At 69.9% G+C, this 98,051-nt stretch carries 78 protein-coding genes, 1 tRNA gene and 1 riboswitch (1 of these 80 cut by a window edge); of the genes, 53 read left to right on the top strand and 26 right to left on the bottom strand.

Annotation, left to right across the window (positions count from 1 at the left end; translation table 11 throughout):
* Nucleotides 1-207: 207 nt before the first annotated feature.
* Nucleotides 208-687, top strand: a complete 480-nt coding sequence (locus KOL93_RS15230) for a YbaK/EbsC family protein (RefSeq protein ID WP_221586244.1) — start codon at nt 208-210, stop codon at nt 685-687.
* Between the two features lie 83 nt (nt 688-770).
* On the opposite strand, the gene KOL93_RS15225 is transcribed toward KOL93_RS15230, so the two are convergent.
* Entirely contained in the window at nt 771-1,928 is a 1,158-nt protein-coding gene (locus KOL93_RS15225) for an acyl-CoA dehydrogenase family protein (RefSeq protein WP_221586243.1), read from the bottom strand.
* Nucleotides 1,929-2,282: 354 nt separating this feature from the next.
* Between KOL93_RS15225 and nrdH the strand changes: the two genes are divergently transcribed.
* Genes nrdH through nrdF form a run of 4 tightly spaced genes read left to right on the top strand, consistent with a single transcriptional unit; the run spans nt 2,283 to nt 6,183 of the window.
* Nucleotides 2,283-2,516, top strand: coding sequence for a glutaredoxin-like protein NrdH (gene nrdH / locus KOL93_RS15220; protein WP_221586242.1), 234 nt, complete (start codon nt 2,283-2,285; stop codon nt 2,514-2,516).
* Between the two features lie 33 nt (nt 2,517-2,549).
* Nucleotides 2,550-3,032 carry a class Ib ribonucleoside-diphosphate reductase assembly flavoprotein NrdI gene (gene nrdI, locus KOL93_RS15215; RefSeq protein ID WP_221586241.1) on the top strand — a complete coding sequence of 161 codons (483 nt, stop codon included), beginning with the start codon at nt 2,550-2,552 and terminating at the stop codon, nt 3,030-3,032.
* On the top strand, nt 3,014-5,176 hold the full coding sequence (gene nrdE / locus KOL93_RS15210; protein ID WP_221586240.1) for a class 1b ribonucleoside-diphosphate reductase subunit alpha: 2,163 nt from the start codon (nt 3,014-3,016) through the stop codon (nt 5,174-5,176). The genes nrdI and nrdE overlap by 19 nt, the downstream gene beginning before the upstream one ends.
* Nucleotides 5,177-5,208: 32 nt before the next feature.
* Nucleotides 5,209-6,183, top strand: coding sequence for a class 1b ribonucleoside-diphosphate reductase subunit beta (gene nrdF / locus KOL93_RS15205; protein WP_221586239.1), 975 nt, complete (start codon nt 5,209-5,211; stop codon nt 6,181-6,183).
* A gap of 63 nt (nt 6,184-6,246) precedes the next feature.
* Here nrdF and KOL93_RS15200 read toward each other — a convergent pair whose 3' ends face one another.
* Entirely contained in the window at nt 6,247-6,900 is a 654-nt protein-coding gene (locus KOL93_RS15200) for a YigZ family protein (protein WP_221586238.1), read from the bottom strand.
* A gap of 360 nt (nt 6,901-7,260) precedes the next feature.
* On the opposite strand from KOL93_RS15200, the gene KOL93_RS15195 reads away from it, so the two are divergent.
* Nucleotides 7,261-9,768, top strand: coding sequence for a DEAD/DEAH box helicase (locus KOL93_RS15195; protein WP_221586237.1), 2,508 nt, complete (start codon nt 7,261-7,263; stop codon nt 9,766-9,768).
* A gap of 69 nt (nt 9,769-9,837) precedes the next feature.
* On the opposite strand, the gene KOL93_RS15190 is transcribed toward KOL93_RS15195, so the two are convergent.
* Entirely contained in the window at nt 9,838-11,379 is a 1,542-nt protein-coding gene (locus KOL93_RS15190; protein WP_260406615.1) for a MinD/ParA family ATP-binding protein, read from the bottom strand.
* A gap of 244 nt (nt 11,380-11,623) precedes the next feature.
* On the opposite strand from KOL93_RS15190, the gene KOL93_RS15185 reads away from it, so the two are divergent.
* From KOL93_RS15185 to KOL93_RS16405, 4 genes are all read left to right on the top strand, one after another.
* The gene (locus KOL93_RS15185; RefSeq protein ID WP_374107123.1) at nt 11,624-13,078 is read left to right on the top strand and encodes a glyceraldehyde-3-phosphate dehydrogenase; all 1,455 of its coding nucleotides are present in this window, start codon (nt 11,624-11,626) and stop codon (nt 13,076-13,078) included.
* Nucleotides 13,079-13,164: 86 nt separating this feature from the next.
* Entirely contained in the window at nt 13,165-13,728 is a 564-nt protein-coding gene (locus KOL93_RS15180; protein WP_221586235.1) for an asparagine synthase, read from the top strand.
* Between the two features lie 108 nt (nt 13,729-13,836).
* Nucleotides 13,837-13,912 (top strand) — tRNA-Arg (locus KOL93_RS15175).
* A 115-nt stretch (nt 13,913-14,027) separates the two neighbouring features.
* A complete protein-coding gene (locus tag KOL93_RS16405; protein WP_221586234.1) occupies nt 14,028-14,921 on the top strand; it encodes a helix-turn-helix domain-containing protein in 894 nt (297 codons plus the stop codon).
* Here KOL93_RS16405 and KOL93_RS15165 read toward each other — a convergent pair.
* On the bottom strand, nt 14,843-16,060 hold the full coding sequence (locus KOL93_RS15165) for an MFS transporter (RefSeq protein WP_221586233.1): 1,218 nt from the start codon (nt 16,058-16,060) through the stop codon (nt 14,843-14,845). The genes KOL93_RS16405 and KOL93_RS15165 overlap by 79 nt on opposite strands.
* A 136-nt stretch (nt 16,061-16,196) precedes the next feature.
* On the opposite strand from KOL93_RS15165, the gene KOL93_RS15160 reads away from it, so the two are divergent.
* Nucleotides 16,197-18,866, top strand: a complete 2,670-nt coding sequence (locus tag KOL93_RS15160) for a phosphoenolpyruvate carboxylase (RefSeq protein WP_221586232.1) — start codon at nt 16,197-16,199, stop codon at nt 18,864-18,866.
* 18 nt (nt 18,867-18,884) lie between these two features.
* Here the strand turns inward: KOL93_RS15160 and KOL93_RS15155 are convergent, their stop codons facing one another.
* The gene (locus KOL93_RS15155; RefSeq protein ID WP_221586231.1) at nt 18,885-19,316 is read right to left on the bottom strand and encodes a MarR family winged helix-turn-helix transcriptional regulator; all 432 of its coding nucleotides are present in this window, start codon (nt 19,314-19,316) and stop codon (nt 18,885-18,887) included.
* Between the two features lie 301 nt (nt 19,317-19,617).
* On the opposite strand from KOL93_RS15155, the gene KOL93_RS15150 reads away from it, so the two are divergent.
* The 8 genes from KOL93_RS15150 to KOL93_RS15115 all read left to right on the top strand — a co-directional run bounded on the left by KOL93_RS15150 (nt 19,618) and on the right by KOL93_RS15115 (nt 34,268).
* Complete coding sequence (locus tag KOL93_RS15150; protein ID WP_221586230.1) at nt 19,618-26,565, top strand: DUF7507 domain-containing protein; 6,948 nt, start codon at nt 19,618-19,620, stop codon at nt 26,563-26,565.
* 103 nt (nt 26,566-26,668) lie between these two features.
* Nucleotides 26,669-26,778: riboswitch (TPP riboswitch) on the top strand.
* A complete protein-coding gene (gene thiC, locus KOL93_RS15145; RefSeq protein WP_260406614.1) occupies nt 26,777-28,507 on the top strand; it encodes a phosphomethylpyrimidine synthase ThiC in 1,731 nt (576 codons plus the stop codon). It overlaps the preceding riboswitch by 2 nt.
* On the top strand, nt 28,494-29,654 hold the full coding sequence (locus KOL93_RS15140) for an FAD-dependent oxidoreductase (protein ID WP_221586229.1): 1,161 nt from the start codon (nt 28,494-28,496) through the stop codon (nt 29,652-29,654). The genes thiC and KOL93_RS15140 overlap by 14 nt, the downstream gene beginning before the upstream one ends.
* Entirely contained in the window at nt 29,651-29,890 is a 240-nt protein-coding gene (gene thiS / locus KOL93_RS15135; protein WP_221586228.1) for a sulfur carrier protein ThiS, read from the top strand. Before KOL93_RS15140 ends, thiS begins: the two co-directional genes overlap by 4 nt.
* Before the next feature lies 1 nt (nt 29,891).
* A complete protein-coding gene (locus KOL93_RS15130) occupies nt 29,892-30,689 on the top strand; it encodes a thiazole synthase (protein ID WP_221586227.1) in 798 nt (265 codons plus the stop codon).
* Nucleotides 30,686-31,786, top strand: a complete 1,101-nt coding sequence (locus tag KOL93_RS15125) for a ThiF family adenylyltransferase (protein WP_221586226.1) — start codon at nt 30,686-30,688, stop codon at nt 31,784-31,786. Before KOL93_RS15130 ends, KOL93_RS15125 begins: the two co-directional genes overlap by 4 nt.
* Before the next feature lie 210 nt (nt 31,787-31,996).
* Nucleotides 31,997-33,358, top strand: coding sequence for an inorganic phosphate transporter (locus KOL93_RS15120; RefSeq protein ID WP_221586271.1), 1,362 nt, complete (start codon nt 31,997-31,999; stop codon nt 33,356-33,358).
* A gap of 70 nt (nt 33,359-33,428) precedes the next feature.
* Nucleotides 33,429-34,268: an aldo/keto reductase gene (locus tag KOL93_RS15115; protein WP_221586225.1), complete on the top strand. Its 840-nt coding sequence runs from the start codon at nt 33,429-33,431 to the stop codon at nt 34,266-34,268.
* Here KOL93_RS15115 and KOL93_RS15110 read toward each other — a convergent pair.
* The 4 genes from KOL93_RS15110 to KOL93_RS15095 are packed head-to-tail and all read right to left on the bottom strand — an operon-like array spanning nt 34,249 to nt 36,768.
* Nucleotides 34,249-34,923: an LPXTG cell wall anchor domain-containing protein gene (locus KOL93_RS15110; protein ID WP_221586224.1), complete on the bottom strand. Its 675-nt coding sequence runs from the start codon at nt 34,921-34,923 to the stop codon at nt 34,249-34,251. The two genes, KOL93_RS15115 and KOL93_RS15110, sit on opposite strands and share 20 nt — an antisense overlap.
* Nucleotides 34,923-35,471: a signal peptidase I gene (locus KOL93_RS15105; RefSeq protein ID WP_221586223.1), complete on the bottom strand. Its 549-nt coding sequence runs from the start codon at nt 35,469-35,471 to the stop codon at nt 34,923-34,925. Before KOL93_RS15105 ends, KOL93_RS15110 begins: the two co-directional genes overlap by 1 nt.
* 17 nt (nt 35,472-35,488) lie before the next feature.
* A complete protein-coding gene (locus KOL93_RS15100) occupies nt 35,489-36,157 on the bottom strand; it encodes a SipW-dependent-type signal peptide-containing protein (protein ID WP_221586222.1) in 669 nt (222 codons plus the stop codon).
* Nucleotides 36,157-36,768, bottom strand: a complete 612-nt coding sequence (locus tag KOL93_RS15095) for a SipW-dependent-type signal peptide-containing protein (protein WP_221586221.1) — start codon at nt 36,766-36,768, stop codon at nt 36,157-36,159. The genes KOL93_RS15100 and KOL93_RS15095 overlap by 1 nt, the downstream gene beginning before the upstream one ends.
* 190 nt (nt 36,769-36,958) lie before the next feature.
* Between KOL93_RS15095 and KOL93_RS15090 the strand changes: the two genes are divergently transcribed.
* The 3 genes from KOL93_RS15090 (at nt 36,959) to KOL93_RS15080 (ending at nt 39,679) form a co-directional block, all read left to right on the top strand.
* A complete protein-coding gene (locus KOL93_RS15090) occupies nt 36,959-37,648 on the top strand; it encodes a response regulator transcription factor (RefSeq protein WP_221586220.1) in 690 nt (229 codons plus the stop codon).
* Nucleotides 37,645-38,859, top strand: coding sequence for a sensor histidine kinase (locus KOL93_RS15085; RefSeq protein ID WP_221586219.1), 1,215 nt, complete (start codon nt 37,645-37,647; stop codon nt 38,857-38,859). Before KOL93_RS15090 ends, KOL93_RS15085 begins: the two co-directional genes overlap by 4 nt.
* 61 nt (nt 38,860-38,920) lie before the next feature.
* Nucleotides 38,921-39,679: a lytic transglycosylase domain-containing protein gene (locus KOL93_RS15080; RefSeq protein ID WP_308291656.1), complete on the top strand. Its 759-nt coding sequence runs from the start codon at nt 38,921-38,923 to the stop codon at nt 39,677-39,679.
* Between the two features lie 21 nt (nt 39,680-39,700).
* Here the strand turns inward: KOL93_RS15080 and KOL93_RS15075 are convergent, their stop codons facing one another.
* Nucleotides 39,701-40,717, bottom strand: coding sequence for a LacI family DNA-binding transcriptional regulator (locus KOL93_RS15075; RefSeq protein WP_221586218.1), 1,017 nt, complete (start codon nt 40,715-40,717; stop codon nt 39,701-39,703).
* Between the two features lie 130 nt (nt 40,718-40,847).
* Between KOL93_RS15075 and KOL93_RS15070 the strand changes: the two genes are divergently transcribed.
* From KOL93_RS15070 to KOL93_RS15055, 4 genes are read left to right on the top strand one after another with little or no spacing between them, the layout of a single operon-like run.
* The gene (locus KOL93_RS15070) at nt 40,848-42,089 is read left to right on the top strand and encodes an ABC transporter substrate-binding protein (protein WP_221586217.1); all 1,242 of its coding nucleotides are present in this window, start codon (nt 40,848-40,850) and stop codon (nt 42,087-42,089) included.
* Nucleotides 42,090-42,144: 55 nt separating this feature from the next.
* Nucleotides 42,145-43,089, top strand: a complete 945-nt coding sequence (locus KOL93_RS15065) for a carbohydrate ABC transporter permease (protein ID WP_221586216.1) — start codon at nt 42,145-42,147, stop codon at nt 43,087-43,089.
* On the top strand, nt 43,086-43,910 hold the full coding sequence (locus tag KOL93_RS15060; protein ID WP_221586215.1) for a carbohydrate ABC transporter permease: 825 nt from the start codon (nt 43,086-43,088) through the stop codon (nt 43,908-43,910). The genes KOL93_RS15065 and KOL93_RS15060 overlap by 4 nt, the downstream gene beginning before the upstream one ends.
* Nucleotides 43,910-45,469, top strand: coding sequence for an alpha-N-arabinofuranosidase (locus KOL93_RS15055; RefSeq protein ID WP_221586214.1), 1,560 nt, complete (start codon nt 43,910-43,912; stop codon nt 45,467-45,469). The genes KOL93_RS15060 and KOL93_RS15055 overlap by 1 nt, the downstream gene beginning before the upstream one ends.
* 53 nt (nt 45,470-45,522) lie before the next feature.
* Here the strand turns inward: KOL93_RS15055 and KOL93_RS15050 are convergent, their stop codons facing one another.
* From KOL93_RS15050 to KOL93_RS15040, 3 genes are all read right to left on the bottom strand, one after another.
* Complete coding sequence (locus KOL93_RS15050; protein ID WP_221586213.1) at nt 45,523-46,563, bottom strand: NAD(P)-dependent alcohol dehydrogenase; 1,041 nt, start codon at nt 46,561-46,563, stop codon at nt 45,523-45,525.
* Between the two features lie 118 nt (nt 46,564-46,681).
* A complete protein-coding gene (locus tag KOL93_RS15045) occupies nt 46,682-47,449 on the bottom strand; it encodes a metal-dependent hydrolase (protein ID WP_221586212.1) in 768 nt (255 codons plus the stop codon).
* Between the two features lie 103 nt (nt 47,450-47,552).
* The gene (locus tag KOL93_RS15040; RefSeq protein ID WP_221586211.1) at nt 47,553-48,245 is read right to left on the bottom strand and encodes an NRDE family protein; all 693 of its coding nucleotides are present in this window, start codon (nt 48,243-48,245) and stop codon (nt 47,553-47,555) included.
* A gap of 130 nt (nt 48,246-48,375) precedes the next feature.
* Here KOL93_RS15040 and coaBC point away from each other — a divergent pair, with 130 nt between their 5' ends.
* Both coaBC and KOL93_RS15030 read left to right on the top strand, forming a co-directional pair.
* A complete protein-coding gene (gene coaBC / locus KOL93_RS15035) occupies nt 48,376-49,587 on the top strand; it encodes a bifunctional phosphopantothenoylcysteine decarboxylase/phosphopantothenate--cysteine ligase CoaBC (protein ID WP_221586210.1) in 1,212 nt (403 codons plus the stop codon).
* A 33-nt stretch (nt 49,588-49,620) separates the two neighbouring features.
* Nucleotides 49,621-50,166 carry a hypothetical protein gene (locus KOL93_RS15030; protein WP_221586209.1) on the top strand — a complete coding sequence of 182 codons (546 nt, stop codon included), beginning with the start codon at nt 49,621-49,623 and terminating at the stop codon, nt 50,164-50,166.
* Nucleotides 50,167-50,243: 77 nt separating this feature from the next.
* On the opposite strand, the gene KOL93_RS15025 is transcribed toward KOL93_RS15030, so the two are convergent.
* The 3 genes from KOL93_RS15025 to KOL93_RS15015 all read right to left on the bottom strand — a co-directional run bounded on the left by KOL93_RS15025 (nt 50,244) and on the right by KOL93_RS15015 (nt 54,012).
* Nucleotides 50,244-51,428, bottom strand: a complete 1,185-nt coding sequence (locus KOL93_RS15025) for an ROK family transcriptional regulator (protein ID WP_221586208.1) — start codon at nt 51,426-51,428, stop codon at nt 50,244-50,246.
* A 104-nt stretch (nt 51,429-51,532) separates the two neighbouring features.
* Entirely contained in the window at nt 51,533-52,540 is a 1,008-nt protein-coding gene (locus tag KOL93_RS15020) for an ABC transporter permease (RefSeq protein ID WP_221586207.1), read from the bottom strand.
* The gene (locus KOL93_RS15015) at nt 52,537-54,012 is read right to left on the bottom strand and encodes a sugar ABC transporter ATP-binding protein (protein WP_221586269.1); all 1,476 of its coding nucleotides are present in this window, start codon (nt 54,010-54,012) and stop codon (nt 52,537-52,539) included. Before KOL93_RS15015 ends, KOL93_RS15020 begins: the two co-directional genes overlap by 4 nt.
* A gap of 299 nt (nt 54,013-54,311) precedes the next feature.
* Between KOL93_RS15015 and KOL93_RS15010 the strand changes: the two genes are divergently transcribed.
* From KOL93_RS15010 to KOL93_RS14980, 7 genes are all read left to right on the top strand, one after another.
* Nucleotides 54,312-55,370 (top strand): substrate-binding domain-containing protein, encoded by a 1,059-nt coding sequence (locus KOL93_RS15010; protein WP_221586206.1) that lies wholly within the window; start codon nt 54,312-54,314, stop codon nt 55,368-55,370.
* A gap of 61 nt (nt 55,371-55,431) precedes the next feature.
* Nucleotides 55,432-56,595: a Gfo/Idh/MocA family protein gene (locus KOL93_RS15005; RefSeq protein WP_221586205.1), complete on the top strand. Its 1,164-nt coding sequence runs from the start codon at nt 55,432-55,434 to the stop codon at nt 56,593-56,595.
* Nucleotides 56,596-56,618: 23 nt separating this feature from the next.
* Nucleotides 56,619-57,620, top strand: a complete 1,002-nt coding sequence (locus KOL93_RS15000) for a sugar phosphate isomerase/epimerase family protein (RefSeq protein ID WP_221586204.1) — start codon at nt 56,619-56,621, stop codon at nt 57,618-57,620.
* Between the two features lie 163 nt (nt 57,621-57,783).
* Entirely contained in the window at nt 57,784-58,806 is a 1,023-nt protein-coding gene (locus KOL93_RS14995; RefSeq protein ID WP_221586203.1) for a siderophore ABC transporter substrate-binding protein, read from the top strand.
* Between the two features lie 22 nt (nt 58,807-58,828).
* Complete coding sequence (locus KOL93_RS14990; protein WP_260406613.1) at nt 58,829-59,848, top strand: ABC transporter permease; 1,020 nt, start codon at nt 58,829-58,831, stop codon at nt 59,846-59,848.
* Entirely contained in the window at nt 59,838-60,914 is a 1,077-nt protein-coding gene (locus tag KOL93_RS14985) for an iron chelate uptake ABC transporter family permease subunit (RefSeq protein WP_221586202.1), read from the top strand. The genes KOL93_RS14990 and KOL93_RS14985 overlap by 11 nt, the downstream gene beginning before the upstream one ends.
* A gap of 108 nt (nt 60,915-61,022) precedes the next feature.
* The gene (locus tag KOL93_RS14980) at nt 61,023-61,781 is read left to right on the top strand and encodes an iron ABC transporter ATP-binding protein (RefSeq protein WP_221586201.1); all 759 of its coding nucleotides are present in this window, start codon (nt 61,023-61,025) and stop codon (nt 61,779-61,781) included.
* A gap of 62 nt (nt 61,782-61,843) precedes the next feature.
* Here the strand turns inward: KOL93_RS14980 and KOL93_RS14975 are convergent, their stop codons facing one another.
* The 4 genes from KOL93_RS14975 to KOL93_RS14960 all read right to left on the bottom strand — a co-directional run bounded on the left by KOL93_RS14975 (nt 61,844) and on the right by KOL93_RS14960 (nt 65,247).
* Nucleotides 61,844-62,713, bottom strand: a complete 870-nt coding sequence (locus tag KOL93_RS14975; protein ID WP_260406612.1) for an aggregation-promoting factor C-terminal-like domain-containing protein — start codon at nt 62,711-62,713, stop codon at nt 61,844-61,846.
* Nucleotides 62,714-63,051: 338 nt separating this feature from the next.
* Nucleotides 63,052-63,252, bottom strand: a complete 201-nt coding sequence (locus KOL93_RS14970) for a hypothetical protein (RefSeq protein WP_221586200.1) — start codon at nt 63,250-63,252, stop codon at nt 63,052-63,054.
* A 98-nt stretch (nt 63,253-63,350) separates the two neighbouring features.
* Nucleotides 63,351-64,289, bottom strand: coding sequence for a DNA-3-methyladenine glycosylase family protein (locus tag KOL93_RS14965; RefSeq protein ID WP_221586199.1), 939 nt, complete (start codon nt 64,287-64,289; stop codon nt 63,351-63,353).
* Nucleotides 64,290-64,479: 190 nt separating this feature from the next.
* Nucleotides 64,480-65,247, bottom strand: coding sequence for a winged helix-turn-helix domain-containing protein (locus KOL93_RS14960; RefSeq protein WP_221586198.1), 768 nt, complete (start codon nt 65,245-65,247; stop codon nt 64,480-64,482).
* Between the two features lie 501 nt (nt 65,248-65,748).
* On the opposite strand from KOL93_RS14960, the gene KOL93_RS14955 reads away from it, so the two are divergent.
* From KOL93_RS14955 to KOL93_RS14905, 11 genes are all read left to right on the top strand, one after another.
* Nucleotides 65,749-69,078: a family 43 glycosylhydrolase gene (locus KOL93_RS14955; protein WP_221586197.1), complete on the top strand. Its 3,330-nt coding sequence runs from the start codon at nt 65,749-65,751 to the stop codon at nt 69,076-69,078.
* A 101-nt stretch (nt 69,079-69,179) separates the two neighbouring features.
* Nucleotides 69,180-70,199 carry a LacI family DNA-binding transcriptional regulator gene (locus KOL93_RS14950; protein ID WP_221586196.1) on the top strand — a complete coding sequence of 340 codons (1,020 nt, stop codon included), beginning with the start codon at nt 69,180-69,182 and terminating at the stop codon, nt 70,197-70,199.
* A complete protein-coding gene (locus KOL93_RS14945) occupies nt 70,196-71,722 on the top strand; it encodes a sugar ABC transporter ATP-binding protein (RefSeq protein WP_221586195.1) in 1,527 nt (508 codons plus the stop codon). The genes KOL93_RS14950 and KOL93_RS14945 overlap by 4 nt, the downstream gene beginning before the upstream one ends.
* A 138-nt stretch (nt 71,723-71,860) precedes the next feature.
* A complete protein-coding gene (locus KOL93_RS14940; protein WP_221586194.1) occupies nt 71,861-72,856 on the top strand; it encodes an ABC transporter substrate-binding protein in 996 nt (331 codons plus the stop codon).
* An 82-nt stretch (nt 72,857-72,938) separates the two neighbouring features.
* On the top strand, nt 72,939-74,474 hold the full coding sequence (locus KOL93_RS14935; protein ID WP_221586193.1) for a sugar ABC transporter ATP-binding protein: 1,536 nt from the start codon (nt 72,939-72,941) through the stop codon (nt 74,472-74,474).
* Entirely contained in the window at nt 74,471-75,538 is a 1,068-nt protein-coding gene (locus KOL93_RS14930; RefSeq protein WP_221586192.1) for an ABC transporter permease, read from the top strand. The genes KOL93_RS14935 and KOL93_RS14930 overlap by 4 nt, the downstream gene beginning before the upstream one ends.
* Nucleotides 75,535-76,593 carry an ABC transporter permease gene (locus KOL93_RS14925; protein WP_260406611.1) on the top strand — a complete coding sequence of 353 codons (1,059 nt, stop codon included), beginning with the start codon at nt 75,535-75,537 and terminating at the stop codon, nt 76,591-76,593. The genes KOL93_RS14930 and KOL93_RS14925 overlap by 4 nt, the downstream gene beginning before the upstream one ends.
* An 86-nt stretch (nt 76,594-76,679) precedes the next feature.
* On the top strand, nt 76,680-78,926 hold the full coding sequence (locus tag KOL93_RS14920) for an immunoglobulin-like domain-containing protein (RefSeq protein ID WP_221586191.1): 2,247 nt from the start codon (nt 76,680-76,682) through the stop codon (nt 78,924-78,926).
* Nucleotides 78,927-78,961: 35 nt separating this feature from the next.
* Nucleotides 78,962-80,467 carry a glycoside hydrolase family 43 protein gene (locus KOL93_RS14915; protein ID WP_221586190.1) on the top strand — a complete coding sequence of 502 codons (1,506 nt, stop codon included), beginning with the start codon at nt 78,962-78,964 and terminating at the stop codon, nt 80,465-80,467.
* A 74-nt stretch (nt 80,468-80,541) separates the two neighbouring features.
* Nucleotides 80,542-80,835: a GNAT family N-acetyltransferase gene (locus KOL93_RS14910; RefSeq protein WP_221586189.1), complete on the top strand. Its 294-nt coding sequence runs from the start codon at nt 80,542-80,544 to the stop codon at nt 80,833-80,835.
* A gap of 135 nt (nt 80,836-80,970) precedes the next feature.
* Entirely contained in the window at nt 80,971-81,678 is a 708-nt protein-coding gene (locus KOL93_RS14905; RefSeq protein ID WP_221586188.1) for an alpha/beta fold hydrolase, read from the top strand.
* 7 nt (nt 81,679-81,685) lie between these two features.
* On the opposite strand, the gene KOL93_RS14900 is transcribed toward KOL93_RS14905, so the two are convergent.
* Nucleotides 81,686-82,474, bottom strand: coding sequence for an SseB family protein (locus tag KOL93_RS14900; protein WP_221586187.1), 789 nt, complete (start codon nt 82,472-82,474; stop codon nt 81,686-81,688).
* A 78-nt stretch (nt 82,475-82,552) separates the two neighbouring features.
* Here KOL93_RS14900 and KOL93_RS14895 point away from each other — a divergent pair, with 78 nt between their 5' ends.
* Nucleotides 82,553-82,858 (top strand): hypothetical protein, encoded by a 306-nt coding sequence (locus KOL93_RS14895; RefSeq protein WP_221586186.1) that lies wholly within the window; start codon nt 82,553-82,555, stop codon nt 82,856-82,858.
* On the opposite strand, the gene KOL93_RS14890 is transcribed toward KOL93_RS14895, so the two are convergent.
* Nucleotides 82,800-83,681 carry a macrolide 2'-phosphotransferase gene (locus KOL93_RS14890; protein WP_308291655.1) on the bottom strand — a complete coding sequence of 294 codons (882 nt, stop codon included), beginning with the start codon at nt 83,679-83,681 and terminating at the stop codon, nt 82,800-82,802. The two genes, KOL93_RS14895 and KOL93_RS14890, sit on opposite strands and share 59 nt — an antisense overlap.
* Before the next feature lie 214 nt (nt 83,682-83,895).
* Here KOL93_RS14890 and KOL93_RS14885 point away from each other — a divergent pair, with 214 nt between their 5' ends.
* The 4 genes from KOL93_RS14885 to KOL93_RS14870 all read left to right on the top strand — a co-directional run bounded on the left by KOL93_RS14885 (nt 83,896) and on the right by KOL93_RS14870 (nt 89,096).
* Nucleotides 83,896-85,062: an exonuclease SbcCD subunit D gene (locus KOL93_RS14885; protein ID WP_221586185.1), complete on the top strand. Its 1,167-nt coding sequence runs from the start codon at nt 83,896-83,898 to the stop codon at nt 85,060-85,062.
* On the top strand, nt 85,059-88,217 hold the full coding sequence (locus KOL93_RS14880) for an AAA family ATPase (protein WP_221586184.1): 3,159 nt from the start codon (nt 85,059-85,061) through the stop codon (nt 88,215-88,217). Before KOL93_RS14885 ends, KOL93_RS14880 begins: the two co-directional genes overlap by 4 nt.
* Before the next feature lie 20 nt (nt 88,218-88,237).
* Nucleotides 88,238-88,417, top strand: a complete 180-nt coding sequence (locus tag KOL93_RS14875; protein ID WP_221586183.1) for a hypothetical protein — start codon at nt 88,238-88,240, stop codon at nt 88,415-88,417.
* Nucleotides 88,418-88,487: 70 nt separating this feature from the next.
* On the top strand, nt 88,488-89,096 hold the full coding sequence (locus KOL93_RS14870; protein WP_221586182.1) for a tRNA-specific adenosine deaminase: 609 nt from the start codon (nt 88,488-88,490) through the stop codon (nt 89,094-89,096).
* A 19-nt stretch (nt 89,097-89,115) separates the two neighbouring features.
* On the opposite strand, the gene KOL93_RS14865 is transcribed toward KOL93_RS14870, so the two are convergent.
* Both KOL93_RS14865 and KOL93_RS14860 read right to left on the bottom strand, forming a co-directional pair.
* A complete protein-coding gene (locus KOL93_RS14865; protein ID WP_221586181.1) occupies nt 89,116-89,778 on the bottom strand; it encodes a response regulator transcription factor in 663 nt (220 codons plus the stop codon).
* A 3-nt stretch (nt 89,779-89,781) separates the two neighbouring features.
* Nucleotides 89,782-91,440, bottom strand: a complete 1,659-nt coding sequence (locus KOL93_RS14860; RefSeq protein WP_221586180.1) for a sensor histidine kinase — start codon at nt 91,438-91,440, stop codon at nt 89,782-89,784.
* A gap of 138 nt (nt 91,441-91,578) precedes the next feature.
* Between KOL93_RS14860 and KOL93_RS14855 the strand changes: the two genes are divergently transcribed.
* Nucleotides 91,579-92,013 carry a hypothetical protein gene (locus KOL93_RS14855; RefSeq protein WP_221586274.1) on the top strand — a complete coding sequence of 145 codons (435 nt, stop codon included), beginning with the start codon at nt 91,579-91,581 and terminating at the stop codon, nt 92,011-92,013.
* A gap of 83 nt (nt 92,014-92,096) precedes the next feature.
* Here KOL93_RS14855 and KOL93_RS14850 read toward each other — a convergent pair whose 3' ends face one another.
* Nucleotides 92,097-94,154 carry an NAD(+) synthase gene (locus KOL93_RS14850; protein WP_221586179.1) on the bottom strand — a complete coding sequence of 686 codons (2,058 nt, stop codon included), beginning with the start codon at nt 94,152-94,154 and terminating at the stop codon, nt 92,097-92,099.
* A gap of 76 nt (nt 94,155-94,230) precedes the next feature.
* Here KOL93_RS14850 and KOL93_RS14845 point away from each other — a divergent pair, with 76 nt between their 5' ends.
* Entirely contained in the window at nt 94,231-97,767 is a 3,537-nt protein-coding gene (locus tag KOL93_RS14845) for a TM0106 family RecB-like putative nuclease (protein WP_221586178.1), read from the top strand.
* A gap of 22 nt (nt 97,768-97,789) precedes the next feature.
* Here the strand turns inward: KOL93_RS14845 and KOL93_RS14840 are convergent, their stop codons facing one another.
* Nucleotides 97,790-98,051, bottom strand: the 3' portion of a protein-coding gene (locus KOL93_RS14840) for a universal stress protein (RefSeq protein ID WP_221586177.1). The gene runs 668 nt beyond the window's last position; the window shows 262 of its 930 coding nt (coding positions 669-930); its start codon lies beyond the right edge, outside the window; it ends in the stop codon at nt 97,790-97,792.

Genomic DNA, 98,051 nt, shown 5'->3' with positions numbered 1-98,051 from the left:
CCGATGGTACTGCACCGGGGACGGTGTGGGAGAGTAGGTCACTGCCGGACTTCACTTAGAGATGAAAGGGTCACCCAGTGTGGGGTGGCCCTTTCGTCGTTTACGGACCCGACTTATGCTCGGGAGAAGAGGGCCATCCGTTCGCGGATGGCCCTTTTTCGTGCCTGCAGGATTCGCGGGCACTGCTCCGCCGATAGTGTCGACGGCATGAGTGCGAACCTGACCGACCGCAATCTGATCGTCTCCGAGCGTCTGCGTGCGGCGGGGATCCCCGGGGAGATCGTCGTGCTGCCGGAGTCGGCGTCGACGGCGCAGCAGGCGGCAGATGCGCTCGGCGTCGAGGTGGGCGCGATCGCGAACAGCCTCGTGTTCCTGTGCGATGGGGATCCGCTTCTCGTGATGACGAGCGGCGCGCACCGGGTCGATACTGCGGCGCTTGCGGAGCGTCTCGGCGCGGGGATGATCGGGCGCGCGAAGCCGGATCAGGTGCGCGGAGCAACAGGACAGGTGATCGGGGGAGTGTCGCCGACGGGGCATCCGCATCCTCTGCGCACGATCGTGGACGTCGATCTCGCTCGCTATCCGCAGATCTGGGCGGCCGGCGGCACGGCCCATACAGTGTTCCCGCTGACGTACGACGAGCTCGTGGCGCTCACCTCGGGCGAGGAGCACCCCGTGACCGGCTGAGGAGCGGTGGCACCCGCCGACTCCGCGCTGGCGCGCAGAGACGCCGTGCGCCACCGCTCCTCAGCCGGAGCGCGGCATATGCGTCAGAGGGAGTCGAGCCAGCTGGATGCGGCCGTCTGCCGGGCGGAGTCGGGCGACGACGGGTGGAAGACACCCGCGCGCACATCGCGCGTGAGGCGCGCGAGCTCGTGGCCGGCACGATAGCTCTGCCCGCCGGCGGCGATCGCGGCGGCATCGACGATGTGCTGCGCCGACGTGACCGCTCGGTGCTTCATGCCGGACAGCAGTGCGAACCATCGCGCGCCATGATCGGCACGCTCGTCGACATCCCGAGTGAGGGCCGCGAGCTGCAGCGTCAGAGAGTCGTAGGAGATGACCATATCGCCGATCCGCGCGCGAACGAGCGGGTCGTCGCTGCGCGGGGCGCCCGACTTCTTCGACGTGCGACGAGCGACAGCACCGGAGGCGATCTCGAGGGCGCGTTGTGAGATTCCGGTGTAGACGGATGCGACGAGGATCTCGAAGGCCGTGAAGATCGCGACCTGGAGCGGATCGGGCGGTCCGCCGAGGGGTACGCGGCGCACGACCCGTTCCACGGGCGCCACGGCCCCGTGGAGCTCCGTCGTGCGGCTCTGCGTCCCGCGCATGCCCAGGGTGTCCCAGTCGTCGTGCGTGACGACCGCGGGAACGCGTTCCATGAAGGCGAAGACGAGTGTCGGGCGGTCGGGATCCGTCGTGTCGAGTCCGTGCAGTCCCAGGGACGTCCAGACCGGAGCCAGCGACGTGAAGATCTTGGTCCCCGTGAACGAGACGCCGCCGTCATCGGTGGGGCGCGCGTCGGTGTCGCTTCCGAACAGCACCAGATCATTGCCCGGTTCGCTGATCCCGAAGGCGTAGACCTCGCCGGCGGCGGCGCCGTGCTGGAGGAAGGCGAAGGCGTCGTCGCCTCTGTCGCGCAGGATCTTGGCGACGGCGGTCCAGACGAGGTGCATGTTGACGGCGAGCGCGGTGGCCGGCGCCGCCGCCGCGAGCCGCTGCTGCAGGCACGCGGCCTCGGCGAGGGAGAGTCCTGCGCCGCCGCGGTCTGCGGGCACCAGCATCCGCAGATAGCCCGCCTCCGCGAGCTCCGCGAGGTCCTGGGTGGGGAACACGTTCTCGCGATCGACGTCGGCGGCGCGGTCGCGGATCCTCTCGAGCATTTCGTCAGGGAGGTGATCTGCGGGGTCGAACACACGGTCCATGCGACCAGCCTAGGCCGCTCCGCGGCGACCGGCTCGACACGCCGAAGCGTCGCGGATCAGACGATCCTCAGGGCTTCGTTTGTCAGGGGTCCCTCGTAGCCTCGAGGGTGTGGATAACTCTTCGTCGGCATCGTGCGATCCGCGATTTCTCGCCGATCCCGCGGCAGGTTTCGCGGCGACGCGGGTGTGGAGGAATCGGTGCATAAGGGTGTGGACGAGCGGTGGAAAGCGGTGGAGAATGACAGGGATGTAACTACTAGCCCTAGTGGTGCCCCCGAGGGGAGACACCTATATGTAGTATTGAGGTCCCGGCGGCACACCGTCGGAGACGACACTGGTCCTGGAGGGGAATTCATGGCGATCACCGTCTACAGCAAGCCGTCGTGCGTGCAGTGCAACGCGACGTACCGCGCGCTCGACGCCAAGGGCATCGAGTACCAGGTCACCGACGTCTCGGAAGACGCCGCGGCCCTCGAGCAGGTCAAGTCGCTCGGCTACATGCAGGCCCCGGTCGTCGTCGCCGACGAGGACCACTGGTCGGGCTTCCGTCCCGACAAGATCGACGAGCTGGCCGCCCGCCTGGTCTGATCCGCCGCCGACGCGGCAAGAGAGGAAGTGCTCATGACCGCGACAGCGAGCATCTCTCTGGCCTCGCACGGCGGCGCCGACCAGTCGGCGTCGTCGCGTGAGGCGCGGGCAGCTCTTCCGCTGCTGGTCTTCTTCTCGAGCGTGTCCGAGAACACCGCGCGCTTCATCGAGAAGCTCGGGCTCCGGTCCGAGCGCATCCCGCTGCATCGCCACGACGCACCTCTCGAGGTGCAGGAGCCCTTCGTGCTCGTCGTGCCGACGTACGGCGGTGGAAACGGCGAGGGAGCGGTACCCAAGCAGGTCATCCGGTTCCTCAACGACGAACGGAACCGTCGGTGGATCCGTGGGGTCATCTCCACGGGGAACACCAACTTCGGCGAGGCCTACTGCATCGCCGGCGACATCATCAGCCGCAAGTGTCGGGTGCCGCACTTGGACAGGGTCGAACTCTTCGGCACACCCGACGACGTGGTTCGCGTCAGCGATGGATTGGAAAAATGGTGGAAGCAGCAGTGACCGCGCAGCAGCTCGATTTCAAGCACAACCCCGCGTACGAGGGTCTCGACTATCACTCGCTCAACGCGATGCTGAACCTGTACGACACGGACGGGAACATCCAGTTCGAGGCGGACAAGCGCGCGGCGCGGGAGTACTTCCTGCAGCACGTCAACCAGAACACCGTGTTCTTCCACTCGCTGCGCGAGCGCCTCGACTATCTCGTCGAGAAGGAGTACTACGAGGGCGCCGTCATCGAGGCGTACGACTTCTCCTTCGTCGAAAAGCTGAACGACTTCGCGTACGCCAAGAAGTTCCGCTTCGAGACCTTCCTCGGCGCGTTCAAGTACTACACGAGCTACACGCTCAAGACGTTCGACGGCAAGCGCTACCTCGAGCGCTTCGAGGACCGCGTCGTCATGACGGCCCTCGCGCTCGCCGACGGCGACGAAGACCTCGCGTGGAAGCTCGTCGACGAGATCCTCTCCGGCCGCTTCCAGCCGGCGACGCCCACGTTCCTCAACGCCGGCAAGGCGCAGCGCGGCGAGCTCGTCAGCTGTTTCCTCCTGCGCATCGAGGACAACATGGAGTCGATCGCGCGCGGCATCAACTCCGCCCTCCAGCTGTCGAAGCGCGGCGGCGGCGTCGCGCTCCTGCTGTCGAACGTCCGCGAGGCCGGTGCGCCGATCAAGCAGATCGAGAACCAGTCCAGCGGCATCCTGCCCGTCATGAAGCTGCTGGAAGACTCGTTCAGCTACGCGAACCAGCTCGGTGCGCGTCAGGGCGCGGGCGCGGTGTACCTCAACGCGCATCACCCCGACATCATGCGCTTCCTCGATACGAAGCGCGAGAACGCCGACGAGAAGATCCGCATCAAGACGCTCTCGCTCGGGGTCGTCGTGCCGGACATCACGTTCGAGCTCGCGAAGAACGACGAGGACATGTACCTGTTCTCGCCGTACGACGTCGAGCGCGTCTACGGCGTTCCCTTCGGCGACATCTCCGTGACCGAGAAGTACCGCGAGATGGTCGACGACCCGCGCATCAAGAAGACGAAGATCAACGCGCGTCAGTTCTTCCAGACGATCGCCGAGATCCAGTTCGAGTCGGGCTACCCGTACGTCATGTTCGAGGACACGGTGAACCGGGCCAACCCGATCGCCGGTCGCATCAACATGTCGAACCTCTGCAGCGAGATCCTGCAGGTGAACACCCCGACCACGCTCAACACCGACCTGTCGTACGACCAGATCGGCAAGGACATCAGCTGCAACCTCGGTTCGCTGAACATCGCCCTCGCGATGGACTCGCCCGACTTCGGTCGCACGGTCGAGACCTCGATCCGCGCCCTCACCGCCGTGAGCGACCAGAGCCACATCGAGTCGGTCCGCTCGATCGAGGACGGCAACGACAAGTCGCACGCCATCGGCCTCGGCCAGATGAACCTGCACGGGTACCTGTCGCGCGAGCGCATCTACTACGGCTCGGAAGAGGGCATCGACTTCACGAACATCTACTTCTACACGGTGCTGTTCCACGCCCTGCGGGCGTCGAACAATATCTCGAAGGACCGTGGAGAGACGTTCGAGGGCTTCGAGAACTCGACGTACGCATCGGGCGAGTTCTTCGACAAGTACATCGAGCGCGAGTGGGCGCCCGAGACCGCCCGGGTCGCGGAGCTCTTCGAGAACCACCACATCCCGACGCAGGCCGACTGGGTCGAACTGAAGGAGTCCGTCCAGAAGCACGGCCTCTACAACCAGAACCTGCAGGCGGTCCCGCCGACGGGCTCGATCTCGTACATCAACAACTCGACGAGCTCGATCCACCCGATCGCGTCGAAGATCGAGATCCGCAAGGAAGGCAAGCTCGGCCGCGTCTACTACCCGGCGCCGTTCATGACGAACGACAACGTGGAGTACTACCAGGACGCGTACGAGATCGGCTACGAGAAGGTCATCGACACGTACGCCGCCGCCACGCAGCATGTCGACCAGGGGCTGTCGCTCACGCTGTTCTTCCCGGACACGGCGTCGACGCGAGACATCAACCGGGCCCAGATCTACGCATGGCGCAAGGGCATCAAGACGATCTACTACATCCGACTCCGCCAGATGGCCCTCGAGGGCACCGAGGTGGAGGGCTGCGTCAGCTGCACGCTGTGACGCGGACCCCGGACTTTCGAGAGAGAACATCGATGACTGAGAAGCTTCAGCTCCTGGACCACGTCCAGGCGATCAACTGGAATCGCATCCAGGACGACAAGGACGTCGAGGTGTGGAACCGCCTCACGACCAACTTCTGGCTGCCTGAGAAGGTGCCGCTGTCGAACGACATCCAGTCGTGGAACACCCTCACCGAAGACGAGCAGAAGCTCACGATGCGCGTGTTCACGGGCCTCACGCTGCTCGACACCGTGCAGGCGACCGTGGGCGCCGTGTCGCTGATCCCCGACGCGGTCACGCCGCACGAGGAGGCCGTCTACACGAACATCGCGTTCATGGAGTCGGTGCACGCGAAGAGCTACTCGTCGATCTTCTCGACGCTCAGCTCGACGCCCGAGATCGACGCGGCGTTCCGCTGGTCGATCGAGAACCCGAACCTTCAGAAGAAGGCTCAGATCGTCATGGAGTACTACCGTGGCGACGAGCCGCTCAAGCGCAAGGTCGCCTCGACCCTGCTCGAGAGCTTCCTCTTCTATTCCGGGTTCTACCTGCCCATGTACTGGTCGAGCCACGCCAAGCTCACCAATACGGCCGACCTGATCCGCCTCATCATCCGCGACGAGGCCGTGCACGGTTACTACATCGGCTACAAGTTCCAGAAGGCGCTCGAGAAGGTCGATCAGGCGAAGCGCGACGAGATCAAGGACTACACGTTCTCGCTGCTCTACGAGCTCTACGACAACGAGGTCCAGTACACGCAGGATCTCTACGACTCGGTGGGCCTCACGGAGGACGTCAAGAAGTTCCTCCACTACAACGCCAACAAGGCCCTCATGAACCTGGGCTACGAGGCGATGTTCCCGGCGAGCGTCACCGACGTGAACCCCGCGATCCTGTCTGCCCTCTCGCCGAACGCCGACGAGAACCACGACTTCTTCAGCGGCTCCGGATCCTCCTACGTGATCGGCAAGGCCGTCGCGACAGAGGACGACGACTGGGACTTCTAGACCTGGCGACGGCGAATGGGCGGGCCCCTCGGGGTCCGCCCATTCGCGTCCATCCGGGTGGTCTCAGCCACCCGCCGGAATGTCGACGACGCGTGTCGCGCCCGTGACGGGGGAGAGGGAGCCGGAGGACCAGGCGGCGATGTCGGCGTAGAGGCGGTCGATCTCGCCCTCGGGCACCCAGGCCTCGAGCGTCGCGGCCTGTCCGTAGACGACCTCGCCGAGCGTGGATCCGTGTGACGACGCCCAGTCGCGCAGCAGGTTGTCGACGCGACCGGCATCGGCGTGCGCGACGTCGACCGTGACGCGCGTCAGCGCGCGGCGACGCACGAGGCGCGCGCGGTCGAGCGTCTCGGACACCGCGGATCCGTAGGCGCGGACGAGCCCGCCGGCGCCGAGCTTCGTGCCGCCGAAGTACCGGGTCACGACCGCGACGAGGTCGGTCATGCCGCGGCGGCGCAGCACTTCGAGCATGGGCACGCCGGCTGTCCCGGATGGCTCGCCGTCGTCGGATGAGCGCGCCTGATCGCCGGTGGTGCCCGTGATCATCGCGACGCAGTTGTGTCCTGCGTCCCAGAACTCCTTGCGGACGGCCGCGATGAACGCGTCGGCCTCCTCCACGGAGGTCACCGGCTGCAGGTGGCAGATGAACCGCGAGCGCTTGATCTCGATCTCGTGATCGACCCGCTCGGCGATCGTCGTGGGGTACTCGGCGGGCATCTCCCGAGCGTACCCGCGGCAGGAGCACGGCGATCCGAGTGTCGCACCCAGAGCAGGCGGCTCCGACGGCGCGCGGCCCGCCGTCGGAGCCGCCCCGACACAACGCAGTCGAGCTGGCGCCTGTGGGGCCGGAACCCCCTCCTGGCGGGGATCCGTCTGCGGATCGACTGCATTGTGTTGGTGGCGACTCTGACGCGGATTCTGCCGTACTCCGCAGCGAGGCTCCGCGCCCGCCTCGACACAACGCAGTCGATCTGGTGCCCGCAGGCCCGGAAACCGTATTCTCGCGGGGGTCCCCCGACGATTCGACTGCGTTGTGTTGGGAGGGCGGTACAGGGCAATGAGGCAGACTCGAGGGTGATGCCCTCCCTTCTCGATTCCGCCCGCTCCGCGGGCGATGACGCCGACTCCCTCTACGACGCGTTCCTCGAGTGGACCCTCGAGAAGGGCATCGAGCTCTACCCCGCCCAGGACGAGGCGGTGATGGAGCTCGTCGAGGGGAACAACGTGATCCTCGCAACGCCGACGGGCACGGGGAAGTCGCTCGTCGCGATCGCGGCCCACGCCATCGCGATCGGCCGGGGCGGGCGCACCTATTACACGGCGCCGATCAAGGCCCTCGTGAGCGAGAAGTTCTTCGCCCTCGTCGAGACGTTCGGGGCAGAGAACGTCGGCATGGTGACGGGCGACTCGTCGGTCAACGCCGACGCTCCGATCGTCTGCTGCACGGCGGAGATCCTCGCCAACCTCGCACTCCGTGAAGGTTCGGACGCCGACGTCGATCAGGTCGTCATGGACGAGTTCCACTACTACGGCGACCGTCAGCGCGGGTGGGCCTGGCAGATCCCGCTCCTGCTGCTGCCGCGGGCGCAGTTCCTGCTGATGTCGGCGACCCTCGGCGACACGTCGCAGATCGAGAAGGATCTGACGCGCCGCACGGGTCGCGAGACGGCGCTCGTCGCGGGGGCCGAACGTCCTGTGCCGCTGCACTTCTCCTACGAGAAGCGCCCCGCGCACGACGTCGTCGAGCAGCTCCTCCAGGACGAGGAGGTGCCGGCCTACATCGTGCACTTCAGTCAGGCCGCGGCGATGGAGCGGGCGCAGGCGCTCGCGAGCATCCACGTCACGACGCGCACGCAGCGCGACGAGATCGCCGAGGCGCTGGGCGGCTTCCGGTTCACGACGAACTTCGGCAAGACGCTCTCGCGTCTCGTGCGCTCGGGGATCGGCGTGCACCACGCGGGCATGCTCCCGCGCTACCGCCGGCTCGTCGAGACCCTCGCGCAGCGCGGGCTGCTGCGCGTCATCTGCGGCACCGACACGCTCGGCGTGGGCATCAACGTCCCCATTCGCACGGTGCTCGTCACCGCGCTGTCGAAGTACGACGGACAGCGGATGCGTCGCCTCGGTGCGCGGGAGTTCCACCAGATCGCCGGGCGCGCGGGTCGCGCCGGATTCGACCCGTACGGCAACGTCGTCGTACTCGCCCCCGAGCACGAGATCGAGAACGAGCAGGCGCTGAAGAAGGCGGGCGACGACCCGAAGAAGCGCAAGAAGGTCCAGAAGAAGCAGGCGCCCAAGGGCTTCGTCAGCTGGAGCGAGCAGACCTTCGAGAAGATCGTCGAGGCGGAGCCCGAGGCTCTCTCTCCGCAGATGCAGATGACGTCGGCGATGCTCATCAACGTCATCGCGCGCGGCGGCGACGTCTTCGAGAACGTGCGCTCGCTCGTGTTCGACAACCATCAGCCGCCCCGCGAGCAGTACGCCCTCGCGCGCCGTGCGCTGGCGATCTTCCGCACGCTGCGCGACGCAGAGCTCGTCGAGGTGACCTCGAGCGGCGAGATCCGCCTCTACCTCGATCTCCAGCCCAACTTCGCCCTGAACCAGCCGCTGTCGCCGTTCGCGTTGGCGGCGCTCGAGCTGCTGGATCCGGATGAGGGCCCCGGAGCGGTGGGAACCGGGCACTACGCGCTCGACGTCGTCAGCATCGTCGAGTCGACCCTCGACGACCCGCGCGCGATCCTCAGCCAGCAGGAGTTCAAGGCCCGCGGTGAGGCCGTGGGAGCCATGAAGCGCGACGGGATCGAGTACGACGAGCGCATGGAGCTGCTCGAGGAGATCACGTACCCGAAGCCGCTCGGCGAGCTGTTGCAGCAGGCCTACGAGACGTTCGCGACGTCGCAGCCGTGGATCCGCGACTTCCAGCTCTCACCGAAGAGCATCGTGCGCGACATGTACGAGCGGGCGATGAGCTTCGCCGACTTCGTGCAGTGGTATCAGCTCGGACGGAGCGAGGGCCTGGTCCTGCGCTACCTCTCGGACGCGTACCGCACGATCCGCCAGACCGTGCCGCCCGAGGCGCAGACCGACGAGCTCGACGACATCGTCGAGTGGCTCGGCGAGATGGTCAGGCAGGTCGACTCGAGCCTCGTCGACGAGTGGGAGACGCTCATGGCGGGCCTCGACCAGCCGGCCGACAGCGGCCCCGTGCTGCCCCCGTCCCCGCCCTCCGTCGTGCAGAACCGCCGTGCATTCACGGTGCTCGTGCGCAACGCGATGTTCCGCCGCGTGCAGCTCGCCGCGCTCGAGCGCGACGACGAGCTCGAGGCGCTCGACCCCGACGCCGACTGGCCCGGCGCACTCGACCGGTACTTCGCCGCGCATGACGAGATGCTCACGGGATCCCCGGCGCGCTCGCCGCAGCTGTGCGCGATCGACGAGGCGGATCCGTCGGTGTGGCGCGTCGAGCAGACGATCGACGATCCCGCGGGCGACCACGACTGGCGGATCCGCGCCGACGTCGATCTCGAGGCGTCCGCGGAGGAGGGCGAGGCCATCGTCCGGGTGACCGAGGTCGTGCGCCTGTAGAGCGCTCTCCGTCAGACGTCTGGCGCATCCCCGCCCCGGAGGGGGGATGCGCCAGACGTCTGACGTCGGTCAGGGGCCGCTGACGAGACCCCGCGCGATCGCGGCGGTCGCGGCGAGCCAGGCGCGCTGCGTGGCGGGGCGCAGCGCGCTGTAGTGCAGGTGGCCGTCGATCATGGCGGGGTCGAACGGGACGTGGACGACGTCGCGCGTGAGCTGGCGGTAGCCGTCGACGACGCGCTTGACCTCGGCCATCGGCGCCTTCTGGTCGGCCTGGTTGACGACGGTGACGGCGTTGGCCGCGAGCTGCGCGGAGCGCTCGTCGCGTTCGGCGAGAGCGTCGAGGAGAAGCGCTCCCGCTTCGGCGTGCTCGTCACGCGTGGTGGTGGCGACCACGAGCTGGTCGGTGCGATCGATCATGCGTCGCCACAGCGGATCCGACTCGTCGTTGCCCGAGTCCATGACGATGAGGCGGTAGTAGCGGGCGGCGACGGCGTGGATGCGGTCGACGTCCTTCGCGCTGACGCGCTGCTCCTCGGCGAGCGCGATCGGCTGCGAACGGAGGACGTCGAAGCGGTCCTGCCGCTGGTGGTGCACGTACTGCGCGACGTCGGCTGCCTGCGCATCGTTCGACAGCAGGTGATCCGACTCCTCGAGCATGTCGTGCAGCGTCGCCTCGTGGGGGCCCTGCTCGGTGCGCCAGCCGAGCGTTCCGCGCGTCTGGTTGTTGTCCCACGCGAGGACTCCCGCGCCGCCGAAGCGAGCGAAGACGGCAGCCGTGAGGATCGTCGTCGGCGTCTTGCCGGATCCGCCCTTGCCGTTCACGACGGCAATCGTGCGCGGACCGGGCCAGTGCTCCGCGACGGCCATCTGGTCGGCGCGCTCGGCGCGCTCGTCGGCGCTCGGGGCCATGCGGAGGCCCATGCGGGTCATGGCACCGCGGAAGCCGCGTGTCGCGGGATCCTCTTCGCGCTCGTCCGCGCGCTCGCTCGTCAGGAACGTCTCGCGCTGGGCGCGGCGATTCGCGAAGTCGTCAGCCGACACCTGCTCGGTGGCGGCGGGCGCGGCGGACGGCTCGACGGGCTCCGCCGTCGTCGCATCAGCGGCGGAGGCGCCCGCGCCCGGCGAGGGGTCGATGACCGTCATCGGCTGCGTCGCGGCATGGCGCGTGTCGGGGCGGGTGAGGCGTGGAGCGTCGCCCGTGCTCGCGGCAGCAGGAGCGGGCGTCGAGGAGACGGGACTCGAGGAGACGGGGGACGATGCGGCGCGGGCGGAGGCGGCCGCGGGCGTCGGGTGCCGTGTCCCGTCGGGTGCGGCGTACTCCACGTTCTCGTCGCCGTCGACGAGGAGCGGCCACCGGCCATCGGGCTCGGTCACGATGACGCGCGTCGGAGCGCCGAGCTGGCGGGCGATCTCGGCGGTGAGCTTCACGATCTCGCGGCGGGCGTCCTCCGCGTGCGTCGTCGGGATCGTGCGCGGTGTCTCGTCGATGACGAGGACGACGGATCCGTCCGGATGAATCGTGGCGTGGAGCCCATCGTCGTTCGAGCTGTCGCGCATCGCGCCCCCTTCGGTGCCTGAAGCATCGTCGACGCCGTCCCGTGCGGTCGGCATCGTGACAACACTATCGATCGTCCGCCTGCGAGAGTGCCGCGGACGGGGCTTGCAGAATGCGTAAGAAGTCGGGTTCTTGCGGCGTGATCTCGCCGCAGGAATCGGATACCTCCGCGTAGGCTCGAAACGCCACAAGCCACGCGGGCCGTGCCGCGTCCGCCAGACAGAGGAGTCCAGCAGCGTGAGCCACCTCTACGAAGAGCGCCGAGTCGAATGGATCGCCCGAGAGGAGCTGGCCGAGCGGATGATCCCGCAGATCGGCCGTCTCTACCGCGAGTACGGCATCGTGCCGTCCATCCACGGGCGCCGCCTCGTCAACCTCGGACCGATCGAGATCCTCAAGGCTCACCGCTTCACCCGCAAGTTCGGCGATCAGGTGCTGCGCCCGGAGAAGACGATGGCCGTCCTGGAAGCGCTCGATGCGATCCAGCCGGGTCCGGCCTCGGTCGACGTCGCCCGCCTCGTGACGCGCTTCGACGACGCCGGCGGCTCGTATGACGAGGGCGACGAGCTGAAGGCGTTTCTGCGCGTCGAGCTCGCTGAGGTCCTGAACGGCGACGCGAGCGAGCCGACCGATGTCGTGCTGTACGGCTTCGGCCGCATCGGCCGCCTGATCGCTCGGATCCTCATCTCCCATCAGGGCAACGGCGACGGCCTGCGCCTGCGTGCGATCGTCGTGCGCAAGGGCGCCGAGGACGACCTCAAGAAGCGTGCGAGCCTGCTGCGTCGCGACTCCGTCCACGGCCCCTTCCAGGGCACGACCGAGGTCGACGAGGAGGCGGGCACGATTCTCGCGAACGGCACGCTCATCCAGGTGATCTACTCGGATGACCCGTCGGCGATCGACTACACGGCGTACGGCATCGATGACGCGGTGATCGTCGACAACACCGGCCGGTGGCGCGACGAGGAGGGGCTCGGCCAGCACCTCCGCGCTCAGGGGGCCAGCCGCGTCCTGCTGACGGCGCCCGGCAAAGGGTCCATGAAGAACATCGTCTTCGGCGTCAACGGCGACGACATCGCAGCCGACGACACCATGATCTCGGCCGCGTCGTGCACGACGAACGCGATCACGCCGGTTCTCGCGGCGATCGATGAGGCCTACGGCGTCGTTCGCGGGCACGTCGAGACGGTGCACTCGTTCACGAACGACCAGAACCTCATCGACAACTTCCACAAGGGCGAGCGCCGCGGACGCGCGGCGACGCTCAACATGGTCATCACGGAGACCGGCGCGGCCAAGGCCGTCGCGAAGGCGCTTCCGCAGCTCAAGGGCAAGCTGTCGGGCAGCGCGATCCGCGTCCCCACGCCGGACGTGTCGCTCGCGATCCTCAACCTGCAGCTCCGCACCGCGACGACACGGGACGAGATCAACGCGTTCCTGCGCCAGACGTCGATGACGTCGCCGCTGCGTCAGCAGATCGACTTCAGCGAGTCGCCCGATGCCGTCTCGACCGACTTCGTGGGCAGCAATCGCGCCGGCATCGTCGACGGCCTCGCGACCCAGGTCAACGGCGACGACAACGTCGTCCTGTACGTCTGGTACGACAACGAGTACGGATACTCGTGCCAGGTCGTGCGCGTGCTCGAGCGCATGGCCGGCGTGCACCCGACGATCCTCCCCGTGCGCGAGCCGGTGGCCGTCGACGCCGCGGTGGCGGAGGAGATCTCGGCCGAGGCGGAGGCCGCGCTGGCCTGAGCGCCGTGCGAATCCGCTGAGGGGCGGATGCTCCCGATGCACGTGCCGCCGCGCCGCTAGGCTGGGGAGGAGGTGCAGGAGGAGACATGAGGCGCAACGCCGAGGCGATCGAAGAGGGTGTGGCCATCGCCCTCGCCGCCGCGCGCCTGGAGGTCAAGAACCGGATCCTCGTCGAGACGATCGCCGACGGTGACGACTTCGCGCCCGAGGTGGTCGGGGGCGACGCGCGGGAGGCGCTGCTGCGCCTCGCCGCGGAGCAGGATGACGCGGCCGCGGCGATGAGCAAGCTGCGGCTGAAGGCCTGGGGGCGGCACAGCGATCCGCATGGCACTCACGACTATCGCGACCGTGATGTGCGCAACCTGCGCCGCCGCGCCAAGCAGTACTCCGGCGTCGCCAAGAAGCTGCGCGCGCTCGCCGAATCCGACGATGCTGTGCGCACGCTCGTCGAGGACGCCCGGGGCGCCGCGTGGCACGACGTCGAGGTCAACATCGCGTCGCGTCTGCGCATCGAGGCGATGCGCCCGGACGATGATCCTGACTACGACAAGATGCGCGAGGCGCGCATGCAGGCTCTTCGCATGGTCGACCTCCAGAGGCTCTCGAGCGACGTGAAGCGGCGGAAGAAGCACAGGCACGCGGCGGACTGACGCTGTCACCGGTCTCTCAGACACGCCCGAAGCTGTGCGGTTCCCGGACTGATTTCCGTTCTGCTGCGGCGTCGATGTAGGCTGTATGAGTTGCCACGGCAGCAGGATGCGCCCCTAGCTCAATGGATAGAGCATCTGACTACGGATCAGAAGGTTGGGGGTTCGAGTCCCTCGGGGCGCACCAATTCGTGAAAGACCCGGCTCGTGAGAGCCGGGTCTTTTGCTGTGTCCGGGCATCGTTCGCGAGTGTGTCACATCTCGGGAGGAATACGCTCCGGCCGCCTCGGGTTGTGGCACGCGTGGGGACCGCAGACACCGTCGAACCGCTCGAGCAGGCGCTCGCGGCCATGGAATGGCGCGTGCTGCGCGGACGGCGCATCGCGCTCGCGCCGGGCGAGGCGGTGCGGATGCGGGTCGGAGTCGCGACGCTCGGCTACGTCGTCTCGGGCGACCTGGTGGGCGTGGCGGGGGATCGATGCGTGGCGCTCCCGCGCGGCGGCGCCGTCGTCTCGATGGGACGCGTGCCGATCTCGCTGCGCGCAGCCTCCGGCGCCGAGGTGGTGGTCGCCGAGCTCGAGCCCGCGGATCCCCTCGCGACGAGTCTGCTGCCCGATGTGCTCACCGTCGCGGACTTCGCCGACGTCGAGCCGACGATCGCGCAGATCGCGAGCGACATCGGTCACCCCTCCTGCCGCGCCCCGCGCGCCGCCAACGGCACGATCTGCTCCCTCATGGCGACGACCGTCGTCCTCGCCGCCGTGCGCGCGTGGGCCGAGCGCGGCTGCGCGCCGGAGGGCTGGCCGATGCGCTCCGCGGATCCGTTCCTCTCCCGGGTGCTCGACGCGATCCACGCCGACCCCGGCCGGAGCTGGTCGGTCGGGGAGCTCGCGGCGATCGGCGCGATGTCGCGCACGGTGTTCGCGGAGCGCTTCCGCGGCGCCACCGGACAGACGCCGGCGGCGTACCTGAACACCCTGCGGATCGACCAGGCGAAGGAGCTGCTGGAGTCCGGACGGAGCGTCGCCGATACGGCGCGGTCGCTGGGCTACGGATCCGATGAGGGATTCAGCCGAGCCTTCCGACGTCGTACCGGCATCGCGCCGTCCGGCTGGCGTCACCGCCTCTCGGCGACGCGCCCCGCCGACACGAACAGCACCGCTCCGACGGCCGCGCACACCGTCGCGACCGCGTAGGTCTGCAGGATCCCCGCGGCGTCGACGAGGAGACCGCCGATTCCTGCGGCGAGCACGATCGCGAGCTGGAAGCCCACCACGACCAGGGCTCCTCCCGACTCGAGGCGGTCGGGGGCGAGCCGCGCGATCCACGTGTTGAGCACGATGAGCCAGCCGCCGAACGCCGTCCCCCACACGAGCACGGCGGCCCCGAACACCCAGGCGGATCCCGTTCCCAGAAGAGCGACCAGGATCGACACGGCGACGAGCAGCGGCACCGCCGCGCGCAGCACGCCGAGGTGCCGGTCGACGAGGGCGCCCGCGATGACGTTGCCCGCGAGCCCGCCGACGCCGAACAGGGCGAGGAGCGTCACGATCCCGGCCTCGTCGAGCGGCTGCGCGCCGAGCGTCACGCGGTCGAGGGCGAGTCGGATGTACGTGTAGGCCGTGACGTGACCGAACACGACGAGCACGTGACCCGCGAGCCCGAGGCTCAGGCCGGGGCGGCGGAGCGTGTCGAGGAGGGTGGTGAGCCGCGTCGCGGGCTCGGCAGGAACCGGGGGCAGCAGGCGCCACAGGCCGACCGCGATCGCCGCCGTCACGACGGCGGCCGCGACGAAGACCATGCGCCAGTCGGCGAAGCTCGACAGCAGGACGCCGATCGGCACGCCGGCGACGGTGGCGAGCGAGACGCCTGCCGTCGTGAACATGACGGCGCGGCCCAGGTGCTCGGGGCCGGCGACGCGCGACGAGACCGTCAGCGACATGGCCCAGAATCCGCTCAGCGCGATGCCGAGGAGGACGCGCGCGATGAGCACCAGCCACAGCTCGGGGGCGAACGCGACCGCGAGGTTCGATACCGCGGCTCCGGCGGCGAGCGTCGCCAGGAGCGCACGGCGGTCCATCCGCGGCACGACGAGGCCGACCGTCGGCGCGGCGATGAGGCCGACGAGCGCCGTCACGGTGACCGTCTGCCCCGCTTGGCCCGGGGTCACGCCGAGATCCGCGGCCATCTCGGTCAGCAGGCCGTTGGGAAGGAACTCCGCCGTGACGAGCGCGAAGCTCGTCAGCGTCATCATCACGAGCGCGGCGTAGCGCAGCCGTGGGGAGGGGGCGGCCGCCGAGGGGAGCGGCGTCGTATCGGTGTGTGCGCTGGTCATGGCTCTACGCTCGCGTGCCGGCGACATCGTCGCCCGACCGGGCGTCCGCCCGATCCGACCGATCGTCCGGGCGGCGGATCCGGCGGACGGTTACGGCCGATGTGGGTCCTCGCGCCCTGCCCGCTAACGTGAAAGCATGCCTACCCCCACTCCCACCGAGATACTCGACGTCGTCGGCCGTCTGGAAGCCGAGCAGGAGATCCCCGACGAGATGCGCGCCGATGTGCGCCTGCTCGGGCGTCTCCTTGGACACGTGCTGATCGAGAGCGGATCCGACGGGCTGTTCGAGGACGTCGAGCGCCTGCGCATCGCGACGATCGAGGCCTACACGGACCCCACCTCCGACGCGTTCGATCGTGCGACTGCGATCGTGCAGGAGCTCTCGCCGAGTCGCGCGGACGAGGTTGCGCGGGCGTTCACCGTGTACTTCCACCTCGTCAATCTGGCCGAGGAGCGCCAGCGCGTGCGCGTGCTGCGTCGACGCGACGGCGACGGGGGCCGCGACCCGCGCGGCACGATCCCCGACGCCTTCTCGGCGCTCGCCGCCGAGGTCGGCGAGGATGCGGCGCGCGAGCGGCTGGACGGGCTCTGCTTCCACCCCGTGTTCACCGCGCACCCGACCGAGGCGCGACGGCGCGCGATCTCGACGAGCATCCGCCGCCTGTCGACGCTCGTCGACGAGCTGTCGGCCGCGCCGCGGGGCGGATCCGCCGAGCAGCGCACGCGCCGCCACATGCTCGAGGAGATCGACACGCTGTGGCGCACCTCGCCGATCCGGCCCGAGAAGCCGTCTCCTCTCGACGAAGTGCGCACCGTGATGGCGGTGTTCGATGACACGCTGTTCACCGCCGTCCCCGAGGCGTATCGCCGTCTCGACGACGCCCTGCACGGCGACGAGGGCGGCTCGCGCGCCCCGGTCGTCACGCCGTTCGTCCGCGTCGGCAGCTGGGTCGGCGGTGACCGCGATGGCAACCCGTTCGTGACGGCGAAGGTCAGCAGGCAGGCCGCGGCGATTGCGAGCGAGCACGTCCTGATCGGCCTCGAGCGCGCGGCGCTTCGCGTCGGCCGGGGGCTCACGCTCGGCGCGTCGTCGACGCCGCCGAGCGCCGAGCTGACGGCCCTCTGGGAGCGGCTGCGCAGCGCGGATGAGGACGCGGCGGCTGACATCGCCAAGCGCTCGCCGAACGAGCCGCACCGGGCGGCCGTGCTGCTGCTGGCGCAGAAGCTCACGGCGACGCGCACGCGCAACGCCGACCTCGCCTACCGCGACCCGAAGGACCTCGTCGCCGATCTGCGCACCGTGCAGGCCTCGCTCGTCGCCGCCGGCGCCGTCCGCCAGGCCTACGGCGAGATCCAGGACCTCATCTGGCAGGTCGAGACCTTCGGGTTCCACCTCGCGGAGCTCGAGGTGCGTCAGCACTCGGCCGTGCACGCGAAGGTGCTTGCCGAGCTGGACGCGGGGGCCGAGCGCAGCGAGCTCGCCGAGGAGGTGCTCGAGGTCTTCCGCGCCATCTCATTCGTGCAGGATCGCTTCGGTCCGCGCGCCGCGGGTCGCTACATCGTGTCGTTCACGCAGTCCGCGCAGGATCTCGCGAACGTGCACCGACTCGCGCGCTACGCGGCCGGGGAGGCCGGCACGCCGCCGGTGCTCGATGTGATCCCGCTGTTCGAGACCTTCGACGACCTGCAGGCGGCGCCGGGGATCCTTGCGGAGATCGTCGACCACCCCGAGTTCGCGTCGCGCCTCGACGCCACGGGGCGCCGACTCGAGGTCATGCTCGGCTACTCGGATTCGTCGAAGGACGTCGGCCCGGTTGCGGCGACGCTCGCGCTGTACGAGGCGCAGGCGGCGATCGCCGAGTGGGCTCGCGCACAGGAGATCGAGCTCACGCTGTTCCACGGCCGAGGCGGCGCACTGGGACGCGGGGGTGGGCCGGCGAACAGCGCCATCCTCGCGCAGCCGCCGCACTCGGTCGATGGACGCTTCAAGCTCACCGAGCAGGGTGAGGTGATCTTCGCGCGCTACGGGGATCCCGACATCGCGATGCGTCACATCGACCAGGTCGCGGCCGCGATCCTCACGGCCTCCGCGCCCTCGAACGAAGACCGCAACCGCGGCGCGGCCGATCGCTTCTCCGACATCGCGCAGCAGATGGAGACGGCGTCGCGGGCGCGCTTCTTCGACCTCGTGAAGGCCGACGGATTCGCGCCGTGGTTCGCCACCGTGACCCCCATGGAGGAGGTGGGTCAGCTCGCTCTCGGCTCGCGGCCCGCCCGCCGCGGGCTGTCGGTGGAGTCCCTCGAGGATCTGCGTGCGATCCCGTGGGTGTTCGCCTGGACGCAGGCGCGCATCAACCTCGCAGGGTGGTTCGGGCTCGGCACGGCGCTCGACGCCGTGGGAGACGAGGCGCGGCTGCGCGAGGCCTACGACGCCTGGCCGCTGTTCCGCACGATGATCGACAACGTCGCGATGAGCCTCGCGAAGACCGACGACCGGATCGCGCGCGAGTACCTGGCGCTCGGCGATCGGGAAGACCTCGCGGCGCTCGTCCTTGACGAGATGGCGCTCACGCGCGACTGGGTCGTGCGGATCGTCGGCGGCGATGGGCTTCTCACCAACAAGCCCGTCCTGCAACGCGCGGTCAAGCTGCGCAGCCCCTACGTCGACGCACTGTCGCTGCTGCAGCTGCGCGCTCTGCGCAGCCTGCGGGATGCGCCGGAGGGCACGGAGGCGGATCCCGACGTGCGTCGGCTTCTCCTGCTCGCCGTCTCGGGTGTCGCGGCCGGCCTGCAGAACACCGGGTGACGGATCGCGGCGGGGGCGTCAGCCCTCGCCGCGGATCTTCCGCGTGAGCGTCGTGAGGGTCTTGAGCTCGTCGTTCGTGAGAACCGACATGCGGTCGGCGATGCGCTTGCCGTGCTGGACGGCGATCGAGCGGAAGGCGTGCACACCCTCCTCGGTCGCCGTGACGAGGGAACCCCGCCCGTCATCGGGATCCGGGGCCTTGGTCGCGAGGCCGCGGGCAACCATCTTGTCGACGAGGCGCGAGACGCTCGGCTGGCTGATGAGCATGTTCGCGGTGATGTCGCGGAGCCGGGCCGTGTGGTCGGGAGCGCGGGTGACGGTGAGCAGCACGTCGTACTCGCCCTGTTGAAGCGGGGAGTCGGCGAAGTCGCGCTTCACGTCTTCGAAGACCTCGTGCTGAGCGCGGAAGAGGCTCTCCCACGCATCCACGGCAAGACGGCGATCCGGCATGCATTCAAGTGTATGCGTCGGTCGGTCGGTGCGGTGGTGCAGAAGGGCCCGGCCGAAGAGTTCTCCGACCGGGCCCATGTCCCTTGCACCAAGAGTGTCCTGCAATCACATGCCGGTGACCGCCACAGCAAAACGATCACCGTGCTTCGCACTCTATAACGACGAGGTAACGGCGAACAAGGCGATGTCGTTATGTTTCCGTTATTCATGTGCGAGGCATAGGGATCCCTCAGGGTCGCGGCACTCCGCGGCCGATGTGCGACCACTGTCGTCGACGGCGCCGCGGCGATAGCATTCGGGCGTGTCCTCCCGAATGAAGAGCCTGATCACGGACGTGCGGAAGCGCGGATTCCGCATGGTTGCGATGGGCGCCTGCGCCCTCGTCGTGGCGGCGATGCTGGGCGTCGTCGCCGACGTCGCATTGCCCGAACCGGCTGCCGCAGTCCAGGATCCGACCACCTGCGGCGACGCGGCGGCGCTCGTCAATGGAGGATTCGAAGAGCCGAAGGTCTCGAACGGCCAGTACGGCCTGTTCGCAGAAGGAAATGTCCCGGGCTGGAGCACCACGGACAGTCGCAACCGAATCGAGATCTGGAGCGACGGCTTCAACGACATCCCTGCCGCGGAAGGCAGTCAGTTCGCGGAGCTGAACGCCTACAGCGCCGGCACGCTCTCTCAGGACGTCGCCACGACTCCGGGCCAGTCGCTTTCTTGGTCACTGGATCACCGGGGTCGCCGGGGCACCGACGTCATGAGGGTTCTGATCGGCCCCCCGGGTGACCTGGTTCAATCTGGCCCCGATATCAGCGACGGACAGGAATGGGGACAGCACTCCGGGGCGTACATCGTTCCCGAGGGTCAGACCACGACGCGGTTCGCCTTCCAAGCGGTCAGCTCGTCGGACGGCAACGTCGCCGTCGGCAACCTTCTCGACAACATCACGTTCGGGACGGGCCCCTGCGTCATCAGCGACAAGACCGTCGAGAACATCTCGCGCGGCGGCGCTGAGGCGCAGGTCGGCGACGTCCTGCGGTACACGGTCACCACGCGCAACGACGGCGGGAACTCGGCGCTCGAGATGGCATCGTCCGATGCGCTCGCGCCCGGCCTCGACTTCGTTCCCGGATCTCTGCGGATCGTGAATGGCGCCGGCGCCGGCGCGCTCACCGATGCCGCGGGAGACGACCGCGGTGAATACGTCGGTGCCGACCGCACGGTGCAGGTTCGTCTTGGCGAGGCGGCGACGGCATCCGCCGGCGGATCGATGCTGCCCGGCGCGACGACGACGTACCGCTTCGACGCGAAGGTGAACGTCGAGGCGGCCGGTGGGACGCTCGAGAACGAGGCGCAGGTCGGATTCCACGACCCCGTACTGGATCAGGACCGCGTCTCCACGACGCAGACGACCGAGACGCCGGTGGCACCTGCGGCCGATCTCGCGATCACGAAGACGCTTGACACCTCGCCGCTCGTCGCCGGCGAGCCCGTCTCCTACACGCTCACGGTCGCGAACAACGGTCCGCAGGCGGCCGAGGACTTCACCGTCTACGATCCGGTGCCCGCGGCGCTGAGTGATGTCCAGGCCGAGACGACGTCCGGCTCCTGCCTGGTGACGGGGAGTGTGAACTGCGTGGGCGGGCCGCTCGCGAACGGCGAGAGCGCGGAGATCACGATCACCGGTGTGCTGTCGCCCGACGTAGGTGCAGGATCCGCCCTCGTCAACACCGCACAGGTCGAATCCGCCACGACGGATCCGGACCAGACGAACAACACCTCCACTGCGTCGGATACCGTCACTGCCGTCGCCGAGGTCTCGATCGAGAAGACGTTCGCCCCCGACGTTCCGACGGCGGGCGACGAGGTCGTCTACACGATGGTCGCGACAAATGCCGGGCCGTCGGCCGCCGAAGACGTCGTGATCACGGACCCGCTGGATCCGGCGACGACGTTCGTGAGTGCTGAGACGGATGCCGGCTCCTGTGAGTTCGACGGGGCGGTCGTGTCCTGTGATGCCGGTTCGCTGGCGCCGGGGGCGTCCGTCGAGGTGACGGTGACGACGACGCTGGCTCCGGGGGTCGACGCGGCCGTGCAGAACACGGCGACTGTCACGACCTCAGCGTCCGATGGCGACGCGACGAACAATGCGAGCTCGACGAGCTTCGAGCCGACGATCGACGCCGATCTGGCCGTCACGAAGGAGGCGTCGGTCGAGACCGCGACCGCTGGCGAGACGTTCACCTACACCGTCGGGGTCGAGAACCTCGGCCCGTCCATCGCGCAGAACGCCGTGCTCACCGACACGGTCCCCGAGGGGCTGGTCGTGCAGAACGTCTCGCAGCCGACTGGTGCCATCTGCTCGTTCGATGCCGCGAGCGTGCGATGCGATTGGGCGGCGCTGCAGCCAGCAGAGGCGGCGACCGTGGACATCGACGTGCTCGTCCCCGCGGACGCGCCGGCTGGCTCACTGATCAACACCGCCTCGATCGCGGCGCCGTCCGATGACTCGGACACGACGAACAACTCGGCCTCCGCGACCGTCGTCGTCGAGCAGAGCGCGGACATCGGCGTCGTGAAGACCGCGACGCCGAACCCCGGCGTCCCGGGGACGGAGCAGTCCTTCACGATCACCGTGACCAACGACGGCCCGTCCACCGCGCGTGGCGTGACCGTCGCGGACGTCCTGCCGACCGAGCTCCAAGAACCGGTCGCTGACGATGCCTGCCAGGTCACGGGGCGAATCGGCACGTGCTCCCTCGGCGACCTCGCCCCGGGCGAATCGGCCGCCGTGACGGTGGCGGGCACGATCGCCGCCGACGCCACGGGCAGCCTCTCGAACACCGCGACCGCTACGTCCGGCACACCGGATCCCAACGGCGACAACTATGCGGACACCGTGGTCGTCCCCCTCGAACCGCAGGCCGACGTGTCGCTGACCAAGACGACGTCGACCCCCGATGTCGCGCTCGACGGCGAGGTGCAGTATCTCGTGACGGTGCGCAACGATGGCCCGTCGACGGCGACGGGAGTCGTCGTGGAGGACACCATCGAAGAGGGCATCGCGCTCACCGGCGCGGAGGCGTCGACCGGCACCTGGACGGGCGGCACCTGGAATGTGGGGGCGCTGCAGCCGGGAGAGGAGGCCGAGATCGCGATCACGGGCGTCGCCCTGGCCGAGGGGACGTTCACGAACACGGCGACCGCGTCGTCCGAGACGCCGGATCCGGATGCGGACGATCTCGTCGACACGGCGGATGTCACGGTCGCGGCGTCTGCCGATCTCGCGATCACGAAGAGCATCTCGGAGGACCCTGCGCCATCGAACGATGAGGTCACCTACACGCTGGCGATCGAGAATCTCGGTCCGAACGACGCCACGGAGGTCGTGGTCACCGATGAGATCCCGGTGGAGCTCATCGGTGCGGTCTCGGCGAGCGAGGAGTGCGTGATTGCGGACGGCGTGGTGTCGTGCGAGCTGGCGGAGCTGGCAGGCGGCGAGTCGGCGGAGTTCGCGTTCACGGGCACGGTGGATCCCTCGACCGGTTCGGACGAGATCACGAATACGGCGAGCGTCACCGCGTCGCAGGCCGACCCGGAGACGGGGAACAACTCGTCCACGGTGGTGACGCCCATCTCGGGCGAGGCGGGGATCGAGCTGACGAAGACGGCCCCGCAGCCGGTGGATACGAACGGCGACGGCCGGATCGCCGCGGGCGACGATATCGAGTACGACTTCGTGGTGAGCAACACCGGCTCTACGACCCTCAGCGACGTGGCTCTCGACGACCCGCTGCTCGGCGGCGCGGTCGGCTGCCCGGCACTCGAGGGGGCGACGCTGTCGCCCGGGGACGAGGTCGAGTGCGGACCGGCCTCGTACACCATGACTCAGGCGGACCTCGACAGGGGCGTCGTCGAGAACACTGCCGCCGTGACGGCGGAGTCGCCGCGCGGTCCCGTGGACGCCGACGCGCAGGCGACGGTGATCGTGCCGACCGTGAACGCGGTCAGCCTCGCGAAGTCCGGCGGCACCCCGACCGATGTCGACGGCGACGGGTCCCTCGGCGCCGGCGACACGATCGAGTACGCCTTCTCGGTGACGAACGCAGGAACGTCCACGCTCAGCGGAGCCGAGATCACCGATCCGCTGCTGGGCGGCGACATCGCGTGCTCCGACCTCGACGGTGCGGAGATCGCGCCAGGGGAGACGATCGAGTGCGACCCGGTGGTCTACGAGCTGACGCAGCAGGACATCGACAACGGATTCGTGCACAACGAAGCGCGCGTGACGGCTGACGCCCCGAGCGGACCGGTTGCCGACGACGCGCATGCCGACGTGGATGTCGACGGCACCGACGCGCTCGAGCTGCACAAGAACGCCGCCGGTGTCACTGACGTCGACGGCGACGGTCGCTACGGCGCAGGCGACGAGATCGACTACACCTTCACCGTCCGCAACTCGGGCACGACCTCGATGACCGTCGACGCACTCGACGACCCGCTGCTCGGCGGCGACATCGGCTGCTTCGATGACGGGGCCGTGACGCTCGCACCCGGCGAGACGGTCGAGTGCGGGCCGGTGACCTACGCGCTCACGCAGAGCGACGTCGACGCGGGCGTGGTGGAGAACACGGCGACCGTTCAGGGCGAGGGACGGATCCGGGTGCAGGACGCCGGATCCGCGCAGGTGCAGTTCGGCGCCTCCGCGGGCGTCGACCTGACGAAGACCGCCGCGTCGCCGGCTGATGAGAACGGCGACGGGATGATCGGCGCGGGCGACACCGTCGCCTACTCGTTCATGGTGACGAACACCGGGACGGCGACGCTGACGGACGCGGCGATCGAGGATCCGCTCCTCGGCGGGCCGGTCGAGTGCGCCGGGCTCGAGGACGCGATCGCGCCCGGTGAGTCCGTCGACTGCGGTCCCGTCTCGTACACCCTGACGCAGGCGGACGTCGATTCTGGGACTGTTCGCAACGAGGCGTCGGTTCTCGCGCAGTCGTCGGCGGGTGAGGTGCAGGACACGGCCTCCGCGGATGTCGACGTGGCCGGCACGGATGCTGTCGAGCTGGTCAAGTCGGCGGCGTCGCCCTCGGATGAGAACGGCGACGGGATGATCGGCGCGGGTGACGCGATCGCGTACTCGTTCACGGTGAGCAACACCGGGACGACGACGCTGACGGATGCCGCGATCGAGGATGCCCTGCTCGGCGGCGCGCTGGAGTGCGCCGACCTGGCAGCGGCGTCGATCGCCCCGGGCGACGACGCGGACTGCGGACCGATCGACTACACGCTGATGCAGGAAGACGTGGACGCGGGTGTGGTGCGCAACGCGGCATCGGTCACGGCCTCGGCCCCGCGCGGGCCCGTCTCCGACGACGCCGAGGCGACGGTCAGCCTGGCCGTGGCCAACGGCATCAGCCTCGCGAAGACCGCCGGTGAGCCGATGGACGTGGACGGCGACGGCGCGCTGGGAGCGGGGGATGTGGTCGAGTACTCGTTCACGGTCACGAACACGGGGACGACGACGCTGACCGATATCGCCGTGAGCGACCCCATGCTCGGCGGCGATGTCGACTGCGCACCGGCAGAGGGCTCGGCTCTCGCGCCGGGTGAGAGCGTCGAATGCGACCCGGTCGAGTACGTCCTCACGAGCGAGGACATCGATGCGGGGGTCGTGCGCAACACCGCCTCGGTGACCGCGGCTGCGCCGCGCGGAGACGTCGCCGACACGGCGTCGGCCGAGACGACGATCGAGGGCACGAGCGCGGTCGAGCTGATCAAGACGGTGGTCGCGGTGGCCGACACCACGGGCGACGGGCACATCGGGGCGGGCGACGAGGTGTCGTACGCATTCTCCGTCGTCAACGTCGGCACGCGGACCGTGATGGGGGCGGTGATCGAGGATCCGCTGCTCGGCGGGGTGCTGGACTGCCCGTCGCTCGAGGGAGCCGATATCGCGCCGGGTGACGCGATCGACTGCGGGCCCTACGCGTACGAGATCACGCAGGCGGACGTGGATGCGCAGCGCGTGCACAACACCGCGAGCGTGTCGACGGATTCCGTCTCGGACGAGGCGAGCGCCGATGTGATCATCGCGGGATCCGACGGCATCTCGCTGGACAAGACCGGTGTCGCCGTGGACGTCGATGGTGACGGGCACATCGGGGCGGGCGACGAGGTGTCGTACACGTTCACCGTGCGCAACACCGGGACCACCGCGCTCCGCGACGTCGCGATCGATGACCCGCTGCTCGGCGGCGCGGTCGACTGCCCGGCGCTGGCCGGTGCCGTGCTCGCGCCGGGGGAGACGGCCGACTGCGGCCCGGTCGCGTATGAGATCACGCAGGCGGATATCGACGCGCAGAGCGTGCACAACACCGCGACGGTCGCGGGAACGGGCATCGGCGCCGTGGACGACGAGACATCGGTCGATGTCGCCGTGGACGGAGAGGACGGGATCGCCCTGGTGAAGTCGGCGGCGGCGATCCAGGACGCGAACGACAGCGGCGCCACCGATGCCGGCGACACGATCGACTACTCCTTCGCGGTGACCAACACCGGCACGACGACCCTGACGGGTCTGGAGATCGCCGATCCTCGCATCGAGGGCGACGTCGTCTGCGAGGCGACCGAGATCGCACCGGGCGACATGGTGACGTGCGAGGCGGAGCCGGTCGCTCTCGTGCAGGAGGACATCGACGCGGGCGAGGTCGTCAACACGGCGACCGCGACGGCGTTCGGCGCTGGCGGCCGCGAGGTCAGCGCTGAGGACACCGTGACGACGTCAATCGATGAGCAGGCGGCGATCGCTTTGGACAAGACCGGCGGTGACTATGCCGATGCGAACGGCGATCGGGTCGTGAACGCGGGTGACACGGTGCAGTTCCGGTTCTCGGTGACCAACACCGGGTCCACGATGCTGTCGGATGTGGTCATCGACGATCCGAAGCTCGGCGGAGAGGTCGCCTGCGACATCCCCGACCTCGAGCCGGGCGAGTCCGCCGACTGCGGGCCCGTGGTCTACACGATCACGGCGGATGAGGCGCAGGCGCGCACGGTCGTGAACGCGGCGACGGTGAGCGCGGCGAGCGGCGCAGTGGTGGTGACGGCGTCCGACTCGGTGGCCGTCGATCTCCCGGAGCTCGCCGCGACGGGTGGTCTGGTGATGGGCCTGGGCTGGGCGCTCCTGCTCCTGGCGCTCGGGTTCATCGCCCTCATGATCGCGCGGGCCGGCCGCCGGAAGCTCGTCTAGCGGCCGCCTCCGGGCATCGCGCCGCGACTCGGACACCATGTTCGGTGTCCGAGCCGCGGCGCGTCGAGCGCGCTCAGCGGAGGCGAGCCTCTGCTAGCCTGATCCGCGTCCACACGGGAGTCCCACGCAGGGGCTGAGATCGAGCTGACGCTGCTCGCGACCGTCGAACCTGAACCGGCTCATACCGGCGGAGGAAGTGAGGAGCGGCATTTTGCGCACCCGAGAAGCGACCCATTCGCTCGACCACCTGCACGATGACGAACACGACATCCGGGTGCCCGTCACCCGCATCGCGCTCGCCGATTCGCCGAACGGCGAGAAGAACCCGCCGTTCACCGCGTACCGCACCGAGGGGCCCGGCGGTGATCCGGTCCGCGGGATTCCGCGCCTCCGCGAGCAGTGGATCCGTCGCCGCGGCGACACGGAAGAATACGACGGGCGTCCGCGCAACCTGCAGGACGACGGCCGCACGGCCGCCCGCCGAGGCGAGGCGTCGGCCGAATGGCGGGGCCATCAGGCGGCCCCGCGGCGCTCCGTCGAAGGACGCACCGTCACGCAGATGCACTACGCCCGTCAGGGCATCATCACCGACGAGATGCGCTTCGTCGCCCTCCGCGAGGGCTGCGACGTCGAGCTCGTGCGCAGCGAGCTCGCCGCGGGGCGGGCGATCATCCCTCTCAACGTGAACCACCCCGAGGCCGAGCCGATGATCATCGGCAAGGCGTTCCTCGTGAAGATCAACGCCAACATCGGCAACTCCGCGGTGACGAGCTCGATCGCGGAGGAGGTCGACAAGCTCTCGTGGGCGACCACCTGGGGCGCAGACACCGTCATGGACCTGTCGACGGGCGACGACATCCACACGACGCGCGAGTGGATCGTCCGCAATGCGCCCGTCCCGATCGGCACCGTCCCGATCTATCAGGCACTCGAGAAGGTCGACGGCGACGCGCACCGCCTCACCTGGGAGATCTACCGCGACACCGTCATCGAGCAGTGCGAGCAGGGCGTCGACTACATGACGGTCCACGCGGGCGTGCTGCTGCGCTACGTGCCCCTCTCGGCTGACCGCGTGACGGGCATCGTCTCGCGCGGCGGATCCATCATGGCCGGCTGGTGCCTCGCGCACCACCAGGAGAACTTCCTCTACACGCACTTCGACGAGCTGTGTGAGATCTTCGCCCGCTACGACGTGGCGTTCTCCCTCGGCGACGGGCTGCGCCCGGGTTCCACGGCCGACGCGAACGATGCCGCGCAGTTCGCGGAGCTGGACACGCTCGCCGAGCTCACGCATCGCGCGTGGGAGTACGACGTGCAGGTCATGGTCGAGGGGCCGGGGCATATTCCGCTGCACCTCGTGCGCGAGAACGTCGAGCGGCAGCAGGAGCTCTGCTCGGGCGCCCCGTTCTATACGCTCGGGCCGCTCGTGACCGATGTCGCGCCCGGCTACGACCACATCACGTCGGCGATCGGCGCGACCGAGATCGCGCGCTACGGCACGGCGATGCTCTGCTACGTCACGCCGAAGGAGCATCTCGGGCTGCCGAATCGCGACGACGTGAAGACGGGCGTCATCACGTACAAGATCGCGGCGCACGCGGCCGACCTCGCGAAGGGGCACCCGGGCGCGCACGAACGTGACGACGCGCTGTCGAAGGCGCGCTTCGAGTTCCGCTGGCGCGATCAGTTCGCGCTCGCCCTCGACCCGGACACCGCCGAGGAGTTCCACGACGAGACGCTCCCCGCCGAGCCCGCGAAGACGGCGCACTTCTGCTCCATGTGCGGGCCGAAGTTCTGCTCCATGCGCATCTCGCAGGACATCCGCGATCGCTTCGGCGGAGCGGAAGAGCAGGAGGCGATCGTCGCGATGCGACGCAAGTCTGAGGAGTTCCTCGCGCAGGGCGCGACGGTCTACCTCGACGAACCGCGTGTGCGCGCCTGACGTCGTCGTCGTCGGGGCGGGAGTCGTCGGATCCGCGATCGCGGCCGCCTGCGCTCGCGCGGGGCGGACGGTGCGCGTCGTCGACCCGGATCCCGGCGGCGGCGCGACGTCCGCCGCGGCCGGGATGCTCAGTCCGTTCGGCGAGCTCGCGCACACCGAGCCCGTGCTGCATGACCTCGGCCTCGCGGCGGCCCGGATGTACCCGGACTTCGTCGCCGGGGCGCCCGGCGGTGCCGCGGCGTGCGCCTACGAGCGGGAGCCGACGCTCGTCGTCGGGGCCGACGCCGCGGACGCGCGGATGCTCGACGAGCTCGCGGAGCTTGCGGGCGATGTCCGATCCGGCGGAGCGGTGGGGCGGCGCGATGGAGCCGACGCCACCGGCGTGCGGCGGCTGGGCACGCGCGAGGCGCGGCTGCGCGAGCCGCTCCTCGCGCCGGGCATCGCGCGGACGCTCGTCGCGGCAGGGGACCACCGTGTGGATCCGCGTCTGCTCGCGGATGCGCTCCGCACCGACATCGCCGTCGAGCGCGTGCGCGCCGTGCGCGTCGCCCGCGACTGCCGCGGCCGTGCGGCGGGAGTCGAGGTGGACGGCGGCCGCGTGATCCGTGCGCGCGAGACGGTCGTCGCCACCGGGATCGGTCCCGTCGAGGGCGTCGATCTCGGGGGCGTCGTCCGCCCCGTGCACGGCGACATCCTGCGCCTCGGCGCGCCCGAGGGCCTGCGGCTGCAGCACACGATCCGGGGCCGCGTGCGCGGTCGTCCCGTGTACCTCGTCCCTCGGCCCGACGGCACCCTCGTCGTCGGGGCGACGCAGCGCGAGGACGGCGACGACGAGGTGTCGGCCGGAGGGGTGCACGCGCTGCTGCGTGACGCGATCGCGCTGGTGCCGGCTGTCGAGGAGCACCGGCTCATCGGGGTCGCGGCGCGCGCCCGACCGGCGACGCCTGACCACCTCCCGCTCGTGGGGCGCTGGGAGGAGGGGCTCCACGTCGCGACGGGCACGCACCGCGCGGGCGTGCTGCTTGCGCCCCTCATCGCCGCCATCATCTCGGCGCTTCTCGGGGGCGAGAAGCCGCCCGTCGACATCGCGCCCCTCGACCCGCGGCGGTTCGACGCCGCTCGCGCTCTGGAAGGAGCACATGCATGATCGAGATCATCGTCAACGGCGACCGTCTGGCGCTGCCGGACGGATCGGGCCCTGCCGACGTCGTCACCGCCCTCACGGGACGCCCGGTCGCACCCGACGGGCGTGCCGCCGACGGCGAACCGCTCGGCATCGCCGTCGCGGTCGACGACGCCGTCGTGCCGCGCCGCGCGTGGGCAGCGCACCGGCTCGGCGACGGGGCCCGCGTCGAGGTGCTCACCGCTGCGCAAGGAGGCTGAGGTGGATCCCCTCGAGATCGACGGCGCGCGGTTCGCCTCGCGCCTCATCCTCGGCACGGGCGGCGCCCCGAGCCTCGACGTGCTCGCGGCTGCGCTCGACGCCTCGGGGACGGAGCTCACGACCGTCGCCGTGCGTCGCTTCGGCACCGAGCGCGATGGCTCGCTGTACGCGCTGCTGCGGGAGAAGGGCATCCGCCTGCTGCCCAACACCGCGGGATGCCGCACAGCGCACGAGGCCGTCCTCACCGCCGAGCTGGCGCGCGAGGCGTTCGACACGAACTGGGTCAAGCTCGAGGTCGTCGCCGACGACGAGACGCTCCTTCCGGATCCCGTGGAGCTGCTCGACGCCGCCGAGCGGCTCGCGGCGTCCGGGTTCTCGGTGTTCGCGTACACGAATGACGACCCCGTCACGGCGCTGCGACTCGAACAGGCGGGCGTCGTGGCGGTGATGCCGCTGGGCGCCCCGATCGGCACGGGGCTGGGGATCCTCAATCCGCACAACATCGAGCTGATCGTGCAGCGCGCCGGCGTCCCCGTCGTGCTCGACGCGGGGCTCGGGACCGCGTCGGATGCCGCGCTCGCGATGGAGCTCGGATGCGATGCCGTGCTGCTGGCGACGGCCGTCACGCGCGCCCACGACCCTGCGCGCATGGCGGCGGCCTTCCGACACGCGACCGCGGCAGGGAGGCTCGCCGCGGGCGCAGGGCGGATTCCGCGGCGGCGGCTCGCACGGGCCTCGTCCGAGTTCGAGGGCATGCCCGCGTTCGGAGTCGCCGCGGTCGAGGAGCCGGCGCGATGACGCCTCTCGTCGCGCCGGGGCCGCCCCTGACCGCCGAGGAGCGGGAGCGGTTCTCGCGGCAGATCATGCTGCCCGGAATGGGGGAGGAAGGGCAGCGGCGGCTGCGCGCGGCGCGCGTGCTCGTCGTCGGCGCCGGAGGTCTCGGGGCGCCGTGTCTTCTGGGGCTCGCCGCCGCGGGCGTCGGCGTGGTCGGAGTCATCGACGACGACGCCGTCGAGGTCTCGAACCTGCAGCGCCAGCTCCTCCACGGCGCAGCCGACGTCGGGCGCCGCAAGATCGACTCGGCGCGCGATCGGCTGCGCGCGATCGATCCGTCCCTCGCCGTCGAGGCCCACGACGAGCGACTGACGCCGGCGAACGCCCCGGCCCTCCTCGCGCGGTACGACCTCGTCGTCGACGGATCCGACAACTTCGCGACGCGCTATCTCGTCGACGAGGCGGCCGCCGCCGTCGGCATCCCGGTCGTCTGGGGGTCCGTCCTGCGAGACGAGGGGCAGGTGAGCCTGTTCTCGGCTGCCGACGGCGTGCGCTACCGCGACCTCTACCCGGACGCGCCTGCGTCCGCACCCGACTGCGGCACGGCCGGCGTGTTCGGTCCGCTGTGCGCCCTCATCGGCAGCCAGATGGCGGCCGAGGCGATCAAGCTCGTCACCGGTCGCGGTCGCACGCTGCTCGGTCGGATGATCGTCGTCGACGCACTGACGGCAGGTTGGCGCGAGCTCGCACTGCGAGCCGAGGGGGATCGCGCGGATCCTGGCATTGTGACGGCCGCGCAGCTGCGCGACGAGCTGGCCGGAGAGGCACCGCCTGTCGTCGTCGACGTGCGCGGCGCCGACGAGGCCGGCGGGATCCCTGCCGCGGTGCGCTGGGAGCTCCCGTCGATCGAATCGGGAGACGACCCGCCCGTGCCGATCGCCGGCGCCCGGGACATCGTGCTGCACTGTGCGGTCGGCGTTCGTTCGCAGCGGGCCGCAGAGGTACTGTCTGCGCGCGCGGCGCCGCGGAGCGAGAGGATCCGCTCCCTCGTCGGAGGACTCGCGGCGTGGCAGGCGCTCGAGGGGCACGACGCCACGTCGTGCCCGACGCCGGACCTGTAGCTCCAGCGCGCGGCCGGAGCGGCTCTCAGGAGCCTCCCTGGCGAGCGTCCGGGTGCGATTGTTAATCTTTCTCGCGGCCGTGCGCGCGTTCTCGACGCGGGTGTCGGTTCGGCGCCGGACGGGCGCTCACCCACGCATCTCAGGGAGTACACCCCGGTGGCGACCGACAGGCCCTCTCGCAGGGAATCCGACCTTCCCGACGGCGCAGATCTGTACCGGCACGAACCCAGCGACAGATGGTGGCATCTCGCCTTCGGCGGCCTGCTCGCCATCGCCGTCATCGGGTTCGGGCTCTGGTCGCTTGGCTGGGTCTCGGCCGAGACGAACCGCGTCCTCCTGATCACGGCGATCGCGTTCGGCGTCTTCATGGCGTTCAACATCGGCGGAAACGACGTCGCGAACTCGTTCGGTACGAGCGTCGGCTCCGGCACTCTCACGATGAAGCAGGCGCTCCTCGTCGCCGCCGTGTTCGAGGTGTCGGGAGCGGTTCTCGCGGGCGGATCCGTCACCGACACCGTGCGCAAGGGCATCGTCGACCTCGACGTGGTCGCGCAGAGCCCCGACGACTTCGTCTACATCATGATGTCGGCGCTTCTCGGCGCCGCGCTCTGGCTCTTCCTCGCCACGCGCATGGGATGGCCCGTCTCGACGACGCATTCGATCATCGGCGGTATCGTCGGCGCCTCCGTCACCATGGGCATCGTCACGGGTCTCGGCGGGGCCGACATGGTGCAGTGGGATGCGATCCGTCAGATCGTCATCTCGTGGGTCCTGTCACCCGTGCTCGGCGGGGTCGTCGCGTTCGCCATCTTCTGGCTCATCAAGCGCTACATCCTGAGCCATGCGGCTGACGACAGGGAAGAGGGCCATCGCGCGCTGCAGACCCTCGTCCCACTCGTCGCGGCGCTCGCCGCGATCCTCCTCGCGGGGATGCTCTTCGTGAAGGGCTTCCACAACCTCGATCTCGATGTCGAACCCGCTGTGCTCGTGTTCCTCCTCGCGATGATCGGCATCGCGGTCTGGGTCGGCGTCTACGTCTTCGCGCAGTCGCTGCGCAAGAAGAAGTTCAAGAAGGCGGCGTTCACGCTGTTCGCCTGGATGCAGGTGTTCACGGCGAGCGCCTTCGCGTTCAGCCACGGCGCGAACGACATCGCGAATGCGGTCGGGCCCTTCGCCGCCGTCCTCGACGTCATGCGCACGGGCGTCGTCGGAGAGGAGGCCGCGCTCCCGCTGCCCGTGCTCCTCACGTTCGGCATCGCCCTCCTTGCGGGACTGTGGTTCATCGGGCGCCGCGTCGTCTCGACGGTCGGCAAGCGCCTCACGGAGATCCATCCCGCGAGCGGCTTCTCGGCCGAGCTCGCAGCGGCCGGCGTCGTCATGCTCGCCTCGGTGCTCGGCCTGCCGGTCTCGAGCACGCACATTCTGATCGGCGCGGTGCTCGGCGTCGGCCTCGTCAACCGGGCCGCGAACTGGAAGCTCATGAAGCCGATCGCGACGGCCTGGGTCATCACCCTCCCCGTCGCGGCGAGCATCGGCGCCGTCGGCTACCTCGCCCTCAGCGCGATCTTCTGAGGGACGACCCGGTCGGCAGAGCCCGCCGGATAGGCTCGGGCAGCGACCACCCGCCGACGAAAGGATCCTCGTGAGCATCGACATCCCGCAGATCACGCTGAACGACGGGCAGCGCTTCGCCGAGCTGGGCCTCGGCACGTACAACCTCACGGGAGACGCGGGCGTCTCCGCGATCGCGGCCGGCATCCGCGGTGGCTATCGCGTCGTCGACACGGCCGTCAACTACGGCAACGAGCGCGAGGTCGGCGAGGCCGTGCGCGCGAGCGGCATCGATCGCGACGACGTCATCGTCACGACGAAGGTGCCCGGACGGCACCACGGGTACGACGAGGCGATCGCCTCGGGGCGCGCGTCGAACGAGACGCTCGGCCTCGACCGCATCGACCTCCTCCTCATCCACTGGCCCAACCCGAGCGTCGACAAGTACGTCGACACGTTTCGCGGCATGCTCGCGCTGCGGGACGAGGGCATCGTCCGATCGGTCGGCGTCTCGAACTTCACCGAGCAGATGATCGATCGCCTGCTCGACGAGACAGGGGTCGCGCCCGCCGTGAACCAGGTCGAGATGCACCCGTACTTCCCCCAGACGGCGCTGCGTGCGCACCACCGCACCCACGGGATCCGCACCGAGAGCTGGAGTCCGCTCGCGCGCCGCAGCGAGCTGCTGCAGGAGCCGGTCCTGACCGAGCTCGCCGCCGCCCACGACGTCAGCCCGTCGCAGATCGTGCTGCGCTGGCACGTGGAGATGGGGTCCACTCCCATCCCGAAGTCGCAGGATCCGGAGCGCCAGCGCGAGAACGCCGACGTCTTCGGGTTCTCGCTCTCCGCCGACGAGGTGCAGGCGATCGGCGCGCTCGAACGCGGCCGCATCCGCGCCGACATGGATCCGCTCACGCACGAAGAGATGTGATCGCGGTCGCGGATCCGTCGCGGTCGCGGCGCCGTGTCGCGACGAGGAGCAGCCCGCCGCCGCCGAGCGCGGCCGCCACGAGGAGCATCCAGAGCGGCGACGACGCGCCCGTCGTCGCGAGCGGCCCGTTCGGCGGCACGAGGCTCGCGCCGTCCGGAGTCCCGCCCGGCGAGACGGCGGTGGCCTCACCCGCGCCGCGGGCTTCGAACTGCAGGGTGCTGTTCTGACCCTGTGCGGAGGCCGGGACATCCGGCGACATCGTGATGGTGACGACGAGCCAACGCGCGTCCGCGAGATCCTGGTCGCCGAGGTCGATCGTCTCTCCGACGACCGGAGCGCCGGCGTCGATGATCGTGCGAGGTGCGGCGCAGTCGGCCTCCGCGCACTCTCCGATCTCCACCGTGAGGTGACGGGCCAGGGATCCGCCCGCGGAGAGCGTGCGCGTCATGGTGCCGCTCTCATCTGCTCCGGGGGCGGAGACGCCGAGGGTCCAATCGACGGATGCGCCCGGCGCGAGGGCGGTTGCGTCCGCCGACAGCTCAGAGCTGATCTCGAGAGCGTCTCCTCGGACCACCGTTTCGGGTGCGGGCTGAGCCGCGCCGAGGGTGAGGGGGAGGATGAGCGCGAGCGCACCGACCCATCGTGCCGCGCGCATCACGGACGGTCCTTCTTCGAGCGGGGCCACAGGCCCCAGATGACGAAGGCGGCCGCGACCGCGCCGAGCGGGGCGAGCACCTTCGGATCGCCGAGCCCGGCCAGCACCGGCGCGACGCCGGGCACAGAGAAGACCACCCTGCCGACCTCCGTCACCTCGTACGGCGCCGGGTCGTTCACCGCGTTCGCATCTCCGCGCAGGGTGAGCAGCCGCGCATCGGCCGAACCTGCGGGGGCGACCTCGACGACGCGGTGCGTCACCGGGAGCTCCCCGGCGGCGCGATCGACCGTGACGACGTCGCCCACCTCGACGTCCGGCGCGTCGACGGGGGCGACGAGCGCCGCGGAGCCCGTCGCGATCGTGGGCTCCATCGAGCCCGAGCTGAACAGCATCACGCGGAATCCGAGCACGGACGTGAGAACCGCGAGGACGATGCAGAGGGCGCCGACCGAGGCGGCGACCCAGAGCAGCGCGTCGCCCGTGCCGCGCAGCACCCGCTCGAGGCGCGGCGCGGTGCGCGGGGGAGTCGAGGCGATGGTGAGTGCCATGAGGGATCCTCTCTGGATCAGTTCTGCGTGACGGTGACGGTCAGCGAGATGTGCGAGGTCGTGCGCTGTGTGAGGGCTCCGGTATCGCCGTGTGCGGGAGCCGCGACGCGGATCTCCGCGCAGACGCCTGCGGCGTTCTGCGCGTGGGCGCCGATGCCGACGGTCGCGCCCGTGGGAGCCGGCGCGGACGTCGACGCGAAGAGATCGGGCCCACCGACGAGATAGATGGCGTCGGCTGTGAAGTCGGCCGCTGTGCATTCCGATTCGGAGGCGACTCGCGTGACCACGCGGTACTCGAGTGCGTCGGCCAGAGCGCCGTCGGCCGTGAAGCTCCCGAGCTGGACGCTTCCGCCCCGGGTGCTGCTCTCGCCGGTGCGCACGTTGAGCCAGACGTATTGGGAATCGCCCGCGGCGGGGGCATCGTAGGAGCCGCCGGGGGCGAGCCCGGTGAGGTCTGCCGAGAGGAGCGCGGGGGACCCCGGCTCGTGGGAAGCCCACTCGCCGGAAGCGCCCTGGGACTGCGTGTCGAACGTCCCCGCGGTGAAGGAGGTGGTGGCCGCCTCCGGGTCCTGCCAGGCGGCCACCGTCCAGGCGCTCGCGACACCGAGTGCGAGCCCGCCCGCCAGAACAGCGAGCACCGTGGCGAACCCGGTGGTGCGACGTCGCGTGTTCTGACGGAGGTTCATCAGCTGAGCGACTCGCCCGAGGTGCCGGTGAGGTTCCAGGTGACGGACGCCGTCTCGCCCTGACCGAGGTCGCTGTCGGCCGAGACGCTGACCTTGAGGTAGACGATCTCGTCGAGCGCGTCGAGCGTGAACATTCCCTCGTGGGTCGTTCCCGCGGTCACGGCCTCGCCGGTGACGAGAGCGCCGCCCACGGTCGTGCCGCCGGCGATGTCGGTCACCTGCTGCACGGTGTAGGTGAGGTTGTCCGCCGCGCTGCCCGTGGCACTGACGGATCCGGCGACCGTCGCCTGGTACGACGAGGCCTGATCGAGAGGCACGGCGTAGACCGCGGAGGCCTGGTCGTCGGGGGACAGGTTCTGGGCCAGCTCATCGAACGACAGGGTCAGCGCGTTCTCGGGCGGGGTGGTGTCGGTGAAGGTGGTGCCGTTCGTGCTGCTCTCCAGCGCGAACTGGCCGGCCGCGAAGTCGCCGACGGCGACCTCGGTGTCCGTCCACGCGGCGAGTGTGACGGCCGCGCCGACGCCGAGCACGAGCCCGCCGGCGGTGATCGCCAGCAGCTTGCGCCGACGCTGAGTGCGGTCTTCGGGGGAAGTGGGGGACTGCGAGTTCATCGTCGCTCCTCGGTGTTTACCTGGTCTCACCAGCCGGTTTGCTGGTACTTCCAGTGAAGATCCCGCGGGCGCGCGGATCCGCGGGTCTGCGTGGAAACTCGTACGATGTGTGGTGCTGGCTTCCGTGACGGGCGGCGTGCGGGTCCTCCGCCCCCATCGGACGGCGTGCGGAAGCGGAGGAGGATGCGCGATGAGCGATGGCGGACTCGTGCGGCGGCGACCCCGGCCGATCCGGGTGAGCATCGTTGAGGACGAGGCGCTCACCCGTTCGATGCTCGCGCGCACGGTCGATGACGCGGAGGACATGCGCGTCGTGCACGAGCTCGACGGCGCGGCGTCGGCTCGACTCGCGATCGGCCCGCACACCACCGACGTCGCCCTGGTCGACGTGAACCTGGGCGACGGCAACGGCGTCGCGCTGGGGCTCGAACTGCAGCGGAAGGATCCGCGTATCGCGGTGATGCTGCTGTCGAGCCTCGACGTCATGGGGCTGTTCCTGTCGGTGCAGGACCAGGTAAGCGAACCGTGGAGCTACCTCTCGAAGCGCTCCTCGTTCACGCGGGACGTGCTGCTCGGGGCGATCGCCGCCGCGGCCGACGGCGACGTGGTCGTCGACCCGACTCTCGTCCAGCGGTCGAAGCCGCGCGCGGGCACCGAGGTCGCCGGGCTCACGAAGGCGCAGTTCGAGGTGCTGCGGCTCGTCGCCGAAGGGCTGTCGAATGAGGCGGTGGGCGGGCGGCTGCACATCTCCGAGCGCTCGGTCGAGAGCCACCTGCTGTCGATCTACCGTCGTCTCGGGGTCGAGAAAGAAGGCGCGAACCGTCGCGTGCGCGCCGTCCTCGCGTTCCTCGAGCAGACGGGACGAACATGGCAGCGGTGACCGACCCCGCAGCCGCTCCTCCGGCGAGCCCGTCGACGGCCCGCACCGCTCACAGCGCGTGGCATTGGCCGCGTGCGCGGATCGCCGCTCTCGTGGCGACCGTCAACGTCGTCGCGTTCGCCGTGCTCGTCGCCGAGCAGGCGACCGAGTGGAGCACGAGCTGGGATCCCCACGCGCTCATCTGGTGGGTCGGCGGCGTCACGCTCGTGATCGGAATCGTGCTCGTCGGCATCACGATGCTCGCGTGCGCGGCTCTTCCCGCGTGGTGGATGCGGATCGCCGTCGCCGTCGTCCTCTCCGCTGTGCAGGCGACCGTGCGCACCGCGTTGCTGCTCCCCGCCACGACGGCGGAGCATGCGACGCCGGGCGCCGTCGCTGTGTGGGCCACGGGCTTCATCGGTCACGTGGTCGCCCTCGGAACGGGCTTCCTCGTCGCGGCGCTCATCGAGCGCGAAGACCGCGAGCGGACACGACGCCGTCTCGAGGAGCAGAGGTCTCGCGAGGCGATCGACGAACTCGAGCACGAGGAGCTGCGCGTGCGGCGGATGGTCGCCGATCGTCTCCACGGAACGGTGCAGCATCGACTCGTCGTGATCGCGAGTGGGCTCGATCAGATGGCCGACCAGCTCGAGCGGAGTGCGGAGGAAGGCCGCGTTCACACCCTGCGCGACTGGGCGGCCGAGCTCGACGAGCTGCGCGAAGAGCACGTGCGGTCGCTGAGTCACAGTCTCTTCCCCTCAGGGGCCGACCTCGGCGCGTACGAGGCGATCCGCGCGCTCCTGGATCGCCTGCCGACGACGGTGGCGACCTCCGTCGAGCTGGGGCCGACGATGAGAGACCTCGTGCACTCCCACGGCGCGGTGCTGCCGCTGCTCGACCGTCTCGTCGTCGTCTACACGGTCGAGGAGGCCGTCACGAATGCGCTCAAGCACGGCGGCGCGACGGCCGTGACGGTGCGCATCGAGGCCGAGAAGACGACGGCGGGGCGGTGGCTGCTCGACGTCGTGATCGACGACGACGGAACCGGCCCGACCTCAGATGCCCCTGTCCTGTCCGGCCTCGCCCGGCATCGATCGCGCGCCGAAGCGCGAGGGGGCTCGCTGTCGCTCGGACGCAGCGAGGACGGCGGTGGGCGGCTGCATCTCGTGCTGCCCTTCGAGGAGCCTGCCGCCGGACGCGCTGAGCGCGCCTCGGCTGACAGGCGTCCGTGAGAGCGCCCTGCGAGACTGATCTCGGCGGCCTCGCCTGCCGTGAGCGGGCAGAATCGGTGGGGTGAGCAGGAAGCGCGGGGTCGGGATCGCCGTCGGCGCCGTCGTCATCATCGGCGGTGTCGGGGCGCTGGCCGTGCTCGGTGTCACCGCCCTGATCAACTCGATCTCGTTCGAGCCGATCGATTTCGAGTCGTTCGGAGGCGACGCCGGCCCGCGCGTCGAGGTGGCGGCCCCGGTTGCCGCGCCGACGACCGAAGACGGATCCGTCGACGCCGACTGGCTCGCAGACACCGCGCACGAGACGGGGATCCCCGAGCGGGCGCTCGCCGCATACGCCGCGGCCGACGTGCGCGCTCGCGCCGACGGATGCGCGGTGGGCTGGAACACGCTCGCCGGCATCGGCTGGGTCGAGAGCCATCATGGCACGCTGCAGGGCGGATCCATCGACGCCGACGGCGGCGCGCGCCCCGCCATCATCGGCATTCCCCTCGACGGCACGAACGAGACGATGGCGATCCCTGACACCGACGGCGGCGCGCTCGACGGCGATACCGAGTGGGATCGAGCGGTGGGCCCGCTGCAGTTCATTCCCGAGACCTGGACCCGCTGGGCGGTCGATGCCACAGGCGACGGGCACGCGGATCCGCACCAGATCGACGACGCCGCGGCCACGGCCGCGCACTACCTCTGCCGACTCGACGGCTCCCTCGAGCAGGGCGAGCAGTGGATCCGCGCGATCCGCTCGTACAACGACACGTTCGACTACCAGACGCGCGTCGCGACGGCGGCCGAGCGCTACGCCGACGCCGCCGTCAGGTGACGGTGCGGAGTTCGGCCGCACTCACCGCGTCGTCCCGCGCACGACAAGCGACGCCGGCGCCGTGAGGTGCTCGCGCGTGGGCGGGGCATCGGGTGAGGCGTCGATGAGGCGGTCGAGCAGGCGCAGCGCTTCGGTGGCCATCACCTCGTCGCCCGGGGAGATCGTCGACAGCGGGGGCACGGTGAACCGCGATGCCTCGAGGTCGTCGAACCCGATCACCTGCACGTCTGCGGGTACTCGCAGGGAAGTCTCGGAGAGCGCTGAGAGGACCCCGGTCGCGAGCGAGTCGGTGACGGCGAACACGCCGTCGAGGTCGGCGCGATCCGCGAGGAGTCGCTGGACCGCGTCGTAGCCGAGCTGCGCGGTCGGGGCGGGAAGCGGGACGATCAGATCCTCGGGAACGGCCGCTCCGGCATCGCGATAGGCGGCGCGCCAGCCGCGCGTGCGCGTGCGCGCCATGCCGCTCGTCTCGTCATGGTCGTGCGCGCCGCCGAGAATCGCGATGCGCCGTGAGCCGGTCTGGAGCATGTGCGCCGTCGCGAGACGGGCGCCCTCGAAATTGGACATCCGCACGTGATCGAAGCGGTCGGGGATCTCCTGCTCGCCGAGCATGACCACCGGAACGCCCGGCCGGAGGTGCGCCACCTCGTCGGGATGGAGGCTCACGACCGACATGAGCACGCCGTCGTAGAGGCGCAGGCGCGCGAAGTCGAGAGCGGAGCGCTCGGCCTCGGGGCGGGCCAGCGTCTGCTCGACGACGAGGTGACGCCCGGAAGGCTGCAGCAGCCGATCGAAGCGCACCGCGAGCTCTCCGAAGTACGCGTGGTCGAGCTGGGGCACGACGAGGGCGATCGTGTGGGTGCGTCCCTCCCGCAGGTGGCGGGCGGTGAGGTTGAGCGAGTAGCCGAGCTCCGCGGCGGCGGATTCCACGCGGTCGCGCGTGGATGCGCCGACGCGTCCCCGGCCGTTGAGGACGTTCGACACGGTCATCGCCGAGACTCCGGCCGCCTTCGCGACGTCGTTCATGGTCGATGTCATGCGCGATCCGATGCTCGAGCGGGTGTGTCTGGTGCTCTTCGCACGTAGCCGCTATCGTAATCGAGACCCAGAGGTTTATCGATAAATCTTACGCATGCAGGGCGACGACGCCCGAACAAAGGAGTTCGACATGCACACACGCACACGGATGGTGGCCGTCTCTGCGATCACCGCAGCGACGGCCCTTGCTCTCGCGGGCTGCTCCGGCACCGCGGCCGACGACGGCCGCACGAACATCACGTTCCTCTCATGGACCGATGAAGAGCAGATGGAGCCGATCATCGAGGCCTTCGAGACGGAGCACCCCGACATCGACGTCGAGGCCTCCTACTCGCCTCCTGTCGCCGAGTACATCCAGACCCTTCAGACGCGCGTTCTCTCCGGCACTGCTCCCGACGTGTTCCTCATCGCCGCGGAGAACAAGACCAACCTCATCGAGTCCGACGCCGTGCTCGATCTCACCGACGAGCCGTTCATGGACGGAGTGCAGGACTTCAACCTCGACACCTACGGCGCAGACGGGTCCCGATACGGGCTGTCGCTGTCATCCTGGGCAGCCGGCTATGCATACGACATCGATGCGCTCGCCGAGGTCGGCTACGACGGGATCCCAGAGACGTGGGACGAGTTCCTCGAGATGCTCCACGCCCTCGAGGGGGCCGGGCACACGCCGTTCCTCGAGAGCGTCGATCAGATGCCCACCACGGTGTCGGCGGCGCTCGGCGCTCGGACGGCGCAGATGGATCCGACGATGGACGAGCTGATCTTCTCCGGCGAGTCGACGTTCGTCGACGAGTGGACCGAGACCATCGAGGAGTACAACCGGCTCTACACGGAAGGGCTCGTGTCGTCCGACGTGGTGGCGCTCGACGGCGACCAGGTGCGCGACGAGTTCGCCAACGACCGCGTGGCCGTGATCAACGCCGGACCGTGGATCATCAACGCCGTCGAGGAGGCGAACCCCGAGAAGAACTGGGAGTTCGGGCAGGTGCCGGCATTCCCCGGCGGCGAGCCGTACCAGGCCGGCGCGGCGGCGCCGGGCTACGCCATCAGCTCCTCCTCCGGCGAGGCCGAGCAGGAAGCCGCGAAGACGTTCCTGTCGTTCCTCGCTTCCGAGGAAGGCGTGCGCATGTTCCACGAGGCGACGAACGACATCACGGTCACCGAGAACGTCGAGCCCGAGGCGGCGCCGCAGTTCGAGCCGCTCGTCGAGGCGATCCGCGCGGGTGACCTGTACCTGCCGATGATCTCGTGGGAGCGCCAGGAGGATGCTCTCAACGTCGACGCCGTGGCGCAGATGCAGCGGATGATCCAGGGACAGATCTCTCCGGAAGAGGTCGCGGCCGCGCTCGACGCGAGGCTGTCGGGCTAAATCCGTCGCGGGCGCCCCGGCTCGGGGCGCCCCACGGATTCGAACGGATCGTCACATGTCAGCCATGACCTCGATGCCATCGCCCACGCGCTCCCGGCGCCGCCGCTCCGTGGAGGGCGGCTGGAAGCAGATCACGATCAACCGGGCCTTCCTGATCCCGGCCGTGATCGTGTTCGCCGTCCTCTTCGTCTTCCCGCTCGCACAGGGGCTCTATTGGAGCTTCACCGACTTCACCGGGTACAGTCCCGAGGCGAATTTCGTCGGGGCGGCCAACTACACCCGGATCCTCAACGATCCTGCGCTGCTGTCCGGGCTCGTGTTCACTCTGCTCTTCGCGGTGGGGACGATGGTGCTCGTCACGGTCGTCGCCATCCCCCTCGCCGTGCAGCTGAACAAGGTGTTCCTCGGGCGCAACTTCGTCCGATCGCTCTGGTTCTTTCCTGCGGTCCCGAGCATGGCGATCCTCGGCCTCGTGTGGAGCTACATCCTGTCTCCGCTCGACTCCGGCGTGCTCAACACCTTCCTGCGGAACACGTTCGGCATCGACGCCATCTCGTGGCTGTCGGACGACGCGCTCGCCCGCGGATCGGTGATCCTCGTGGGCGTGTGGGCGCAGGCCGGATGGCACGCGGTGCTGTATCTCGCGTATCTGCAGGCGATCCCCTCCGAGTACTACGAGGTGGCGAAGATCGACGGAGCGTCGTCCCGCCAGCAGTTCTTCGGCATCACGCTTCCGCTCCTGACACCGGCGATGGCCGTGAGCTCGTTCCTCCTGCTCACCAACGGACTCAAGGTGTTCGACCTGCCGTACACCCTCACCAACGGCGGGCCCGGATACGCGACGTACACGATCACGCAGTCCCTCGTCGTCACCGGCGTCAGTCAGGGCGAGTACGGCGTCGCGTCGGCGCTCGCCGTGATGTTCACGGTCGCCGTCGGAATCCTCGGCTTCTCGCAGCTCAAGCTCACGGGCGCGATCAGCAGGAGGTTCACCGCATGAGGGAGAAGACGTGGCGCATCGCCCTGCGCACGATCGGGATGTTCGCCCTGGCGCTCGTCATCGCGATCCCCCTGTACTACATCCTCGTCAACACGTTCAAGACGCAGGGCGACATGGTGTCCGATCCACTCGGTCTCCCGGTCGACTGGACGCTCGAGAACTGGTCGGCAGCGCTCGTCGACGTGTCGATCTACCGCTCCTTCGTCAACACCCTCTACGTCACGGCGGTGTCGGTGGTCGCGCAGCTGATCGTGGGCGCCATGGCGGCGTACGCGATGATCATCGCACGCGGGCGACTCGCCCAGATCATCGGCGGGATCCTGCTGCTGGGATTCATCATCCCCGGCCAGTCGACGATGATCCCGCTGTACCGGATGCTCGTCGGCTTCGAGCTCGTGGACAATCTCAACGGGCTGATCCTGATGTACCTCGGCGGGTCCATCTTCTGCTTCTTCCTCATCCGGGGCTACATGCAGACGATCCCGTTCGAGCTGGTCGAGGCGGCGCGCATCGACGGAGCGAGCACGAACCAGATCTTCTGGCGTGTGGTGCTGCCTCTCATCAAGCCGATCCTCGTGACAGTGGGTGTGTTCCAGTCGATGTGGGTCTGGAACGACTTCCTGCTGCCGACGGTGTTCATCTCCTCGCCGCAGAAGGAGACCATCGTGCTGCAGGTGTACAGCGCCGTCTCCGAGTTCACGACCGACTGGCCCGCGTTCATGACCGTGACGGTGATCGCGCTGATCCCGATGGTCGTGTTCTTCCTCTTCACCCAGCGCCACATCGTCAGCGGTCTGCTGGCGGGAAGCGTCAAGGGCTGATGGCAACCGACAGACAACGAAGAAGGAGCACACCTGTGTCAGAACCGATCCGCGCCGTCATCGACCTGGACCTGCCCGGAGCGCGCATCTCGCGCCACATCTACGGGCACTTCGCCGAGCACCTCGGGCGCTGCATCTACGGCGGCTTCTACGTCGGCGAGGACAGCGAGGTGCCGAACGAGCGCGGGATCCGCACCGACGTCGTCGAGGCGCTGCGCGATCTGAAGATCCCGAACCTGCGGTGGCCGGGCGGCTGCTTCGCCGACGACTACCACTGGCAGGACGGCATCGGCCCGCGCGAGGACCGCCCGCGGATGGTCAACTCGCACTGGGGCGACGTCGTCGAGGACAACTCGTTCGGCACGCATGAGTTCATGGACCTCTGCGAGATGCTCGGCACCGACGCCTATATCTCGGGCAACGTCGGATCCGGGTCGGTCGCCGAGATGAGCGAGTGGATCGAGTACCTCACGCGCGCCGACGATTCGCCGATGGCCGATCTGCGCCGACAGAACGGCCGCGACGAGCCGTGGAAGGTGCCGTTCTTCGGCATCGGCAACGAGGCGTGGGGCTGCGGCGGCAATCTGCGCGTCGAGCAGTTCGCGTCGATGGCGCGCCAGTACTCGACGTACGTGCGCGATCACGCGGGTAACGAGGTCTACCGCATCGCGGCCGGCGCCAACACGGACGACCTGCACTGGACCGAGGTGCTGATGGAGTCGTTCGACGATCTGTCCGACGGCGACGGCCGGGCCGCCCCGTTCCAGGCGCTGTCGCTGCACTACTACACGATGACGGGCGGCTGGCAGGACAAGGGGTCGGCGCGCGAGTTCGATGTCGACGAGTGGTACGTCGCCTTGTCGCGCGCCCTCCACATGGAGAAGCTGCTGACGCGGCACGGGCAGGTGATGGATCGTCACGATCCGAACCGTCGAGTGGGCCTCGTCGTCGACGAGTGGGGCACGTGGTGGAACGTCGAGAAGGGGACGAATCCGGGCTTCCTGTATCAGCAGAACACGCTGCGCGACGCGCTGGTCGCCTCGGTGCACTTCGACGCGTTCCACCATCACGCCCACCGCGTCGTGATGGCCAACATCGCCCAGACGGTCAACGTGCTGCAGGCGATGCTGCTCGCCGATGCCGAGACGGGCGCCCTCGTGAAGACGCCGAGCTATCACGTGTTCGAGATGAACACCGGCCACCACGACGCTGACGCGCTCGACGTGCATCTGAAGGGCGTGCCGACGCGCGCGGCCGACGGCGGCGAGCTGCCGCTCGTGTCGGCGTCGGCCTCGACGACCGGCGACGAGGCGCTCATCTCGCTCACCAACCTCGATCACGAGACGACCCGCACCGTCGAGCTCGACCTGCGCGGACGCGATGTGATCGACCTGTCGGGCCGCGTGCTCTCCGCCGACGGACTGGCCGCGCACAACACTCCCGAGGCGCCCGAGCGGGTGGCGCCCGTCGCGCTGGAGGGGCTGCGTCGCACTGAGCGCGGTGTCGAGGTCGTGCTGCCCGCGCATTCCTACGCCACGGTGTCGCTGACCCTGGCCTGACGCGGCGAGCGCCTCCGAGGTCAGACCTCGGAGGCGCTCACGTCGGGCCGCCGCTACAGCGTCGCGGTGTCGATCACGAAGCGGTAGCGCACGTCGCTCGCGAGCACGCGGTCGTAGGCCTCGTTGATCTGCGAGGCGTCGATGAGCTCGGTCTCGGGGGAGATCCCGTGCTCGGCGCAGAAGTCGAGCATCTCCTGCGTCTCGGCGATGGATCCGATGTTGGATCCCGCGAACGACTTCCCGCCGACGATGAGCGAGAACACGCTGACGGGCAGCGGCTGCGGCGGGGCGCCGACGTTCACGAGGGATCCGTGCGGACGCAGCGTCGCGAGGTAGGCGTCCATGTCGAGCGACGCGCTGACGGTGTTGATGATGAGGTCGAAGGATCCCTGCAGAGTCTCGAGTGCGCCCTCGTCACCGGTGGCGACGTGGCGCGCCGCGCCGAACGCGAGCGCGTCGTCCTTCTTCGACGTCGACCGCGACAGCACCGTCACGTCGGCGCCCATCGCGACGGCGATCTTGACGGCCATGTGGCCGAGCCCGCCCATGCCGACCACGGCGACCTTCATGCCCGGGCCTGCACCCCATCGGGCGAGGGGCGAGTAGGTCGTGATGCCCGCGCAGAGCAGGGGGGCGGCCGCCTCGTACGGCAGCGACTCGGGCACCTTCAGCACGAAGTGCTCGTCCACGACGACGTGCGTCGAGTAGCCGCCCTGCGTGATCGTGCCGTCGCGGTCGAGCGAGGCATAGGTCTGGATGTTGCCCTGCTCGCAGTTGTGCTCCTCGCCCGCGCGGCACTGGTCGCATTCGCCGCACGAATTCACCATGCAGCCCACGCCGACGCGGTCGCCGACCGCGTGCGTCGTGACCTCGGATCCGACCTCGGTCACCTCGCCGACGATCTCGTGACCGACGACCTGCGGGAACGCGATCGGCCCCCACTCCTCGCGGATCGTGTGGATGTCGCTGTGGCAGATGCCGGCGTACCGGATGGCGATGAGCACATCGCGCGGGCCGACGTCGCGTCGCTCGATCGTGAGCGGGACGAGCGGTTCCGTCGCGGAGTTCGCGCCGTATGCGTTGACCGTGAGCATGGGTCTCCTGTCGTTGCGGTGGGGTGAGTCCAGGATCCCACGCGCGCGGCAGTCGGGAGCGGGGTCAGCCGTCGAATGCGGGCGTGCGAGGCGCGCGCACCTCGATCTCGCGGGGCGGTCAGGCCACCAGCGGAGCAAGCAGCTGCACGACCGCCAGCACGAGGCCCCACGCCGCGAAGACGCCGAGCGCGACCGTGAGGATCCACTCGCGCCACGAGCCGGCGTCGCCGAGCAGCGGAAGCGCGAAGCAGCCGCGCCTCGGCCAGAGCTTCGTGATGAGCAGCGTGCGGCGGAAGACGACGGGGCGCTTGAGCATGAGGGGCCACAGCCACGGCACGCCGCCCGTCGTGAGCGTGTCTCCCAGCAGGTGCACGAGGTAGCCGACGCCGATGCAGGTCGCGAACCAGCTGAACTGGCCCGGCATCCACCACGTGAGAGCGATGGCCGACGCGATGCCGATGAGCCACGACAGGAGCCATCCCTTCGCGATGCGCAGGCACTTCGTGCCGACCGCGATGCAGACGGCCGCTCCGGCTGCAGGGCCGATGGGCAGCGGATCCGACCAGCCCTCGGGCGTCCACGTCACGTACGACAGCGCGATGGCGGCGATGAGGACGCCGAGCACCGCGACGAGCGAGTGCATCCCCTTGCGGTGCCCGCCGGAGATGCCGCTCGCGACGCCGGAGATGACGCGGCCGCCCGGCAGGCCCGTCGCGATCGTGGACGAGGGGTGGTCGATGTCGGGGAGCAGGGCGGCGCCGGCGCACACGGCCGCGCCGGCGAGGACGCCCACCGGGTCGATCGGCGCCCAGCCGAAGCCGGGGACGGCGGTCGTCACGGCGACCCAGGCGGCGGCGCCCGAGACGGCGTGGGAGGTGCCCATCATGCGGCGGTTCCGTGGTCGCGAGAGTGGTCGATGTTCGCGAGAGCGGGCGATGCTGCGCCCACTCTCGGCGACAGCACCCACTTTCGCGGACGCGTCGCGGGCATCACGAGAACGCCAGCGGCGACCACGTGCCGGGCCCGTCCAGCTCGGCATAGCGCACGTCGGCGCGATCGGGCCAGACCGACGCGGTGCAGGCGAGCGTCGAGACCGTCGGGTAGCCGTGCGGACGGTTGTCGCGGACGATCGCGCGATCGTCCACCGGGCTCAGCTCGGCGGTGCGCGCGAGCACGTCGGGCCACTCGTCGGCGGCGACATCGCGGAAGGCGCCCAGCCACGCCGCGATGCGCGCGCTGCGCGGGTCGTCGACGTCGTGGTGCGCGAGCATGTGCGTGCCGGGAGTCGGAATCGTGTGCGAGAGGTGGTCGCCGTCCCACGACACGACCTCGACGGATCCGCCTGTCACGCTCAGCAGGTTGAATCCGCGCATGCGGGAGTGGTGCGTGAGCGGGCGATCCGTGACGGCGTCGAGTGAGAGCGACCCCCGCGACGCGATCGACTCGGCGGCGACGGCGGGCTCGCCCTCGCGGTTGAGAGTGACGGCGACGCGGCCGAGATCGGGACGCGCGGCGAGCCAGGCGCCGCCGGCACGGCGATCCTGCACCCCCACGACGCCGGGCAGCTCGCGCCACCACGACCCCAGCGGGTTCCAAGGGCGCGACGGATCTTCGTCGCGCACGGCGAGAAGTCGCACGGGATCGGACGGGGACTCGGGGACGCGGAAGACGACGGTGCACATGAGGATCCGCACCAGCGTATGCGGAACGTCTGAGCCGACGCCCCCAGCAGCCGCGCCGCGCCGGGGCGCGGCGGAATCGAACATGCGGCGCGGGGGTCCGATCGCGCCGGTGTCCTGACAGGATGGGGCCATGTTCGTCGTCGTGGGTGTGACCGGTGGCATCGCCGCCTACAAGACCGTGCAGCTCGTGCGCCTCCTCGTGAAGGACGGGCACGACGTGCACGTGATCCCGACCGATGACGCGCTGCGCTTCGTCGGCCTGCCGACATGGGAGGCGATCAGCCGCAACCCCGTCACGACGAGCGTCCACGACGATGTCGCGCGCGTGCGCCACGTCGCACTCGGGCAGCAGGCGGATCTCGTGGTCGTCGCGCCGGCCACGGCGAACACGATCGCGAAGATGGCGGCGGGGCTCGCCGACGACCTGCTCGGCACGACCCTCCTCGCGACGCAGGCGCCCGTCGTCATCGCCCCCGCGATGCACACCGAGATGTGGCAGCACCCGGCGACGCAGGCGAACGTCGACACGCTCATGTCGCGCGGCGTGCACATGATCGGCCCCGAGGCGGGCGAGCTCACGGGCGGCGACAGCGGCCCCGGACGCATGACGGAGCCCGAGCGGATCCACGAGACCGTCGCGCGCGAGCTGGCGCGCGGATCCGGCGAGGCAGCCGGCCAGCAGTGGCTCGTCACGGCCGGCGGCACGCGCGAGCCGATCGATCCGGTGCGCTTCATCGGCAACCGCTCGAGCGGCCGGCAGGGCGTCGAGGTCGCGCTCGCCGCGGCCCGTCGCGGCGCCGAGGTGACGCTCATCGCGGCGAACGTGTCACCCGAGGTGCTCGCCCAGGTGGCGGGGGATCCCCGGATCCGCGTGGTCGAGATCATGTCGACCGACGACCTCGAGCGCGCCGCGTCGGCGCACGCGCCTTCCGTCGACGTCGTCGTCATGGCGGCCGCCGTCGCCGACTACCGCATGCCCGATGTCGCACACGAGAAGATCACGAAGGAGTCCGCCGAGGGCACGCTCCGGCTCGAACTCGTCGAGACGACCGACATCCTGCGTGGCCTCGTCGCGAGCCGGGTCGAAGGGCAGACCATCGTCGGCTTCGCGGCGGAGACGCCGGGCGAGGGCGAGACGCTCGTGGGCCGCGCGATCGCGAAGCGCCGTCGCAAGGGCGCCGACCTGCTCGCCGCGAACGAGGTCGGCTGGCGGAAGGGGTTCGAGCAGGACGAGAACCACCTCGTCGTCATCGACGCGGCAGACGCCGTGGTCGCCGAGGTGCAGGGGACGAAGCGCGACACCGCGGAGGCGCTCGTCGCGACGATCTGCGCCCGACGGTGATATCTGCGCGGCTCGGGGGATAGGTTCATTCGCATGAGCGAGTGGGTGGCGGAGCCGACGGTCGACGACGACACGATCCGGGCGAAGACCGGGCGCGAGTGGGACGCCTGGGCGGAGGCGATCGACGCCGGGCCTGGCCGAGGCGCCGGCCACACGGCGATCGCCGCCTGGGTGGTCGAACAGGGCGTCGACGCGTGGTGGGCGCAGAACGTGACGGTCGGCTACGAGCGGATCCGTGGTCTGCGGCTCCCCGGTCAGATGCCCGACGGCACGTTCACGATCTCTCGTGGGCGCACGGTCGAGCGGTCGGTCGAGGCGATCCGGGCTCTGCTGCTCGACGATGAGACGCGCGGTGCGGCGCTCGGCGACATCGAGACGACGCTGCGGTCGAAGCCCGCGGCGAAGAACCTGCGCTTCGCGGCGCGGCAGGGCGGGGACGACATCGGCATCGTCGCCTTCGCGGCGGATCCGGTCGGAGAGCGCGCGAAGCTCACGGTGACGCACGAGAAGATCGCGACGCCGGAGGACGGCGAGCGCTGGAAGACGCACTGGGCCGCGTGGCTCGACGCGCTGCGGTGACCCGGCGTGAGCGCGACGGATCGCCGACGCGGCGCCGGCCGGCGCACTGATTCGCCGGACGGCGGCGGAGAAGCGCGTCAGGCGACCGTCGTGAAGTTCGCCGCGATTCCCGCGGGGGAGAGGGCGTGCTCGACGGCGAGCATGCTCGCGCCGAGCACCGCGGCTCGCGGGCCGGTCGTCGCCTGGGCGATCGTGAGGCGCTCGGTCGCGAGCGGCGTCGAGCGCATGTAGACGACCTCGCGCACGCCCGCGATGAGGTGCTCGCCCACGCGGGCCATGGATCCGCCGATCGCGATGACGGTCGGGTTCAGCAGGCTCACGGACGCCGTGAGGACCTCGCCGATGTCGCGGCCAGCCTGACGCACGGCCTGCGTGGCGGCGAGATCGCCGGCCTTGACGAGCTCGACGACGTCGGATCCGGTGCGGGCGTCCAGCCCCGTGTCTCGCAGGGCGCGCGCGAGCGCGGGACCGGAGGCGAGCGCCTCGAGACACCCGCTGTTGCCGCACGTGCAGGGCACGTCGTCGCCGCGTGCGACGCGCACGTGGCCGATGTCGCCCGCAATGCCCTGGGCCCCGCGCTGCAGCTCGCCGCCCGAGACGATGCCGGCGCCGATGCCCGTCGCCACCTTCACGAACATGAGGTGCTCGACGTCGGGCCATCCGACGGCGCGCTCGCCGAGGGCGCAGATGTTGACGTCGTTGTCGACGAGGACGGGCACATCGAAGTGATCGCGCATCCAGCCGGGGACGTCGAAGCGATCCCACCCGGGCATGATCGGCGGATTGACGGGCTGGCCGGTGGAGAACTCGACGGGGCCGGGAAGCCCGATCCCGATGGCCGCGACATCGGTCTCGCGGCGGTCGACCTCGGCGAGGAGGCGGCGCGCGCTCTCGATGAGCCAGGTCAGCACGGGCACGGGCCCATCGGCGATGGCGAGCGGATCGCTGTGCTCGGCGAGGACGGATCCCTCGAGATCGGTGATGGCGACGGTCGCGTGCGAGGCGCCGAGGTCGGCCGCGACGACGACGCGCGCCCGGGGATTCAGCGCGAACCGCGAGGGCGGGCGGCCGCCGGTGGAGACGCCGTCGGCGACCGGTGCGATGAGGTCCATGCGCATGAGCAGGTCGACCCGCGTCGCGATCGTCGAGCGCGCGAGCCCTGTCGCCTTCGCGAGCTCGGCGCGCGTGCGCGGGGAGCCGTCGCGCAGGAGCTGGAACAGGTGCGCCACATCGCCGCGGCCGCTCGTCGTGATCTCAGCCATCCCGGCTCCCTCCCTGTTCGACAGTCAGAACGGCAGGGCCGTGTGACCGGAAACTCTCATCGTACGTCGGCTGATCGGCGGGCCCAGCGGCCCGCCGATCGCGCTCAGCGGCCGGGCTTCGACGCGAACCGCTGCTGCAGCAGCACGGCGACGACGATGATGATGCCCATCGCGACGGCCTGCACGGCCGACGACAGGTTGTTCTGCACGAAGACGTTGCGGAGCGTCGCGAAGATCAGCACGCCGAACACGGTGCCCGTGATCGTGCCGCGCCCGCCGGCGAGGAGGGTGCCGCCGACGACGACCGCGGCGATCGCGTCGAGCTCGTACAGCTGCCCGTGGGTGGAGGTGCCCGCCGTCGTTCGGCCGAGCATCATGACGGCCGCGATGCCGGCGCAGAGACCCGAGAGCGCGTACAGCCACATCGTGTGTCGCTTGACCTTGATGCCGCTGAGGCGCGAGGCTTCGGGATTGCCGCCGATTGCGACGGTGCGGCGCCCGAACGTCGTGCGGTTGAGGATGAACCAGCCGGCGGCGGCGACGATCGCGAAGATCCAGATGAGGATGTCGATGCCGAGCAGATCGACGTTCATCGCGCGCTTGAATTCGCTCGATGAGATCACGAGCGTGCGGTTGTCGGCGAGGATCTCGGCGAGCCCGCGCCCGCCGACCATCATCGCGAGCGTCGCGATGAATGCCGCCACCCTGCCGTAGGCGACGACGACGCCGCTGATCATTCCCGCGGCGAGGCCCGTCGCGAGCGCGACGACGACCATGACGATCCAGTGCGACTGCACGACGATGTCCTGCACCGCCGCGATCGTCGCCGCCACCGACGCGAGGGCCAGGACGGCGCCGACGGAGAGGTCGATCCCGCCCGACAGGATCACGAACGTCATGCCGATGCTGATGACGCCGATGATCGACGCCTGGCGCAGGATCGTGAAGACGTTGTTGATGTCGGCGAACGTGTTGGGCGCGGTCACGATGCCGACGACGACGATGGCCGCGAGGCCGACGACGAGGCCGAGGTTGCGCCCGACCGATCCCGAGAAGATGCGGCGCAGCGCCGAGGGCGCCGTGGTGGTCGAGTCGGAGGTCTGCGTGGTCACGCGGCTGTTCCTTTCATGACGAGATCGAGCACGCCGTGCTCGGTGATCTCGGCGGAAGGTGTGGTGGTGAGGAGGCGCCCGTCGCCGATGACGAGCACCTGATCGGCGAGCCCGAGGACCTCGTCGATCTCGCTCGAGATGATCACGATCGCGTTGCCGGCGTCGGCGAGCCGGCGGATGAGGGCGTAGATCTCGGCGCGCGCGCCGACGTCGACGCCGCGCGTGGGCTCGTCGAGGAGGAGGATCCGGCTGCCGTGCACGAGCCAGCGCGCGAGCAGGATCTTCTGCTGGTTGCCGCCCGACAGCGTGTCGGTGGGACGCGACGAGTCGGCGGGCCGCAGCTCGAGCGTCGCGATCTGCTCGTCGGCGGCCGCGCGTTCTCCGGGCTCGTTCAGCAGGCCCGCCTGCGCGATGTCCTGGAACGACGACAGCGTGATGTTGCGGTAGATCGGCTCGCCGAGGATGAGCCCCTGCGACTTGCGCTCCTCGGGGCTGAGGCCCATGCCCGCGGCGACGGCCGCCGAGACGGATCCGCGGCGAACCGTCTGCCCGTCGGCGCGGACGGTGCCGGCCGACGCACGGCGCGCGCCGTAGATCGTCTCGACGATCTCGGAGCGGCCGGACCCGACGAGGCCCGCGAGGCCGACGATCTCGCCCGCGCGCACCTGGAACGACACGTCGTCGAAGACGCCGTCGAGGCGGAGCCCGTCGACGTCGAGCAGAACGGGAGCACCGGCCGGGACGCCGGGACGGGTGGGGAACACGTTGGTCACCGCGCGGCCCGTCATGTGGCGGATCAGCTCGTCCTTGGGCGTCGTGGTGACGTCGAGGTTGCTGGCGGTCGACGCGCCGTCCTTGAGGACCGTGATGCGGTCGCCGATGCGGCGGATCTCCTCGAGGCGGTGCGTGATGTAGATGACGGCGATGCCCTGCGAGGTCAGCTCGGCGACGACGCGGAACAGGTTGGCGACCTCTTCCGTGTCGAGCACGGCCGACGGCTCGTCCATGATGATCAGCTCGATGTCATGCGACAGCGCGCGCGCCATGCTGACGATCTGCTTCTCGGCGGCGCTCAGCGTGCCGACCTCGGCGTGCGGAGACATCGCGCTGTGCCCGAGACGCGCGAGCAGCTCGCGCGTCTTCGCGACCTGCTCGCTCCGGCGGGTGACGCCCCCGCGGTCGAGCTCGTGACCGAGGAAGATGTTCTCTGCGATCGTCAGGCCGTCGACGACGTCGAGCTCCTGGTACATCGTGGCGATGCCCGTCTCGATCGCCGCCTGCGGCGTCGCGACGTGCGCGGGCTCGCCGCGCCACAGCACCTCTCCGTCGTCGGGCTGGTGCACGCCCGCGAGCACCTTGATGAGCGTCGACTTGCCGGCGCCGTTCTGCCCGAGCAGGCAGTGGACCTCTCCGGGCGCGACGTCGAGGTCGACTCCGCGGAGCGCCGTCACGGCGCCGAAGCGCTTCGTCACGCCGCGGATCGACAGGAGTGTCGGTGGGTGGTCATCTTTGATCACCCGGCGAACATAACACGTCGAAGTGGCGTGCGAAAGATCAGTATGTGGCGGCCCCCGTGCGCAGTCAGCGTGTCGTCACGCGCCGACAGAAACCCAGGTGAGAGGGGCAAGAAGAACCTTTTCACACGGTTTCGACAAAAGGTGTACAGCAGCCGTGCAGTTCTGCTAGCGTCGGCCTCGTCGATGAGGACAGCGCGCGCGGCCATGTGCCGGCGCCCGAGTCGGCGTCACCTGCACATGTTCAAGGAGGAATCATGCAGTCACGGCGCGGAACAAGAAGGCATGCGCTCACGACGGGTCTGGCCGCGGTCGCCGCGGTGGGCCTGCTCGCCGGGTGCACGAGCGACGGGTCCGAGGGGGAGAGCGGCGGCGACGCCGTCGACCAGGGCACGACCGCCGAGGAGAATCAGTCGTCGGGCGACACGGTCGTGATCGGCTGGTCCGGCCCGGAGGCCGACCACGGCTGGCTCGGCGCGATCAACTCGGGTGCGCTGGGCGCGGCCGACGGCTTCGACGACATCGATCTGCGCCAGGCCGAGGGGACGAACGACGCCAACCAGCAGATCGCCGCGGTCGAGCAGTTCATCAACGAGGGCGTCGACGCGATCGTCCTGCTGCCGACCGACGGGGCCGCACTCACGCCCGTCGCCCTCGAGGCGATGGAGGCAGGGATCCCCGTCGTCAACGTCGACCGCGAGTTCTCGGACTCGAACGCGTCGCGCATCACGATCCTGGGTGACAACTACGGTATGGGCGTCAGCGCCGGCGAGTACATCTGCGAGCAGGTCGGCGATATGGACGACGCGGTCATCGGCGAGATCGCGGGAATCGACTCGCTTCCGCTCACGCAGGACCGCACCGACGGCTTCAACGACGCGCTCTCCGAGTGCGGCCTCGACGTCGACGCGCGCGTCGCCGCCGACTTCACGGTCGCCGGCGGCGAGGAGGCGACGACCCAGCTGCTCTCGGCGAACGATCATTTCGACGCGATCTGGAACCACGACGACGATCAGGGCGTCGGCGTGCTCGCCGCCATCAACTCGGCCGGGCGCGACGATTTCTTCCTCGTCGGCGGTGCCGGCAGCAAGAACATGATGGATGAGATCGAGTCGGGCGAGAGCGTCATGCAGGCGACGGTCATCTACCCGTCGACGCAGGCCGCCGACGGCATCGCGCTGGCCCGGCTGCTCGCGCAGGAGAAGACGATGAGCGACCTGGTCACGCCGAGCGTGCCCTATCGCATCGTCCTCGACGCTCCGGTCATCACGTCTGAGAACGTCGAGCAGTACTACGATCTCGCGTTCGAGTCGTGAGGTGTCGACCCGGGGTGTCTGCGGACGCCCCGGGTCGTGAGAGCAGGAGAGGAAACGGAATATGACAGGCGCGCTTCGAGTCGCGATGATCGGATACGGCTTCATGGGGGCCGCCCACTCACAGGCCTGGCGCACGGCGCCGCGGGTCTTCGGCCTGCCGCGGGCGATCGAGATGTCGGTGATCGTGGGGCGCAACGAGGACGCGGTCACGGCGGCGGCGGCCAAGTGGGGATGGAACGAAGCCGCCACCGACTGGCGTGAGGTCGTGGCGCGCGATGACATCGACGTGATCGACATCGTGACGCCCGGCCACTCGCACGACGAGATCGCGATCGCGGCGCTCGAAGCGGGCAAGCACGTGCTGTGCGAGAAGCCGCTCGCCAACACGGTCGACGACGCCGACCAGATGGCCGCCGCCGCGCGCACCGCGGCGGGCGCAGGTGCGCGCGCGATGCTCGGCTTCACCTATCGGCGCGTGCCCGCGCTCACGCGGGCGCGCGACCTCATCGCCGAGGGGCGGATCGGCACGGTCCAGCAGGTGCGCGCCGCGTATCGCCAGGACTGGCTCGTCGACCCCGAGGCGCCCCTGTCGTGGCGCCTCAAGAAGGACCAGGCAGGGGCGGGTGCGCTCGGCGACATCGGCGGGCACGCCGTCGATCTCGTGCAGTTCCTCACGGGGCAGCAGGTGTCGACCGTCTCGGGCGTCGTCGAGACGATCGTGAAGGAGCGCCCGATCGAGACCGAGCGCGTCGGCATCGCGGGCAGGGGCGGCGACGAGTACGGCGAGGTCACGGTCGACGACGTCGCGATCTTCACGGGCCGTCTGACGGGCGGGGCGCTCGCCGCGTTCGAAGCGACGCGTTTTGCGACCGGCCGCAAGAACGAGCTCACGGTCGAGATCTCGGGAGACAAGGGCGCGATCGCCTTCAACCTCGAGAGCATGAACGAGCTGCAGGTCTACGACCGCACGGCGCCTGACACCGATCAGGGATTCACCCGCGTCATCGTGACCGAGCCCGCGCACCCGTACCTTGAAGGCTGGTGGCCGGCGGGCCACATGCTCGGATACGAGCACGCGTTCAGCCACCAGGTGAAGGACTTCGTCGATGCGATCGCGAGCGGAGCGGATCCGTCGCCCACATTCGACGAGGGTGCGCAGGTGCAGCGTGTGCTCGCGGCGGTCGAGGAGAGCTCGAGCGCCGACGCGCGCTGGATCACGGTCTGACCGGACGACTGGAGGAGAGAGACATGACCCGACCGATCACGCTGTTCACCGGCCAGTGGGCCGACCTGCCCTTCGAGGAGGTCTGCCGGCTCGCGGGCGAGTGGGGCTACGACGGGCTCGAGATCGCCTGCTGGGGCGACCACCTCGATCCGTCGCGCTGGGACGATGAGGCGTACATCGCCGACCGGAAGGCGATACTCGCACGTCATGGCCTGCGGGTCTGGACGATCGCGAATCACCTCAAGGGGCAGGCGGTGTGCGACGACCCGATCGATCAGCGCCACCGCGACATCCTGCCCGACAGCATCTGGGGCGACGGCGACCCCGAGGGCGTGCGCCAGCGCGCGGCGGAGGAGCTGAAGAACACGGCGCGCCTCGCGGCGAAGCTCGGCGTGAAGACCGTCACCGGCTTCACCGGGTCGTCGATCTGGAAGTACGTCGCGATGTTCCCGCCCGTCAGCGACGAGGCGATCGAGGCCGGCTACCAGGACTTCGCCGACCGCTGGAACCCCATCATCGACGTGTTCGAGGAGCAGGACGTGCGCTTCGCCCTCGAGGTGCATCCGTCCGAGATCGCGTACGACTACTGGACCGCGAAGCGCACGCTCGAGGCGGTCGGGCACCGCCCCGGGTTCGGCATCAACTTCGACCCGTCGCACTTCATGTGGCAGCAGCTCGATCCGGTGGCCTTCGTGCTCGACTTCGCCGACCACATCCTGCACGTGCACGTGAAGGAGTCGGTGACGAACCTCGACGGGCGAAACGGCGTGCTGGGATCCCACCTGCCGTGGGCGAATCCGCGGCGCGGCTGGACGTTCGTGTCGACGGGCCACGGCGAGGTGCCCTGGGAGCCGCTGTTCCGCGCGCTGAACGCCATCGGCTACGACGGCCCGACGAGCGTCGAGTGGGAGGACGCGGGGATGGACCGGCTGCAGGGGGCGCCCGAGGCGCTCGCATTCGTGCGCAAGCTCAACGCCATCACGCCGCCCGATGCCGCGTTCGACGCGGCTTTCAGCACCCGATAGAAGGGCCACGCGGCACGCCGAGTTGGACGCATCGGTGGAGGTGAGGCTAACCTTACTCAGGCCGAGTAAGGCTAGCCTCACCTTCACGACGGGAAGCATCCCGTCCTGTCCACCTCGAGTCCGCGCCTGTCAGCGCGCTCTCCACACAGCAGGAGTCGCCTCTATGTCCTTGATCCGTCCTGTCTCCACGTTGGCGCTCGTCGCCGCGTCCGCGCTCGTCCTCGCCGGCTGCTCATCGAACGCCGAAGCAGACGCGGAGGCGGGTTCCACCGACGACGCCGCAGCCGAGACCGTCGAGTACTCGTTCGCGTACAACACGGCCGGCGAAGACGAAGAGCCCGTCTACGAGGAGACGACGGTCGATGTCCCCAAGAACCCCGAGAACGTCATCATCTTCGACATGGCGTCGCTCGACACGTGGGGCGCTCTCGGGGGCGAGGCAGCGGGTGCGCCGCTCGAGTCCGTTCCCGACTACCTGCGGGGCTATCTCGCCGACGATGCGATCAACGCCGGGTCGCTCTTCGAAGCCGACCTGCTCGAGGTCGAGGCGGCGCAGCCCGACCTCATCATCGTCGGCGGCCGCTCGGCCGCGATGTACGAAGATCTCAGCGAGATCGCGCCGACGATCGATCTGTCGTCGCAGGGATCCTTCGAGGAGACCCTCGAGAGCAGCGTCACGTTCCTCGGTGAGGTGCTCGGCGCCGAGGACGAGGCGCAGGCGGCGCTCGACGAGCTGAACGCCGGCATCGAGGAGGCGCGTGCGGCGACCGCCGACATCGGCACGGGGCTCAGCGTCATGGTGTCGGGCGACAGCCTCAGCGCCCTCAAGCCGGCGGACGGCGACTTCTCCGGGCGCAACCTGCGCGGCGGTCTCGTCTACGACGTGTTCGGTGTCGAGCCGGTCCTCACCGACATCGAAGAGGCGACGCACGGCGAGCCCGTCTCGTTCGAGTTCCTCCTCGAGAACGACCCCGACTACCTCTTCGTGACCGACCGCAACGCGGCGACCGACGCCGAGGGCGAGCAGGCCGCGGAGGTCGTGCTCGACAACGAGATCGTCCACGAGACGACCGCCTGGAAGAACGACCAGATCGTCTACCTCGATCCGACCGCCTGGTACATCGTCTTCGGCGGGATCGACACGACGCAGATCATGATCGACGACATCCTCGCGATCTCGGAGTGACCCGCGTGCTGCGGTGCCGCGCATGGCTGCGATGACAGCCGCGGCGACGACGAGCGCCCCCGCCCCGCCGCGCCCCCGGCGCACGTGGGTGGGGGTGCTCATCGGCGTCCTCCTCGTCCTGCTCTCGGCCGTGAGCATCTTCATCGGAGCCTCGAGCGAGGTGTCGCTCGCCGGCGTCTCGACCGGCGACGGCCACGGTGCGTTCCTGCTCGCGGCGAGCCGGATCCCTCGCACGGTCGCGCTCGTCCTCGTCGGGGCTTCGCTCGCGATCGCGGGCCTCATCATGCAGATGCTCGTGCGCAACAAGTTCGTCGAGCCGTCGACGACCGGCGTCACCGAGTTCGCCGGGCTCGGCATGCTCGCCGCGATGGTCTTCCTGCCCGGCTTGGCGATCCCCGCGCGCATGGTGATCGTCTCAGTGTTCGCGCTCTTCGGAACGTGGGTGTTCCTGCGGATCATCCGCTTCGTCCCCGTGCGCCACCTCGTGCTCGTGCCCCTCGTCGGCATCATGCTCGGCGGCGTCGTCGGCGCCGTCACGACCTTCTTCGCCTACCGTCTCGACCTGCTGCAGTCGCTCGGCCAGTGGGCGCAGGGATCCTTCGCGAACGTCATGCGCGGTCGGTACGAGATGCTCTGGATCGCCCTGATCATGGTGGTCATCGCGTGGATCGCCGCTGATCGATTCAGCGTCATCGGACTCGGCGAGGAGTTCGCGACCAACCTCGGACTCGACTATCGCCGCGTCGTCGCGATCGGCATGGTCGTCGTCGCCGTCATCACGGCGTGCGTCCTCGTCACCGCCGGCGTGCTGCCGTTCCTCGGCCTCGTCGTGCCCAACGTCGTCAGCCTCCTCATCGGTGACAACGTACGCCGTGCCATCCCCTGGGTCGCGGGGCTCGGCGCCGTCTTCGTCGTGGCGTGCGACATCATCGCCCGTCTCGTGCGGTTCCCCTATGAGATCCCGCTGTCGGTCGTCGTCGGAATCGTCGGCGCCGGCCTATTCCTGTGGCTGCTGCTGAGAAGGAGGGGTCGTGTTCACTGAGGCTCCCGCCGTCGACGAGGCGCCGGTGCGCACGAGGCCGGCCGCGCAGGTCCGCTCCCTCTGGGAGCGTCCCGCTGTGCGCCTCGGTCTCCTCGTCGCCGTCGTGCTCGCGCTCGTCGCGCTCTACCTCTTCCACGACATTCCCGGGTCCCTGCTGTTCGCCGCGAGGATCCGCGGCATCACGGTCCTCGCGATGATCGTCGTCGCCGTCGCGGTCGGCACGTCCACGGTCGTGTTCCACACCATCACGCAGAATCGAATCCTCACCCCGTCGATCATGGGCTTCGACGCGTTCTACGGACTCATCACCACGGTGATGGTGTTCGCGTTCGGGTCCGTCGCGTTCCTGCGCGCCGACAGCCTGCTGATGTGGGTGATCCAGGTCGGCGTCATGGTCGGGTTCAGCGTGCTCCTGTTCACGTGGATGTTCACGGGGAAGCGTCGCTCGATCCACCTCATGCTGCTCGTCGGCATCGTGCTCGGGACGTTCTTCCGCAGCGCCACCGAGTGGATGCAGCGCATGCTGGATCCACTCGACTTCCAGGTCGTGACCGATGCGATGTTCGCCTCGCTCACGCGGCCGGATCCGACCCTCCTGGCCTTCACCGCAGTGCTGGTCGCCGGCGGGTGCGCGATCCTCCTGCCGCTGCTCACGACGCTCGACGTCCTGACCCTCGGTGAGCCGGTGGCCGTCGGCCTCGGCGTGAATCACCGCCGCGTCGTGATGGTGCTGTTCCTCGTCGTGTCGGTCATGGTGGCGGCGTCGACGGCGCTCGTCGGGCCGATCCTGTTCTTCGGGCTCATCGTCGCGAACCTCGCCTACTCGTATGCGGGATCGTTCCGGCACGCGTGGACGCTGCCCACCGCCGTGCTGCTGGGCGTCATGTGCCTCCTGGGTGGACAGCTCGTCGTCGAGCAGCTGCTCGGCTTCGAGGGCACGCTGTCGACCGTGATCGAGTTCGCGGGCGGCCTGTTCTTCCTCTTCCTCGTGCTCGGGAGTGCGGATCGAGTCGGCGCCGTTCGCGAGCATCGGCGCAGGGCGTCCGATCGCAAGGCCGAGGAGTGAGGCGATGCCGGAGGCATCGTCGTTCGAAGAGAACGCCGCGAGCGGGCGTGCTGCGCCGAGCGCAGTAGGCGTCCGACGCGATCCGCACGACCAAGGAAAGGGGGCGCGATGATCGCGCTCGACGGCGTCACCAAACGCTACAACGGACACACGGTGCTCGACGACGTGTCGATCGAGTTCGGCGAGGAGGGCATCACGTCGCTCATCGGGCCGAACGGCGCGGGCAAGTCGACGCTCTTCGGGCTCGTCGGCCGGCTCATCCGGCCCGACGGCGGATCCGTCTCGATCGACGGCATGGAGGTGGGAGGCGCACCGAGCCGCGAGCTCGCGAAGACGATCGCGGTGCTGCGCCAGGACAACCACATCGCCGCGCGCCTGACGGTGCACGACCTCGTCGAGTTCGGGCGGTTCCCGCACTCGCAGGGGCGTCTGACGGCCGAGGACCGCGACCGCATCGAGCAGGCGATCAGCTACCTCGAGCTCGACGAGTTCCGACACCGCTTCCTCGACGAGCTGTCGGGCGGCCAGCGCCAGCGCGCGTTCATCGCGATGGTGCTCGCGCAGGACACGAAGTACGTGCTGCTCGACGAGCCGCTCAACAACCTCGACCTGCGGCATCAGACCTCGATCATGAAGCTGATCCGCCGCATCGCCGACGACCTCGGGAAGAAGGTCGTCATCGTGCTGCACGACATCAACTTCGCGGCGACGTACAGCGACCGCATCGTGGCGATGCGCGACGGCCGGATCATCGCCGACGCCGCGAGCCGCGACATCATGCGCCCCGACGTGCTGCGTGACGTCTACTCGACGGAGGTCGACGTGCGCGAGATCGACGGCAGGCCGGTCGCCCTGTACTACTCCTGAGCGCTTTCCGGCACGACGAAGGGGATCCCGCGGCGAGCGGGATCCCCTTCATCGTGGCCGGATCAATACCAGTCGGTTGCCTGCGAGTGGCCCCACGCGGCGCACGGAGTGCCGTACACGCTCGAGATGTAGTCGAGGCCCCAGGCGATCTGCGTGTGCGCGTTCGTCGCCCAGTCGCCGGCGATCGACGACATCTTGTCGCCGGGGAGCGACTGCGGTATGCCGTAGGCGCCGCTCGACGGGTTCTGGGCCTGGTAGTTCCAGCCCGACTCCTTCGTCCACAGCGAGTCGAGGCAGCTGAACTCGCCCTCGCCCCAGCCGTAGGTGGTCGCGGCCATGTCGCGGGCCGTGGCCTTGGCGCCGTCGACCGTGTTGACCTGCGCGAGCGCCTCCGCGGCGGCCGCCTCCTCTGCCGCCTGCTCCTCGGCGGCCTTCTCCGCTGCCTTCTTCGCGGCTGCTGCTGCGGCTTCCTCGGCCTTCTTGCGCTTCTCCGCGGCGATGCGCTCCTGCTCCTGCTCGTACTCGGTCACTTCGACCGTGAGCTCGTCGATCTCCTTGCCGGCGTCGGCCGTCACGCCGGTCGCGACGGCGGCGGGCATGGCCTCGTAGTCCTCGAGGTAGTCGACGTAGCCGGTGAGCTCGGTCGTGTCGACCTTGTCCTTCGCGCGCTTCAGGAGATTCTTCGCGTCGTCGAGCGTCGCGGCGGCCGACTCGGCCGTCTCGCCGCTGGCCAGCTGCACCTGGGCGCTGTCGCGGGCCGGGAGGTCCTCGACGGTCGCGGCGGCGGCTCCGGAGCCGACCGCCACGACGCCGAGTGCGAGGGCGGATCCGATCGACACGAGTCTGCGACGCTTGTCGCGCTTCTGGCGCATCTCGATCACGTAGCCGGGACGCGGGAACGGCGTGAGCTGGGGAGTCTCGTCAGAGGTCATGCGGAAGTCGGTCCATCTCTCTCGGGGTACGCAGCCGGGTATCTGCGGGAGGCGCGGGGGATTCGCTGATCGGATGTCAGCGGAAGCGCCGGTCACCGACTCTGCGATGCGAATCTGGACGGCCCCGAAGAGATCACCAGGTTCGGGCCCGAAAGGGGCCTCGAGGCGCGGTGAACAGGGGGTGAACCTGGGAGAGAGGTCGTGACCCACGCGATCGGCATGCTGGCGCGGATCGCGAGGGTGTCAGAACGTTTGGTAACGAACCGGTAACGATGCGTTCCTTTGGGTCTCCTGCGAGACCGATGAAAGCGGGGCTCAGTGGGGCCTGACGGGCGGCGCTACAGCTCCGTGCCGTCGTCGTCTCGGTCGTAGATCCCCTGGTTGCCGCCGCGCTTGGACTCGAACGCCATGAGCACGCCGATGCCGATGAGCACGCCCAGGACGAGCCCCAGCCATACGTTGCCGAGCACGCCGCCGATGAGCGCGGCGACGATGATCAGGCCGATGGCGATGAGGAAGGAGCGGAAGCGGCGCGACATGGATCCATTGTGTCGCGAATCGAGCCATGCGCGAGGGGGATCTCGAGACGGGGCGAGGATGCGTGCGCAGGACGACCGTATGGGCGTGGTGCGTCGCGTCAGCGGTCGCGGTGGTCCTCGATGTGCAGGCGCGGGGCGCGGCGCGGCTCGACCGCGCCCGCGGCGTAGATGAGGCGGATCACGCGCTGCCGGTGCCCATGCCACGGTTCGAGCAGCTCGAGCATGCCGGCATCATCTGTACGGGTCCCCGTGAGCGCGTAGCCGACGTGGTGCGCGAGGTGGAAGTCGCCGACGCTGACGGCATCCGGATCGCCGAGGGCGCGGATCCGCGTCTCGGCCGTCGTCCAGGCGCCGACGCCCGGCAGGGCGGTGAGCGCGGCGCCGTCGGCGCGCGCCGCGCGGTCGACCGCATCCGGGCGCGCGGCCGCGCGGGTGAGCGTCTGGGCCTGGGGTGGCTCGAGACCCGCGCGATGCCATGTCCACGACGGGATCCGGTGCCACGTGGGCGGCGCCGGCGGGGCGAACATCGGGCGCGGAGTCGGGCCCGGGGCGCCTTCGCCGCACCAGGTGACGAGGCGTCGCCAGGCGCCGAACGCCTGCCGCAGCGTGACCTTCTGCTCGATGACCGCCTGCGCGAACGCGTCGAAGACCTGGTCGGTGCGCGCGAGGCGCATGCCGGGGTGTCGTCGGTGCGCGGCGTCGATGAGCGGATGTCGCGACGCATCGAAGCCCGACGCATCGTCGAGCGCACCGCAGAGCGCGGGCACCTGGGCGAGCGCCCACTCACGGCCGTCGCCCCAGGCGGCCGCCCGGACGGATCCGTCCGCCTGCTGCCGCAGAGCTACGGTGGCCACCCCCGCCGGCGTGCGGGTGGCGCGCCAGATGACACCGCCCGCGCGCTGCTGGGTGGGGTCGCCCGGCCCGCGCTGCAGCCCCGCGACCGTCGCGTGCAGGTCGAGCGGTGCGCGCGGACGATGCACCATCTGCAGCGGCACGCCGTCGGCGGGCCGCGCGTCGTGCGGCGCGGTGATCGTCATGCGAGCACGCTATGCCGAACCCCTGACAAACGTGGTGCGGGGCACCCTGCATGTCCCACGACACGCCGTCACGAAGCGTGCGTGACGGCGTGTCCTGGGACACGGACTGCGTCGGTGCGCTCACCGGGCCTGCGCGACGCGGCATGGGTGGCGGGCGCCCGCCGTGTCCGCGGCGCGGGGCCGCGCCGCGTCAGAAGCGGTCGGGGGAGGGGGCGCCGGTGCCGTAGCGGATCGTGACGTCGGCGTGGCGGTCGAAGCGGTAGCCGATGCCGCGCACGGTGCGCACGATGTCCTCGAAGCGGCCGAGCTTCGCGCGCAGGCGGCGCACGTGGACGTCGATCGTGCGCTCGCCGGGAGCGCCGTCATCATCGGCCTGCCAGAGGGATCCCACGAGCTCGGCGCGCTCGATCGTGCGGCCCTCGCGGAGCACGAGATACTGCAGCAGCTCGAACTCCTTGTACGTGAGGGCCGCGTTCTCGCCGTCGATGATGACGCGCTTGCGCGAGATGTCGACCACGACGCCCGTGTTCGTGTCGGGCGCGGGCTTCTCGGACTTCGCGCGGGCGACGGCGGCCGGCTCCTTGAGAGCGAGGCGCACGACGTCGATGTCACGACCGCCGGCCTGCTGCGGCGCGAGGGCGACGGTGGCATAGGTCTCGGCGTGAGGCGAGATGTCGGCGATCGTGCGGCGCAGCGCGTCGACGAGGACGTTGAGGCTCACGCCGTCGGCGGCCGCGGCGGCCTCGTCCAACCCGACGTACAGCGCGAAGCCGCGCGGCTCGGTGCCCGCGGGCACGCCGCCTGCGGGGCGGTCGGCGGAGGGGGTATCAGGTGAGGTGTTCACGTGGCGACGGTTCGATGGGTGCGCGGCGCGCTGTTCGCGCTGCTCCTGAAGCGAGGGTACCGGGCGCAGGTGGTTCGAGCGGGCGGTTGCGGGGCGCGTGGCGAGCGTGGTCATGAGGGGTCCTTCTGATGAGCGGATCCGCGGATCCGTGAAGCTGTCGAGAGTGCGCGAGTGCGCGAGGCGCGAGCGGAGGGCTCAGCGCGCGGATCCGCGGCGTGCGTTTAGCAGCGGCAGGATCCGTGACGGTGTGTGGCTGGGAGGACGTCAGCGACACATTCGACAGCACATGACGACGCGACCCGGCATCATGATGCCGGTGACTCCGTTCGCCTCCCGGGCGGACAGAATTCGCGAGTCGTCAGTCATGTCGGCAATTGTGACGGCGGATATCCGGGCGTGTCAATCCGTGTCGTGCCATGACGTCACAAGGTTTCGGTTTGTGACGGGCTCGGTCCCCCATGGGCCGTCATCTGCGGCCGCGCGGCCTTGACGCCCGTCGCGCGGCGCCGCTAGCCTCCCGCTAAATGTTCCCGGTAACAAACGGGTGGGGCGACGCAGCCGACCGAGCTCGAAGGAGAGTTCACAGTGGCGAGATCACGAGGCACGAGACCGTTCTTGGCGGTCGGAGCGGCGATGGGGATGGCGGTGACGGCCCTGGTGGCGACGCCCGCGGGCGCGTCGACGTCCGATGGCATCGTCGCGGAGTACCTGTTCGACGCCGACGGCGGCGCGACGGTGGCGAATCAGGCAGAGGGCGACGTCGGCGACGCGATCGTCGAGAACGTCACAGCAGACGACTGGACCGGAACCGCGCTCACGCTCCGCGGCGGCCCGAAGGACGGCGACGGCACCTGGGTGCGGCTGCCCGAGGGGATCCTCGAGGGGGCGACCTCGGCGACGATCACTGCGGAGGTGCGCGCCTCGGAGGTCTCGCTCGACGGCTATCACTTCCTCTGGAACATCGGAAACGCCTCGTCCGAGACCGAGTACCTGTTCTCCTCGCTCAACTGCGGGTCGGGGCGGGCGCCGCTCATCGGCATCAAGTCCGGCGGGGCGGAGACGCTCGTCCAGGCCGACGGCTGCGACGTCGTCGCCGACCAGTGGGTGAGCGTGACGAGCGTGATCGACGGCGACACGGGCACCGCCAGCCTCTACCTCGACGGCGAGCTCGCCGCCTCCGGAGACGTGCCGCACGTGCCCGCCGACATCGCCGATCAGTCGCTCAACGCGATCGCCAGGGCGCCCTGGCCGGATCCGCTCTTCGAGGGCGCCATCTCGTCGTTCCGCGTGTTCGACCGCGCACTCGCCGCGGACGAGGTCGCGACGATCGCCGACGGCGACGCGCAGCTCAACGCCGAGGCGAATCAGCAGGTGGCCGACGACATCATCGGCGGCCTCGGCCTGTCCGACATCACGACCGACACGCATATCGACCTGCCGACGGCGGGCGGCGCGGTCACCTGGGCGTCGAGCGAGCCCGATATCGTCGGCGCCGACGGAACGGTCGCCCCGCGCACGCAGCAGGACGGGGCCGCGACGGTCACCCTCACGGCGCAGACGGCGCATCGCGGGATGACGGCGTCGCAGGAGATCGTCGTCACGGTCGAGCCGAGCGACGCGACGCCGGAGGAGCTGGCGGAGGCGCGCGCGGCACGCTACGTCGTCGACCCCGTCGTGGCGTCGGGCGCCTCGCTTCCCGCGGCTCCTGACGGGCTCGAGGTCGCTGTGACGGGCGTCTCGGGAGACGACGTCCGGCTCGAGAGCGGATCGGTCGTCTCGACGAGCGACGAGGCGGCGGAGGCCGAGATCGGCGTCGAGATCACCGATGTCGCGACCGGCATCGTGATCCCGCTGACGTTCGCCGTCACGGTGCTTCCCACGGGCGGATCCGAGGAGCTGCTCGCGTATCACCGCACGCCGACGACCGACCAGGAGGCCAACAACGCCGACGTCGCGCTGAGCACGCACCTCGCGCTCGGACGCGGGGAGAGCTGGGCGCCCCTGAACGAGAACTACGGCATCTTCTTCGCGAAGACGAGCGAGACTCCGGGAGAGCGCGGCACGACGAGCGACATCATCCGCAGCCTCGTCGACCCGCACATCCTCCACGAGCCGGACGGCGGCTTCGGCATCGTCGCGACGCGCGTCGCCCGCGGTGGAGGATCCGACGGCACCGAGAGCTCGAGCCTGCTCTACGCCCGGTCGGCGGATCTGCTGTCGTACGACGAGATCGGTGTCGTCGGCCTCGGCGTGACCTCCGGGGTGAACGACCCCTCGGCCATGTACGACACGGCGCGCGAGCGCTACGTCGTCTCGTGGACGTCGGATGCCGGCATCGACATGGTCACGACGTTCGCGGATCTCGCGGATCCCTCCACGCGCGGACCCGTCACGCGCGGGAATGCGCCGGCGCTCGCCGGTGCGGGCGAGGCCCCCGGCGTCGACGACTACGCCTCCGGCAACGCCGTCGTCGTGACGCCCGCTGTCGCCGAGGCCCTCGAAGTGCGCTTCGGGCGCATCGCGAACACGTCGGCCGCGCCGTTCGCGCCGATCGAGATCGCCGAGGACGGCGAGTTCGACGCATCGGCGCTGCCGGGCGAGCTGTCGCTCGGCTACGACGACGGATCCACCGGGAGCCTCTCCGTCGACTGGGACGCCTCGGCGGTCGACACGCAGACGCCGGGGACGTATGAGGTCACCGGATCCGCACGCCAGGCCGAGTACGCGACGCCGTTCGCGGACGAGCGCGCGGATCCGTCGATCTACCCGTTCGACTGGAACGGCGAGCAGATCTTCCTCATGATCGCCACCGAGGACCTGCACATGAACCCGATCGACCCGGCCGTGCCGGGCGGGCCGCACATGCCGATCCGCGTAGGCGAATCGATCGAGGAGCTCTCTGACGAGGCCATCGCCGAGGGGCGCAACGCCGAGATCGACCTGCTGAACACGGGCGACGTCGACGCATACGGCGAGGTCATGACCGGGTGCTTCTGGGCGCCCGAGTTCCACGTCATCGGCGGCCGCCTCTCGATCCTGTTCATGCCGTGCTACGACGGCGACTCGGGTGCTCCCGACATGTGGACCGGGCGCGCGAGCATCATCCAGCTCGAGCAGGATGCCGACGGCAACGACCTGGATCCGCGCGATCCGGCGAACTGGACGACGACCGAGCACGTCATGCGCGCCGACGGCGAGACCGACCTCAACGCGCTCGACGGCATCTCGCTCGACATGACGCACTTCGAGGACTCGGGCACGCACTACTACGTGTGGCAGATGCTCGGATCCCTCTTCCTCGCGGAGATGGATCCGGCGGACCCCACCCGGATCACGACTGAGCCGACGCGCATCCTCGCGCCGGAATACGCGTGGGACAACGTGATCGCCGAGGGCGCGAACGTGCTCGTGCGCGACGGCACGCTCCACATGATCTACTCCGGGTCGTCGGTCGGCGACACGTACACGACAGGGCTGGCGACGGCGCCCGCGGGCGAGGGTGCCGACCTCGCGGATCCGGCGACGTGGACGCGGCTGAACTATCCGCTCCAGAAGTCCGGTCCGTACGAGGGTGAGTGGCAGCTCGGGACGGGGCACGGCATGTGGTCTCAGGACGAGGACGGCAACGACCTCTACGTGTTCCACGCGCGCACCGATCACAACGGCCTATCGGGGCGCGACACCTTCGTACGCCGCGTGCACTGGGCGTCCGACGGGCTGCCCGTCTTCGACATGGAGCGCGAGGAGGAGCTCGCGGAGGAGTTCCGCGCGCCGACGATCGAGGTGATCGTGCAGCCCGGCTCGTCGGAGAACCCGCCTCCGGGCCACGGCGGCACTCCTCCCGGACAGGGAGGGACGCCCCCGGGACACGGCACGCCCCCGGGACACGGCACGCCTCCCGGCCACGAGAAGCGGCTGGATCGCGCGCCCCTTCCCGAGGCGTGAGGTCGCGCTGAGAAGTCGCAGGGCCCGCGCTCGGATGCCGAGCGCGGGCCCCGACGCGATTATGCTGAATCCGCTGAACGGCCAGCGGAGGGAGCGGCACCATGGCTGACGCGCCTCCCGAACGAGTCAACATCCGGCACATCGCACGCCTCGCCGGCGTCTCGCATATGACGGTGTCGCGTGTGCTCAGCGGCAGCGAGTCGGTGCGCGAGTCGACGCGCGAGCGGGTGCTCGATGTCGTCAACGAGCTGAACTTCCGACCGAACAGCGCGGCACGCGCCCTGGCGACGAGGCGCACGCAGCGCATCGGCGTCATGGTCGAGGACTCCTCGGTCACCGGCCCCGAGAGCGCCCTGCGTGCCGTCGAGTCGGCGGCTCGCGATGTCGGCTACTCCGTCACCTCCGCGGCGCTCGCGAGCGACGCGGGCCTCTCGACGGAGGAGGCGGTGTCGTCCCTCACGGCGCAGGGCATCGACGCGCTGTGCGTCATCGCGCCGCGCTCGTCGAGCGTCGCGGCGCTGCGTCGTATCCGCATCGAGGTGCCCGTCCTCGTCGTCAAGGCCGACCCGGATCCGACCTTCCTCACGGCGGCCGTGGACCAGCGGCGTGGATCCGAGCTCGTCGTCGACCACCTCGCGGGGCTCGGTCATCGCGAGATCCTGCATGTGGCCGGGCCCCTCGACTGGCTCGACGCGCGGGCGCGAGAGCGGGCTTACCACGCGCGTGTCAAGGAGTGGGGCATCCGCCCGCGTCCCATCGTCGTTGGCGACTGGTCGGCCGACTTCGGCTACGAGTACGCGCGCGGGTTCCGTCGCATGCCCGACGCCACGGCGATCTTCGCGGCGAACGACGAGATGGCGATCGGGATCATCCACGGGTTGCACGAGGCGGGCTTCCGGGTGCCGGAAGACGTGAGCGTCGTCGGCTTCGACGATCTCGCGATCGCCCGGCACGTGCTGCCGCCGCTCACGACCGTGCGGCAGGACTTCGCGGCTCTCGGCGGATCCGTCGTGAGCGCCCTGCGCGCCGCGGCCGAGGGCGAGGAGATCCCCCAGACCACGCGGATCACACCCGAGCTGGTCGCGCGCGCGTCGACCGCGCCACCCCGGACGGACGCATGATGCGCGAGCCGATCATCGAGCTCGTCGGCGCGACGGTGGACTTTCCCGGCGCGCGTGCGCTCGACGCCGTCGACCTCACGATCCGCCCGGGCGAGGTGCACGCGCTCATGGGCGAGAACGGCGCGGGCAAATCCACGATCGTGAAGGCCCTGGCCGGCGTCCTCCGACTCGACGAGGGCATGCTCCTCGTCGGCGGAGAGCCGGTGCGGTTCCAGCGGCCCGCCGACGCGGCCGCGGCGGGCATCGCGGCCGCTTTCCAGGAGGTGTCGCTCTGCGACGACCTGTCGATCGCCGAGAACGTCATGCTCGGCCACGAGGAGCGACGATGGTGGGGCGTCGACTGGCGGCGCACGCGCGAACGCGCCGGCGAGGTCCTCGCGGAGCTCGGCCTCGACGACACCGACGTGCGCCTTCCCGTCGATCTGCTCGCGCCGCCCGATCGCCAGCTGATCTCGATCGCGCGCGCCATGGTCACGCACCCGCGCGTGCTCCTGCTCGACGAGCCGACCTCGAGTCTCGAGGAGACAGAGGTCGCGCGGCTGTTCGGCGTCATCCGGCGGCTGCGCGACTCAGGTGTCGCGATCGTCTACGTCTCGCATTTCCTCGAACAGGTGCTGACGATCAGCGACCGGATGACGGTCCTGCGCGACGGCGTCAGCATCGACACGTTCGACGCCGCTGACGTCGATCGCACGACGCTCATCTCGAAGATGGTGGGGCGCGAGATCGACGAGCTGCGCCAGATCGGATCCGACCGGCGCGAGCATCGCGTCGATCCGGTCGGCGATCCGCTGTATCGCGCCGAGGACATCACCCGGCGCGGCGCGCTCGATCCGGTCGACCTCGATCTGTTCGCGGGGGAGGTCGTCGGGCTGGCCGGTCTGCGCGGCTCGGGGCGCACCGAGCTCGCGCGTCTGATCGGCGGCGCCGACGCACCCGACGCCGGCACCGTCCGCGTCGACGGCCTGGCGGTCGCCGTGCGCTCGCCGAGCCAGGCGCTGGGGCTGCGCATCGCGCTGTCGGCCGAGGAGCGCCGCCGCGAGGGTCTCGTTGCCGAGATGTCGGTGCGCGACAACGTCCTCCTCTCTCTGCAGGCGCAGCGGGGGTGGGCGCGGCCGATCCAGCGCGCGGAGGCCGACGACATCGTCCAGCGCTACGTCGAGCTGCTGCGCATCCGCGTCGCAGGCCTCGATCAGCCCGTGCGCGAGCTGTCGGGCGGCAACCAGCAGAAGGTCCTGCTGGCGCGACTGCTGGCGGTGCGCCCGCGGATCCTCGTGCTCGACGAGCCGACGAAGGGCGTCGACATCGGCGCGAAGGTCGATCTCCAGCGACACGTCGCGCGCCTCGTCGCCGAGGGCGTGAGCGTCGTGTTCATCTCGAGCGAGCTCGACGAGGTCGTGCGGCTGAGCGACCGCATCGTCGTGATGAAGGATCGCGCGAGCATCGGCGAGATCAGCAACGGCCCGGCGATCTCCGCCGACACCGTGATCGAGATGATCGCCGCCGACGGCGACGCCGGCTGACGGCACGAATCGCCGAATGCGCGGGTTGCCTTCATCAAAATGTTCCCGGTAACATTCCCGGAACAGCGGGGCGCATCGATGCGTCCTACCCCTGTTCGGATCGCAGCGGATCCGGACGGACTCGAAGAGGAGCACCCCATGAAGCACAGCACGTGGATCGGACGCACCGCCGCACTCACCGGCGTCGGCGCCCTCGCACTCGGCCTCGCCGGATGCAGCGGCGGCGATGACGAGACCGCGGGCGGCGACGGAGAGCTCGTCTCCGTCGGATTCGTCGCCGTCGGCCCCGAGGGCGGCTGGCGCCAGGCCAACGAGCAGAACATCCAGGACACCTTCACCGAGGAAGCCGGCTACGACCTCAGCTACGCGCCGGCGCAGAACCTCGACCAGAACTCGCAGATCGCGTCCTTCACGTCGTTCATCGACGAGGGCGTCGATGTGATCCTCCTGTCGGCGACCGAGGGATCCGGCTGGGAGAGCTCGCTCGAGCGCGCACAGGAGGCGGAGATCCCCGTCATCCTCATCGACCGCGGCATCGAGCCCGACAACACCGACCTCTACGAGACGCGCATCGCCCCCGACAACTTCGAGGTGTCGAAGGGCGTGGCCGCGTGGGCGGGCGAGGAGTTCCCCGACGGCGCGACGTACTTCGTGCTCGAGGGCCCCGCCGGCGTCTCGGTCGTGAACGAGCGCAACGAGGGCTGGGACTCGGTCATGGAGGGCGAGGAATCCTTCGAGATGGTCGGCGCGCAGACCGCCAACTGGTCGACCGAGGAGGCCAAGGGCGTCTTCGAGACCGTGCTGCGCTCGAACGACAACGAGATCGACCTCGTGTTCGCGCAGAACGACGAGATGGGCCTCGGCGCCGCGCAGGCGGTCGAGCAGGCGGGTCTCGTCCCGGGCGAGGACGTCAAGATCGCGACGATCGACGGCACGAAGCCGGCGCTCGAGGCGCTGGCCGACGGCACGCTCAGCTTCGTCGCCGAGTACAACCCGCTCTTCGGCGAGACGGCCCTCGAGGCGGTCGAGACAGTTCTCGACGGCGGCGAGGTCGAGCCGTACATCATCGTGCCGAGCGAGACGTTCTCGTCGTCCGAGGCGGCCGAGGAAGCACTGCCCGACCGCCAGTACTGATCGACACGGTGCCGCAGGCCGCGCGCCTGCGGCACCGTGCTCCTCCGCCGATGGCGGAGCCGTAGGAGACGAGGAAGTGTCCATGACAGGCAACGAGCCGATCGTCGAGATGGCCGGGATCGAGATCGAATTCCCGGGTGTGAAGGCTCTCGACGGCGTCGACTTCCGCATGTTCCCCGGTGAGGTGCACACCCTCATGGGAGAGAACGGCGCGGGGAAGTCGACGCTCATCAAGGCGCTGACCGGCGTGTACCGCATCGACGCGGGCACCATCCGCGTCGCGGGCGAGCCGCGCCGGTTCCACGGGACGGCCGACGCGCAGGAGGCGGGCATCGCCACCGTCTACCAGGAGGTCAATCTCTGCGCGAACCTCTCGATCGGCGAGAACGTCATGCTCGGCCACGAGGTGCGCGGCCCGCTCGGCATCAACTGGCGCGCGACGCATCGCGAGGCGCGGTCCGCGCTCGCGCGGCTCGGTCTCCAGGAGGTCGACCCGACCAAGCCGCTCTCCAGCCTGTCGATCGCGTTGCAGCAGCTCGTCGCGATCGCGCGATCCATGGTGATCGACCCGAAGGTCCTCGTGCTCGACGAGCCGACCTCCAGCCTCGATGCCCTCGAGGTCGAGGCGCTGTTCGCCGTGATCCGAAAGCTGCGGGCCGAGGGCGTCGCGATCCTGTTCGTCTCGCACTTCCTCGATCAGGTGTACGAGATCAGCGACCGAATCACGGTGCTGCGCAACGGCGCCTACATCGGCGAGCGGAAGACGAACGAGCTCGACAGAGCCGAGCTGATCTCGATGATGATCGGCAAGGACTTCGCCGCCATGCAGTCCCTCGGCGAGGGCCGGGGACGCGGCATGGTCGGCGGCGACGTCGTGCTCGACGCGCGCGGCATCGCGCGGAAGGGAGCCATCGGGGCGACGGACATCGAGCTGCGCCGCGGCGAGCTGCTCGGCTTCGCCGGACTCCTCGGGGCCGGCCGCACCGAGCTCGCGCGACTCCTCTCCGGCGCCGACCGGCCGGATGCCGGCGAGCTGCGCCTCGGTGGGAAGAAGACGACGCTCGGATCTCCCGGCGCCGGCCTCGCGAACCGCATCGCGTACTCGACCGAGAACCGGCGCGACGAGGGCATCATCGCCGACCTCACGGTGCGCGAGAACATCATCCTCGCCCTGCAGGCCGAACGCGGGTGGCTGCGCCCGATCCCGCGCCGTGTGCAGGACGAGATCGCCGCCAAGTACATCGACGCGCTCGGCGTGCGTCCGGCCGACCCCGAACGGGCGATCGGCAACCTGTCGGGCGGCAACCAGCAGAAGGCGCTGCTCGGTCGGTGGCTCGCGACGGAGCCCGAGGTGCTGATCCTCGACGAGCCGACGCGCGGTATCGACATCGGCGCGAAGGCCGAGATCCAGGAGTACGTCGCCGAACTCGCCGAGGGCGGCATGTCCGTCGTGTTCATCTCGAGCGAGCTCGAGGAGGTCGTGCGGCTCTGCCAGCGGATCGCCGTCCTGAAGGACCACGAGAAGATCGCCGAGATCACGACGACCCCCGAGGTCACGGCGCAGACGATCGTCGACACGATCGCCGAGCACACAGCCGAGAAGGAGGTCGCGGCATGACGCGCGACGACGCCCATCCCGTGGTCCGACGGATCCGCGCGTTCTTCCACACGCCCTACGCGTGGGGGATCGTCGCGATCGTCGTCCTCCTGATCGTGAACCTGCTGCGCGACCCCACCTACCTCGAGATCACGCTCAATCCGGCGAACGGGCACCTCGTCGGCAACCTTCTCGACATCCTCCGCGCCTCCGCGCCGATTCTCATGATCGCCGTCGGCATGTGCCTCGTGATCGCGACGGGCGGCATCGACCTCTCGGTCGGATCCGTGATGGCCGTCTCGGGCGCCGTCTCGATGGAGGCGCTGAACGCCCTAGGCCCGTCCGACTCGGGCGTCGCGGCGCTCGGGGCTCTCGCGCTCGCACTCGGCCTCAGCACCGTGCTGGGCCTCGTCAACGGCTTCCTCGTCTCGGTCGTCCGTCTGCAGCCCTTCATCACCACGCTGATCATGATGATGGCGGGGCGCGGAATCGCGCGCGTCATCACCGAGGGGCAGAACACCAACGCCTCGAACGACGTGTTCCGGTGGATCGCCAACGGATACGTGTTCGGCCTCCCCGTCGTCGTCCTGATCGCCGCCGGAATCGTCGTGGCCGTCGGCCTGCTCGTGCGCCGCACGGCGCTCGGCCTCATGATCGAGGCGATCGGCATCAACGAGACGGCGAGCCGCATGGCGGGCATCACGCCGCGGGGCCTCCTGCTCACGGTGTACGCGATCAGCGGTGCGCTCGCCGGCATGGCGGGGGTGTTCGCGACGTCGACGGTCATGACGGTCGACGTCTCGCGCACCGGATACCTGCTCGAGCTCGACGCGATCCTCGCCGTCGTGATCGGCGGGACGGCCCTCAGCGGCGGCAAGTTCTCGCTCGGCGGCGCCGTCGTCGGCGCGCTCGTGATCGCGACGCTCGACAAGACGGTCGTGTTCCTCGGGATCCCCTCGGCCGCGACGCCCGCCTTCAAGGCCATCGTCATCATCGTCCTCTGCCTCCTGCAGTCGTCGCGCGTGCGGGAGTTCTTCGCCCGCCGACGAGCGCAGACCGTTCGACCCAAGGAGCGTGTCGCATGATGTCGCGCAGCAGTCAGAGCGCGCTCGAGGCGCCGGCCACGCACACGGAGAAGCCCGGCTGGAACGCCGGCCGCCTGCTTCAGCTCAATCCCTCGGCGCTGCCCACGGCCGCCGCCCTGCTCCTGCTCGTGCTGATGCTCGCGTTCGGCGAGATCCAGTACGGCCGGATCCTCCAGATGAGCACGCTGTCGAACCTGCTCATCAACAACGCGCACCTGATCCTCCTCGCCGTCGGTCTCACCTTCGTGATCATCACGGGCGGCATCGACCTCTCGGTCGGCGCGATCGTCGCGTTCTCGAGCGTGGCCGGAGTGATCCTCGTCAGCGCGGGGTGGAATCCCTGGCTCACGATGGTGATCATGGTCGCGATCGGCGCCGCCTTCGGGTGCATCTCGGGCGCGCTGGTCCAGTACTTCCGGGTGCAGCCGTTCATCGCGACGCTCGCGACGATGTTCCTCGCCCGCGGTCTCGCATCGATGCTGAGCACGACGCCGGAGCGCCTGCCCGACGACTCGTCGTTCCTGTTCCTCTCGGAGCCATGGAAGATCATCGACGGGCCGAAGGTCAACGATCTCGTCATCACGCCGAGCGTGCTCATCACCCTCCTCGTGGTGGTCGCGGCGTTCTTCGTCCTCCACCGCACGCGTACGGGCCGCACGGTCTACGCGATCGGCGGATCCGCGCACTCGGCATCCCTCATGGGGCTGCCGGTGGGACGCACGCGGCTCTCGGTGTACGTGATCAGCGGCGCCCTCGCCGGGCTCGCAGCGGTCGTGTACACGGCGCGTCTCGGCATCGCGCAGAACATCACGGGCACGGGCTGGGAGCTCGACGCGATCGCCGCCGTCGTCATCGGCGGAACGCTGCTGACGGGCGGCGCCGGGTACGTCCTCGGCTCGGTCGTCGGAGCGATCGTGCTGGGCCTCATGAACGTGCTGATCACCCGCGACGGCGGCATCCGCCCCGAGATGCTCACGATCATCACGGGCGGGATCCTGCTCGCCTTCGTGCTGCTGCAGCGCCTCGTCACCGCGCGGCGACGCAGACAGACCTGACCGCGGTGCCGCGGGGCACGTCGGCGGGAGCCGGAGCCCCGCGGCGTCACCGCACCGCCCCCCATGTCAACGACGACAGGAGAACGATGAGAACTCGCACACGACGCGTCGCGCGCCGCACGGCCGCGCTGATCGCCGCGGGAGGACTGGTGGCGACCGGCATCGGGCTGCCCACGGCGGCATCGGCCGACGAGCCGGCGCCCCTGCTCCACTATCCGCTCGACGAGAGCGAGGGCGCCGTCGCGCACGACGTCTCGGGCAACGGCCTCGACGGCGAGATCCGCGGAGGCGCGGATCATCTCGGTGCCGAGGGGATCCGGCTCGACGGCGTCGACGACGACGTCAAGCTGCCCGACGACATCATGGCGGGGCTCGACGAGATCACCGTCAGCATGGACGTGCTCGTCGCGCCCGAGCAGCGCACTCCCTACTTCCTGTTGGGTCTCGGCAATCCCGTGTCGGGGTCCGCCGGCGACGGATACCTCTTCCTCACCGGCGATGCCTTCCGCGGCGCCCTCACGCTCGGCAACTGGTCGGGCGAGCAGAACGTCACCACGGGCGAGAGCCTCGAGCGCGGCGTCTGGAAGACGGTCACCTACACAGTCGACGGCGCCGCGGGTGCGTCGCGACTCTTCCTCGACGGCGACCTCGTCGCCGAGAACCTCGAGACCACGATCGCGCCGGGAGAGATCGGCGCCGGTTCGACGACGTCGAACCACATCGGGCGGTCGAACTACGGCTCCGACGCGCTGCTGGAGGGGCAGGTGCGCGACTTCCGCATCTACGACACCGCGCTGTCCGCCGAGCAGGTCGCCGACTTCGGGCCCAGCGACGCCGAGCGCGTCGAGAGCGATGCCGCGGCGCTGACGCTCGGCGACACGTCGTCCGTCACGGACGACCTCGCGCTGCCCGCCGAGGGCGACAGCGGGACGACGATCGAATGGAGCTCATCCGACGCCGACGTCGTCGCGGACGATGGATCCGTCACCCGCCCGGACGCGGGCGACGGCGACGCGACCGTCGACCTCATGGCGTCCGTCTCCCGCGGCGAAGCGAGCGTCGAGCGCACCTTCGAAGTGACGGTGCTCGACGAGCTCACGCGTCAGGAGGAGGTCGACCGCGCGGCGGACGAGCTCGAGGTCGTGAACGCCGATGACGTGCGCGGCAACGTCACGCTGCCCCGCACCGTCGACGGCGCGCCGAAGCAGCTGAACGTCCGCTGGAACTCGTCGGTGCCGAAGGTGATCTCGCCGAACGGCGACGTCACGCGACCCGACACCGACACGACTGTCGAACTGACGGCCAAGCTGACGTACCGCGGGGCGCATGCGACCCGCACCTTCACCGCGAACGTGCGGGAGGCCGCCGACATCGGCGAGTACGAGGGCTACATGTTCAGCTACTTCGAGAACAACTCGGTCGCCGGCGAGAACATCTTCTTCGCAGCGAGCGAGGGCAACGATGCGCTCAACTGGCAGGAGCTCAACGAGGGTGAAGCCGTGCTCAGCTCCGACGAGGGCGAGAAGGGGCTGCGGGATCCGTTCCTCATCCGCTCGCCCGAGGGCGACACGTTCTACCTCATCGCGACGGACCTCTCGATCGGCCGCAACGGCGACTGGGATCGCGCGCAGCGCCAGGGGAGCCAGCACATCGAGGTGTGGGAGTCGACCGACCTCGTGAACTGGTCGGAACAGCGTCACGTGAAGGTCGCGCCCGACAACGCCGGCAACACCTGGGCGCCCGAGGCCTACTACGACGACGAGATCGGCGCGTACGTCGTGTTCTGGGCGTCGAAGCTGTACGCCGAGGACGACCCGGATCATACGGGCTCCTCGCATAACCGCATGATGTACGCCACGACGCGCGACTTCGTGAACTTCACGGATCCGGTTGTCTGGCAGGACCCGGGCATGAGCCGCATCGACACGACCGTGCTCAAGGAGGGCGACACCTACTACCGGTTCACGAAGGACGAGGGGGCGGGCGGCACGGGCTGCTCGGACATCATCCAGGAGTCGTCGACGAGCCTGCGCGCGCTCGACGACGCGTGGGAGATGCAGGCCTCGTGCATCGGCCGCGACGCCGGAACGAGCGCGGTCGAGGGACCGACGATCTTCAAAGCGAACCCCGACGACGTCAACGGCGAGAAGTTCTACCTGTTCGTCGACGAGTACGGCGGGCGCAGCTACATCCCGCTCGAGACCGACGACCTCGACGCCCCCGACTGGCAGGTGTCAGCCGAGTACGACCTCCCCGGAGCTCCGCGACACGGCACCGTGATGCCCGTCACGGCGGACGAGCACCAGCGTCTCCTCGAGAGGTGGGGCGAGTGACCGATGACGGCACACGAGAAGAAGGAGGACGAGCGATGACGCTCATTCACAGCAGGAAAGCGAAGCGGGTCGCGTGGGCGGCAGCGGGAGGGGTCGTCGCGGCCATGCTCGCTGCGCCGCCGGCGCTCGCTGACACGGGAACCGACGAGGCGTCGACGGCGGAGCGGGTGGCCGAGGGGCAGCAGGAGCTGGCGTCGTACTTCTTCGCGTACTTCAACGGCGAGGGCGGTCCCGAAGGCGAGTCGGTGCGATTCGCGCTCAGCGAGGGATCCGATGCGCTCCAGTGGGGCGACCTCAACGACGGCGAGGCGGTGCTGCGCTCGACCGAGGGCACCCTCGGCGTGCGGGATCCGTTCATCATCCGCTCGCACGACGGCTCGACGTTCTACCTGCTCGCCACCGACCTCAACACCGACGGCGTCGACTTCGGCGAGGCCCAGCGCACGGGCAGCCGCCACCTCGAGATCTGGGAGTCCACCGACCTCGTCAACTGGTCGGAGCAGCGCCACGTCGAGGTGTCGACCGAGTTCGCCGGCAATACGTGGGCGCCCGAGGCGTTCTGGGATGAGAACACGGGACAGTACGTCGTGTTCTGGGCCTCGAACCTCTACGACACCGCAGAGCACGAGGGGCGCGATCAGCGCGACAACTACAACCGGATGATGTACGCCACGACGCAGGACTTCGTGGAGTTCAGCGAGCCGCAGGTGTGGATCGACTCGGAGCGTCGCGAGGGCGGGTTCGGCACGATCGACTCGTCGGTGCTGCAGGAGGGCGACACCTTCTATCGCTTCACGAAGGACGAGGGGACGATGACGATCTACCTCGAGAAGTCGAACGACCTGCTCGCGACGGTGGATCACGAGGGCATCGGGGAGCCGTTCACGGCGACGGACGTCGCCGGCGAGTGGAGCCTCATCACGCGCGACATCGGCGTGGGACAGGAGTACACGAACCCGACGGGGTCGACCTCGGTCTTCACCCAGGGGGAGGGGCCGACCGCGTTCCCCTCGCTCACGGATCCGGAGCAGTGGTACCTGTTCATCGACCAGCCGAGCTACCACGGCGGTGCCGGCTACGCGGCGATGACGACGACCGACCACGGCGAGACGTGGGACGTGCTCGACTCGAGCGGTCTGCCGGCATCACCGCGCCACGGCACGGTCATGCCCGTGACGCGCGAGGAGAACGACGTGCTGCTCGCCGAGTACCAGCCCGAGCGCCTCGTGACGGGCGTCGAGGAGATCTCGATCTCGGAGCGGCACGCGGACGACGTGGTGCTGCCCGACGAGGTCACGGCGACCATCGACGGCGAAGCTGTCTCGGTCGGCGTCACGTGGGAGGAGTACTCGCTCGACGGCGTCGGAAAGCGCGACGAGGTGACCGTTCTCGGCTGGCTCGATAACGGCTCGGCGACACCGGCGATCGCGACGATCGCGCTCGACGGCAAGCCCGGCAAGAACCCGGGCAAGCCGGGCAAGAAGCCGGATCACCCGGTGCACGACGAGCACCCCGGCAACCCCGACCGGCCGCGCGGCTGATCGCTGGGTGAGAGACGGCGCGGATCCTCCGGGATCCGCGCCGTTTCGCGCGCGAGAGGGTGTTCAATGGATCCGTGCCCGACGACCTGACCTTCACCGATGTGCCCGAGAGCTCGCGGTACGAGCTGCGACGCGGCGACGAGATCGTCAGCGTGCTCGACTACCGCGTGCACGGAGACACCGTCGCGTTCACGCGCGCCTTCACGAACCCCGTGCATCGCGGTCGGGGCTACGCGTCGGTCGTGACCGAGCGCGCCGTCGACGCGATCGCCGCTCGCGGCGGGCAGAAGGTCCTGCCGGTCTGCTGGTACGTCGCCGACTGGTTCGACGACCACCCCGGACGCGCGGAGCTGCTCGCCGCCGGCTGACGCGTGCACTCCTGAGGAGAAGCGCACTCCTGAGGACGCCGCGGGCCGGATCCGTCCTCGTTCCCGCACATCTCCTCAGGAACGTACTGGGTCGCCCCGGTTCCGCGCGGCGCGCTCGCCCCATACGCTCGCGGCATGGACGTCATTCTCATCGCCGGGTTCTGGCTGGATGGATCGTCGTGGCGGGGCCAGGTGCCCGCTCTCGAAGACGCGGGGCATCGCGTGCACACGCCCACGCTGCCGGGGTATGCGCCCGGAGACAGCACGGATGTCGGCCTCGCCGACCACGTGCGGGCCATCGTCGAGCTGATCGACGACATCGACGGATCCGTGGTGCTCGTGGGGCACTCCGGCGGCGGCGCGGTCGCGTGGGGCGCGACGGACGCGCGCCCCGACCGTGTCGCGCGCGTGATCGGCGTCGACGCGTTTCCGCCTCCCGCGGGATTCGCGATCAACGAGGATCTGCCCGAGGTCGACGGACTGGTGCCGTTCCCGGCCGACCGCGCGACCTACTTCGACGACGCCGAGTTCCAGGACTTCACCGACGACCAGCTCGGCGACTTCATCGCGCACGCGATCCCGGTACCGGCCCGCGTCGCGAAGGATCCGCTCGCGCTCTCCGACGAGGCGCGCTGGCACGTGCCGTTCACGATCATCGCGACGGCGTTTCCCGTGGCGATGATGGAGAAGCTGATCGAGGAGGGGCACCCGATGACGGCCGAGCTCATCGAGCTCGACGAGCTGGCGGTCATCGAGCTGCCGACGAGCCATTGGCCGCAGCTGACCCGGCCCGACGACCTCGCTCAGATCCTCGTCGATGAGGTCGCGCGCGTCGACGAATGAGCCGGCGTCATGCGCTCTCTTCGAACCACTCCATCTTGAGCTCGGCGGCGGGCCCGACGGGGTTGACGACGAGGCCGGCCATGCCGTCGTTCCTCGCCGACGCGACGACGCGGTCGAGCTTCGTGGGCTGCGCGACGGCGCCGGGCTCCCACGCCCAGAGCTCGGCGGGGCTGGTGAAGACGGCGTGCAGCGACTCTCCGTCGGGGCGCGTCGCGCTCGCGACGTTGTAACCGATGATGTCGCCCTCGTCGTCCTTGACGGGGATCCCGCCGATGTAGACGACGGCGTCCTTCATCATGCGCACGAACTCGTCGAGCTCGACGCCGCCGTCGACGATCGCGGCGGCGAGCTTCGTCGCCTCGCCGAGGTCGTCGCCGAATGCGCGCCGCACCTCGTCGTTGTACGCGATGAACGTGCCGTCGGTGCCCGCGTCGATGGCGATGCCGTCGTGGTGCTCCAGCGCCTGCAGCAGGGCGGCGGCCGCGGGCTGGGCCAGCGAGGTCGTCTTCTCGGCCTGCGAGAACGACTCGAGGCGCGGGTTGTCGGTGAAGGCGAGCAGGAGGTCCTTGCCCTCGCTGTCGTGCACCGACGTGACGACCAGCTTGTCGTTCTCTTGCATCGGGTTCTCGGGATCCGCGAACTCGGAGTGGCTGATGTCGAGCAGCAGCTGCCCGGCGGCGGTGCGACGCAGCACGTCGCTGTGGGCGCGCGGATCCTTCTGCTCGGCCCATGTGTCGAGGGCCTCCTGCACGCGGGCGTTCTCGACGATGTTCTTCGGCTGCTCAGGCGACGTCATGCCGCCACGGTACGTGGGGATCCGGCGCGATGCGAATGCGCTCTGTCGCCCTCGACGGCGCGGGAACAGCCTCGCCCTATGACGCGCGCTCGCCGCAGGTTCCTCGACATCCTGGGCCGCGCGCCCAACCCGCTGACGCTGCGCGCCGCCCACTCGGGCCGCGGGCCGTTCTCGCTCATCGAGCACGTCGGACGCACGTCAAGGCGCGTGTACGAGGTGCCGCTGATCCTCGCGCCCGTCGAGGGCGGATTCATCACCGAGCTCACCTACGGCACGAACGTCAACTGGCTGCGCAACATCGAGAAGGCAGGCGGGCGGATCCGGCCTAGGTATCGGGATTCAGCATCGCCTCGGCGCCCGCGCGGTGCATCGGATCGCCCGTGACGAGGGCGAAGAGCGCGTAGGGGATGGGGCTCGCGTCCCAGAGGCGGCGCGCCTGCGCGGCGAGGCCGGGCCAGGTGCGTCCTCCTGCCTCGACGTAGGCGTCGACCGTGACCTGCAGCATGGCATCGCCCGCCGCACCGATCTGGAACGAGAAGTCGCGGGCAGGGTCGTCGACGCGGGCGGTCGTCCAGTCGAGGACGCCGGTGATTCGGCCATCGTCGAGGAGAACGTGCGCCGGATAGATCTCGCCGTGCGACATCACGGTGTGCGCGGGCCAGCTGGCGTCGTCATCGATCCACGCGCGCCAGGCCTCATCGAGGCCGGGAGCGACCGCGAACTCGGCGCGCACGCGATCCATGTCGTCCTGCCACTGACGGCGCACATCGTCGGGCGAGCGCACCTCGACGCCCGCGGCCCGCGCCTGGTCGGGGCCGATGGAGTGGAGCGCGGCGAGCAGCTTCCCGAGGCGCGTCGCGTAATCGGGCGAGGCGGGATCCATGTGCCAGATCGGATCCGCGCCGTCGAGCGTGAGCCCCGGATGCCCGGGCAGCGCCGGGTAGGCGATCAGTTCCTGCGAGCGGATGCGCCAGTCAGGGACGGCGATGTCGAGCTCGGCGAGCGCGGGGCGCACGAGCTCGAGGATCCGCGCCTCCTTCTCGGCCTCCTGCGCGACGTCGGGGCGACGAGGGATCCGCAGCACCCAGGTGACGCCATCGGCGTCGTCGGCCATCACGACACGGAAGTCGAGCCCGGCCTCGTTGACGGAGACCGAATCGGGGTCGAGGGACAGATCATGCGCGGCGGCGAGGGCGATGGGGTCCATGGGACTCATCGTGTCAGGCACCGTGCCTCGGCCGACAGCGAATGGGCTGACGACCAGCATGAAATGGTCCTTGCCCTTGCGTAACCGCACGCTGAATCCGTTCACACGGGGGTCTCCTACACGAGAGAGGGGCACGTGGGTATGTCCCATGTCCGTGCAGCAGTCCGTTGTGATCCGTTCTTCGTTTGTCAGACGTTCGCCCTAGCGTGATGTCATGCGGATCCTGCACACCTCCGACTGGCACATCGGCCGGTCGTTTCACGGTCACTCCACGCTTGACGCGCTGCGTGGGGTTCTCGATGCCCTGGTCGGGCAGGTCGAGGAGCACGGCGTCGACGTGGTCGTGGTCGCGGGGGATGTGTTCGACTCTGCGACGCCCGCGGCCGACTGCTATCGGCTGCTGACCGACGTGCTCATGGGCATCCGCGATGCCGGCGCGCGCGTCGTCATCACGAGCGGAAACCACGATTCGGCGGCCCGGCTCGGGTTCCAGGCGCCCTTCCTCGGGCGCGCCGGCGTGCACGTCGTGACGGATCCGCTGGCCGTGGGCACGCCCATCACGCTCGACGACGCTCACGGCCCGGTGCACATCTACGGAATCCCGTACCTCGAGCCCGCGCTCGTGCGGCACCATTGGCCCGACCAGGCCCTGCGCACGCAGGAGCAGGTCATGCGCCACGCCATGTCGCTCGTCGACGCCGACCGATCCGCGCGCGGCGGGCGCTCCGTCGTCATGGCGCACTGCTTCGCGGCAGGCGTCGAACCGACCCCCGGTGTCGAACGCGAGATCCGGCAGGACCTGCGGCAGGGATCCCTCGACGTCGTGCCGCTCTCCGACTTCGACGGGCCCGACTACGTCGCCCTCGGGCACATCCACGGCCGCTCGCGCCTGTCGGAACGCGTTCGGTACGCAGGCGCGCCCCTGCACTACAGCTTCGGCGAGAGCGACAGACCACGCGGATCCTGGCTCGTCGACCTCGATGGCACCGGCCTCGCCTCCGTCGAGTGGCTCGATCTGCCCGTGCCGCGCCGCCTCGTCACCCTGCGCGGCACGCTCGACGACCTGCTGCACGACGATCGATTCGCGACGCACATCGACGACTGGGTGTGCGCGATCCTCACCGACGCCACGCCGCCGCACGAACCGATGCGCAAACTCAAGGCGCGGTTTCCTCACTGCGCGACGATCCAGCCCGACCCCGAACGGCGCAGCGACGCGTCGACGCGGACCTACCGCGACCGCGTCACTCGTGAGACGCCCGATCCGCAGATCGTCGACGACTTCCTCGACCTCGTGCGCGACGGCGAAGGGCCTACAGAACACGAGCGCGACCTCGTCGCCGAGGTGCTCTCCGCGCACGCCGGGGAGGCCGCACGATGAGGATCCACCGCATCGAGATCGAGGGGTTCGGTCCGTTCCGCTCGGCGCAGACGGTCGACCTCGACCACTACGCGTCCGACGGCATCTTCCTCATCGCCGGACGCACCGGAACGGGCAAATCGAGCATCCTCGACGCCGTCTGCTTCGCGCTCTACGGATCCACCCCGCGCTACGACGGCGGCGATCAGAGATACCGCAGCGACCACGCCGAACCCGGTGAACCCACGCAGGTCGCGGTCGAGTTCTCCGTCGACGGAACACGGTGGCGCGTCGAGCGCAGTCCCGAATACGAGCGACCCAAGATGCGCGGCACCGGCACGACCACCGCCCCAGCCAAGGTCGAGGTCTTCGAACAGGTCGACGGCGAATGGATCGGACGCGCCAGTCGAGCGGTCGAAGCCGGGCACCTGATCGGCGACGTGGTCGGCCTCAACCAGCAGCAGTTCCTGCAGGTGATCCTCCTCGCGCAGGGCCGCTTCGCTCGATTCCTCCTCGCGAAGAACGACGACCGCCAGAAGCTCCTCCGCACCCTCTTCGGCACACGCCGCTTCCAGGACTACGAAGCGGCGTTCGACGAACGCAAGAAGCAGCAGGCCGCCCGCGTCGGCTCCCGCGTCGAGACGCTGCGCGCGATCCTCGACCAGGCGCACGGCGATATCGCACGCGTGGAGGACGCGGGCGTCGCCGCGACCGACGACGAGTCGGCCCCCGCCGATCGTGAGCCCGCAGGGGAGCGCGGCGACGATGATGGGGCCGCGCCCACGGACGGTACGACCGTATCCGACGTGCCGGCCGACGAGACGAGCGAGAGCAGGCTTGCGCGCCTCGACGCCGCCGCCACACGCGCCGTCGAGCTCGCTGCCGCAGCCGACGACACCGAGCAGACCGCCCGCGCTCAGCGCACGTCGGCAGAGACCGCACGCGATCGCCAGCGCGAGACCCGAGACGCGCAGCGCCGCCGCGACACCGCACGCGAACAGCTCACGGCCCTCGACGCGCGCCGGACCGAGCTCGACGCCCAGCGTGCCGAGCTCGACGCCGCACGGCGCGCCGAGACCGTCGCGCACCTCCTCGACGCCGTCGCCCGCGCGGAAGACTCAGCCCGCGGTACGGCAGGCGTCATGAGCGAGGCGCGCCGCGCCTGGGGCGAAGCGCTGCGTGAGCACCGACGCGAGGGCGACGACGGCCCCGCGTCCGGCGCGACGGCGGCAGTCGGCGACGACGTCGACCTTCCCGCATTCGGCCGGGAACCCGACGCCCTCGACGCCTTCGATACCTTCGTCGACGCGACCAACACTCGCATCGGCACGTGGCAGATCGCGCGCGACATCGAGACCCTGCTCGAAGACGAGACCGCGCGCCTCGACCGCACGCGCCAGGACCTCGCCGCCTGCGCCGACGAGATCACCGCCCTCGCCGAGCGGCGGGCCGCTCTGCCCGAACGCATCGCGGCCAACCAGACGGCGATCGACGTCGCCGCCGAGCGCGCCGCGCGACGCGAGGCCGTCGAAGCGCACATCCATCAGCTCGAACAGCAGTTCGCGGCCCTCGGCGAAATCTCGCGCCTCGGCACCGAGTACGCGGCCGCACAGACGGCCGCCCAGGACGCGACCCGCGCGCGACGCGATGCCGAAGTCGCCCTCAGTGCGCTCCACGCCCGCCGCCTCGCGGGCTACGCCGGCGAGCTCGCCTCGCAGCTCACCCCCGGCGACGCCTGCGCGGTGTGCGGATCCACGACCCACCCCACGCTCGCCCCGCTCGCCGACGACCACGTCACGCCCGACGAGATCGACGACGCCGAGGCATCGCGCGCCGCGGCCGTCGCCGCCGACGAGAAGGCCTCCGCCGCGCGTCAGGCCGTGCAGGTCGACCTCCGCGCCGCAGAAGAGCGGGCCGGCGGCCGCACCGAGGTCGAGATCAGCGGCGACCTCCTCTCCGCACGCGACCGACTCGCCGACGCCGAGACCGCCGCGAAGGAGAAGGCCGAGCTCGAGCGCCAGCGTGACGCCCTCGCCGCCGACCGCGACGCCCTTGCCGACAAGACGACGCAGCTCGAGAGCGATCGCAGCACCCTCCGGGCGACGATCACCGCGGCCGAACGCGAGCTCGCCGAGCACCGCGCCGCCGTGCGTGCGGCCCGCGGATCCTTCGACTCCGTCGCCGCGCGCATCGGCGCCGCCCAGCGCCTCGCCTCCCGAGCCAGCACGCTCGTCGACGCGACCCGCGAATCCGTCCGGGCCGAGGCCGATCGCGAGGCGCGCGCGGCCGAACTCCAGACCGCCCTCGCCGACGCCGACTTCGCCAGCGGCGCCCTGGCCCGCGCCGCCCGACGCTCCTCCGAGACGCGCACCGAACTCGAGCGCGTCCTCGCCGATGCCGACGCGGCCCGCATCGCGGCCCAGGGCGCACTCGACGAGCTCGCGCCCCTCGACCTGCCCGACGAGCTCGTCGACCTCACCGTCCCCGAGCAGGCGCTCGCCGCCACCCAGCAGGCGTACGACGACGCCGTCGACGCGCGAAGCGCCGCCCGTCGCGTGTCCGACGCGCTCCGCGGCGCCGCGGAGCGCGCGACGGCCGCCCATGCCGAGGTCGCCGAGGCCGCGCGCGAAGCCGAGGCCACCGCGCGCCTCGCCGATGCCATCGCGGGCCGAGCACACAACACGAAGCGCATGAACCTCGAGACGTTCGTGCTCGCGGCGGAGCTCGAAGAGATCGTCGAGGCCGCCAACGCGCGCCTCGCCGACATGTCGAACGAGCGCTACGCCCTCCAGCACACCGACGCGCTCGCGCGTCGCGGCGCCGCGTCGGGGCTGGGCATCGAGGTCATGGACCGCTACACCGGTCAGGCCCGCCCGCCGCACTCCCTCTCCGGCGGCGAGACCTTCCTCGCCTCTCTGGCTCTCGCGCTCGGCCTCGCCGAGGTCGTCACCGGGCGCGCGGGCGGGATCCACCTCGATACGCTCTTCATCGACGAAGGCTTCGGTTCTCTCGACGGCGAGACTCTCGACGTGGCGATGCGGACGCTCGACGAACTCCGCCAGGGCGGGCGCACCATCGGCGTCATCAGCCACGTCGAGACGATGAAAGAGCAGATCCCCGCTCAGCTCCGCGTCACACAGCAGCCGCAGGGCTGGAGCACCGTCCACCAGTCATGAAACTGCGACAAGATAGACACATGAACAAGAACACGATCTGGACCATTCTCGGCGTCATCGTCGCGGTCGTCATCGCCTTCTGGCTCGTGAACGTCCTCTTCTCCGTCATCTGGTTCGCGTTCAAGCTCGCCATCGTCGCAGTCGTCGCCCTCATCGTCTTCCTCGTCCTGCGCTCGATCTTCCGGTCCCGGGAATCCTGACCGGCGGATCCCGCTCGCACGGACCCGCGACGCGCGACTCCGCGAAACATGCGCCGCGTACCCTGACGGCATGAACTTCCCGCCGCTCGCGACCTCGTTCACCCTCGCCCTGCCCGCCTGGCTGAACGACGAGCTCGCCGACCTCCCCGACGTGATCCCGTCCCTGGACGACCGCGTCGCCCTCGTCAACCGCCTCGCCGATCGCAACTGGCGCGAGGGCAACGGCGGCCCCTTCGCCGCACTCGTCGCCGAGCGCGAGACCGGACGCATCGTCTCCGTCGGCGTCAACGTCGTGCTCGCCGCCAACGTGTCGTCGGGTCACGCCGAGGTCACCGCTCTCGGCACCGCCCAGGCGCGCCTCAGCACGTGGGATCTCGGCGGGGCGGGGCTTCCCGATCATGAGCTCGTCGTCAACTGGCGTCCCTGCGTGCAGTGCTACGGCGCCGCCATGTGGTCGGGCATCACCTCGCTCGTCCTCGCGGGCCACGGACCCGAGTGCGAAGAACTCACGACCTTCGACGAGGGGCCCATGATCGAGACATGGGTCGAGGCGTTCGAGGAGCGCGGCATCGCCGTCACCCTCGACGTCGCGAAGGCCGACGCCGTGCGCGTCTTCCAGCACTACCGCGACGCGGTCGACGCCGGCGACACCGTCGTCTACAACGCCCGCCAGGCCTGACGACCGCGCACGAACGGCGTCACGCCAGCCGGTACCCCGCGCCGCGCACCGTCTCGATGCGGTCGGCGCCCAGCTTCTGGCGCAGATACCCGATGTACACGTCGGCGACGTTGGATCCGGGATCGAAGTCGTACCCCCACACGCGGCTCAGCAGCTGCTCGCGACTGAGCACCATGCCCGCGTGACGAATGAGCTCCTCCGTCAGGGCGAACTCGCGCGCCGACAGCTCGATGCTCTCGCCCCCGTCGATCATCACGCGACGCGTGCGCACATCGAGCGACAGATCGCGGTGCCGCAGCTCCGTGCTCGTCGGGCTCTCGTCGGTCTTGCGCATGCGCAGACGGATCCGCGCGAGCAGCTCGTCGAACCGGAACGGCTTGCCGAGGTAGTCGTCGGCGCCGCCCTCGAGCCCGGCGACGGTGTCGTTCAGGTCGGTGCGCGCCGTCAGCATGATGATCGGCATGCGGGAGCCCTGACCGCGCAGCTGCTCGAGCACGTCGAAGCCGCTCATGCCCGGCATGTTCACGTCGAGCACGAGGAGGTCGAACTCGTCGGTCTGGGCGAGGGCGAGGGCCTCGGTGCCCGTCCCGGCGACGCGCGTCGCGAAACCAGCCGCCTTGAGTCCCTTCTCGATGAATCCGGCGATGCGCGCCTCGTCATCGGCGATGAGAATCGAAGCCACGTGTCACTCCTCGGTGCGGTCGGTGGTGCGTGAAGGATCCGGGACGAGGGGGATCGGCGCCGTCGGAACCTGTCCGCCCGGCCCTGGGAGAGGCGGTCGTGGCGGCACGACGATCGTATCGACTGCACCTGTCGGAGTGAGCGGCTCGCGCGGCGCCGGGTCGGAACGCGGGGCGTCGTCGACGGGCGCGTACGACACCGACGACGTCGTGGTCGCCTCGTCGAGCGGGATCGACACGATGAAGACCGAGCCGGGCCCGTCCGTCGCGTCGATGACGCGCGCGGATCCCTCATGGGCGCGCGCGATCATCTGCACGATGTTGAGCCCCAGTCCGCTGCCGCCGTCACGTGGGGCGCCCGACGAGGATCCGCGCTGGAACCGGTCGAAGATCGCCTGCTTCGAATCGTCCGGGACACCGGGTCCGTAGTCGCGCACCCAGATCTCGAGGTGCGAGCCGGAGAGATTGCTGCCGATCACGAGCTGGCCGCCACCGTGGGTGACGCCGTTCTGAGCGAGCTGCAGGACCGCCTGCGTGATGCGCGCCGGGTCGAGCTCGGCAACGAGCGCCACGCACGGTCCGGGGGAGACATCGGCGCCCGCGATCGCCTGCGTCTTGCGCACGACCTGCTCCATGAGGTCGCCGACGTCGACTGCGACGCGCTGCAGAGGCGACGGGCCGTGGAGCGACGCCGCCTCCGACAGGTTCTGCACGAGCGCGTTCATACGATCGAGCTCGTCCATCGTGAGCTCCTGGGTGTCGCGCACGTCCTGCGGATCCTCTGGATCCATCAGCTCGAGATGGCCGCGCACGATCGTGATCGGCGTGCGCAGCTCGTGGCGGACATCGCTGAGCAGCTGCTTCTGCGATTCGAGCGAGGTGTCGAGGCGGTCGAGCATGTCGTTCATCGTGCGCGCCAGCTGCGAGACGTCGTCGTGGCCGTCGATCGGCAGGCGCTCCTTCAGCGATTGCGCGGAGACGCGCTCGGCCGTCTGCCGCATGAGGCGCAGAGGGCGAAGCAGACGCCCGGCGACGATGAACGAGATCGCGCCGACCGCGACCAGCACGACACCCGACACGATGAGGTACCAGCCCCCGGCGTCGTTGATCTCGGCGAGCTCGGCATCGACGTCGAATGCCATGACGAACAGCGCCGACTCGGGCGGCGGAGAGTCGGGGACCTCGATCGGCACGGCCATGTACCGCCAGAGCACGCCCTCCTCGGCGTAGGTGGCGCCGATCACCGCGCCCGCCTGGTCGGTGACCGAGACGACGTGGTCGACGAAGCCGGGCGCATCGTTCACGAGGTCCACGTCCAGCGGTACGCCGGGCACCCTCTGGGCCTGTCCGTCCCAGATGCCGACGGAGCCGGTGTTGTCGTCCGGGCTCAGCCGCTGCACGACGGCGTCGAGGGCGGCCTCCGATGAGGGCCATGGTTCGCCGCCCACCCCGTCCTCGACGACGAAGCGCGCCGAGTTCAGATTGTCTTTCAGCCGCAGATCGATCTCGGTGAGCTTGCGCTCGCGCTCGACGATGTACACCGTCACGCCGACGGCGAGCAGTCCGAGAGCGACCGAGATGACGATCGCGACGACGAGTCGCACGCGCACCGAGATCACGGGCATGCGCCGTCGCCGCGGCGTCTCCTCGGTGGTCGGACTCACACGATCCAGTATCGTCGTCGGACCTGCAGCGCGTGCGCCGATAAGACCGTTCTCATACTCGCTTGGCGACGGCATTACGGGCATCGTGTGAAGTGGTGGTCATCGCGGGAACCCGAAACCGCGGGAGGAGAAGGGGCCATGGCCGGAAAGAAGTGGATCGCATACACGGCAGTGGCTGTGCTCGGCGTCGGCGTGCTCGGCACGGGCGCGATCGCGGCGGCGCATGCTTTCGAGCTGCGTACCGACGCGGGGCAGCTGATCGACGGCGGCGCGATCACGGGCACGGAGAACTCCGCCGACACGGCGACGTCCCGCGCCACGCGCGACGTCGAGCGGGAGCGCACCCCGACGCCGACGCCGACCCCCACGCCGACGCCGACGAAGGACGACGCGAAGAAGGACGACGGCGGCTCGCAGCCGCAGGAACCCGCCCCGCAGCCGGATCCTGCGCCCGCTCCTGACCCCGCGCCCGCGCCGCCGCCCGCTCCCGCACCCGCGCCGGACGACGACGACGATGATGACGACGACTGGGACGATGACGGGGATGACGACGACGATGATGATGACGACTGACACCTGAGCGGGCTGCCGCCAGGAGCCGGCCGGGCGCGCGGGCGAAACCGCGCCGGCGGTTCGCGAGCGCGGGAGGGCGCGCCCTACTTCTGAGGGAACCCGCGATCGAGCTCCGCGAGCCAGGCGCGCGCGTTGCCGTCGCTGGGGGCACGCCAGTCGCCGCGGGGCGACAGGGATCCGAGGTGCGAGACCTTCGGTCCGTTCGGCACCGCGGAGCGCTTGAACTGCGCGAAGCCGAAGAAGCGCTGGAGGAACACCCGCAGCCAGCGCACGACCGTGTCGAGGTCGTACTCGGGACGGGATCCCTCGGGGAACCCGGGCGGCCACTCGCCGCGTTCCGCGTCCTCCCACGCGTGCGCGGCGAGGAACGCGATCTTCGTGGGGCGGGATCCGTGCCGCAGCACGTGGGCGAGGGTGAAGTCGTGCAGCGCGTACGGGCCGATCGCGTCCTCGGTCGACTGCGCCTTGCCGTCCTGACCCGCGGGGACGAGTTCGGGGCTGATCTCGGTGTCGAGGACGGACTGCAGAACCTGGACCTCGTCGGGGCTCACACCCTGCGCGTCGCCCTCCGAGATGACCCAGCGGATGAGGTGCTGGATGAGCGTCTTCGGCACGCCGCTGTTGACGACGTAGTGGCTCATCTGGTCGCCGACGCCGTACGTCGCCCAGCCGAGTGCGAACTCCGACAGGTCGCCCGTGCCGACGACGATGCCGCCGTGATGGTTCGCGAGGCGGAACAGGTAGTCGGTGCGGAGCCCGGCCTGCACGTTCTCGAATGTGACGTCGTACACGGGATCGCCGGATCCGGCGGGGTGGTCCATCTGCCGCAGCATCTCGGTCGCGGCGGGGCGGATGTCGATCGTCTCGATGGTCGCGCCGACCGATGTCGCGAGAGCGATGGCGTTCGACTTCGTGTGATCGGAGGTCGCGAATCCCGGCATCGTGTAGGCGAGGATCTCGCTGCGCGACCGGCCCATGAGATCCATCGCCTTCGCGATGACGAGCAGCGCGTGCGTCGAGTCGAGGCCTCCGCTCACGCCGATGACGGGCTTCGGGGATCCGATCGCGGTCATGCGCTGGACGAGACCCGCGACCTGGATGCTGAACGCCTCATAGCAGTCCTGCGCGAGGCGGCCCGCGTCGTCGGGCACGAAGGGGAAGCGATCGACATGGCGACGCAGACCGATGTCGCCGTGCGGCGGTTTCAGCTCGAAGCTCACGCGGCGGAAGTCGGTCGCGTCGGCGTGGGCGCGGCGGTTGTCGTCGAACGTGCCCTGGCGGATCCTGTCCTGCCGCAGGCGGTCGAGGTCGACGTCGGCGATCGAGGACGTGGCGGTCTGCGGGAATCGCTCGGTCTCGGCGAGGAGGGATCCGCCCTCGAAGATCATCGTCTGGCCGTCCCACGAGAGATCGTTCGTGGACTCGCCGAGCCCGGCCGCCGCATAGGCGTAGGCGGCGAGGCACCGAGCGGACGCCGACTGCGCGAGCAGCTTCCGGTCGTCGGCGCGCGCGACCGTGATGGGGCTGCCCGAGAGGTTGAGGAGCACGGTCGCACCCGCGAGTGCGGCGAGCGACGACGGCGGCACCGGCACCCACATGTCTTCGCACACCTCGGCGTGCACGACGAGCCCCGGCACGTCGGTCGCCTCGAAGAGCAGGTCGGGCCCGAACGGGACGTCCGCGCCCGCCAGGCGGATCGTGCCGCGCTGATCGTCGCCGGGCGCGTACCAGCGGCGCTCGTAGAACTCGCGGTAGGTGGGGAGGTGCGACTTCGGTGCGACACCCAGGATCCTGCCGCGGTGGATCGCGACGGCGCAGTTGTAGAGGCGCCCGCGATGCAGCAGGGGGGCACCGACGACGAGCATCGGCACGATCCACACGGAATGCTCGCGGATCTCTTCGATCGCCGCACGCACGCCGTCGAGTAGGACGTCCTGCATGACGAGGTCGTCGATGGCGTAGCCCGACAGGCAGAGCTCGGGGAACACGGCGACGGCGACGGCATCGTCGTCGAGACGACGGGCGGTGTCGAGCACGTGCTGCGCGTTGGTCGCGGGATCGGCGCCGGCGACGGGGATATGGCACGCGGCGACGCGGGCGAAGCCGTGGCGGTAGGCGCTGCGGAAATCGAACTCGGTCACGAGGGCCAGTCTCGCACCTTCTTGTGGCGAGCTCGCGGGCTCTTCGTTTGTCAGGGGTCGGAATTACCGTTGAGGCATGCGAATCCTCCGCGACGAATCCCGCCTCATTTGGAGTGCGAGCGACCTCAAAGCTGCCGCCGAGTGCGAGTTCGCGTGGATGCGCAGGATCGACGCGAAGCTGGGCCGGTCCGAGCTGGTCGACGATCCCGAGGATGCGATGCTGGCGCGCGCCGCCGAGATGGGCGATGCGCACGAGGCGCGGGTTCTCGCGGAATTCCGCGAACAGCACGGCGACGCGGTCGTCGAGATCGAGCGCGCATCGTCGGCCGACGCGTCGGCGCTGGCCGGCGCGGTGCGGGCGACGGAGGAGGCGCTCTCGCGCCCCGACGCGCGTGTGGTGTTCCAGGGCGCGTTCGCGGGCGGCGACTTCGTCGGGTTCGCCGACTTCCTCGTCCGCGACGACGACGGGCGCTGGCGCGTGCAGGACACGAAGCTCGCCCGCACCGCTCGGGTGACCGCGCTCATGCAGCTCGCGGCATACGTCGATCAGCTCGACCAGCAGGGGATTCCGCGTGCCGACGAGGTCGACCTGCTGCTCGGTGACGGATCCACATCGACGCACGCCGTGCGCGATCTGCTCCCGCTGTTCGACGTGCGCCGGGCTCGGCTACGGGCGCTCGTCGCCGACCGCCGGGTCGACGGCGGCACGGCGATCGCCCCGCTCGGGTGGGGGGAAGCGCGAGGCGACCTCGAGGTGCGCGCGTGCGGGCGCTGCGCGACGTGCGAGATCGAGGTCCAGTCGCACCGCGACGTGCTGCTCGTCGCCGGCATGCGCCCCACGCAGCGCGAGCGCCTGCGCGCGGCCGGCATCGAGACGATCGAGCAGCTCGCCGAGGCGGCCGAGAAGCCGCCGCGCATGAGCGACGACCAGTTCCAGACCCTGCGCACGCAGGCGCGTCTGCAGGTGGCGACCGAGAGCGAGCGCGCAGACGCGCCGCTCTACGAGGTCGTGAATCCGGTCGCTCTCAGCGCGATGCCCCGACCCGACCTGGGTGACATCTTCTTCGACTTCGAGGGCGATCCGCTCTACAGCGAGCGGGGGAGCGACGGGCGCACGTCGTGGGGCATCGACTACCTGTTCGGATGGGTCGATCTGCGCGAGCAGTACACGCCGCTCTGGGCCCACGACCTCGATGCCGAGCGGAAGGCGCTCGAGCGGTTCTGCGACTTCATCGCCGCGCGCCGGCGTGCACACCCGCAGATGCACATCTACCACTACGCGCCGTACGAGACGACGCATCTCGCGGCCATGGCGGCGCGCCACGGCGTCCGCGAGGCCGACGTCGATCGCATGCTGCGCGACGAGCTGTTCGTCGATCTCTATCCGATCGTGAAGAACGCGCTGCGCGTGGGATCGCGGTCGTACTCGATCAAGAAGCTCGAGCCGCTGTACATGGGCGGCGACGTGCGCACACAGGACGTGCAGAAGGGTGACGACTCGATCGCGCGCTACGTCGAGGCGCGCAGTCTCCTCGAGCGCGGGCGAGACGACGATGCGAACGCGATCCTCGACGATCTCGCCGACTACAACCGCTACGACTGCGTCTCGACGCGGCGCCTGCGCGACTGGCTCGTCGAGCGCGCCCGCGAGAGCCGCGTCCTCCCGGCCGCACCCGACGACCGACTCGCCGCCGCCTACGAGCCCTCGCCTCGAGCGACTGCGCTCACGGCGCGGGCCGACGAGCTGCGGGACGCCCGAACCGAGGGCGAGCCGGCATCGAACGACGAACAGGCGCTCCGCCTCGCGGCGGCAGCGATCGACTACTACCCTCGCGAGGCGAGATCCTTCTGGCAGTCGCACTTCGAGCGCCTGCGTGAGCCCGTGTCGCTGTGGGGCGAGACGAAGGACGTCATCGTCGTCGACATCCGCCGCTCCGCTCTCGTCGACGACTGGCACATCCCCGATGGATCCCGGTCGGAGCGGAGGCGCCTCGAGCTGCGCGGCGAGCTCGCGCCAGGTACCCGGCTCGGAACGGCGTCCTCGCCCTACGCGGTGTACCCGGCGCCGGCGCCGTTCCCGAACGAGGCGTCGCCGCGGTGGATCCACGTGCCGCGCGAGGTCACCGTCGTCGAAGTGTTCGACGATGGTGTGATCGTCGACGAGTACGCCGTGCAGGGTCAGACGTGGCGCGAGCTGCCCATCGCCCTCACGCCGCCGTCCCCGCCGAAGGCCGGGGCGCAGCAGGGGGCGATCGACGAGTGGGCCGACACCCTCCTCCGGGCCGACAACCACGTCGGTCGCGCCGACGGCGGGTACCCGATCGATCCGGCGACCGACATCCTCCGCACGCTGCGCGCCGACCATCACTCCGGCCGCGTCGTCGGGTCCTCGATCGGCAGCGACATCGACGCGATCGTCTTCTCGCTGCTGAGCGTTCCGACCTACCTCGCCGTACAGGGCCCGCCTGGCACGGGCAAGACCTACGTCGGATCCCACGTCATCGCCCGGCTCGTGAACGACCACGGGTGGAAAGTCGGCGTCGTCGCGCAGTCGCACGCCGTCGTCGAGAACATGCTCGATCGCGTCGTCGCGGCGGGCGTTCCCGCGGGCCACGTCGCCAAGACGCTGAAGGGCGGGGCCCGCGCCGACGGTCAGGCCTTCACGGTGCTGCCGCGCGGCGGCCTCGCCGACTACCAGCGTCAGCGGTCGAAGGGCTACGTCATCGGCGGGACGGCGTGGGATCTGGCGAATGTCACACGAGTCGACCGTCGTGCCCTCGATCTCCTCGTTGTCGACGAGGCGGGCCAGTTCTCGCTCGCGTCGACCATCGCAGTATCGATGTCCGCGCGCCGCCTGCTGCTCCTCGGGGATCCGCAGCAGCTCCCGCAGGTCAGCCAGGGCACGCATCCCGCGCCCATCGACACGTCGGCACTTGGCTGGCTCATGCGCGGATCCGCGGTCCTGCCCGACGGGCACGGCTACTTCCTCGCGCAGACCTGGCGCATGCACCCCGACGTCGCCCGCCCCGTCTCCGAGCTGTCGTACAACGGGAAGCTCCGGGCGCGTGCAGGCGCGGACCAGCGGTCGATCGAGGGCGTCGTCCCTGGCGTGCACCCCGTCCCGATCGAGCACCGCGGAAACGCGACCGAGTCACCGGAAGAGGCCGAGGCCGTTCTGCGCATCGTGCAGGACACGGTCGGTCGCGCGTTCGTCGACATCGAGATCGACGACGAGCAGCAGGCGACGCCGCAGTCGCCGCGCGAGATCATGCAAAGCGACGTCATCGTCGTCGCGCCCTACAACGCGCAGCAGCAGCTCGTCGAGCAGACGCTCGCGCGCGGTGGGTTCCCGCAGGTGCGCGTCGGCACGGTCGACAAGTTCCAGGGTCAGGAAGCCGCCGTCGCGATCATGACGCTCGCCGCATCATCCGGTCGAGACGCCCCGCGCGGCCCCGAGTTCCTCCTGCTGCAGAATCGCCTCAACGTGGGCATCAGCCGTGCGAAGGTCGCCGCGCACGTCGTCTACAGCCCCGCGCTGCTCGACGACCTGCCGTACCACGCCGATTCCGTCGCGCGCCTCAGCGCCTTTGCCCGCCTCGTCGGGCAGGTGTGAGACACGCGCGCGGCGGCATTCGTCAGGAGGGGACGACCATGACCGGCCCCTGGGCGTGATGAAGCACGCTGCGCGAGACCGAACCGAGCAGCGCGCTGCGAACCGCGCCCCGGCCGCGCGTGCCCAGCACCGTCAGGTCGGCCTGCGCCGTGCGCGCGGCGAGCACATCCTTCGGGTTGCCGACGATCACTGACGCTCGCGCCTCCAGACCGGAGAAGGTCTCGGCCACGTCGTCAGCCCACGCCTCCAGATCTCTCTCGAGATCGTTGGTCCTGTCGGCGATC

This window comes from Microbacterium salitolerans, assembly GCF_019720895.1.
Classification (GTDB): Bacteria; Actinomycetota; Actinomycetes; order Actinomycetales; family Microbacteriaceae; genus Microbacterium.
Note: the sequence above shows the minus strand (reverse complement) of the source record. Positions and strands in the feature narration are given on the sequence as shown.

What these genes read in the sequence shown, in the direction of transcription:
- KOL93_RS15230 (WP_221586244.1), top strand. Translation starts at nt 208, where the DNA reads ATGAGTGCGAACCTGACCGACCGCAATCTGATCGTCTCCGAGCGTCTG.
- KOL93_RS15225 (WP_221586243.1), bottom strand. Translation starts at nt 1,928, where the DNA reads ATGGACCGTGTGTTCGACCCCGCAGATCACCTCCCTGACGAAATGCTC.
- nrdH (WP_221586242.1), top strand. Translation starts at nt 2,283, where the DNA reads ATGGCGATCACCGTCTACAGCAAGCCGTCGTGCGTGCAGTGCAACGCG.
- nrdI (WP_221586241.1), top strand. Translation starts at nt 2,550, where the DNA reads ATGACCGCGACAGCGAGCATCTCTCTGGCCTCGCACGGCGGCGCCGAC.
- nrdE (WP_221586240.1), top strand. Translation starts at nt 3,014, where the DNA reads ATGGTGGAAGCAGCAGTGACCGCGCAGCAGCTCGATTTCAAGCACAAC.
- nrdF (WP_221586239.1), top strand. Translation starts at nt 5,209, where the DNA reads ATGACTGAGAAGCTTCAGCTCCTGGACCACGTCCAGGCGATCAACTGG.
- KOL93_RS15200 (WP_221586238.1), bottom strand. Translation starts at nt 6,900, where the DNA reads ATGCCCGCCGAGTACCCCACGACGATCGCCGAGCGGGTCGATCACGAG.
- KOL93_RS15195 (WP_221586237.1), top strand. Translation starts at nt 7,261, where the DNA reads ATGCCCTCCCTTCTCGATTCCGCCCGCTCCGCGGGCGATGACGCCGAC.
- KOL93_RS15190 (WP_260406615.1), bottom strand. Translation starts at nt 11,379, where the DNA reads ATGCCGACCGCACGGGACGGCGTCGACGATGCTTCAGGCACCGAAGGG.
- KOL93_RS15185 (WP_374107123.1), top strand. Translation starts at nt 11,624, where the DNA reads ATGATCCCGCAGATCGGCCGTCTCTACCGCGAGTACGGCATCGTGCCG.
- KOL93_RS15180 (WP_221586235.1), top strand. Translation starts at nt 13,165, where the DNA reads ATGAGGCGCAACGCCGAGGCGATCGAAGAGGGTGTGGCCATCGCCCTC.
- KOL93_RS15165 (WP_221586233.1), bottom strand. Translation starts at nt 16,060, where the DNA reads ATGACCAGCGCACACACCGATACGACGCCGCTCCCCTCGGCGGCCGCC.
- KOL93_RS15160 (WP_221586232.1), top strand. Translation starts at nt 16,197, where the DNA reads ATGCCTACCCCCACTCCCACCGAGATACTCGACGTCGTCGGCCGTCTG.
- KOL93_RS15155 (WP_221586231.1), bottom strand. Translation starts at nt 19,316, where the DNA reads ATGCCGGATCGCCGTCTTGCCGTGGATGCGTGGGAGAGCCTCTTCCGC.
- thiS (WP_221586228.1), top strand. Translation starts at nt 29,651, where the DNA reads ATGATCGAGATCATCGTCAACGGCGACCGTCTGGCGCTGCCGGACGGA.
- KOL93_RS15125 (WP_221586226.1), top strand. Translation starts at nt 30,686, where the DNA reads ATGACGCCTCTCGTCGCGCCGGGGCCGCCCCTGACCGCCGAGGAGCGG.
- KOL93_RS15110 (WP_221586224.1), bottom strand. Translation starts at nt 34,923, where the DNA reads ATGCGCGCGGCACGATGGGTCGGTGCGCTCGCGCTCATCCTCCCCCTC.
- KOL93_RS15105 (WP_221586223.1), bottom strand. Translation starts at nt 35,471, where the DNA reads ATGGCACTCACCATCGCCTCGACTCCCCCGCGCACCGCGCCGCGCCTC.
- KOL93_RS15100 (WP_221586222.1), bottom strand. Translation starts at nt 36,157, where the DNA reads ATGAACCTCCGTCAGAACACGCGACGTCGCACCACCGGGTTCGCCACG.
- KOL93_RS15095 (WP_221586221.1), bottom strand. Translation starts at nt 36,768, where the DNA reads ATGAACTCGCAGTCCCCCACTTCCCCCGAAGACCGCACTCAGCGTCGG.
- KOL93_RS15090 (WP_221586220.1), top strand. Translation starts at nt 36,959, where the DNA reads ATGAGCGATGGCGGACTCGTGCGGCGGCGACCCCGGCCGATCCGGGTG.
- KOL93_RS15075 (WP_221586218.1), bottom strand. Translation starts at nt 40,717, where the DNA reads ATGACATCGACCATGAACGACGTCGCGAAGGCGGCCGGAGTCTCGGCG.
- KOL93_RS15070 (WP_221586217.1), top strand. Translation starts at nt 40,848, where the DNA reads ATGCACACACGCACACGGATGGTGGCCGTCTCTGCGATCACCGCAGCG.
- KOL93_RS15065 (WP_221586216.1), top strand. Translation starts at nt 42,145, where the DNA reads ATGTCAGCCATGACCTCGATGCCATCGCCCACGCGCTCCCGGCGCCGC.
- KOL93_RS15060 (WP_221586215.1), top strand. Translation starts at nt 43,086, where the DNA reads ATGAGGGAGAAGACGTGGCGCATCGCCCTGCGCACGATCGGGATGTTC.
- KOL93_RS15055 (WP_221586214.1), top strand. Translation starts at nt 43,910, where the DNA reads ATGGCAACCGACAGACAACGAAGAAGGAGCACACCTGTGTCAGAACCG.
- KOL93_RS15050 (WP_221586213.1), bottom strand. Translation starts at nt 46,563, where the DNA reads ATGCTCACGGTCAACGCATACGGCGCGAACTCCGCGACGGAACCGCTC.
- KOL93_RS15045 (WP_221586212.1), bottom strand. Translation starts at nt 47,449, where the DNA reads ATGATGGGCACCTCCCACGCCGTCTCGGGCGCCGCCGCCTGGGTCGCC.
- KOL93_RS15040 (WP_221586211.1), bottom strand. Translation starts at nt 48,245, where the DNA reads ATGTGCACCGTCGTCTTCCGCGTCCCCGAGTCCCCGTCCGATCCCGTG.
- coaBC (WP_221586210.1), top strand. Translation starts at nt 48,376, where the DNA reads ATGTTCGTCGTCGTGGGTGTGACCGGTGGCATCGCCGCCTACAAGACC.
- KOL93_RS15030 (WP_221586209.1), top strand. Translation starts at nt 49,621, where the DNA reads ATGAGCGAGTGGGTGGCGGAGCCGACGGTCGACGACGACACGATCCGG.
- KOL93_RS15025 (WP_221586208.1), bottom strand. Translation starts at nt 51,428, where the DNA reads ATGGCTGAGATCACGACGAGCGGCCGCGGCGATGTGGCGCACCTGTTC.
- KOL93_RS15010 (WP_221586206.1), top strand. Translation starts at nt 54,312, where the DNA reads ATGCAGTCACGGCGCGGAACAAGAAGGCATGCGCTCACGACGGGTCTG.
- KOL93_RS15005 (WP_221586205.1), top strand. Translation starts at nt 55,432, where the DNA reads ATGACAGGCGCGCTTCGAGTCGCGATGATCGGATACGGCTTCATGGGG.
- KOL93_RS15000 (WP_221586204.1), top strand. Translation starts at nt 56,619, where the DNA reads ATGACCCGACCGATCACGCTGTTCACCGGCCAGTGGGCCGACCTGCCC.
- KOL93_RS14995 (WP_221586203.1), top strand. Translation starts at nt 57,784, where the DNA reads ATGTCCTTGATCCGTCCTGTCTCCACGTTGGCGCTCGTCGCCGCGTCC.
- KOL93_RS14990 (WP_260406613.1), top strand. Translation starts at nt 58,829, where the DNA reads ATGGCTGCGATGACAGCCGCGGCGACGACGAGCGCCCCCGCCCCGCCG.
- KOL93_RS14980 (WP_221586201.1), top strand. Translation starts at nt 61,023, where the DNA reads ATGATCGCGCTCGACGGCGTCACCAAACGCTACAACGGACACACGGTG.
- KOL93_RS14975 (WP_260406612.1), bottom strand. Translation starts at nt 62,713, where the DNA reads ATGACCTCTGACGAGACTCCCCAGCTCACGCCGTTCCCGCGTCCCGGC.
- KOL93_RS14970 (WP_221586200.1), bottom strand. Translation starts at nt 63,252, where the DNA reads ATGTCGCGCCGCTTCCGCTCCTTCCTCATCGCCATCGGCCTGATCATC.
- KOL93_RS14965 (WP_221586199.1), bottom strand. Translation starts at nt 64,289, where the DNA reads ATGACGATCACCGCGCCGCACGACGCGCGGCCCGCCGACGGCGTGCCG.
- KOL93_RS14960 (WP_221586198.1), bottom strand. Translation starts at nt 65,247, where the DNA reads ATGACCACGCTCGCCACGCGCCCCGCAACCGCCCGCTCGAACCACCTG.
- KOL93_RS14950 (WP_221586196.1), top strand. Translation starts at nt 69,180, where the DNA reads ATGGCTGACGCGCCTCCCGAACGAGTCAACATCCGGCACATCGCACGC.
- KOL93_RS14945 (WP_221586195.1), top strand. Translation starts at nt 70,196, where the DNA reads ATGATGCGCGAGCCGATCATCGAGCTCGTCGGCGCGACGGTGGACTTT.
- KOL93_RS14940 (WP_221586194.1), top strand. Translation starts at nt 71,861, where the DNA reads ATGAAGCACAGCACGTGGATCGGACGCACCGCCGCACTCACCGGCGTC.
- KOL93_RS14935 (WP_221586193.1), top strand. Translation starts at nt 72,939, where the DNA reads ATGACAGGCAACGAGCCGATCGTCGAGATGGCCGGGATCGAGATCGAA.
- KOL93_RS14930 (WP_221586192.1), top strand. Translation starts at nt 74,471, where the DNA reads ATGACGCGCGACGACGCCCATCCCGTGGTCCGACGGATCCGCGCGTTC.
- KOL93_RS14925 (WP_260406611.1), top strand. Translation starts at nt 75,535, where the DNA reads ATGATGTCGCGCAGCAGTCAGAGCGCGCTCGAGGCGCCGGCCACGCAC.
- KOL93_RS14920 (WP_221586191.1), top strand. Translation starts at nt 76,680, where the DNA reads ATGAGAACTCGCACACGACGCGTCGCGCGCCGCACGGCCGCGCTGATC.
- KOL93_RS14915 (WP_221586190.1), top strand. Translation starts at nt 78,962, where the DNA reads ATGACGCTCATTCACAGCAGGAAAGCGAAGCGGGTCGCGTGGGCGGCA.
- KOL93_RS14905 (WP_221586188.1), top strand. Translation starts at nt 80,971, where the DNA reads ATGGACGTCATTCTCATCGCCGGGTTCTGGCTGGATGGATCGTCGTGG.
- KOL93_RS14900 (WP_221586187.1), bottom strand. Translation starts at nt 82,474, where the DNA reads ATGACGTCGCCTGAGCAGCCGAAGAACATCGTCGAGAACGCCCGCGTG.
- KOL93_RS14895 (WP_221586186.1), top strand. Translation starts at nt 82,553, where the DNA reads ATGACGCGCGCTCGCCGCAGGTTCCTCGACATCCTGGGCCGCGCGCCC.
- KOL93_RS14890 (WP_308291655.1), bottom strand. Translation starts at nt 83,681, where the DNA reads ATGGACCCCATCGCCCTCGCCGCCGCGCATGATCTGTCCCTCGACCCC.
- KOL93_RS14885 (WP_221586185.1), top strand. Translation starts at nt 83,896, where the DNA reads ATGCGGATCCTGCACACCTCCGACTGGCACATCGGCCGGTCGTTTCAC.
- KOL93_RS14880 (WP_221586184.1), top strand. Translation starts at nt 85,059, where the DNA reads ATGAGGATCCACCGCATCGAGATCGAGGGGTTCGGTCCGTTCCGCTCG.
- KOL93_RS14875 (WP_221586183.1), top strand. Translation starts at nt 88,238, where the DNA reads ATGAACAAGAACACGATCTGGACCATTCTCGGCGTCATCGTCGCGGTC.
- KOL93_RS14870 (WP_221586182.1), top strand. Translation starts at nt 88,488, where the DNA reads ATGAACTTCCCGCCGCTCGCGACCTCGTTCACCCTCGCCCTGCCCGCC.
- KOL93_RS14855 (WP_221586274.1), top strand. Translation starts at nt 91,579, where the DNA reads ATGGCCGGAAAGAAGTGGATCGCATACACGGCAGTGGCTGTGCTCGGC.
- KOL93_RS14845 (WP_221586178.1), top strand. Translation starts at nt 94,231, where the DNA reads ATGCGAATCCTCCGCGACGAATCCCGCCTCATTTGGAGTGCGAGCGAC.